We start from the raw sequence: 112,737 nt of genomic DNA on the forward strand, positions 1-112,737 counted from the left end.
TGACAGGGTGGGCCTACTGTCGTTCAAGGGCTCAATGTGCCGAGCCGGCTGCGACCCGCTAATTGGTTCTGAGCCGTGTCTACACCGTCAGCGAATTCGTCGGATCGGGCACGTCGAACGGCGAGTGCGTAGACAGAGAAATGGGCGCCCCGACAGAGGGGTGCGCCCATTCTGCGTACGGAAATCAGCGGGTCTCGGTGGCGTTGCGGAGGGCCAGCATCAGGGGAGCGGCGTCCTCGGGGGTGCGGTTGTTGAACATGGCCAGGGCCAGGCTGCCGTGGTCGGCCCAGCCGCACACGGTCAGGTCGCCGTCCGCGGACTTGGTGATGCCGCACCTCATCGTGCCGTCGAGCGGGCCCGCGTCGACATCCTTCAGGTTGGTCACCGCGCCTTCGTCGTCGGAGATCAGGTTCATGGCGGCGTCCAGGTCCTTGCCCGGCGTCCAGATCAGGCCGGTGCCGGCCAGGAAGAGCACGTTCTTGTCGGGCGACTCGTTGTAGACGGCGCCATAGGTGTGGTCGAGATCCACCTCGGCGGCCAGGGCCGTCCGCAGGTAGTCGGCCGTGCGGGCGCCGTCCTGGGAGTAGTCGAGGCTGAGCGGCCCCACGCTCGGCTGGATCTCGAGCTTCGCGTGCCGCTGGGCGATGATGCGCCAGCTGGTGAACGCGAGCATCGCCACGGCCACCAGCGCGAGCAGCAGCAGAACCGAGATCACCACCCGCCGTACGCGACCCCGGGGTTTGACCTTGGCCGGCGCCTCGGGATCGTCGTGGTCGAACAGGTCGTCGTCGGAGGACGAAGCGGGAGGCGGCGTGCCGATGTCGATCGGGTTGGGGCCGGGTTCGGGCATTGCTGGAGAGTAGCAACGGGTGGCGATGCGAATTCGGGGTTCCGCCGCGACATCCGTAGACTTGTCGGGTGACCGAGACGACCCAGCACCGCACCCCCGACAGCCGGCCCACCGGTGGCCTCTCCGCGCAGTACCAGCCGGGTGAGGTAGAGCAGCGGCGGTACGAGAATTGGGTATCGCAGGGCTACTTCACGGCCGACCCGGCGAGTGACAAGCCCCCGTTCTCGATCGTGATCCCGCCGCCCAACGTGACCGGCTCGCTGCACGTCGGCCACGCGCTCGACCACACCATCCAGGACACCCTTTCCCGCCTCAAGCGGATGCAGGGCTTCGAGGTGCTGTGGCTGCCGGGCATGGACCACGCCGGCATCGCCACCCAGAACGTGGTCGAGCGTCAGCTCGCCGCGCAGCAGCTGTCCCGCCACGACCTCGGCCGCGAGAAGTTCGTCGAGAAGGTGTGGGAGTGGAAGGCGCAGTCCGGTGGGGCCATCCTCGGGCAGATGCGCCGCCTGGGCGACTCCGTGGACTGGTCGCGCGAGCGGTTCACGATGGACGAGGGCCTGTCCCGCGCCGTCCAGACGATCTTCAAGCGGCTGTACGAGGACGAGCTGATCTACCGGGCCAACCGGATCATCAACTGGTGTCCCCGCTGCCTGACCGCGCTCAGCGACATCGAGGTGGAGCACACCGACGACGAGGGCGAGCTCGTCTCGATCCGCTACGGCGAGGGCGAGAACGCGATCGTCGTGGCCACCACCCGGGCCGAGACGATGCTGGGCGACACCGCCGTGGCCGTCCACCCCGACGACGAGCGCTACAAGCACCTGATCGGCACCGAGGTCGAGCTGCCGCTCACCGGCCGGCGCATCCCGATCGTGGCCGACGAGCACGTCGACCCGTCGTTCGGCACCGGCGCGGTCAAAGTGACCCCGGCCCACGACCCGAACGACTTCGAGATCGGCCAGCGGCACGACCTGCCCAGCATCACCATGATGGACGAGCGGGCGGTCGTCACCGTGCACGGCCCGTTCGAGGGGCTGGACAGGTACGAGGCCCGGCCCGCCATCGTTGCCGCGCTGCGCGAGGAGGGGCGGATCGTCGCCGAGAAGCGGCCCTACGTGCACTCGGTGGGTCACTGCTCGCGCTGCAAGACCACGGTCGAGCCGCGGCTGTCGCTGCAGTGGTTCGTCAACACCGGGCCGCTGGCCAAGGCGGCCGGTGACGCCGTGCGCGACGGCCGGGTCAGCATCGAGCCGGCCGAGCTGTCCAAGCGCTACTTCGCCTGGGTCGACAACATGCACGACTGGTGCATCTCGCGCCAGCTGTGGTGGGGTCACCGCATCCCGGTCTGGTACGGGCCGGACGGCGAGGTCGTCTGCGTCGGGCCGGACGAAGAGCCGCCGGCCGGCTTCACCCAGGACGAGGACGTGCTCGACACCTGGTTCTCGTCGGCCCTGTGGCCCTTCTCGACCATGGGCTGGCCCGAGCGTACGCCGGAACTCGAGAAGTTCTACCCGACCAGCGTGCTCGTCACCGGCTACGACATCCTCTTCTTCTGGGTCGCCCGGATGATGATGTTCGGCCTGTACGCGATGGACGACGTGCAGCCGTTCAACGTGGTCAACCTGCACGGCATGGTGCGCGACGGCCACGGCAAGAAGATGTCGAAGTCGTTCGGCAACGTGGTCGACCCGCTGGACTGGATCGAGCGCTACGGCGCCGACGCCACCCGCTTCACGCTGGCTCGCGGGGCCAACCCGGGCTCGGACGTGCCGATCAGCGAGGAGTGGTGCCAGGGCTCCCGCAACTTCTGCAACAAGCTGTGGAACGCGACCCGCTTCGCGCTCATGAACGGCGCGACCGTCGAGGGCGAGCTGCCCCCGGCGGAGGAGCTGTCGGCCATCGACAAGTGGATCCTCTCGCGCCTGCAGCACGTGATCGGTGAGGTGGACGAGTACTTCGCCACCTACGAATACGCGAAGGTCTGCGACACGCTCTACCACTTCGCGTGGGACGACGTCTGCGACTGGTACCTCGAGCTCTCGAAGCCGGTGCTCGCGGGTTCCGAGGCGGCCAACAGCCAGCGGGTTCTCGGGCATGTGCTCGACCAGTTGCTGCGCCTGCTGCACCCGGTGATCCCGTTCGTCACCGAGGAGCTGTGGGTGGCCCTGACCGGCGGCGAGACCGTGGTGAAGGCGCAGTGGCCGGCCATCGACAAAGAGCTGATCGACGACGCCGCCGAGGAAGAGCTGGCCGCCCTGCAGAAGGTGGTCACCGAGGTCCGGCGCTTCCGCTCCGACCAGGGCCTCAAGCCGAGCCAGCGGGTCTCGGCCGCGCTCACCGGCCTGGGCAACGTCGGCATCGACACGCACGAGCCGCTGATCCGTTCGCTGGCCCGCCTCGACGCGCCCGGCGACGGCTTCACGGCCACGGCGACGCTGGCCGTGTCCGGGGCGATCACGGTCGACCTCGACACCCGGGGCACGATCGACGTGGCGGCCGAGCGGGCCCGGCTCGAGAAGGACCGCACGGCGGCCGAGAAAGAGGCGGCGCAGTGCCGGGCCAAGCTCGGCAACGAATCGTTCATCGGCAAGGCGCCCGAACAGGTCGTCACGAAGATCAAAGACCGGCTCGCGACGGCCGAGGCGGACCTCACGCGAATTGCCGCGGCCCTGGAAGCGTTGCCTACAGCATGAGCACTTACGAAGAGGTGGTGGCCGCGCTCGACGGGCGCGGCTTCACCCGCATGGCGTTCGACATGCAGAAGATCCGCGACCTCATGGACGTGCTCGGCAGCCCCCAGCGGGCCTACCCGGCCATCCACCTGACCGGCACCAACGGCAAGACCAGCACCGCCCGCATGATCGACGCGCTGTTGCGGGCGCACGGCCTGCACACCGGCCGCTACACCAGCCCGCACCTCGAAACGGTCCGCGAGCGGATCAGCCTCGACGGCGAGCCCATCTCGGAGGAGCGCCTCGCGGCCACGTACGACGAGGTCGCGCCCCTGGCCGAGCTGATCGACGCCCGCAACTCCGAACCGCTCACCTACTTCGACATGACGACCGCCATGGCGTACGCGGCCTTCGCCGACGCCCCGGTCGACATCGCCGTGGTCGAGGTGGGCCTGGGCGGCGAGGAGGACGCGACGAACGTCATCGACGCGGGCATCGCGGTGATGACGCCGATCGGGCTCGACCACACCGAATGGCTGGGCGACACGATCGAGGACATCGCCTGGGCCAAGGCCGGCATCATCCACAAGGGCGCCACGGTGATCTCGGCCCTGCAGACCGAGGAGGCCATGCGGCCGATCCTCGAGCGCTGCGCCGAGATGAGCGCCACCCTGGCCCGCGAAGGCAGCGAGTTCGGCGTGATCGAGCGGACCCAGGCGGTCGGCGGTCAGGTGCTGCGGCTGCAGGGCCTGGGCGGCGTGTACGACGAGGTGTTCCTGCCGCTCTTCGGCGCGCACCAGGCCCAGAACGCGGCGATCGCGCTCGCGGCGGTCGAGGCCTTCCTCGGCGCGGGCACCGACCGGCAACTCGAGATTGACCTCGTACGCGAAGGGTTTGCCCAGGTCGATTCGCCGGGACGCCTGGAAAGGGTGCGCAGCGCGCCGACCATCCTGCTCGACGGCGCCCACAACCCGCACGGCATGGCGGCGACGGTGAGCGCGCTCGAGGAAGAGTTCGCGTTCCGGCACCTGGTCGCGGTGGTGGCCGTGCTGGGCGACAAAGACGTCTCCGGGCTGCTCGACCTGCTCGAGCCGGTGGCGGCGCGCATCGTCGTCACCCAGAACAGCTCGCCGCGGTCGATGCCGGTGGACGAACTGGCCCAGCTGGCGACCGACATCTTCGGCGAGGACAGGGTGACCGTCACGCAGAACATGCCCGACGCGATCGAGGAAGCCGTGGTGATCGCCGAGGAGGACGCGTCCGGCGAGCTCAGCGGCGTCGGCGTGATCATCACCGGTTCGGTCGTCACGGTGGCCGACGCACGGAAGCTGCTGAAGCGTTGACCGAGCCCGAGACCCCTCGATCGGGGCTTCGCAACCCCCAGGCCGCCGTGCGGGGCCTGGGGGCCGGCACGCTCGTGCTCGAGGCGATCGTGCTGCTGCTCGCCATCCAGCCCATCCGGGTCATGGGCGGCCACCTCAGCGGCTGGGGCGTCGCGTCGGTGATCGCGCTGGCCGTCGTCGCGATCCTGCTGGCCGGCCTGATGCGCCGATCGTGGGCCTGGAACGCCGGCACCGCCGTCCAGGTGCTGCTGCTGGCCAGCGGCCTGTTCCACTGGTCGCTGGCCGCGCTCGGCCTGATCTTCGGGGCCGCCTGGGTGTACGCGTTGTATGTGCGGCGCTCGATTCTGGGCTAGCGGTCAGCGGATGGCCCGCCACTGGGTGATCGCGATGTTGTGGTCGTCGGGGTCGCGGAAGGTGGCCGACCACAGTTCGAGCCGGTCACCCCGGTTGACCGGGCGCGGCGGGTGCACGAACTCGACGCCCTTGGCCTGAAGCTCCTGATAGACGGCCTCGACGTCGCCCACCTCGAGGTTGAGGTAGATCAGGCGGCCGGCTTCGCTGGAAAGATCGTTCACCGTACGCAGGACGAGCCGGGTGTCGCCGGAGGCGAGCACGGCGCTGCCCTCCCCGCTGTCGATCTCGAAGAACCCGAGGGTGTCCCGATAGAACGCGGCCGACCGGGCAAGGTCGGTGACCAGCACGGTGATGCCCACGCCGTGAATCGCACCGGCCGGACCGGGCCGCGCGCTCGGATAAGCGGTGATCACATCGGCGGCGCGGTCGTCCGGCTCGGGGGTGCCCGCCAGGTCACCCCACGGGCCGCGATCCGACGCCGCCGCGGCCGCAGCGGCCGCCGCGAGGGCAGCAGCGGCCGGTGACGGCTTCGGGCGGCCCGAGGTTGCGGTTGATTCCCGGCCTGCCGCTGCGGCGGGATTGCCTTCGGTCTGGGCATCCGGCCCGGCTCCGGCTGAAGCCGTGGAGGAGGGCCCGGCCGCGGGGCTTGCTTCGGCTGAATCTGTCGGCGAAGCCGCGGGTGTGGCCGCTGGTTTTGCTTGAGCTGACGCTGTCGGCGAGGGCGCCGGTGCGGGCGAAGCTGCGGGTACGGCCGCCGGTCCTGCTTGGGCCGACGCTGTCGGCGAGGACGCCGCGTCGGATGCGGCTTCAGGCGTGGATGAGGTTGCGGCGGCAGGCATGGGTGCGGCCGTCGACTCGGTTTGGGACGGGTCTGTGGGTACTGGGCCGGTCTCGGCTGGAGGGGTTCGGGTGGGGGGAGGCAGGCGGACGGACGTCTCTTCGTCCACGTACGTCTGCTTCGGGTAGAAGACCCGGGGTGGCGCTTCGTCGGCGGCCTGCTGAGTGGCCGTGGGCGGTGGTTCGGAGGCGGCGGGGGAGCGGTCGCTCTTGCCGACCTTCTTCACGGCGGCGGTCACGGCACCGATCGCGCCCGCCAGCAGCCCGGCCGACTTGCCTGATCCGGCGGCCGGCGTCTCGGGGGTGAATCGGGGCCGGTCCGTGTCGGAGAACGCCTCGGACCGGGCGCCGGCGGTCTCGTCCGGCGTGGCTGCTGGGCGGTCGTGCTCGCTCCGCGTTGCAGCGGGCTGGTCATGCTCGTCCGGCGCGGCCGCTGAAAGGTCGTGCTCGCTCCACGCGGCTGCGGGCCGATCGTGCTCGTCCGGCGCGGCTGCGGGGCGGTCGTGCTCGTTCCACGTGGCCGTGGGTCGGTCGCGCTCGTCTGGCGTGGCCGTGGGCCTGTCGCGCTCGTCCGGCGTGGCTGCGGGGCGGTCGTATTCGTTCCGCGTTGCCGTGGGGCGATCGGGCTCGTCCGGCGTAGCCGCGGTCGGGTTGTGAGGGGGCGCGTCCGCGGGCGGGTGCGGCGTGAAGACGGGCCGGCCGGCCTGGTCGGCAAGCAGGTCGTCGTCTTGGGGCGGAGTCGCGGAGGGGCGGCCGGGTGGAGCTGCGGCGGGCCTGTTGTCCGTGTTCGCGGGCGGTGGGGGCGCCGGGGAGGCGACGACGGGCGGGAACTCCTCGGTGGGGGTTGTGGCGTCGTGGGCCGCGTTGGTCACGAACCGGGTGCTCGGCGGCGGGGCGATCAGGTCTTCGTCGCGGGCTCGGGCGGCGGCCGGGTTGTCCTCCGGGGGGACGTCGGGGTCGGCGTCGAGCGGGAGGTCGATCTCGTCGTCGGGCGCTGGGCGGGGGCCCGGTGTTCCCGGGCGGGCGGTGGCGGGCTCGGGAGCTGTCGGCGGCGGGGTCGACGGTGGCGGCGCCGTGGGGAACGAGCCGACCGGCGACGGTGTGGGCGGGGCCGAGGTGGCGGTGGGCTCCGGACGCCGGTGCGGTGACGGGGCCGGCGGCTCGTCGAGCGGCAGGTCGGTGTCGAAGGAGTCGTCGGGGTGGGGCTCGCGCTGAGAAGGAGTGGCCTGCTCGGCGGTGGCGGTAGCGGCGCCGCGGGGGCGTGGATGCGGGTGCGGGCTGGGGCGGCGTCGCCCGGCCGCGCCTGCAGCGGCACCCGCGGCCGCGCCGGCGGCTGCCCCGGCTGCCACGTTCGCGCCTACCCGGCCCTTGTCCGCGCCGACGTCGGGCGAGTCGGATTCATCGGCAGACGAGTCTGCGCGCGAAGAGGGGGAGTCGGCATCGGCATACGACTGGCCGGCGGCGGCCCGGGCGGGGTAGGGCGAGTCGGCTTCCTCGCGAGGTGAGCTCGTTGCGGAGGACGGGCCACTGGTGGCCCGGGTGGAGTCCGCGGTGGCGTAGGGAGAGTCCGCCTCGTCGCGGGGTGAGCTCGTCGCGTAGGACGGGCCGGTGGGGTCGTCGGCCGAGTCGGGGCGGGCGTAGGGCGACTCGGCGGCGCGAGCGGGCTCGGGCGCGTCGGGCGCGTAGGGGGAGCTCTTGGCGCGGCGGGGAAGCTGGGACGGGCTTTCGTCGTGGTCGACGAACTCGCCCTCGACCACCTTGCCGGCTGGGGTGTCGCGGACGACCACCGGGCTCTCCGAGTACTCCTCGGAGTCGAGGTTGGCGGCCGGGCCGGAAGGGCCGCCTGCGGCCGGGCCGGGTGGCGGTGGCGGTGGCGGCGGGGAACTGCCCGGCGGTGGGGGTGGCGGCTCGTCGGGGCCGCGGCCCCACGTGCGGTCGCGGCCGGCCCACGGGGGTGGCTCGACGTCGCCCAGCAGGTCGGCGTCCAGGTCGGCGTCGGGCTCGTCGTCGTCGAAGTCGGTGACCGGGGGCGGGGGCGGGTCGGCGCCTCGCTCGCGCGGGGCTGCCTCGTCCCAGTTGATTTTGACTCGGCGCAGGTCGTCGACGTCGACCGTGATCGGCAGCGTGTCGCCGGGCTCGGGCCACTTCACGACCGGGATGCGGGACTCGTTGATCTCGACCTCGCGGGTCGGCAGGCCGGGCGCCACGATCACCGCCTGGATGCGGGCGCGCGCGTAGACCGCCGTCGTCATGGGCCGGGGCGTGATCGACGAGACCTCGGCCGTGCCGGCCACCCAGGCCCGGGCCCCACGGCGTACGACGTTGACGACGCCGAGCGCGACCGCCAGGCCCAGCAGGGCCACCCCGAAGATGACCACCCCCAGGCTGGACATGCCGAAACCCAGCGCGACCACGAAGACCGCGATCGTGCCCGCGACCGCCGCGACCAGCTTCCGTGCCGGCGCGATCGGACGTCCGGTCTGGTTTGCCAATGTGGACCTCCCGCTCGTACCCGTCAGGTTATTGCCCGGCACATTGTGAGCGAAAGTGCGGTAGTCCCGGCGTTGGCGCTCGTCGCTTTCCCGGTACCGATAGGCTGAAACTCAGCCCCTCACCTGTACTGGAGGAACTTCGTGTCCAGCCCCATCGAGCGTTCGCTCGTGCTCCTCAAGCCCGACGCGGTCCGGCGCGGTCTGCTCGGCGAGATCCTCGGCCGGTTCGAGCGCAAGGGTCTGGTGGTCGAGGCGCTGGAGCTGCGCACGATGGACGCGGCGCTGGCCGACCAGCACTACGCCGACCACGTCGAGAAGGCGTTCTACCCGCCGCTGAAGCAGTTCATGACCTCGGGTCCGCTGGTCGCGCTGGTGCTCTCGGGCGACGAGGTGATCGAGGTCGTGCGGGCCATGATCGGCTCGACCGACGGCCGCAAGGCGGCCGCCGGCACGATCCGCGGCGATTTCGCGCTGTCGAACCGGGAGAACCTGGTGCACGCCTCCGACTCGCCGGAGAGCGCCCAGCGCGAGCTCGCCCTCTGGTTCCCCAAGCTCTGAGCGGCTAGAGGGCGTCGAGCGACGCCCGCCGGCGCGACTCGACCTCGAAAATCTTGAGCAGCACGACGGCCGCGACCGCGTAACCCGCCCCGACCAGCAGTTCCTGGCCGAGCGCGGGTGCGGCCGCGGCCAGTCCGTCTCCGGCCGCGAGCCGCCGGGCTGCCTCCGCCGCGTGCGTGATCGGCAGGTAGTGCCCGACCGTCACCATCCAGCCGGGCAGGTTCCCGGCCGGCACGTTCACGCCGGTGAGCAGCAGCAACAGGGCGACCGAGACGTTCGAGACCACCCACACGTCGCGGAACCGCAGGCCCAGGGCGCCCAGCGTGAGCCCGAAGAACCCGCACGCCAACGAGCCGGCGGCCATGGCCAGGAACAGCCCGGGCACGGCGTCGAGAGGGATGCGGAGACCCAGCAGCGCCGCGCCCACGCTCAGGGTCACCACGGCGATGAGAAGACCATTTCCCGCGTACGGCAGAACCCGCCCCCAGAAAATCGCGGTGCGGCTGCGGGGCGACAGCAGCACATGCCCGAGCGTGCCGAACCGCCGCTCGTTGGCCACCGCCATGGTGCCGCCGAACACGCAGGCCAGCGACGCGGTCAGCACGGCGTTGCCGACGATGTAGAACCGGTCGTCGGCCACCTGCAACTGCCGGCCCAGGTAGGCGAAGAACAGCAACTGGAACAGCGGCCCGACCAGCAGCGTGCCGACGAACATGCCGGGCGTGGTCCAGTTGAACAGGGCGCGGTAGGCGATCACGCCGCCCACGGTCATCAAACGAAGAGTCTTCATTCCGAGCCTCCCGGGCATGCCCTCCTGGCCCTCGCCGGCGGGGCCGTCGTCAGGTGCGGCAACTGCCGCTCGGTGCAGTCGGTCATGCCAGCGCCAAAGTTGCGGCCGCGCGGGCGCGGCGTTCGACATGGGTGAGGGCGAGACCGCCGAGGGCCAGGCAAAGCAGGCTGATGCCGAGGCAGATGCCGACCGACGGCCAGACCGGCCCGCCGCTCGTGGCCTCGCGCAACGCCCGGGCACCCCAGGTGGTGGGCAGGATCGCGGCGATCGGCCCGGTCCACGAGGGCAGCACGGTGATCGGCACCAGCATGCCGGAGACCAGCCACACCGGGTATTCGAGCGTGTTGGCCAGCGCGTTGGCGTTGCGCATGAGCACGAACGTGGCCGCCAGCAGCAGGCCGAACATGCCGAGTGCGATCACACAGACCACCGACGCCACGACGAATGCGGCCGGGTGCGCGAAGTCGAGACGTATCCCGTACAGGAAACGACCCCAGACCAACGTGGCGAGCAGGGCGTAAATGCCGGTGAGGCCGGTGGCGATCGTGATGGGGAGGATGACGAGCACGGGCCGCCGCGGCGCCAACATGATCATTTCGAGCGTGCCCATCCAGCGCTGACCCTGGATGGCGCCGCCCGAGCCGAACAGCACTGACGACCAGACGCCCATCACTCCGGCGCCGACCGCGGCCTCGAGCAGCCGATGTTGTTCGCCGCCGGCGCGGAACAGGTACACGGCGAGGGTGGCCTGCACGATCGGCACGATCAAGGTGATCGCGATCTCGAAGGGCGAGCGGCTGATCTGCTTGATGTGCAGCAGCGTGCCGACCACGAGCAGCCTGAGCACATTCATGCCGCGCTCACGATCGCCACGTACGCGTCCTCGAGCGTCGGCTCCCGGCTGTCCACCCGGCCGAGGCGGATGCCCGCCAACTCCCGCAGCACGTCACCTTGGACATCCACGTGCGCATCCGAGTGGACGGTCAGCAATTGCAGGGCTCCACGGGCTTCAACTGCGGTTTCCCGTACGCCGGGCAGCCCCCGAAGTGCGTCGACCGCACTCTCGGGAACTCCGTACGCCTCCACTTCGACCACCCGGCGCCCGTCGGCCCGGTGGCGTAGTTCGGCCGGTGTGCCCAGGGCCTGGATCTGCCCGTCGGCGATGACCGCGATCCGGTCGCACAGCTCGTCGGCCTCGGCCATGTAGTGGGTCGTCAGCAGCACGGTCGTCCCGGTCGAGGCCAGGTCGGACACCGTACGCCGAAGCTCGCGGGCCGCCACCGGGTCGACCCCGATCGACGGCTCGTCGAGGAACAGCACGTCCGGGGAGTGCAGCAAACCGCGCGCGATGTGCAGCCGCTGCCGCATGCCGCGCGAATACCCCTCGACGCGTTCACCCTCGCGGCCGGACAGCCCGACCAGCTCCAGCAGCTCGGCGATGCGCCGCTTCTGATCGCGCGGGGCAACGCCGTACAGCTCGGCGAAGTAGCGCAGATTGTCCAGCGCGGACAGCCGGTCGTAGAGGCCGCGGTCGCCGCCGAACACGTAGCCGATCCTGCGGCGTACGTCCCGGGTCTCTTTCTCGACGTCGAAGCCGCACACCCGGGCCGTGCCCGAGGTCGGGATGAGCAGGGTGTTCAGCATCTTGATGGTGGTCGTCTTGCCGGCGCCGTTCGGTCCCAGCAGCCCGAACAGCTCGCCCCGGCCGACTGTGAAGGTCACCCCGCGGACCGCCTCGACCTCGGTGCGCTTCGGCTTGAGCCAGCCCGTGCGCGCCTTGTAGGTCCGGCGTAGATCGTGCGCCTCGATGGCGTTGTCGCTCCCCATGCGGGCCAACGCTAGGGAATCGACCGACGTCTAGGAAACGAATTCGGTACGGGCCGAATCCTCACCGAGCAGCGTCACCAGGGCCGTGCCGGCCGGCTCGAGACCGTAGAGAACTCGGCGCCCGGCCCGGCGGCGGTGCACCACCCCGGCCGCGAGCAGACCGGCCAGATGTTCCGAGATCGTGCTGGGAGCCAGGCCGAGCGTCGTGGCCAGGCCGGTCGTGGTGGCCGGGACGGTCAGAGCGCGCAGCACGGCGGCCCGTCCCCGCCCCAGCAACACGGACAGGCGGTCGTCAGCCGGTCGCGCCGCCGGCGCATCGGCCAGCACGGCCGCGCCCCGCGACTGGTAGGTGACCATGACCAGGTCGGGCTGATCGCCCGAACACATCAGCGCGCCCCGCGAGAAGATCAGCGGCACCAGCAGCAGCCGCTGGTTGACCGCGGTGAACGCCTGCTCCAGCGGCTTCTTGAGGGTGAGAACCGGCCGCTCCCACCGAATGCGCTCGTGCAGCTGGGCGAGGAGCGCGTCCGGCCCGTCCGCGGCCAGAGCCCGGGCCCGCAACAGCACCTCTTCGTCGAGCGCGGCCCGCATGGCCGGCCAGTACGGCGCGATCGCCGCGTCCCAGTACTCCTGCACCCCGTCGGCCAGCTTGTCGAGCGCCGCCTGCCGGTCGTTCCGGAAGGGGCGCAGCACCGGCAGCACGTCGCCGTCCGGATAGTGCTTGGCCAGCTCGGCCTCGATCACCTCGGCCGGGGTGGCCCGCAGGAGGTCGAGTTGCTCGCCGATGGTGGGCATCGCGGTGACGGGCGGCGGGCAGAGAAAGTCCGGCGAGACCGACGGCAGATCGCAGTAGAGCGACACCGGCCCGGTCAGCGAACGCGCCCGCTGCGCCCACGCCTCGTACGGCCAAGGCACGCCCGCCGGATTCCGCTGCAACAGAGCCAAACTGCACATGACCTCGGCCAACGGGCTGATCGCGATCCGCGTACGAGAAAGCGTCCGCTCATCAATCTCCATCCGAATCACACGGCCACCTTAGAACGCCGGGCCACAAACCAAGTTCCCTCACCCTGTACGCACGACTAGTGTGCACGAGGTGGTGGTTCTGAACGCGGACTCGGCTGAGACGATTCGGCGTACGCACTCGCGCTACTTCAAGAGCCTGGGTGAGATGGCGCGAAGCTGACCCGGTCATCGATCTCGATGCGGATCTCGCCGGTGGTGTTCAGGGTGCGGACACCCGCCGGTCAACCGGGATCGATAGGCATCATGGTATGACTTCGATCTCACGAAGGAACCTGCTGCGCGCGGGCGTTGCCGGTGGCGTGGCCGGCCTGGCCGGCGGGGCGCCCGCGTTCTCCTCGGCGGGCCACCGGCCCGTCCTCACCCACGGCGTCCAGAGCGGCGACCCGTTGGGCAACTCGGCCGTCGTCTGGAGCCGGGCCGACCGGCCCGGGCGGCTCTGGGTGCAGGTCAGCAAGCGGCCCGACTTCCGCGGGTCGCGGGTGTTGCGCGGGCCTATCGTCACGCCGGACTCCGACTTCACCGGGAAGCTCACGCTGCGTGGGCTGCCCTCGGGCGAGCAGCTCTACTACCGGGTGCGGGCCGAGAGCCTGGAGCGGCCCGGCCTGTTCGGCGCCCCGGTCAGCGGCTCGCTGCGGACCGCGCCGTCGCGTCGCCGGGACGTCCGGTTCGTCTGGACCGGTGATGTGGTCGGCCAGGGGTGGGGCATCGACCCGGCGTACGGCGGACTGAAGATTTTCGAGTCGATGCGCCGCCGCCGGCCGGACTTCCTGCTGCACAGCGGCGACACGGTCTACGCCGACGGGCCGCTGACCGAGACGGTGGCGCTGCCCGACGGCCGGGTCTGGCGCAACCTGGTCACCGAGGAGAAGCTGAAGGTCGCCGAGACGCTCAAGGAGTATCGCGGCCAGTACGCCTACAACCTGCTCGACCAGGCCTACCGGGCGTTCGCCGCCGAGGTGCCGCAGATCAACCAGTGGGACGACCACGAGGTGACCAACAACTGGTACCCGGGGGAGATCCTGGACGACGCCCGCTACACCGAGAAGCGGGTCGACGTGCTGGCCGGGCGGGCCCGTCAGGCGTACCACGAGTGGGTTCCGACGCCGATGCGCAGCGGGCCGGTCTACCGCAAGATCTCGTACGGGCCGCTGCTCGACATCTTCGTGCTCGACATGCGCACCTTCAAGGACGTCAACGACGGCAACACGTACGCCGATCCGAACCGTGGCCTGCTCGGTCGGGAGCAGCGCGAGTGGCTGATCCGCGGCCTGCGCGAGTCGAAGGCGACCTGGAAGGTGATCGCCAACGACCTGCCGCTCGGCCTGGTCGTGCCGGACGGCGCGACCGCGCAGGAGGGCGTGGCCCAGGGCGACCCGGGCGCGCCCAAGGGCCGCGAGCTCGAGTTCGCTGAAGTACTGAAGAACGCCCACCGCCACCACGTCACCGGCATCGTCTTCCTGACCGCCGACGTGCACTACACCCAGGCCAACCACTACGACCCGGCCCGGGCGGCGATCCAGGACTTCACCCCGTTCTGGGAGTTCGTGTCGGGCCCGGCTCACGCGGGCGCGTTCGGTCCCAACGCTCTTGACCTCACCTTCGGGCCCAAGACGGCCTTCGTGAACGCCCCGCCGGCCGCCAACACGTCCCCGGCCGACGGCTTCCAGCACTTCGGCGAGGTCGAGATCGACGCCGAGACCAAGGCCTTCACGGTCAACCTGCGTGACCGCGACGGCAAGTCCCTCTGGAGCACGACCCTGCCCGCCCCGAGGCGCTGAAACAACCGGATGGCCGGTATCGTTGTCGGAGCGCAGGCGACGATCCGGCCATCACCGGGGAGCTTCCGGAAGAACAGAGCACACGCTCTCAGTAGAACCGGGTGGCGGCGGCCGAGAAGAAATGAGCGGGCGGAGAGATCCGTCAAGCGAGGTGGTACCGCGGGCCCGAGGGCTCGTCCTCGCAGTCTGATCGACGACTGCTACGAGGAGATCCACCGATCATGGCCTATCCGAAGCACACCGACGCCGTGGGCGTGCCGGCCAGCCCCGACCTGCCCGCCGTCGAGCGCGCGGTCCTCGAGCACTGGACGGCCGACAAGACCTTCGAGGCGTCCGTCGAGCAGCGCCCGGCCGGGCAGAACGGCAGCAACGAGTACGTCTTCTACGACGGCCCGCCGTTCGCCAACGGCCTGCCGCACTACGGGCACCTGTTCACCGGCTACGTGAAAGACCTGGTGCCGCGCTACCAGACGATGCGCGGCAAGCACGTCGAGCGCCGGTTCGGCTGGGACACCCACGGGCTGCCGGCCGAGGTGGAGGCCGAGAAGCAGCTGGGCATCACGACCAAGGCGCAGATCGTCGAGCTCGGCATCGACAAGTTCAACGACGCCTGCCGTACGTCGGTGCTGGCCTACACCAAGGACTGGGAGCGCTACGTCACCCGGCAGGCCCGCTGGGTCGACTTCGAAGACGACTACAAGACCCTCGACCCCAGCTACATGGAGTCGGTCATGTGGGCGTTCAAGACCCTGCACGACAAGGGCCTGGTCTACGAGGGCTTCCGCGTCCTGGCCTACTGCTTCCGGTGCGAGACCCCGCTGTCGAACACCGAGACCCGCATGGACGACGTCTATCGCGACCGCACCGACCCGGCGCTGACGGTGACGTTCCGGCTGGAGACGGGCGAGGACATCGCGGTGTGGACGACCACGCCGTGGACGCTGCCGTCCAACCTGGCGCTGGCCGTCGGCCCGGACATCGACTACGCGATCTTGGCCGACAAAACAGGCAAAAAACTCATCATGGGTGCGGGGCGCGTGACCGCGTACGGGAAAGAACTTGAGGGTTTTGAGGTAGTCGGCAGTGTGAAAGGCCGCGAGCTGGCCGGCCGGAAGTACACCCCGATGTTCGACTTCCTGGTCGAGCAGGGCGGCCCGAACGCTTTCCAGGTGCTGGCGGCCGACTACGTCAGCGACGAGGACGGCACCGGCGTCGTGCACCAGGCGCCGGCCTTCGGCGAGGACGACCAGAACGTCTGCAACGCGGCCGGCATCCCGACGATCGTGACCGTCGACGAGCACACCCGCTTCACCGCGCTCGTGCCGGACTACCAGGGCACGCAGGTCTTCGAGGCCAACAAGCCGATCATCGCGCGGCTCAAGCAGGAGCAGAAGGTGCTGCGGCACGAGGGCTACACGCACTCGTACCCGCACTGCTGGCGCTGCGACACCCCGCTGGTCTACAAGGCGGTGTCGTCGTGGTTCGTGGCCGTGACCAAGTTCCGCGACCGCATGGTCGAGCTGAACCAGCAGATCACCTGGACGCCGGCCCACATCAAGGACGGCTCGTTCGGCAAGTGGCTGGCCAACGCCCGCGACTGGTCGATCTCGCGCAACCGGTTCTGGGGCTCGCCCATCCCGGTCTGGAAGTCGGACGACCCGAACTACCCGCGCGTCGACGTCTACGGCTCCTTCGACGAGATGCAACGCGACTTCGGCGTCAAAATCGAAGACCTGCATCGCCCGTACGTCGATGAGCTGATCCGCCCCAACCCGGACGACCCGACCGGCAAGTCGACCATGCGCCGGGTGCCCGAGGTGCTCGACTGCTGGTTCGAGTCGGGCTCGATGCCGTTCGCCCAGGTGCACTACCCGTTCGAGAACAAGGACTGGTTCGAGCACCACTACCCGGGCGACTTCATCGTCGAGTACATCGGCCAGACCCGCGGCTGGTTCTACACCATGCACGTGCTGGCCACGGCGCTGTTCGACCGGCCCGCGTTCCGCAACTGCCTGAGCCACGGCATCCTGCTCGGCGAGGACGGCCGCAAGATGTCCAAGTCGCTGCGGAACTACCCGGACGTCTACAAGATCTTCGACTCGCACGGGTCGGACGCGATGCGCTGGATGCTGATGTCGTCGCCGGTGCTGCGGGGCGGGGACATGCCGGTCACCGAGGTGGCGATCCGCGACTCGGTGCGTCAGGTGCTCCTGCCGCTGTGGAACGTCTGGTACTTCTTCAGCCTCTACGCCAACGCCTCCGGGCACGAGGCGACGTTCCGCACGGATTCGAAGGACCTGCTCGACCGCTACATCCTGGCCAAGACCGGTGAGCTGATCACCGACGTCCAGCGTCAGATGGACGACTATGACATCTCGGGCGCGGCGGCCAGCGTGCGCTCCTACCTCGACGCTTTGACGAATTGGTACGTACGGCGGTCACGCGACCGTTTCTGGGCCGGTGATCAGGACGCGTTCGACACCCTGGCCACCGTGCTCGAGACGCTGTGCCGGGTGGTGGCGCCGCTCGCGCCGCTCACCACCGAGGAGATCTGGCGCGGCCTGACCGGCGAGCGCTCGGTGCACCTGACCGACTGGCCCGACGCCTCGGCCTTCCCGGCCGACCACGAGCTGGTCGCCTCGATGGACGCCATCCGCGACGTCGCCTCGGCCGCGTTGTCGCTGCGCAAGGCGCGTGCCCTGCGGGTGCGGCTGCCGCTGGCCAAGCTGACCGTGGCCACCACCGACGCTCCGAAGCTGGCGAGCCTGAGCGACCTGGTGGCCGACGAGGTCAACGTCAAGGAGGTCGTCTTCACCGACGACGTCGCCGCCTCGTCGCAGCAGGTGCTCACCGTCGTGCCGCGGGCGCTCGGCCCGCGCGTGGGCAAGCAGGTGCAGCAGGTCATCAAGGCGGTCAAGGCCGGCGAGTGGCAGCTGGTCGACGGCGCCCCGGTGGCTGCCGGCGTCACCCTGCAGGACGGCGAGTACGAGCTCAAGCTGGTCGCGGCCGACGTCGAGAACTCGGCGCCGCTGCCGGGCGGCACGGGCGTCGTCGTGCTCGACACCGCGGTCACCCCCGAACTGGCGGCCGAGGGGCTGGCCCGCGACGTGATCCGGGTCGTGCAGCAGGCCCGGCGCGACGCCGGCCTGGACGTCTCGGACCGGATCGCGCTGGTCGTGTCGGCCACCGAGCCGGTGCGGGCGGCGGTCGAGGCGCACCGCGAGTTCGTCGGCGGCGAGACGCTGGCGACCTCGGTGACGCTGACCGACGCGGGCGCCGACGGCTTCGCGGGTGAGGTCGGCGACTCGGATCAGGTAACAGTTCAGGTCACGAAGGCGGTCTGAGGCGGCGGCCGGCTCGGATATTCCACGCATCTGTGATGAATGTCCGGGCCGGTCGGCCAGATCGACAGGGACTTCCGAGTTCCCGTCCGATAACCTGACCGCGCTCCCCACATTTTTCGCGCGCACGCCTGTCCCCGGAGGAACCCCAGTTGCCGCTGCTCTACACGATCGGCAAGTTCACGGTCGGCAACGCGATGATGCTCGGCTGGCGCCCCCGCGTCGAGGGCCTCGAGCACATCCCCCGGACCGGTGGCGTGATCTTCGCCGGCAACCACCTCTCGGTCGCCGACGAGCTGTTCCTCGGCTCGGTGGTGCCGCGTCACCTGGCCTTCTGGGCCAAGGAGGAGTACTTCGACGGCACCGGCCTCAAGGGCTGGTTCAACCGCAGCCTCATGCACGGGCTCGGCGCCATCCGGGTCGCCCGCCGCGGCGGCCGGGACGCGCTGACCGCGTTCGACGGCGCCATCCCGGTGCTCAAGGCCGGTGACGCCATCGCGCTCTATCCCGAGGGCACCCGCTCGCCCGACGGCCGGCTCTACCGCGGCCGCACCGGCGTGGCCCGGCTCTCGGTGGCGGCCGGGGTGCCGGTCGTCCCGGTCGGCATGCTCGGCACCGACAAGGTGCAGCCCATCGGTCAGTTGCTGCCCAAGCCGGCGCGCGGCGTGGTCACCATCAAGTTCGGCGAGCCGATCTCCACGGTCGGCCGGGCCGACGACCGGACGTCGCTGCGCCAGCTCACCGACGAGGTGATGACCGAGATCCAGAAGCTGACCGGTCAGGAGTACGTGCCCCGCTACGCCCCGGCCAAGCAGCCCAAAGACTAGGGCGCCCGCGAGCCCCGCGCCTTCTCCTGCTCGACCAGGGCCTCGAGGTCGCTGAGCCGGCCCAGGCCGTTGAGCGGCTGCCGCATGCGGTGGTTATTGGCCAGCTTCGGCTCGTTGCGGGCGAGGAAGGCCCAGTAGCCGGCGGTGTAGGGGCACGCGTCGTCGCCGACCCGCACCTTCGGGTCGTAGCGGCAGCCGCCGCAGTAGTCGCTCATCCGGTTGATGTAGGCGCCGCCCGAGGCGTACGGCTTGGTGCTCATCCGCCCGGAGTCGGCGTACTGGCTCATGCCGATCACGTTGGCCGTCATCACCCACTCGTAGCCGTCGACGAAGCAGCGGTGGAACCAGTCGGCCATCGCGCCCGGCCGCCAGCCGCGCTGCATGGCGTAGTTGCCCAGCACCATCAGCCGCGGGATGTGATGCACCCAGCCGCGGTCGCGCACGCCGGCCAGCACGTCGGACAGGCAGCGCGCCTCGACCGCGCCGGCGTCCAGGTCGGCGAACCAGCGCGGCAGCTCGCGGCGCGCCTTGAGCTCGTTCGAGGCCCGGTAGTCCGGCTCGAAATACCAGTACAGGTGCCAGATGAAGTCGCGCCAGCCGATGATCTGCCGCACGAAACCCTCCACGCTGGCCAGCGGGGCTTCGCCCTTCCGGTACGCCTCTTCGGCGCGCTCGACGACCTCGAGCGGATCGAGCAGGCCCAGGTTCATCGCGGCGCTCAGCAGGCTGTGGCTCATCAGCGGGTCGCCGGCCAGCATGGCGTCCTCGTACGGGCCGAAGGTGGGCAGCCGGTGGGTCACGAAGTGCCGCAGCCGGGCCAGCGCCTCCGGGCGGGTGGCCGGGAACATCCGCGGGCCGTCGTTGCCGACGAACTCGATGCCGTCCTCGCGCTCCCACCGGTCGAGGTCGGCCCGCACCTGCTCGTCGATCTCGTCCTCGACGATCGCCGGGGGAGAGGGCACGTCGAGCCGTTCCACCCCGCGCGGCGGTGGCTCGCGGTTGTCGGCATCCAGGTTCCACTTGCCGCCGGTGGGCTCGTCGCCGTCCATCAGGATGCCGTGCCGCTGCCGGGCGTCGCGGTAGAAGTCCTCCATCTTCAGGTGCGTACGGCCGTGCGCCCAGGCCGTGAAGTCGGCCGGTGCGGTCACGAAGCCCCGCGGCGGCAGCACCTCTTCCACCTGCTCCAGCCGGTTGACCAGGCCGCGGGCGGCCCGCGAGGTCGGGTGGCAGACGGTGACCGGTTCTTTCAAGGCTTCGGCGTACGTCTCGGCCCTGATCAGCCGGACCCGGTCGTCGTCCTGGGCCCGGTGCCGCAGCGCGGACAGGATCAGGTGGGCCTTCTGCCGGTGGAACACGCGGCGCCGGAACACCGCCTTCGACTCCACCAGCAGCACCGGCTGATCGGGGGAGTCGAGGAAATGCGGGCCGAGCTGATCGGCGAAGAGCCAGCGGCGGGTCATGTCGTCATCGTGCCCGCGCCGGAGCCGATCAACCGGGAGTCAGCACTTCTTCCCGCAGGCGGGCGACCAGGTCGGCGCTGTCGGTGACCGAGCGCCGGGTGAGCAGCACGGTGGCCAGGCTGCCGTGGTCGGCCCAGGCGCAGACGACGACCGAGGCGCCGTTGTCGCGCCCGACCCCGCAGCTCTGGTGGGCGCCGGACTCGCCGAGGTCGAAGGACTGCACGTTCTTCAGGTTGTACTCCGAGGTGGCCTGGTCGAGGCGGCCACGGACGTCGGAGCCGGGAGTCAGCCGGAAGCCGGTCTCGCCGAAGACGGTTACGCGCTTGCCGCGGGCGTCGCGGTAGACGCCGGCGAAGCCGTTGGGGCCCGTCTCCTCGGTGTCGCGCAGCTGCAGGTCGGCGAAGGACTTGGGCAGGGCGGCGCTGACCGGGTACTGCCGGGCGGTGGGCCACTGGAACCAGGCGAAGGGCAGGCCGCAGCAGCAGGCCACGCCGAGCAGGCTCAGCAGGGCGAAGCGGCGGCCCCAGCGGCGCTTGCGGCGGGGCGGCGGCAGCGGGCGGCTGGGTGCGCGCTCGGCCCAGGGCGGCGGGGCGGGGAGCCGGCGGCCGTGCACGATCGGGCCGGGCGGGGGCGGTGGGGGAGCCGGCGGGCGGGTCTGCACGGGCAGGCGGTTGATCGCGGCTGCCTTCTCCTGCCGCTTGCGTTCCTTCCGGCTGAGTTTGGGTGCCGGCTGCGTCTTCGCCGCAGGCGCAGCTGGGGGCGGCGCAGCTGGGGGCGGCGCAGCGGGGGGCTCGATGCGCGTCGGGGGCGGCGTGGGTGGCGACGCGGCCGGGGGCTCGATGCGGGTCGGGGGCGGCAGCGGGGGCGCCGGCTTGGGGGTGGCCGCCTCGGCCTCGGTGCCGGTCAGGTCGTACGCGAAGGAGTCCCACGGGGTGTCCTGGTCGGCCCACGGGTCGACGGCCGGGGTGGTCGCCCAGTGCTCCTCGTCGGCCGGCTCCGGCTTGTCGTCGCGGCGCCACCAGGCCTTCTTGGGCGACGGCGGGGGCACCGCGGCCGACCCGCTCCAGCGGACCGGGGCGTCGACTGTGGAGGGTTCGGAGCCGTTGTCCAGCCGGGTCGGGTCGGGCACTCCGGCCGCCGGCTGAGTTTCCTCCGGCTGCTCCTCGGCCATCCGTCGATCTCCTTCACTGCCGGCAAGATCCCGGCGGGGCGGTCAACTCCCAGGTTAGAGGCGGTCTGCCACCCCCGGCCTCTGTCTTTGGTCCGGTTCGCGCATACAAATGCCGGACAGACTGGGCGATGTGCAAGACGCTGTGGAGCCGTATGGTTACCGGGACATGAGAACGACACAGAGAAACGCCGTCACTCTGACCGGGAACCCGGCCGGTCAGCCGATGGTTTTCGCCCACGGCTACGGCTGCGACCAGAACATGTGGCGTCACGTCGCTCCGGCCTTCGCGGACTCGCATCGGCTCGTCCTTTTCGATCATGTCGGCAACGGCAAGTCGGATTTGTCGGCGTACGACGACGACCGCTACTCCTCGCTCGACGGCTACGCCGACGACATCCTCGAGATCCTGCACGAGAACGACCTGTGGGACGTCGTGTTCGTCGGCCACTCGGTGAGCGCCATGATCGGCGTGATCGCCGCCAACAAGGAGCCCGAGCGCTTCGCCCGGCTGGTCCTCATCGGCCCGTCGCCGCGCTACATCAACGAGCCCGCCGGCGGTTACCAGGGCGGCTTCAACTCCTCCGACATCGAGTCGCTGCTCGTCTCGCTCGACAGCAACTATCTGGGCTGGTCGAGCACCATGGCGCCGGTCATCATGGGCAACCCCGACCGCCCCGAGCTGGGCGAAGAGCTGACCAACAGCTTCTGCCGCACCGACCCCGCCATCGCGAAGAAGTTCGCGCGGGTCACCTTCCTCTCCGACAACCGCGACGACCTCCTCAAGTTGCGCACCCCCGCGCTCATCCTCCAGTGTTCGGACGACGTGATCGCGCCGGCCATGGTGGGCGACTACGTTCACAAACACACCGCCGGGAGCACTCTGGTGCATCTGAACGCGACCGGGCACTGCCCCAACCTGAGCGCCCCCGAGGAAACTGTCGATGCCATGAAGGCCTGGCTTTAGAAGCGGCGGACCGTGAGTGACACTGGTGGGCCGGACGTGACGCAGGACCTGCGGCCGCCCTGGGACGAAGACCCCGACGACCTGTACGAGCACGCGCCGTGCGGGTACCTGACCACGCTTCCCGACGGCACGATCGTCCGGGTCAACCAGACGTTCCTGAGCTGGACCGGATACACGCGGGGCGAGCTGGTCGGGCACCGCCGGTTCCGTGACCTGCTCACCTCGGGCGGGCAGATCTACCACGAGACCCACTACGCCCCGCTGCTGCGCATGCAGGACGAGGTGCACGAGCTCGCCTTCGACGTGGTCTGCTCGGACGGGCGCCAGCTGCCGACGCTGGTCAACTCGGTGCTGGCGCGGGGTGAGTCGGGAGAGCCGCGGGCGATCCGCACGACCCTGTTCAACGCCACCGAGCGCCGCCAGTACGAGAAAGAGCTGCTGCTCGCCCGCCAGATCGCCGAGGCCTCCGAGCGGCGGGTCCGGGTGCTGCAGCAGATCGTGGCCGACCTGGCCGCCGCGCCGACCGAGGCCGAGGTGGCCGAGGCCGTGGTCCGCGCGCCCGAGTCGGCCTTCGGCGCGGCCAGCAGCAGCATCTACCTGGTCGACGACGAGCGCGACGTGATCTACGCCGTGGCCTCGACCGACCCCACCACCGGCAACTGGGACGACATGGCCCGCTCGTCCGACCGGGCGGTGGCCCGGGTGGCCGAGCGCGGCGACCTGCACGTGGTCGGTTCCGTCGCCGAGGCCCGCCAGCACTTCCCCGACCTGGTCGAGAGCATGCGCCGCTCGGGCCGCAGCACGGTGGTGCTGCTGCCGCTGACCACCGGCCCGGCCGACGAGCACTCCACCGCCGAGACGCTGGGCGTGCTGGCCTTCAGCTTCAAGGGCGAGCGCAAGCTGACCGACGGCGAGCTGCGGGTCGTCCGCCTGCTCGGCCAGCAGGCGGGCCAGGCGCTCGACCGGGCCCGCCTCTACGACGAGGTGCGCCGGCGCGAGGAACGCTCGAAGTTCCTGGCCGAGACCACACGCTCGCTCGACGAGCTGCACCGGCTGCTGCCCCGCACCCGCCGGGTGATCGACCGGGTGGTGCCCGAGATCGCCGACTGGGCCGAGGTGCGCCTCATGGTCGGCTCGACGCCGGTGGTGGAGGAGTCGGGCGGCCCCCGCCCCGACGAAGAGCTGCTGACCCAGCGGCTGGGCAAGGTGGCCGCCGGCGGCGAGCCGGTCTTCGCCGCCGACGGTGACCAGCTCGACTGCTCGGTGCTGCCGCTCACCGCCCGCGGGCTGGTGCTGGGCACGCTGGCGCTGCGGATGGCGCCCGACCGCCGGGGCGCCGCGGCCGAGCGGACGTTCCTGGTCGAGCTGGCCGACCGGGCCGGCCTCGCCCTCGAGAACGCCCGCCTCTACGAGCAGGAGAGGCAGATCGCCCGCACGCTGCAGCGCAGCCTGCTCGCCGGCGACCTGCCGAGCGGCGACAGCCGGTTCGCGGTCGAGACCCATTACCAGGCGGCCACGCACGACCTCGAGGTCGGCGGCGACTGGTTCGACGCGTTCCTGATCACCAAGGACAAGCTGGCCGTGGTGGTCGGCGACGTGGTGGGCCGGGGGATAGAGGCGGCCACCACCATGGGCCAGCTGCGCAGCGCGGTGCGGGCGCTCGCCTCCAGCGCGACCGGGCCGGCCCGGCTGATCGAGGGGCTCGACCGGTTCGTCGAGCGGGTCGAGTCGGCCCGCATGGCCACCGTCGCGTACGTCGAGGTCGACCTGGCCGGCGGCGAGGTGGCCTACTCGTGCGCCGGTCACCTGCCGCCGCTGCTGCAAGAGCCGGCCGGATCGCCGGAATACCTGCTGCAGGGCCGCTCGGCCCCGCTGGGCTCCAAGGCCGGCAACAAGGTCCGCACCGAGCACCGCCGCCGGCTGCCGGCCGGCAGCCGGGTGCTGCTCTACACCGACGGCCTGATCGAGCGTCGCAGCCGCCCGATCGACAAGGGCTTCGAGCTGCTGGCCCGCGAGTGGGCCCGGCGCCGGGACGCCCCGCTGCAGGGGCTCGCGGCCACGCTGGCCGACACCCTGGTCGGCCGCGATCACAGCGACGACGTCTGCATGCTGTGCCTGACGCTGGGCACCGAGGAACGCATCGAGCGCACGATCGGCGCCGACCGCATGCAGATCGCCCTGCTCCGGGCCGACCTGCGGGCCTGGCTGGTGGCCCACGAGGTCGAGCCCGAGTGCCGCGACGCGGTGCTGCTGGCCTGCTCCGAGGCGGTGGCCAACGCGATCGAGCACGGCTACCGGGACGACCCGTTCGGCATGATCGACGTGGTCGCCACGGTGACCACCGACGCCGTCGAGGTGCGGGTCACCGACCGGGGCACGTGGCGGGGCGCGGTCAGCGACGTGGCTCGCGGGCGCGGCCTGCAGCTGATCCGCGAGTCGATGGACCAGGTGCTGTTCGACCGCAGCGACGGCACGACGGTCACCATGCGGCGCGGGCGACGGGAGGCGGGGTGATGGAGTTCACCCGGGGCGGCCGCCCCGTGCCGAGGGGCAACCTGGACCGCTGGGTCACGTTCTCCACGTTCGGCGACGCCGAGCTGGTGTCGCTGACCGGCGAGATAGACCTGGCCAACGCGCCCGAGATCGGCAAGGCGATCGTCGAGCGGATCGAGACGGCCGGCAAGGTGCTCATCGACCTGACCACCGTCTCGTTCCTCGACAGCGCCGGGGTGCGCCTGCTCGACGCCCTGATCGGCGACCTGAACGACCACGGCACGCCGGCCCGGCTCGTGGTGGGCGAGACCGGGGCCGCCCGCATGACCCTCCAGCTGTGCGCCTTCCGCGAGGACGTGCTGGCCACCGACCTGGACCGGGCGGCAGCGGAGATCGGGAGTTAGACGCGTACCCTAGAGGCCCATGAGCGTTGCTTCAGTCTTCCCGCAGCTCGAGCAGCTGCTGCCCCGGGTCAGCAAGCCGATCCAGTACGTGGGTGGCGAGCTCGGCGCCGTCGTCAAGGACTGGGACGCGACCTCGGTCCGCTGGGCCCTGATGTATCCCGACGCGTACGAGGTGGGCCTGCCCAACCAGGGCGTCCAGATTCTCTACGAGGTGCTCAACGAGCAAGAGGACGTGCTGGCCGAGCGTACGTACGCGGTCTGGCCCGACCTCGAGGCGCTGATGAAGGAGCACGGCGTCCCGCAGTTCACGGTCGACGCCCACCGCCCGGTCAAGGCGTTCGACGTCCTCGGCCTGTCCTTCGCCACCGAGCTCGGCTACACCAACATGCTCTCGGCGCTCGACCTCGCCCAGATCCCGCTCAACAGCGCCGACCGCGACGAGTCGCACCCCATCGTGCTGGCCGGCGGCCACGCCAGCTTCAACCCCGAGCCGATCGCCGACTTCATCGACGCCGCCGTCCTGGGCGACGGTGAGGAGGCCGTCCTCGAGATCACCGGCATCATCCGGGAGTGGAAGGCCGAGGGCTGCCCCGGCGGCCGCGACGAGCTGCTGCTGCGCCTGGCCCACACCGAGAGCATCTACGTCCCCCGCTTCTACGACGTCGACTACCTGCCCGACGGCCGCATCCAGCGGGTGGTGCCCAACCGCCCCGACGTGCCGTTCCGGGTCGCCAAGCGCACGACGATGGACCTCGACGCCTGGCCCTACCCCAAGAAGCCGCTGGTCCCGCTGGCCGAGACGGTCCACGAGCGCTACGCGGTCGAGATCTTCCGCGGCTGCACGCGGGGCTGCCGCTTCTGCCAGGCCGGCATGATCACCCGCCCGGTGCGCGAACGCTCGATCACCACCGTCGGCCAGATGATCAAGGAAGGCCTCGAGTACTCCGGCTTCAGCGAGGTCGGCCTGCTCTCGCTGTCCAGCGCCGACCACTCCGAGATCGGCGACATGTGCTCCGGCCTGGCCGAGCAGTACGAGGGCACCAACGTCTCGCTCTCGCTACCCTCGACCCGGGTCGACGCCTTCAACATCGACCTGGCCCAGGAACTGTCGAAGAACGGCCGCCGCACCGGCCTGACCTTCGCCCCCGAGGGCGGCTCCGAGCGCATCCGCAAGGTCATCAACAAGATGGTGACCGAGGAAGACCTGATCCGGACGGTCGTCACGGCGTACTCCAACGGCTGGCGCCAGGTCAAGCTGTACTTCATGTGCGGCCTGCCCACCGAGACCGACGACGACGTGCTGCAGATCGGCCGCATGGCGCACGAGGTGATCAAGGCCGGCCGGGCCGCCGCCGGCACCAAGGACATCCGCTGCACGGTGTCGATCGGCGGGTTCGTGCCCAAGCCGCACACCCCGTTCCAGTGGGCCCCGATGGAGCGTCCCGAGGTCATCGACGCCCGCCTCCAGCTGCTCAAGCAAGAGATCAACAGCGACCGCTCGCTGGGCCGCGCGATCGGCTACCGCTACCACGACGGCGAGCCCTCGCTGATCGAGGGCCTGCTCTCGCGGGGCGACCGCCGGGTCGGCGCGGTCATCCGCCGGGTCTGGGAGAAGGGCGGCCGGTTCGACGGCTGGAGCGAGCACTTCTCGTACGCCCGGTGGGTCGAGGCCTGCGCCGAGGTGCTGCCCGGCTTCGGTGTCGACCTCGACTGGTTCACCACCCGCGAGCGCCAGCACTCCGAGGTGCTGCCCTGGGACCACCTGGACTCCGGCCTCGACAAGGACTGGCTCTGGCAGGACTGGCAGGACTCCATGTCCGAGTTCGAGCAGGACGACTGCCGCTGGACCCCGTGCTTCGACTGCGGGGTGTGCCCGTCGATGGACACCGAGATCCAAATCGGCCCCACCGGCAAGAAGCTGCTGCCGCTGACCCCGGTGAACTCGCTGCGGGTGCCGGCCTAGACATGGCTCCCAAGAATCAGCCCGTCGGCGGCCAGGCGCCGGTCGTCCAGCGCATCCGCCTCCGCTACGCCAAGCGCGGCCCGCTGCGTTTCACCTCCCACCGCGATTTCGCGCGCGCTTTCGAGCGGGCGCTGCGGCGGGCCGCCGTGCCCATCGCCTTCTCCCAGGGCTTCACCCCGCACCCCAAGATCTCGTACGCGAGTGCGGCCCCGACCGGCGTGGGCAGCGAGGCCGAATACCTCGAGATCGGTCTGCAGGCCGAGGTCGACCCGGCCCAGCTGCGGGTGGCGCTGGACGCCGCGCTGTCCCCGGGCCTCGACGTCCTGGACGCGGTGGTGGCCGGATCGGGCAGCCTGGCCGACCGGATCGACGCCTCGCACTGGCTGATCGAGCTGCCCGCGGTGGAGCCGGGCCGGGCCGAGGCGGCCGTCAAGGCGTTCACCGCGCTCGACGAAGTGCTGGTCGAGCGCATGACCAAGCAGGGCAAACGCTCGTTCGACGCCCGTCAGGCAGTGGCTCGTATCGCTGTGACGGACCAGTCCGCCGTACCTTCCGAGGCGGACGGCGCACCGTGTGCGATAATCGACCTTGTCGTACGACAGGTGACGCCCGCCGTACGACCCGATGACGTCCTTTCCGGCCTGCGCGTGGCGGCTGGTCTGGAGCCGCCGGTGCCCCCACGGGTTACCCGGCTGGCCCAGGGCACGCTCACCGCACAGGGGGATATCGTCGATCCGTTGGACGCGGATCGCGAGCCTGCCCTTCCGGGGTGAGGAACGCTCCATCGGCGGGTGCTGGCCGCAACCGGCGCCCTTGACAGACTTCGGCAGCCTGTCCGCTCACCCGGCGGGACCGAAATACTTGCGGCGACCCTGCGTGGCAGCGCTCAAACGCGCCCGGGGCCGCCAGAACTGGAGAGCGCCCCATGCTCGATAACGAGCCCCAAGACAACTTGGGAGACCAGGGCGGTGACGGGGCCGGAGCAGCCGTTCCGCCCGAGACCGCCGCAACCGCTACCCCCGCGCGCAAGCGTGCGCCCCGCAAGAAGGCGGCGCCCCCGGTGGCCGAGGATCCGACGCCGGCCGACGTGCCGGCCGGTGAGCCCGCGGCCGAGGAGCCTGCGGCCAAGCCGGTCAAGGCCACCCGTAGCCGCCGCAAGGCGGCCGCGCCGGCCGCGGCTCCCGCCGCCGGTCCCGAGGCCGAGGCCGAGGGGAGTGCCGAGGTCGCGCCGCCGGTGAAGGCGACGCGCACCCGGCGCAAGAAGGCCGCCGCCCCGGCCGCAGCCGAGGAACCGGCCGCCGAGACGCCGGCGCCGGCCGAGCCCGTGGCCGAGACGCCGGCCGAGCCCGTCCGGGTCGAGGCGCTGATCGAGGGCGACGAACCGGCGGTCGAGGACGAGGCCGCCGTGGAGGCCCCGCCGATCATCGGCGTGATCCCGCTCGACGCCGACTTCGTCGAGGCGGAGGAGCCCAAGCCGCGCCGCGGCCGGCGCGCCGCCGCGCTGCCGCCGGCCGTGCTGTTCATGCCGCCCGACCCGACCGAGGCCACCCCGCCGCCGGCCCGGCGCAGCCGCCGCGGCGCCGCGGTGCCGCCCGTGGCCGAGACGCCCGAGGTCGCCGAGACCACGTCCGGTCCCGAGGCCGAGGTCGCCGAGCTGCCCGCCGTTGCCGAGGAACCGGCCGAGACCGGCGCCCGCCGCAGCCGGCGTCGCCGTCGCGGCGCCGCCGACGAGCCCGCCGAGGCCCCCGCGGCCGAGGTCACGGCCCCGCCCGCCGACGAGGCGGTCGACGAGGCCGACGAGAGCGCCGACGACGTCGAGGACGGCGTCGACGACGAGAGCGACGAGGACGACGACACCGCGGCCGGCCGCCGCCGTCGTCGCCGGGGCCGCCGTGGCCGCGGCCGGGGCAAGGGCCCGGCCGAGGACGGCGAGCAGGACGAGACCGAGGAAGGCCCCGAGGCTGCGGCCGAGGAGGAGTCCGAGGACGAGGAAGAGGGCGACGAGGGTGACGGCGTGACCCGTCGCCGCCGTCGCCGGCGTCGCAAGGGCTCGAGCGGTGACGCCGACACCGGCGGGATCGAGGACGGCGTGCACACCGTCGTGCGGGTGCGCGAGCCCCGGCGTACGGACGAGGTGCAGGGCGTCTCGGGCTCGACCCGCCTCGAGGCCAAGCGCCAGCGCCGCCGGGACGGCCGCGAGCAGCGCCGCACCCGCCCGCCGATCCTGAGCGAGTCGGAGTTCCTGGCCCGCCGCGAGGCGGTCGACCGGGTGATGGTCGTGCGGCAGAAGCCCGACCGGACCCAGATCGCCGTGATGGAAGACGGCATCCTGGTCGAGCACTACGTCTCGCGCAGCACCTCCGGCACCATGGTCGGCAACGTCTACCTCGGCAAGGTGCAGAACGTGCTGCCGAGCATGGAGGCGGCGTTCGTCGACATCGGCCGGGGCCGCAACGCGGTGCTCTACGCGGGCGAGGTCAACTGGGACGCCACCGGGCTCGAGGGCCGGGCCCGCTCGATCGAGCAGGCCCTGCGCTCCGGCGACTCGGTGCTCGTCCAGGTCACCAAGGACCCGATCGGGCACAAGGGCGCCCGGCTGAGCAGCCACATCGCGCTCTCCGGCCGGCACCTGGTCTACGTGCCCAACGGCAACGCCTCGGGTATCAGCCGCAAGCTGCCGGACACCGAGCGCAAGCGCCTGCGGGACGTGCTCAAGAAGCTCGTTCCCGACGGCGCTGGCGTGATCGTGCGGACGGCGGCCGAGGGCGCCAGCGAGGACGACCTGGCCCGCGACGTCAAGCGGCTGCAGGCGCAGTGGGAGGAGATCCAGCGCAAGTCGGCCGAGGGCCACGCGCCGGTCGCCCTCTCGGAGGAGCCCGACCTGGTCATCCGGGTCGTCCGCGACCTGTTCAACGAGGACTTCCGCGAGCTGATCGTGCAGGGCGACTCGGCGTACGGCGAACTCGAGAACTACCTCAACTCGGTGTCGCCCGACCTGCTCGAGCGCATGCACCGCTACACCGGCTCCGGGGACGTCTTCGCCGACAAGCGCATCGACGAGCAGATCCTCAAGGGTCTGGACCGCAAGGTCTTCCTGCCCTCGGGCGGCCACCTGGTCTTCGACCGCACCGAGGCGATGACCGTGGTCGACGTCAACACCGGTAAGTACACCGGCGCCGGCGGCAACCTGGAAGAGACGGTGACCCGCAACAACCTCGAGGCGGCGGAGGAGATCGTCCGGCAGCTGCGGCTGCGCGACCTCGGCGGCATCGTGGTCATCGACTTCATCGACATGGTGCTCGAGAGCAACCGCGAGCTGGTGCTGCGGCGGCTCACCGAGTGCCTGGGCCGCGACCGGACCAAGCACCAGGTCACCGAGATCACCTCGCTCGGCCTGGTGCAGATGACCCGCAAGCGGATCGGTTCGGGCCTGCTCGAGGCGTTCAGCGAGACGTGCGAGCACTGCAAGGGCCGCGGCGTGCTGATCCACACCGAGCCGGTGCCCGAGAAGCGGTCCAACGGCGGCGGCAACGGTGGCGGCGGCGCCGGGAACCAGGTCAAGGCGGTCGCCGCGGCGGCTCGCACCGAGACCGCCCCGGCCCAGCAGCAGCAGTCGAGCGGCAAGTCGCGGCGTCGCCGGGGTGGTGGCGGTGGTGACGTGGTCGCCGAGCCCGTCACCGAGGCGGTCGTGCCCGATCCGGTCCGCGACGAACTGCCGGCCGGCGTGCCGGTGGCGGACGAACCGATCGAGGTCGGCACCGAGGCGGTGCGGCACGAGGGCGACGACCCGGCGGCCGAGACCGCGGGCCTGCCCCCGGTCGCGGGCTCGGGCATCGTCACGCCGGGCCGGCCCGCGCTGGTCGCGGCCGACGACGAGGACGACTACGACATCAGCGGGTACGACTTGTCGCGGTACGAGACGGCCGACGAGTCGCCGGCCGTCGCCGACGTGGAGCCGTTGCGCCTCACCGGGGCCGACGACCCGGACGCGGCCGACGACGAGGACGAGAACGACGACGAGCCGGTGGGCGCCGGATCCGGTCGGCGGCGCTCCCGGCGCGGCGGCACTCGCCGGCGTACGCGGCCCTGACCCTGCCCTTTCGGACCAGGAACGGATCGACGGAGCGGTTTGGTAAAGAAAGTTAACTGCCAAGCCGCTCCTATCCGTTTCCGTCGGTTACCCTCGCGGGATCGATCAGCCTTTCCCCCGAGGAGACCGAGTCCCCATGACCCTTCTTCCCCTGCGCCGGGGCCTCGCCGTGTGCGTGGCGCTGGGTGCCTTCGCCGCGACGGCGGCCTGTTCCTCCGCCGAGAGCGGACCGACGCCGGCCGGCGGTGCCGCGACCGGTGCGAGCGCGCCGGTCGCCGTCGTCCCGCCGTCCCCGGTCGACCCGTCCGTGGCGGCCAAGGCGGACGCCGCCCTCACCGGCAACACCAAGGCCATCTGCGCTCAGGCCGAGCGGGCGAGCACCAGCTTCGGTGAGATCTTCATCGCCGACCTCAAGCTGCAGATCGACGCGGCGGGCAAGGGTGAACAGGCCAAACGGGAGGCCGCCGAGAAGGTCGCGCGGGACGTGCAGAACTACTCGTACGCGCTGGCCGACATGGCGAAGCTGACCACCGATCCCACTCTGAAGAAGGCTTTGACCGAGATGAGTACGCAGGTCAAGGCGCTGAAGGGTGATATCACCAAGCTCAACGCGGACAAGATGTCGGCGCTGTCGGCCCGGCTCGACAAGGCCTGCGGGCGGGACTGATCCCGCCCCGGTTTGGGATCGGCCCGCCTGATGAAGTACTCTTTCTGCTGGCGCTTTTCCAGGCGCCGTGCTTCCGTGCCCGCTCCTTTTCGTGAGGGCGAGAGCCGGGATCTCAGCTTCATCCGCCAAGCAGCGGTCATCGCTGCGTAAGTCTCAGGGAGTCCGCGTCCATGTACGCGATCGTCAAGACCGGCGGCAAGCAGTACAAGGTTGCCGAGGGCGACGTGATCGAGGTCGAGAAGCTCGCGGGTGTGCCCGGCGACTCGCTGACGCTCGCCGCGATCCTCCTCGTCGACGGTGACAACCTGGTGACCGACGCGGCCAAGCTTGCCAGTGTGACGGTGTCCGGCGAAATCGCCGAGCACACCAAGGGTCCGAAGATCCGGATCCACAAGTTCAAGAACAAGACCGGTTACCACAAGCGTCAGGGGCACCGTCAGCCGCTGACCAAGATCAAGGTCACCGGCATCAAGAGCGGGAAGTAGGACCACTCATGGCTCACAAAAAGGGTGCATCCAGCTCCCGCAACGGTCGTGACTCCGCCGCTCAGCGGCTCGGTGTCAAGCGTTTCGGTGGCCAGCTGGTCAGCGCCGGCGAGATCCTGATCCGCCAGCGCGGCACGAAGTTCCACCCGGGCGACCTGGTCGGCCGCGGCGGCGACGACACGCTGTTCGCGCTGGCGACCGGCAATGTGCTGTTCGGCACGAAGCGCGGTCGCAAGACCGTCAGCATCGTTCCGGCTGCGGAGTAAGTTTGCTCTGAGCGGGCCGCGGACCTCCGGGTCCGCGGCCCGCTTTGTTTTTGTTCTTCGAAGAGGAGTTGAGCAGTGACCACGTTCGTCGATCGCGTCGTGCTGCACCTGCAGGCCGGTGACGGCGGGCACGGTTGCGTCTCGGTCCGTCGCGAGAAGTTCAAGCCGCTCGGCGGGCCCGACGGGGGCAACGGCGGGCACGGTGGCGGCGTCACCCTGGTGGTCGACCCGCAGATCCACACGCTGCTCGACTTCCACTTCCACCCACACGTCAAGGCGTCCAACGGCGGGGGCGGCGCGGGCGCCAACCGGGACGGCGCCAACGGCAAAGACCTGGTGCTCAAGGTGCCCGACGGCACGGTCGTGCAGACCGCCGACGGCGAGGTGCTGGCCGACCTGATCGGCGCCGGCACCACCTTCGAGGTGGCCCGGGGCGGCCGCGGCGGCCGGGGCAACGCCTCGCTGGCCAACACCCGCCGCAAGGTGCCCGGCTTCGCCGAGCTGGGCGAGCCCGGCGACAGCCTCGACGTGGTGCTCGAGCTCAAGAGCGTGGCCGACGTGGGCCTGGTCGGCTTCCCGTCGGCCGGCAAGTCGTCGCTGATCTCGGTCATCTCGGCGGCCAAGCCCAAGATCGCCGACTACCCGTTCACCACGCTGGTGCCCAACCTGGGCGTGGTGCAGGCGGGCGACCAGACCTTCACCGTGGCCGACGTGCCGGGCCTGATCCCGGGCGCGGCCACCGGCAAGGGCCTGGGCATGCAGTTCCTGCGGCACATCGAGCGCACCTCGGTGCTGGTGCACGTGCTCGACTCGGCCGCGCTCGAGATCGAGCGTGACCCGCTGGCCGACCTCGACGCGATCGAGGCGGAACTGGCGGCGTACGGCGGTCTGGAGGACAGGCCCCGGCTGGTGGTGCTCAACAAGATCGACATTCCGGACGGGCGCGACCTGGCCGAGATGGTGCGCCCCGACCTCGAGGCCCGCGGCCACCGCGTGTTCGAGGTCAGCGCCGTGACCCGCGAGGGCCTCAAAGAGCTGGTCTACGCGCTGGCCGAGACGGTCGCCCAGCACCGCCTCGAGCAGCCGGCGCCCGAGCCCAGCCGGGCGATCGTGCGCCCGCGGGCGATCGACGAATCGGGCTTCACCGTCGAGCAGGACGACGAGGGCGTCTACGTGGTGCGCGGGGCCAAGGTCGAGCGCTGGATCCGCCAGACCAACTTCGACAACGACGAGGCCGTGGGCTACCTGGCCGACCGGCTCGAGCGCCTCGGCGTCGAGGACACGCTGGCCAAGAAGGGCGCCAAGCCGGGCGACCCGGTCCGCATCGGCGAGCGCGAGTTCGACTGGCAGCCCAACGCCGGCGAATTCGTGTCGGGCCCGCGCGGCACCGACGCCCGCCTCGAGGACGACGACGCCCGCGCCACCGCCGCCGAGCGCCTGGCCGCCCGCAAGGCCCGGCGCGTGCGCTCCGACGACGAGCTGCTGCACATGGCGGCCGACGGGACGGTCACCAGCGTGGCGAACGCCCATCGGCCCGTCCTGGTTACTGATGAGGACGACACCGACGAATAGGGCGTAGTCCAGCTTCACGCAACCATGCGGAAAGGGTGGCCGCCTACGGTCACGGGGTGTTGATCGAAGCCAGGCCCGCCCTGGACCCCGAGCTGGCCGCCCTGGTCGCGGCCCAGCTGCACGAGGGCGGCCAGGGTCTCGTGCCGGACGACCGGGCCGCGTACTTCGTGGCGATCGTCGACGGCCGGGCCGTGGCCTGCGGAGCCTGGTCGCCGCTGCCCGAGGTGGGTGCGGCCGAGATCAAGCGGATGTACGTGCGCCCGGCCTTCCGGGGCCGCGGCATCGCCCGCCAGATGATCGTCACGCTCGAGGAGGAGGCGCTCGTCGCCGGGCGCCCGGTGATCCGCCTGACCACCGGGGTCACCTCGCCCGCGGCGATCGCCCTGTATCAGTCCGCGGGCTACCGCCGCCTGCCGACCTGCGAGCCGGCCATGTTCTGCTTCGAGAAGCGGCTCACCGCCTCAGTCCAGTAGACCCAGGGCTGCGCGGGTACGCCGTACGGTCTCGGCGGCGCGAGGCTGCACCCAGGCCTTGCCCTCCGCCAGGATCTTGCGTACGTGGCCCGGGTCCTCGGACAACTCGGCGTAACGCGCCCTGATCGGCCCGAGCACCGCCTCGACCGCGTCGGTCACCTCCCGCTTGAGCGCGCCGTACGACGTCAGCTGCTCCGGCTCCCGGTCGGAACAGGCGCGCAGGATGCCCAGCAGATTGGTGACGCCCGGCTGGTGTTCGGGGTCGTCGCGGACCACGCCGACGGTGTCGGTGACCGCCCGCGCGATGGTCCGGCGGATCACGTCCGGCGGGTCGAGCAGCCCGATCCGGCCCGCCGCCGACGGGGTGCTCTTGCTCATCTTGCGGGCCGGGTCGGCCAAGTCCATGATCCGCGCGGCGTTCTCGGGGCGGATGCCCTCGGGCACGGTGAAGGTCGGGCCGTAGCGGGTGTTGAACCTGGTCGCGATCGTGCGGGCGAGTTCCAGGTGCTGGCTCTGGTCGTCGCCCACCGGCACCTGGTCGATGTCGTGCAGGAGGATGTCGGCCGCCATCAGCACCGGATAGGTCAGCAGGCTGAGCCGCACGCCTTTGTGGCCGGCCGACTTCTCCTTGAACTGGATCATGCGAGCCGCTTCGCCGTAGCCGGTCGCGCATTCCAGCAGGTAGTGCAGCTCGGTGTGCTCGGGCACCTGCGAATTGGCGATGATCGCGGTGCGCTGCGGGTCGACGCCGGCCGCCAGCAGCACGGTCGCGACCTGCAGGGTGTTCGCCCGCAACTGCTGCGGGTCGTGCTCCATGGTCATCGCGTGCAGATCGGCGATCATGGCGATCGAGGGTCTGTCCTGGGCCGCCACCAGCGGGCGCATGGCGCCGATCAGGTTGCCGAGGTGCAGGCGGCCGGTGGGCTGGAAGCCGGTGAGACGACGGGTCATGACGGTGTCCTTCTTGAGGTCAGGACCGCCCCGCCCAGGACATGACAACGGCCGCCCGGGAAGGGGCGGCCGCGAGATGGATGCGCGTGGGGGAGCCGCCCGTCAGGGCAGCCACCAGCCGAGGTTAGCGAAGCGCATGGGCCCACGATAGCAGCGCAACGGCCCGTATCGGATGATGGTCGGATGCCGAGCCTGACCCGCGCCGAGGCTACCGCCCGGGCCGCCACCGTCGATGTCCATGAGTACGAGGTCGACCTCGACCTGTCCGCCGAGGGCGACACCTTCGGTTCCCGCACGGTGGTGCGCTTCGGCGCCGGGGACGGCGCATCGACGTTCCTCGAGTTCGAACCGGTGAGCGTCGGCAAGATGACACTGAACGGCTCGCCGCTGCCCGACTCGGCGCTGACCGGCGGCCGGCTGCACCTGACCGGCCTGGCCGAGGTCAACGAGCTCGCCGTCGAGGCCGTCATGCGCTACTCGAACACGGGCGAGGGCCTGCACAAGTATGTCGATCCGGCGGACGGCTCGGTCTACATCTACCAGCACATGTTCATCAACAACGCGGGCCGGATCCTGCCCGCCTTCGACCAGCCCGACCTCAAGGCGTCGTTCCGGTTCACCGTGACCGCGCCGGTGACCTGGAGGGTCGCGGCGAACGGGCCGCTGCTCTCCGGAGCCGGCGGCCGGTGGGAGTTCGCGGCCACCAAGCCGATCTCGACCTACCTGTGCTCGCTCATCGCCGGGCCGTACCACGAGGTCACCGACTCGCACGACGGCATCCCGCTGGCCCTGTACGCCCGGGCCGCGCTGGCCGAGGCGCTGGAGGCCGAGGCGGCCGAGATCTTCGAGATCACCAAGCAGTGCCTCGACCGCTACCACGAGATCTTCGACATCCGGTACCCGTTCGGCCACTACCAGCAGGCCTTCGCCCCCGAGTTCAACTTCGGCGCGATGGAGTACCCGGGCCTGGTGGTCTTCCGGGACGAGTTCATCTACCGGTCGGCGGTCACCGAGAGCGAGCGCGAGCACCGGGCCAACGTGATCGCCCACGAGATGGCCCACATGTGGTTCGGCGACCTGGTGACCATGGCGTGGTGGGACGACCTGTGGCTGAACGAGTCGTTCGCCGAGTACATGGGCACCCGCATTGCGGCCGAGGCGACCCGCTTCGACGGCACCTGGACGACGTTCGCCATGCAGCGCAAGGCGTGGGGCCTGCGGGCCGACCAGCACCCGTCGACCCATCCGGTGGCGCCGGCCGAGGTCACCGACACCGACCTGGCGCTGCTGAACTTCGACGGCATCTCGTACGCCAAGGGCGCGGCCGTGCTCAAGCAGCTGGTCGCCTTCGTGGGCGACGAGGGGTTCCGGGCCGGCGTCAACGCGCACTTCGCGGCCCACGCGTACGGCAACGCGACGCTGGACGACCTGCTCGGGGCGCTGTCCGAGGCGAGCGGGCGCGACCTGACCGCCTGGGCCGACGTGTGGCTGCGCCGGGCCCAGGTCAACACGCTGCGTTCTTCCTTCACCGCCGAGGGCTCGACCTACACCTCGGTGACCATCGAGCAGACCGCGCCGGACGCGTACCCGACGCTGCGCCCGCACCGGCTCGGCATCGGCCTGTGGGACAGGGCCGGCGGCGCGCTGGTGCGCCGCAAGCTGGTCGAGGTCGAGGTGGGCGCCACGAGCCGGACCGAGGTGCCCGAACTCGCCGGTGAGCCGGTGGCCGACCTGCTGCTGCTCAACGACGGCGACCTCACCTACGCCAAGATCCGGCTCGACGAGGAGTCGGCCGCCGCCGTGCCGGCCGTGCTGCCGCTGATCGGCGACTCGCTGGCCCGGGCCGTGCTCTGGGCGGCCACCCTGGACGCGGTCGTCGACGGCGAGCGCCCGGTGGCCGAGCTGGTCACGCTGGTGCTGGCCGCGCTGCCGGTCGAGTCCGAGGTCGTCATCGTCGAGGACGTGCTGCGGGCCACCCGCAGCCTGGTCGACCGCTACGCCACCCCGGAGACCCGGCCGGCCGCCCTCGAACTGGTCGCGCAGGCCGCCGACCGCCTGCTCGCCGCGTCCGAGCCGGGCGGCTCCCGGCAGCTGGCGGCGGCCCGCGGCCTGATCGGCGCCACCGTCGACACCGCCCGCCTGAACGACTGGCTCGACGGGCGCGCGGTGCCCGAGGGGCTGGCCGTCGACGCCGACCTGCGCTGGCTGATCGTCTACCGCCTCGCGGTGCTGGGCGCGGCCGGCCCCGACGTGATCGAGGCCGAGTTCGAGCGGGACCGCAGCGCCACCGGCGAGCAGTGGGCCGCCCGCTGCCGCGCCGCCCGGCCCGACCCCAACGCCAAGGCGCTGGCCTGGGCCGCGATCATCGGGGACGCCACCCTCTCGAACCGCCTGGTCGAGATGACTGCCATCGGCTTCTGGCAGGCCGAGCAGCTCGACCTGGTGCGCGACTACGTGCCGCGCTACTTCGCCGAGATGCCGGCCATGATGCGGCTGCGCAGCGGGATGAGCGCCGAGCGGACGGCCGCGGCGGCCTACCCGGGGCTGGTGGTCGAGCAGCGTACCCGCGACCTGGCGGCCGCCCTGTTGGCTGACAAGAACCTCGACCCGATCCTGCGTCGCGTGGTCCTGGACGCCGACGACGACCTTCGGCGGGCGTTGGACGCCCGTTGATCTAGCCGTCCGACCACCCCGCCCGCCGCCCCTGACCGGAAAAAGATCTAGTCTTCTTTCATGTCGGCCCGGCGCATCGGAATCATGGGCGGGACGTTCGATCCCATCCACCACGGCCACCTGGTGGCGGCGAGTGAGGTGCAGGCACGATTCGATCTCGACGAGGTCGTTTTCGTGCCGACCGGTCAGCCGTACCAGAAGGGACGGGTCTCGCCGGCTGAGGACCGTTACCTGATGACCGTCATCGCCACGGCGTCCAACCCCCGGTTCCACGTCAGCCGGGTCGACATCGACCGCGACGGCCCCACGTACACCATCGACACCCTGCGTGACATGCGCTCGGTCTACGGCGCGGACGCCTCGTTGTTCTTCATCACCGGGGCGGACGCGCTGAACCGCATCCTGAGCTGGCGGGACGCGCTCGAGATGCTGGCCGCGGCGCACTTCGTGGGGGTCACCCGGCCCGGCTTCGAGCTCACCGACGACCACCTGCCCGAGGACAGCGTCACGCTGGTCGAGGTGCCGGCCATGGCGATCTCGTCGACCGCCTGCCGCGACCGCGTGGCCGCCGGCGAGCCGGTGTGGTACCTGGTGCCCGACGGTGTCGTGCAATACATCAACAAGCGGGGCCTCTATCGGGGGTCGGGAAATGTCACACCGGTGTGAGACGCTTGACTGACCAGATTCTCAGACCGAGAGGACTCTCTTGCCCGTCAGCGAACGCGCTCTTGAACTGGCGATGACGGCCGCGCAGGCCGCCGCCGACAAGAAGGCGCAAGACATCGTCGTGATCGATGTCGGCGACCAGCTCTACATCACCGACGCTTTCGTGATCGCTTCCGCGTCCAACGAGCGCCAGGTCATCGCGATCGTCGACGCTGTCGAGGAAGCACTGCTCAACCTCCCCGAGAAGGCGAAGCCCGTGCGCCGCGAGGGCGAACGCCAGGGCCGGTGGGTGCTGCTCGACTTCGTCGACATCGTCGTCCACATCCAGCACGTCGAGGAACGCGAGTTCTACGCCCTCGACAAGCTGTGGAAGGACTGCCCGACGATCCCGTTCGTCGACCGCGACATGGTCGACGCCGAAGCGTCGTGACGCGGCTCATCGTCTGGCGTCACGGCAACACCGACTGGAACGCGGGCCACCGCGTCCAAGGGCAGACCGACGTGCCGCTCAACGACCTCGGGCGGCAGCAGGCCGTCGACGCCGCCGAGATCCTGATTAAGCTCAAACCGGACGCGATCGTCTCCAGCGACCTGCGCCGCGCGGCCGACACGGCGGCGGCGCTGGCCGCGCTCACCGGCCTGTCGATCAGCTACGACAAGCGCCTGCGCGAGCGGTATTTCGGCGCCTGGCAGGGCAACACCATGACCGAGGTGGCCCAGCTCTTTCCCGAGCAGCACGCCCGCTGGCAGGCCGGTCAAGAGGTCGGCGGTGACGTCGAAAGCCTCGACGAGCTGGGCAAACGCGTGTCCGACGGGCTGCTCGACGCGGCCGCCCTCGCGCCCGGCGGCACCGTCGTGGTCGCGACCCACGGCGCCGGGGCCCGTCAGGGCGTGGGGCACCTGCTGGGCTGGCCGATCGAGCAGCTGCGCACCCTGCGGGCCCTGCAGAACTGCCATTGGGTCGAGCTCACCCTCGACGAGAAGCGCGGCTGGCAGCTCGCGGCGTACAACGTCGGTCCGTTCAGCGAGCGCCCGGTGCCGCCGCCGGTCTGATCACCGGGGAACCGGCGGTGATCCGGTAGCGTCCAAGCATCATGCTGACTCGGATCGTTCCCGCCCTTCTGCTCCTCGTGCTCGCCGCCGGTTGCGCCAACAACGCGTCCGACACGGGCGCCGCGGCGCCGGCCGGTACTCCGTCCCCCTCCGCGTCGGACGTCGTCGACCTGCCCCTGCCCAGCGCCAAGACCACCGGTCCGACCGGTGAGCCGTCGGCCGGGCGCCCCGCCGCGGGCGGTCAGACGATCACCGGCACGGTGACCGCCGGGGTCGAGCCCAACTGCCTGCTGCTGGCCGACGGCACCGGCAACCACCTGCTCATCTTCGACGACCCCGCGATGCGGGCCGACGCCGCCGTGGGCAGCAAGGTCAAGATCGTCGGCAACTCGCAGCCGAACATGATGTCCACCTGTCAGCAGGGTGTGCCGTTCATCGTCGTGTCGGTCGAGAAGGGCTGATTCACCAGGGCCGGGGCCGATCGGTTACCGTGCCCGCATGCCCGTCGCGGTCGTCACCGACTCCACCGCGTACCTGCCCGCCGAACTGGGCGGCTCGTATGAGCTGACCGTCGTGCCTCTCACGGTGGTCATCAACGGCTCCGACGGGCTCGAAGGGCTCGAGATTCAGCCGGCCGAGGTGGCCCGCGCGCTGGGCGGGCGCCGGGCGGCGGTCAGCACGTCGCGGCCGGCGCCGTCCCAGTTCGTGGCGGCCTACCGGCAGCTGCTCGACGCGGGCGCCGACGGCGTCGTCTCGATCCATCTCTCGGCCAAGCTCTCCGGCACCTTCGAGGCGGCCTCCCTGGCCGCGCTCGAGGTGGGCCCGCGGGTCGAGGTGGTGGACAGCGGGACGGCCGGCATGGGGCTGGGGTTCGCGGCTCTCGCGGCGGCGGCAGCGGCGCGCGAGGGTCAAGACCTTGCTTCCGTACGGCGGGTGGCGGTCGAGCACGCCGACCGGGTGAGCACGCTGTTCTACGTCGACACGCTTGAATTCCTGCGCCGGGGCGGCCGGATAGGGGCGGCCTCGGCGCTGCTCGGCACGGCGCTGGCGGTCAAGCCGATCCTGTACATGGCCGACGGGGCCATCGTCGTCAAGGACAGGGTGCGGACGGCCGGGCGGGCGCTGGCCAAACTCGTCGACCTGGCCGTGGAGGCCTCCGGCGACGGTGAGGCCGACATCGCCGTGCACCACCTGGAACAGCCCGACCGGGCGGCGGCGCTGGCCGACGCGATCACCATGCGGCTGGGCGACCGGCTGCGCGACTGCTACATCACCGAGGTCGGGGCGGTGGTGGCGGCGCACGTGGGGCCCGGCCTGGCCGGCGTGGTGGTGCACCGCCGGGGCTAGCTCCGCTTCCACCGGATCGGGTTGAGGCCGGCCACCGGCTCCAGGCGCGGGGCCAGCTCGGACCAGGGAACGGTGCGGTCGCCGATCAGCACCTCGTCGGCCGTCGGGAGCAGGGACTTCTCGTCCCAGGCGGCGCGGGTGCGCCAGCCGGACTCGTCGTCGCCCACCACGTCCAGTTCGGCTGCGGGCTCGGTGAGGTGGGTGGCCTGCCGGGCGTACTCCTGGACGGCGAGGATGGCCTCGGCCCGCCGGACCACATGGTGCAGGGGATGACCGGGACCGGCGGTGTAGGGCACGGTGCAGCCGTCGGGGTCACTGACGTACGCCATTGGGGTGATCGGCCGGGCCGACCGCGCGTACAGCTCCTCGGCCTGGGCGAACAGGGCCCGCAGATGAGGGCTGGTGGCTGAAGTGACCAGGAGGGTGCCGCGCTCGGGGGCGAAGGCCAGCGGGGGGCCGTCGACCTGGGGCGCGAGGCGTTCGAGCCAGTGCTCCAGCAGCAGGTGCGAGGTCCAGTAGGCGTCGCCGTCGTCGACGAAGCGGACGACCTCGGTGGGGGCGCTCTTGAGGGTGGCGCCGGTCAGGTTGGATCGGGCCGCGGCGAAGACCTCGTCCGGGCGTACGGCCCAGTTCCTGATCTGCTCCTCGGTCACATAGGTCATGGCCTCGGGGTGATCGATCACGACGTACTCGAAAAGGAAGGGCAACGCCGGGCGGCTCAGCGGAGCGCCGGGAGTGCAGCCGCGCAGAACGGGGCGGAGCAGGGGTTCCGCCAACTGCCAGGTCGCGGGCACGGGGTCGGCGGTGAGGGCGGACAAGTAGCTCTTGACCTGCTTGCGGCTCTGGGTGAGCAGCGGGGCCAGGTCGACTATGGATGGCTCTTGTTCGGCATTTGGCGCAAAACGGACCTGAAAGGCGCGGGCGTCGTAGCGTACGGCCTTGAAGCCGGCCTTGCGCAGTCGCCGGACCACCCTGGTGGCCAGCCTGACCCGCACGAACCTCCTCAGCAGGCCCACCCTGGACGCCTCTCTTCCCTAGACCTTCCGGGCCCTGATCACTCGGGCATCGAGATCTTCGTCGGTGATCACTTCGCCGTCCAGACCCGACTTTCGCAGGGCCTCGATCGCACCTCGTTCCTGCGCTTCGGTGATCTCGGACAGCAGGATGCCGATCTCGGAGAGCCATTTGGGAGCGCTCCCGGCGACGCGGCGAAAGATATCAAGACCGTCCGGGCCGCCGTCGAGGGCCGTCAGCGGCTCATGATCGCGGGCCTCGGCCGGCAGGAAGGGGATGTCGGCGCTGGCCACGTACGGGACGTTGGCGACCAGGACGTCGACCCGCAGGTGGCGGGGGAGCGGGTCGAAGAGGTCGCCCTGGTAGACGTGCGGGACACCGTTGTCGCGGGCGCAGGCGGTGGCGGCCGGGTCGAGGTCGGCGGCGTGCAGCTCGAGGCCGGAGAGGCGGTGACGGACGGCCAGGCCCAGGGCGCCGGAGCCGCAGCAGAGGTCGAGCAGGACGTCGGGTTTGTGGGCGACGGCCAGGTCGACCAGGAGGCGGCTGCGGACGCGGGGGACGAAGACACCCGGCCGCAGGCGTACGCGAATGCCGGCGAAATCGGCGTAGCCGACCACCTGCTCCAGGGGCTCGCCCTGCGCGCGGCGCTCGACGAAAGCGTTCAAGGTCGACTCGTCCGGGGCGGCCTCGCGGAGGACGGCGGCCTCCTCCTCGGCGAAGACACAGCCGGCCGCCCGCAGGCGGACCGTGGCCGTGGCCAGCGCATTCTCGGTGATCGACAAGCTCATCCCATATCACAGGCCGGCGGGGGCGCCGGAGTTATCCACAATGCGCCGCTGTCCACAGGGGGCGGGGCGCGGGGGCTGTCTTCTTCCTAACGTGCGGGGCGTGCGAGAGCGGAAGCCGGCCGACGATGCCGTAGCCCAGAGGCTCCGGGCGGTGCTCGGCGGCCCGGTCCCATCTTTTACTACGGGCGCCACCCCGGGGTCGGGTGGTCCGTCCTCGCGTCCGTCGCCGCCGGGTGGCGGTGGTGCTGCGCCGGATTTCGACGCTGGTCCTGGGCCGGCTCTTGGCGTTGGTCCTGCGCCGGATTTCGACGCCGGGCCTGCGTCAGCTGTCGGCGTTGGTCCTGCGCCGGGTTTGGGCGCTGGACCGTCTGCCGGTCACTGGTCTTCGCCCGACGGCATTGTTACCGGGCCGCATGGCGATGGGCTGGCCGAATTGGCCGAAGTCCGAGAGCCGCTGCAGTGGTCCGACATCATCCCGGGGTGGCCCGACGACGTAAACCTGGAGGCGGCGCCCAGCGCCGTATTTCAGCCGGCCCCGCCTTCGCGACCTGCTGAACCTTCGCCGCTTGCTGAACCTTCGCAAGCTGCCGCGCCATCTCTCGCGGCGAACGGCTACCGGGCGGGGACGCCGTGGGCCACGCCGCCGGCTTCGCACCATCCAGCCTCCGCCGCAGCCACCCCGCCGCTGACGTCAACCTCGCCGCCTGCGGCTCCTCCTCGGCCCGACGTGCTATCGGCTGGTGTGTCGCCGTCACTCGCTGTGCCGACACCCCGCGTGCCAACACCTCCTGTGTCACCAGCCGCTGTCCCATCTCCACTCGCCGAGCTGCCACATACGGTGCCGTCGCCCGGTGTGTCGGTGTCGCCGCGGGATCGGGTGCCGGTAGGGCTAGCGGTCGACGAGCTTGAGTTCTCGGGCGTAGCTGGGCCGTCGGGGTTTCCGTTGCCGGCCGCGCCGCCGGGCCCGGCTGTCTCGGAGCGGGTTGAGGTCGCGCCGGCGCCGGCGATCGTTGCTGTGCGGTCGGCGACCGGGGCCTATCCCGTGGTCGGGGGTGGCGATCTTCAGTCCTCGCATCTTGGAGACCTCATGCCCGAATCGGAGCCCTACCGGAGCCAGGCCGGCGTTCGTGCGGCGGTGCCGGGGGAGCGTCGGCTGCCGCCGCCCGACTGGTCGCCGTCACAGGGCGAAAGCTACTACGCGCCCGGGCATCCGCTTCATCGGCCGGAATCGGGGGACGACGGCTATCCGCCGTCGGAGGACTACACGTTCGATCCGGCGGAGGAGCGGTTCGAGTACACCGGCTCGACGTTGCCCGAACCGGAGACTCTGACCGGTGCGGGAGCCTTCGGCGGCTCGGAGGAAGGCGGTGGGCGGCGGTTCGGGCTCGGCGCCTTCGACCCAGGGCGGCGAGGCGTCCGAGCGCTGGCTGCGGTCGCCGCTCTGGTCATCCTGGTGGCCGCCGTTTTGGCCTGGCGGGCGCGGCCACAGGTTGATCCAGTCGCTCCGCCTCCGCTGGGAGCCGTCGAGTCCGGGAGTGGCGACGGTGAGGCTGCCCCGCCCGTAGCGGGCCGCGGTTCTGCCTCAGCGCCCGCCGAGGTGGTCGTGGCGGTGGGCGGCAAGGTGCGTAAGCCAGGCCTGGTGCGGCTTGCTCCCGGTGCTCGGGTGGCCGATGCCCTGACCGCCGCGGGTGGTGCCGACCCGGGCGTGGATGTGGCCGTTCTGAACCTGGCTCGCAAGGTCGTGGACGGCGAACTGATCATGGTCGGCGTAACCCCACCGCCTGGTGCGGTCCCGCCCGCCGGCGCCGGTCCCGCCGCGGGTGGCACCCCGGGTGCCGGCAGCCCGGTCAACCTGAACACGGCCACCCTGGCCGACCTGGACGGCTTGCCCGGCGTGGGTCCGGTGCTGGCTCAGCGCATCCTCGACGCCCGCGATGCCCAGGGTGGCTTCCGCGCCGTGAGCGACCTCCGCAAGGTCGACGGGATCGGCGATGCCCGCTACGAGCAGCTCAAAGGCCTGGTGACGGTATGACTCCCGTTTCCGGCCACGCCGCCCATGCCCTCGGGCGCGGACGCCACACCTCCTTTCGTCGGGTTCGCCGGGCCTCGCCGGTGCGACCTGAGCCCTGGTGTCAGTCGTGAGCGGCGGTCGTCGGGAAACGGCTAAGCGGGCCGGCGGGCCGGTGGACTTGCGGCTGGCCGGCTTCGCGGTGGCGGTCTGGATGGCGGCGCTGGCAGCGCTCTACCTGTCCGCGCGGGCCGGGCTGCTGCTTGGTGCGGGGGCTTTGCTCGCAGCCGTGTTGGTCGGCATGGCAGGTGGCTTGGGGCACGGCAGGGCTGACTCCTCCGTCGGGCGGAGTGAAGGCTCCGCATCGGCGCCGGGTGGGAGTCGATCCAGGGCGAGTGGGTCCGGCGGCGGGTGGTTGCGTGCCGGTCGATGGGTGGGACTCGCGGTTCTGCTCGGGGTGGCTTGTGGGGCGGTCGCCACGGCGGCTCGGGTGAGCGTTCGGGAGGCTCGTGGGTTGGTCGCCCTGGTCGAGGCGGGGGATCCGGTCTCGCTGCGGATGGTCGTGCGGGACGATCCACGGGCGCTCCGCGGGTCGACGGGGCGGCCACCGACGTACATCGTGGCGGTTGACCTCGAAGCCGTGCGGACCGAAGAGAGCGGCGGGCTGCGGCTGTCAGCGCGGGCCTTGGTGCTGGGCAGCGACCCGAGCTGGCGAGGGCTGTTGCCGGGGCAGCGGGTGACGGCCAAGGGCAAGCTGCTGCCGCCGCGCGGAGGGGACTTGCGGGCCGTGGTGGCCTCGGTGCGGGAAGCTCCGGTGCTGGTCGGGCGGCCGTCGTGGGCGCAGCGGGCCGCCGGTGTGCTGCGGGCGGGGCTGCAGCGGGCCTGCGAACCGCTGCCCGATCGGCCCGGCGGACTGCTGCCGGGGCTGGTCGTGGGGGACACCAGCCGGCTCGACCCGGCGCTCGAGGAGGACTTCCGCACGACCGGGATGACCCACTTGAACGCGGTTTCCGGCACGAACGTTCGGCAGACATAGTATTTGCGCATGACCGCAACGATGCCCGGCCGGACGGCCGTCCGGCACGCCGTGATCTACGCCCGCGTGTCCGCCGATGACCAGCGCCAACGCCGGTCCGTCGGCCAGCAAGAACAGGAATGCCGAGACGTCGCAGCCGACGCCGATTGGACCGTGGACCAGGTGTTCACCGACAACGACCGGTCGGCCAGCCGGTACGCCCGCAAGGTCCGCGAGGCGCACGCCGAACTGCTGGCCTACCTCGCCACGGCAGACGTGCAGGTCTTGATCCTCTGGGAGCCGTCGCGTGGGGACCGCGAGCTGGAATCGTGGGCCGGGTTGTTGAACCTGTGCCGCCGCCGGGGCATCCGCATCCACATCGCCATGCACCGGCGGACGTACGACCTCGACCAGGCGCGGGACTGGCGGACGTTGGCCGAGGACGGGGTGGATTCGGCGTACGAGTCGGAGAAGACCCGAGAGCGCATAATGCGGCACGTGCGCGACAACGCCATGCAAGGCCGCCCCCACGGGAAGCTGCGTTACGGGTTCCGGCGGGTCTATGACGACCGGGGCGCGTTCGTCGCGCAGGTCCACCACGAAGAGCAGGCGGCCATCATCCGCGAGGCGGCCCGCCGGGTGTCCGCCGGTGAGGCGTTGTACGGCATCGCCCAAGACCTGAACGACCGTGGCGTGCCCGCGCCGCGCGGGGCGACGTGGCAGCCGACGCAGATCAAACGGTTGGTCACAGACCCGGCCTACATCGGTCAGCGCGTCCACCAAGGGCGGGTGGTCGGCCCGGCCGTCTGGGACGCCATCTTGGACGAGCAGACGCACGCCGAATGTGTGGCCCGGTTGACCGACCCGGCCCGGCGCACCCAGCACGACACCGCCATCCGGCACCTGTTGTCCGGGGTGATGACGTGCGCCGAATGCGGTTCTCGGATGCGGGTGCAGAAAAACCGGGGATACCTGGCGTACCTGTGCGTGGACAAGTTCTGTACGTCCGTGGAGACGACCAAGGTCGAGGGGTTCATCACCGACATGGTGCTGGCCCGGTTGTCCCGGCCAGACGCCCACGAGCTGTTCGCCGCCCGGCGAGACGACGGCACCGCCGACGCCCGCACCGAGGCCGCAGAGCTGCGCACCCGGTTGGACGGGTTCTATGCCGCCGCCGCAACAGGGGGCCTGTCACCCGCCGGCCTGGCCGCCATCGAGGCGCGCCTGCTGCCGCAGATCGAGGACGCCGACCGCCGGTCCGTCGTGGTGCCGGTGCCGTCGTTGTTGCGCGACACGGCCGGGCCGGACGCCGCCGCCCGGTGGGACCGCATGACGATGGTGCAGCGCCGGGAGCTGTTGCGTCTGGTCGTCGTCCCCAAGGTAGCCAAGGGCCGGAAGGGGCAACGCGGGCCGATCGACCCGATGCGCCTGGGCGCGTCCCGGTGGGTTGGCGACGATCGCACCTGGGCCGAAATCTGGGCCGCCGACAACAACGGATAAGCCCTTTTCGGGGTGGCGTGGGGTCGAATCTGCCGGGTGTTGGATTCGTCTAACGCGCGGTAGATTGTTGCCGTCTCATCGCCGGTTTTGGACGGCGACGGGGTGGACGGCTTTTCCCCGCCGACCTTTTATCCGCAACAGGAGGCACAGGAGAAGGAATTGTGTGAAACCTGTTGCCTGCCAAATCGCCAGCTGAACGCCGGATCGTCGCCAAGATAGCTGTCACCGTCCGGGACCACGGTCCCGATGCACCGGAACTGCCTGAGTTGCGGCGTGACCTTAAGGCCGCGAATGTCGAGGCGCTCATTCGGTCGGCCGTAGACGCCGCCCCGCCATTCACCGACGAACAACGCACCCGTCTCGCCGCGTTGCTGCGCCCTTCCGGGCCGGACGCCACCGAATGATGGGCGTCACCGAGGCGCGCAAACCGTGCAACGACACGGAGTTGTTCCGCCGAAACGCCGCGACTATCTGCCGCGTCCTGTTCCTCATGGAATCCCTGCACCCGTTGCCCGCCAAGGACAGTCCCGCATGGACCGACCTGGAAGAGGCGTACGAGGCGTTGGGCGATCTGCTCGACCGGAAACCTACAGCGGCCGCACCGCCGCGCCCTTCCAGCAACAAGAAGAAGAACGGCGGTGCCCCATGAAGGACATAAAAGAAGACCGGCCCGTTGGCATCGGACCGGCCCCCAACAACGACGACATACAGACCACGACCACGGTAACCCGAATGGCCGCGCCGGGGGGAGCGGGAATCTGGGTGGCGTCGTGACGTCGTTCCGGGACCACCTCGACGCCGTGGATTGGGGCCGGGCGGTTCACCTGGGCGGTTCGTTGGTCGCTGCTATTGCTGTCTCGCCTACAGGTCAGGAATGGCCGTGGCTGTTCAACGACGGGGACGACCTCGGCTGCGCGTGCGGGAAATGCGCGCCGCATGAACAGACAGGCCGGCTGCCAGACCTGGTGCGCAAGCGCGTGCATGGCACGTGCTGGCGAAAGGGATGCGAAGAGACGGCCGAACGGCGCGGCGCCTGGTGCTCTTGGCACGCACTCACCGCGTGCGAAGGCACGACGAAGAAGGGCCTGCCGTGCCGCCGAGACGTCGGGCATGGCAGTGGCCGGTGCGCCGACCACAACCCGTCTGCGCGACAGGGGCGGACATGACGACCGACCGCGAGGTCCACCCATGCGACCGGTTCGATTGGGAGGGCATCGTCTTGTCGTGCCGGTGGTCTGGCCTCATCGGCGGGACGGGCCGCCCCGGCACGACCCGGAAGCAGACGCGCGGCGGAATCGCAGGGCCGACATTCAAGGCCGTGGCGTTGGTCTACGCAACACACGCCAATCCAGACGGGTCACGCGTGTTCCCTAGTGACGCCCGCGTCGCCGTTCTATCGGAAGTAGGGATGGCGACGGTAAAGGCCATCCGTCAGAAGCTCATCGAATTGGGCTTGTTAACGCCGGACGGCCGGGAAGGCCGAGCACCGCGCTATCGCCTCACCATGCCGAGTGACCTGTTCGAGCACGTCGAATTCTGGTCTCCCGCCCAGATAACCGAGACGGCCAAGGCCATGCGGGATCGTCGTCGCGGACCTCGGGGGTCGTCATCCACAGATGTGGACAACGAATGAAGGGGCGTCCGATGGGGGTATCCGGCGGAGCCCCCCAACACACCCCGGGGCCGTCTGCTTGGGGGTATCCGGCGGAGCCCCCTAAACGCGCTTGGGGGTATCCGGCGGAGGGCGTTGGGGGTATCCGGCGGAGCCCCGTACCAACCAGAGACCAGCCACACACCGACCAACCAGAAGCCGCGTGGGTTGTTCTTCGTACGGCCGCAACCGGTGCGTGTGTGCGCGATGCCGTACCAATCCAAAGACATTCACCGATGGATAGGTGGAAGAGATGCAACGCACGAATGCAGCCGTCGCAATCGCTGAAGCACGAGCACGCATCGCAGCACGCAGCCGACAGGTCAAGGCCGACACCACACCGTTGGTGCCTGCGCATGGCACGACAGCACAACGTCTCGCAGACCTGCCGATGTGTCGGGCCGCACGCGACGGCCAACGATGCGGCGTTGCGCTCGACCCGGACGGCACGTGCCCTGTCGGTGACAGGCACGACCAGGCGGCCGATGGGTAGCCCGGCAGGTAGGGGGGAGGGGTCAACACGTAAACGCGTGGACCTGGAAACCCCGCGCCCCGTCTCCAATTCTCTCTCTACAGGTGTAATTCGCTCGGCTAACGAACTGCGAAACGCGAAGGCGCGGACGCAGTGGGCCGCGATGGACCCGGCCCGTCGGCGCGCGTTGAACGACGCCCGGTTGGACCGTCTGCGAGACGCGTTGTGCGCCGGTGGTTGCGGCCGGATGTTGGCGCGGGGTCCGGGGTCGTTGCCGCCAGGGCAGCGGACGTGTCGTCCGTGTCGCCGTGCCCGGTCGGCCGGGACCGGCCCGCCGACCCGAACGGGACGGCCACAGACGGCCGAAACCCCGTCTCGGGTGCAACCGGGTACCCCCGCCCGGTCTGGGGCGTCTGAGACGCGCCGGTTGGGGGTGGCGTCGTGACGGCCCCGGTGATGTTCGGCGTGCTGGACGCCGCGTCGCGCCGGTCGCTGGCGCACGCGCTGATGTTGGAGCAGGCGTGGATGCGTCGGAACGGTGCGGACCTCCCGCCGCAGCTCGTGGGCCTGTTGGACGCACTGCTGGGGCCGGACGCCGACACCGGACAGGCGCAGGCAATCGATGGCGCGCGCCGGAAGGCGATTCGGGACACGGCCGAGCCGGCTGGCCCAAGGTCGTCGCATGTAGACGGTGCGGCGGTGGTGACGTTCCGGGAAGCGGCCCGGCGTCTCGCCGTGCATCCGTCGACCGCCAGGCGAATGGCCGCGCGTGGCGACCTCGATGCGGTGGGCGCGGGAGCGGGCCGCCGGGTCACCGTCCGAAGCATCACGGACTACGTGGAAGGGGGTCGTCGTGGCGACCGATGACGAGCTGTTTGCGGACGTCGCAGAGACGATGCACGACGCGGCGGCCAAGGTGCTGGCTGAACAGGCGATCGACCTGATGGCGAGGTCGTTCTACCTGCGCGAGAAATTCGAGTCCGAACGGGCGCGCACCGACCCGGAGTACCGCGCCACGTTGGTGGAAGAGCTGTTCGCCCAGCAGGAGGAAATGCGGCAGCTGTTGCGCGCTGGTGGCGAGGTGGATTGGTGACCGCCGCGACCGGCCGGAAGGCGGCAGTGTCCGGCACCGTGGACGTCGGCCCCGGCCGGTCGGTGCCGGGCCTCGACGTCGCGCCGGGCATCGGCACCGTCGTGGTGGCGTTCGCGGACCTGCGGCCCGGCGCGGTGGACCGCGACGGCGACACCTATGAACGGGGCGCGTTCACCGGCAACACCGGGCCGGTGCCGTTCGGCCCGTGGAACCACAGCGTCAACGACATGGGGCCGTGGAACCTTCCGATCGGCGTCGGCCAGGTCACCGAAGAAGGCGACCTGGCGGTGTTCCGCGGAGTCCTGTTCGACACGCCCATGGCGCGGATGCACCTCGAGGTGCTGCGCGGTCTGGGCGCGCGGGCCGAATACAGCTACGGGTTCGGCGTCACGGCGTCCCGGCGGGCCACGCCGAGAGACGGCACCGGCGCGTCTCGGGTCATCCAACGCGTCAACGTCCACGAGGTGTCCCCCGTGCTGCGCGGCGCGGGCGTCGGCACGCACACCGTCTCGCTCGGCCAGACCGACGCCGACGGCGACGTGCGCGCCATCTACGACCGGGTGCAAGTCGAACGCATCCGGGACCAGCGAGAACTACAGGCCGTCGCGGCGCGTGTCCGCGACCAGACCTAGCAGACGGAAGGAAGCCCGATGGCTGTTACGGCGCAACGCATCACGGCGTCCACGACGCCCGTCGCCCTCAACACCGCCGCCGGTAGCGGGGAGCGACTGATCATCAAGAACACGTCCGCGAACGCCGCCGACTTGGGCGGCCCGACCGTCGCCGCCGGTGCCGGATTCGACCTCGCCGCCGGGGCCACCGTCGGCCCGATCGACCTCGACCCCGGCGATGTCGTGTACGCCATCCGGTCGGCCGCCGCCGACGCCACCCTGTCCGTACTCCGAGTCTGATCGGACCCCGCCATGCAGACCACGAAGAACAACAAGGCCGTGTGGACCCACGAGACGAAGGACGTCCCGCCGCCGCCCGATCCCGACCTGGACCAGCCGGCTGATGCCGCCCCGGTCGCAGACGACGCCGCCGACGACGACCGCGAGGGGAACGACCGATGACGACACGCGCCGAATACTTGGCCGACCTGCGCCAAAGGGCCGCCGACCTCCCGGCCGGCCTTCCGGCGGCCGAAAGGTTCCGCCGGTTGGGCCTAGTGCCGCCGTTCGAGCCGGACGTGTTCGTGGCCGTGCAGCCGGACCCGTACGTCACGTCGGTTGCGCCCACACCGGTGCATCCCGCCGTGGCTGCCGCGTCCGAAGAACTCGACGCGGCCCGTGCGGCGTTCGACGCCGCCAACAACGCATGGTTGGAGGCGCGCGCCTACCGGGAAGCGCTCGAACAACAGGGTGACGAGACGTTCGGTGGCCGCGTGTTCGCCCCCGACTACATCGTGGGTGAGCCCAACCCTGACGTGGACCGGCACCGCAAGATCGTGCGGACTGCGAAGAAGGCCGAAGACGAGGCGTGGCAGGCACGCGGCGAGGCGGCCAAACGCGCCGAACAGGCATCGAGCTTCCACACCGGTCTTGCGGCGGCCGTCGCCATCGACCAGTCCGCCGCGACCCTGGCCGCCGACCAGGCCGCGCAAGACCACCGGTTGCGCGCGGCAGGCATCCACCCCGACAACGAAGGGGAACCGGAACGCCGCCCCCGCCGCCCGTTGATCGCCTTCGGCCGTAGCCGGATGCCTCGCGGCTAACCGCCACCACCCGCGATAGGAGAGGCCCCCATGACGTCACCCGGTGGCGGTTCGCTCGGCGCGTTGTTCGTGTCCGTGCGGCCCGAGACAACCCGGTTCGAGCCCGAACTGTCGTCGGCCACGGTCAAGGCCGGAGAACGGGCGGCCGACGCCGCCGGTCCCGGCATGGGCCGCCGTCTGGCATCGCACATCAGCACCGCGCTGGCCGCCGGGACCGGCATCCTGGCGGTCGGTCTGGCCAAGGGCCTCGGGGCGGCGGTCAAATCCGCGTCCGACCTGAACGAGACGATCAGCAAGACCAACACCGTGTTCGGCAAGAACAGCAACGAAATCCAGCGGTGGGCCTCGCAGGCGTCAACGTCCATGGGCCAATCGAAGAAGGCCGCCCTGGACGGTGCGGCCACGTTCGCCATCTACGGCAAACAGGCCGGGCTGACCAGCAAAGACCTGGTGGGATTCAGCACCGGCCTGTCGGGTTTGGCGTCCGACATGGCGTCGTTCTCTAACACGTCACCTGAGGAAGCCATCGAGGCCATCGGCGCGGCCATGCGCGGCGAATCGGACCCGATCGAGAAGTACGGCGTCCTGCTGAACGAGGCGTCGCTCAAATCGACCGCCCTGAAGAACGGCATCATCAACACCACCAATCAGGCGTTGACCCCGCAACAGCGCGTCCTTGCCGTGCAGGCCGCCCTGTACGAACAGTTGGGCACCAAGGGGTCCAAGACGATCGGTGATTTCGAGCGAACGTCAGCCGGTCTGGCCAACCAGCAGCGCATCGCCAAAGCCGAACTCGCCAATTTCGGGGCGGAGATCGGCACGTCGTTCTTGCCGGTGGTCACCCGCCTGGTCAAGAAGTTCAACGAGGAGATGTTGCCCGCCTTCCAGACGTTGTGGCGTCGTGAAGGTCCCGCCGTCGTGTCGTTCGTCTCGGGTGCCGCCGACAAGTTCGGCGGATTCGCCACGAAGGTTGCCGACGCCGACATCAGCGGGTGGATCGACAAATTCCGCGACGCGGCCGGGGCCGCCGCGCCGTACGTCAAGACGTTCATCGCCAATTTCCGGGAAGGCGGCAAAGACACGTTCGCGGACACCTTGAAGGTGTCCGGGGCGGGCATGAAGTTCTTGGCCGACAACGTGGACACATTGGTGAAGGCGTTGCCCGCCATCGCCGCCGTCGTGGCCATTAAGGAGTTGGCGACGACGGTTTCCACCTTGGCTGAACCGTTCCGTGTCGCCGGAATGTTCGCGCAGGCCGCCGCCACCCGGCAGTTGGCTGCGTCCACTGCCGCGCTGGCCGCGTCGTCCGGCACCGCCGCCGCCACGACCCCGGCCGCTGCGGCGGGCACCACCGCGTTCGGTGGCGCGATTCGTTTCGCCATGGGGCCGCTCGGTCTGATCATCACCGTTCTCGGTGCAGCGACGGCAGCGGTCGTCTACCTGTATAAGCACAACGAGACGGCCCGGAAAATCATCGACGGGGCCTGGAAGTTCATTAAGAAGGCCATCAAGGTGGTGGGCGATTGGATCACCGACACCTTGTGGCCGTCCATCAAACGCGCCATCAGCCAATTGGTGGAATCGTGGAAGTGGCTGCGAGACACCACCTCGGGTGCATGGAACGCCATGAAAGACAAGGTGGTCGGGGCCTGGCACGGCCTACGCGACGGAGTAATGGGCGGGTGGAAGTTCATCCGCGACAAGGTCTTCAACCCGGTGAAGAACTTCGTCAGCAAGACAATCCCTGACGCATTCAAGAGCGGCGTCAATACGGTCAAGGCGTGGTGGGACAAGCTCAAGGATTTCGCCGCTACCCCAGCCCGGTTCGTCATCAACACCGTGTTCAACGGCATCGGTGGCGTGTTCAACAAGGTGGCCGATTTCCTGCACCTGCCGGGCAATCTGCGCGCCCCTGAATTTAAGGCCAATTTCGCGCACGGCGGCCAGTTCTCAGGCCGGCTGCCAGGTGCGCCCTCGGACGTCGACAACATGGTCGGTTACGGGCCGGGCGGGCAACCCATCGGCTTGGCCGGTGGCGAATACGTCGTCAACGCCCGACAGACGAAGAAGCACCTGCCGGTCCTGCAGGCCATTAATGACGGGCAGTTCAAGGGCTATGCGTTCGGCGGCCTGATCGATTTCCTGTCCAACCCCGTCAAGTACGTGAAGGGCAAGGTGTCCGGTGTCATCGGTCGCATCCGCGATGTGGCAGGTGGCCCGTACGGAGAAGCGCTCATCGCCATGGCCGACCGTGTGCGAGACGGCGCGATTGATCGCCTGAAATCGCTGATGGGTGGGCTATTCGGCGACGGGGGTGGACGCCGGGGTGGGTCGGGGACATTCGGCGGTTGGCCGTCGTCTCCTTCGGCCCAACGAGGCGATTCCGGCGTGTGGCGCGGCATCGTTTCCCTGATCCGTTCCACCGGCCCGATCTCGGGGTCGTTCGGCAACGCCTACCGGCCGGGTGACCCCAAGTGGCACGGGTCCGGCCGGGCCGTCGACTGGATGGGCTACAACCAGGACGCCCTCGCGTCCTACCTGGCCGCCCGGCGGCCGTTGGAGCTCATCCACCGCACCCGACACCGGGACTACGCGTACACGCGCGGCGTCAACAAGGGATCGTTCAACAACGCCCTGATGCAGCAGCACCGCAACCACATCCACGTGGCGTTCGGTGCCGGTGGCAAGGTGCCCACGTTTGACACCGGCGGCGTTCTCGCGCCCGGCTACAACATGGTCCACAACGCGACCGGCCGCCCGGAACCGTTGCGCCGCGCCGACCAACCGATGCGTTGGCACCCGGCCGACCTGCGGATGTTGGCTCAGATGATGGCCCAGGAGATGCGGACCGTCGTCGGGGCCACCGCCTATTCGGCCGGTCGGCAGACACAGCTCTACGCCAGGGGCGCCTGACGGCCGGTCAGTCGGTGATTCCGGCCGCCCGCAGAATGCGCCGCACCTGTTCGCGGCTGTAGCCGGTGACGTCCACGATGTCGCGCTGCCGGACGCCCGCCTGTGCCGCCGCCACGATGGTGTCGGCCAGGCGTTGGCGGGCCTCGGGGACGTCGGCCCGCCGGGCAGCCAACGTCTCTTGCGCCTCGACCACGGCGGCCTGCGCGTCGGCGTACGCCCGCGCGGCCGTCTCAAGGTCTTTCAGCACGGCGGTAGTCAAGCACTCGGGTAGGTGAGGCCACGCCGGAACGGCGTCGTGTGGCCTCACACGGGTGACGCATGAGGCCACATCGCATTACGGTGTGTGGCAGAACTCAAGGCGGCCCCCGGTCAAGTGCAGCGAACACCGACCAGGGGCCTTGATCGCCCCTAGGAGGCGACCCGCGATGACCGTACCTGGCCCCAAAGCTGATCTCATCGTGTCGTTCCGCGACCGAGACGAACCCCGCGCGTTGGCCACCCGACCGATCGCCGTGGCACACCGGCACCCGGCCGGGTGGACCGTCCACGCCATGGACGGTTCCCGCATCGAGGCGTTGTCGTTCGACGCCGTGCCCGGCGCGGTGTCGGCCGCGACCGGCATCCGCAACCTACTGATCGTCTGGCCCGGACGGGACGCGTTGTGACGGCCCGAATCTGGCGTTGGGTGCCGTGGGTACGCCGGGCCGCGAAACGCCGCCACACGGCCGCCGTGGACTACGCCCGGCAATGGTCCGCCGACGAACGGGCCGCCGCCCGGCAACGTCTGATCGAACTGGCCGAACGGGAACGCCGCCGCCACCCGTAGACCGACCCCAACCGGCCTCGACCTCTAGCGTGGAGGTCGGGGCCGTTCTGCGTTCACGAGGAGATGCATGACCAAGTTGCCGCACCCGCACGAGGCCCAACGCGCCGTGTTGGCCGACATCATCGACCACCTGGCCGACAACCCGCGTTACGACCTCCAGGGAGATCCGACTACGGACGCGTGGGGGTCCGCCCAGTGGGTCAAGTACACCGACGACGTGGGCAAAGAGCACTTCGTGCGGGTGACCGTCGAGCCCTACAAGCCGTCGTGAATAACCCCGCTATCTGACAATCGCGGGGGCCAACGTCGCCATTCTGCTCGGCGTCGTGCTCTTCGCCGTGCGGCGGACCCGGGCCGGGCCGGTGGCCACGGCGGTGATCTGTGCCGTGGCGCTGGTTGGCTTCGTCATTCTGGCCCGGCCCTCGCCCAGTGTGGTGCGGGCGGCCGCGATGGGTGCGATCGGGCTGATCGGGCTGGCCTCGGGCCGGCGGCGGGCGGCGCTGCCCGCGCTCGCGGCCGGGGTGGCGGTGCTCATCGTGTACGACCCCGAGCTGGCGTCGGACGTCGGCTTCGCGCTGTCCGTGCTGGCCACCTCGGGTTTGCTGTTGCTCGCCCCGGTCTGGCGGGACGGGCTGCGCCGCGGAGGTTGCCCGGCCGGGCTGGCCGAGGCGCTCGCCGTGCCGGCGGCGGCCCAGGTGGCGTGCGGACCGGTCGTCGCCGGGCTGTCCGGCACGATCAGCGTCGTCGCCGTCCCGGCAAACCTGCTGGCCGTGCCCGCGATCGCGCCGGCGACCCTGTTCGGGGTCACCGCGGCGCTGATCTCGCCGATCTGGCCGGCGGGGGCCGAGTTCGCGGCCTGGATGGGGCATTGGCCGGCGCAGTGGCTGGTGCTGATCGCGACCTACGGCGCCCGGGTGCCCGCGGGGGCGCTGCCGTGGCCGGGCGGGCTCACCGGCGCGCTGCTGCTCGCAGTGATCACCGTCGGGCTGTTGATCGCCACGCGCCGGCCGTTGATCCGCAAGCTGGTCACGGTGGTGGCGCTCGGCGGGGTGCTGGGCGCCCTGCCGGTGCGGTTGCTCGCCTCGGGCTGGCCGCCGCCCGGCTGGCTCGTGGTCGCGTGCGCGGTGGGGCAGGGCGACGCGATCGTGCTGCCGGCGGGAGCGGGACGAGCGGTGGTCGTCGACGCCGGGCCGGAGCCGAACGCCGTCGACCACTGCCTGCGCCGGCTCGGGGTGCGCCAGGTGGCGCTGTTCGTGGTCAGCCACTTCCACGCCGACCACATCGGCGGGGTGGCCGGCGTCTTCCGGAACCGGGACGTCCGTGGGGTGGTCGGACCGGACTGGCCCGAACCGCCGGCTGGTCACGCTGCGGTTGCTGAGGCGGCCGGGCGGGTGCCCCTGCACGCGGTTGGCGCCGGATGGGCGTACGCGGTGGGGGAAGTGCGATTGAAGGTGCTCGGGCCGGTGGAGCCGCTGCGAGGCACCAACTCCGACCCCAACAACAACTCTCTGGTGCTGCGGGCCGAAGTGGACGGCCGGTCCATCCTGCTGCCCGGCGACGCTGAGACCGAGGAGCAGGAAGACATGCTGCACTACCTGGGGCCGGACGCCGTGCGGGCCGACGTGCTCAAGGTGGCGCATCACGGCTCGAGCTATCAGTCGCCGCGGTTCCTCGACGAGATCCGGCCCACGGTGGCGCTGGTCTCGGTCGGCCTGGGCAACGACTACGGGCATCCGAACGCTTCGTTGCTGGCGCGGCTGGCCCGGGGTGGCGCGCGGGTCCTGCGTACGGATCAATCGGGCGACCTGGCGGCGGTCTCCACCGGTCGTGGGCTGGCCGTCGTCGCCCGGGGTGACCCACCACCCGCGCCTTGACCTGGCCGTCCGCCGTCGGCGCCGATGTCTGACACGCAGCCCGGCGCGAAGCGCGCACAATGCCGGGATGGAGCGAGAGACGATCACCGCCGGCGAATTCCGGCTGCGCCCGTTCGAGGAGGGCGACATCCCCTGGGTGTACGAGGTCTCGCTGGACCCGCTCGTGCAGAAGTACCTGCAGATCCCCGTTCCGTATCACCGGAGCGACGCCGAGTTCTTCGTCCGCGAGATGTGCGTGGCGGGGTGGGACAAGGGCACCCGGGCCGAGTTCGTCGTCGAAACCGCGGTGCCGGACGGTGGCCAGGCGACCCGGCTCGGCCGGGTGGGCCTTGGGTTGAACGGGTCGGGCGCGGGCGAGATCGGCTACTGGATGGATCCGGCGGCCCGCGGGCGGGGGATCGCCACTGCCGCGGTGCGGGCGCTTTGCGGATGGGCGTTCGGGACGCTCGGCCTGGGAATCGTCGAGTGGCGGGCCGAACTCGGCAACCAGGCGTCGCGGCGGGTGGCGGAGAAGGCCGGGTTCACGGTCGAGGCGGTGCTGCGGCAGAGGCTCGTGCATCGAGGCGTCCGGGTCGACGTCTGGGTCGGCTCGATGCTGCCGTCCGAACTGCCGCCGCCCGCCTAGGCGCCCGCGCGCCGACACGCCCGGGTTAGTCCGTTCAGGTGGGTCTTGGGACTAACGATGGGGGTTGATGGGCCTATCGGGGCGTAGTAGCGGGTTCCGGAGACATCCAGCCTGATCGAGCACCGGGTGGACCAGCGCGGGCATGGCCGGGAGCCGATATGTCTGCTTTCGCATTCCCTGATCCATAGGTCTGCGCTAAGGAGTGAGGCTCGCGGAAACGTCAGCCCTTCGTGCAACGATATTGGGCGTGAACACCGCGCCTCCCGCCCCGTTGCTGCTCGTCCAAGGCGATGAGGAGCTGTTGTCCGCTCGCGCGGTCACCGCCGCCGTCGACGCGGCCCGGGCGGCCGACCCCGGCGCCGATGTGCGGGAATACGAGGCGGGCGCGCTGTCGGCCGGCGAGGTGGCCGAGATGCTGAGCCCGTCGCTGTTCGGCGGCCGGCGCGTCCTTGTGATCCGTTCCGGGCAGGATGCCCGGAAAGACTTGATCGCCGCCCTGGTGGCGTACGCGAAGAACCCCGACCCCGACGTCTCGCTGATCGTCACCCACCTCGGCGGGGCCAAGGGCAAGGCGCTGGCCGACGGGCTGCGCGCGGCCGGCGCCACCGTCGTGCCGGCGGCCAAGCTCAAGGGCGACCGCGAGCGGATCGCGTTCGTCCGTGACGAGTTCCGCCGCAACGGTGGCAAGTGTGACGAGGCGGCCGCCTCCGCGCTGCTCGCCTCCGTCGGCAACGACCTGCGCGAGATCGCGGCGGCCTGCTCGCAGCTGCTGGCCGACACCGACGGCAAGATCACCGAGGCCGTCGTGGCCCGCTACTACAAGGGCCGGGCCGAGGTCAGCGGCTTCACGGTGGCCGACGCGGCGATGATCGGTGACGTGCCGGGGGCGCTCGAGGCTCTGCGGTGGGCGCTGCACGTCGGCGTCGACCCGGTGCCGATCGCCGACGCCATCGCCGACGGTGTGCGCACGGTGGCCAAGGTGGCCTCGGCGGGGCGCGGAAATCCGTACCAGATGGCCAGTTCGCTCGGCATGCCCGCCTGGAAGATCCAGCGCGCCCAGGAACGCAGCCGCGGCTGGACGCCGGAGGGCCTGGTCGACGCCATGCGCGCGGCCGCCGTCTGCAACGCCGCGGTCAAGGGCGGCGCGGAAGACCGCGGCTACGCCCTCGAGCAGGCCGTCTTCGCCGTGGCCGCGGCCCGCTCGGGCGGTGCCCGATGAGCCGGCCGCGCGGTCCCGAGCCGGCCGGGCACCGGCCGCTCTACGCCCGCATGCTGCGCCTGAAGTTCCTGAGGCCCAGCGGGTTCCTCTGCTTCGTGTTCCTCGAGGGCTCGGTCGCGCTGGGCATCCTGCTCGCCCTGGCCGAACTGGTGAGCTGGTGGGGCGTGCTGGTGCTGCCGGTCACGGTGGCCATCATGGTCAAGCTCAACGACGTGATCGCCGGGTCGCTGACGCCGCCTCCGGTGACCGTGACGCCCAGCGCCGGGCTCGGTGCGGCGGCCCGCTCGGCCGGCGCCACCATGCTCGCCGAGCATGCGCACGCCCGTACGGCGCCGCTGCGGCCGGCCGGCATGACTCACGAGAGCCGGGCCGGTGAAGAGACGACCCGGCTGCCGGGCGTGATCGACCGTGGTCGCGGCGCCCCGATCAAGCGTCCGTGGGTGGAAAGGGCCGAGGCCCAGCAGCAGTGGATTCGCCAGTCCGCTACTCGTCGTTACGAATAGCGCCGATCGCCTCGCGCCACGACTCCAGGAAGTGCGCGTACCCGGCGAAGAAGTCACGCAGGGCCGGCTCGGCCTCGGGCGTCAGCGCGGTGAGGTCGTAGGTCACGGTGACCTCGCTGCCGGCGCCGGAGGGGCGCACGTCGACCCGCACGGTGCCGGCCGTCACGCCGGGAACGACCCTCGCGTAGCGGATCGTCTCGCCGGCGACGCGGTCGACGACCACCCAGGTCGTGACCTGCTCGCCGGCGCCGGTGACGAAGACGGTGCCCGGCTCGGTGTCGTCGACGTCGCCGGCCGGGAAGCGGGGCTCCCAACCGGCCACCCATGACCGTTCGCCGCGGGCCGTGAACAGGGGAAACGCCTGTTCCGGGGGCATCGGCAGGCGGAATGCGCCGGTGGCCGTGGTCACTGCCGCTCCTCTTTATGGGCGGGCTCAGGCCCGTACCGGAAAGCAAGCAAGCAAAAGCACCGGGCACCGCCGAATCGGCAGTGCCCGGTGTGCAGCCTGCTGGCTGGCGTTACCCGCGAAGGATCAGGCGGAAAGCGCGGAGACGCGCTTGGCGATGGCCGACTTGCGGTTCGCCGCCTGGTTCTTGTGGATGACGCCCTTGCTGACGGCCTTGTCCAGCTGACGAGAGGCGTCACGCAGCAGCGTCGTCGCGGTCTGCGTGTCGCCGGCCTCGCTCGCCTCGTGCAGCTTGCGGATCACGGTCTTCAGCGACGACTTGACCGACTTGTTGCGCAGCCGGGCCTTCTCGTTCTGCCGGTTGCGCTTGATCTGGGACTTGATGTTCGCCACGCGACAGCCTTGTCCTGACTAGGTGTTCGGAAACGGTCTCAGCGGGATGGTCGCCAGTGGCGCGTCATCACACGCGAAGAGCAAGACTACCAGCAGCGCGGCGAGCCGCCAAAACGCCCTCACCAGCCCCGGCGGTCGGCCAGCCAGGCCAGCGCCTGCTCGCCGCTGAACCGTTGGTGCTGGCGGCTGTGCGGGGACGCGCTGCTCGGCCCGCCGTCCGCCCGCACCAGCCAGTATCCGGCCAGCGCGGCCAGCGCCCCGTCGACCCCCTCGGCCGGGGCGTCCCAGCCGGCCAGGTACGAGTCGGCTTCGAGCCCGCTGGCGAAGGCGGTGACCAGTAGCGTCACCGTGTCGAACCACGGGGCTCCCAGGCACGGCCAGGTCCAGTCGCACAGCAGAGCCTTGCCGTCCTTGTCCACGAGCACGTTGTCGATCCGCAGGTCGCCGTGCATGAGAGCGTCGCCCGTGACCAGGGCGGGCAGGTCCTGCTCGAGCCGGGCCAGGTGGGCCAGGTGGGTCGGGGCGACCGTGCCGTGCGCCGTGCGGGGCATCGGTTCGCGCCCGGCGGAGATCTCCGACCACCACGACATCTCGGTGCGCAGGATGTCCGGCAGCCGGGGCACACCGGCCTCCAGCAGCTCGCCGCTCGGCGTGGCCAGGGCTTCGGCGGCAGTGGACCAGGCGGCCAGCGTCGCGTCCAGCTCCGGAGGCGACCAGGGCAGGGCCGGCACGTGGCCGTCGACGGGTTCGAGGCACAGCGCGAAGTACTCGGACTCGACCAGCGTCCAGAGCGGCCGGGGTGCGGCCACCTCGGCGGGAAGATTCGCCGTGATGTACGCCTCACGGGCGTACCAGTCGGAGGTCGGGTCTTTCAGCGGCGCGGCCTTGACGAAGCCGGTGGCTCCGGACGAAGTCGTCACGAGGGCTGCGAACGCCCTGGTGAAGCCGCCGCCCGCGCTGCGTACGGTGACCACCTGGCCGCCGAGGCGGGCCGCGACGGCCCGGCGCAGGCCGTCAGGCAGGTCGGGCCAGCCGGGGCGTACGGCGGTGGCGCCATAGGGCACGTCGGGGAGCGAAATCGATCGCACGACCCCTATCCTGCCCGGCCCGGTTTTGTCGTACCCCGCTGGCAGGATCTGTGGCATGAGAACCGACGACTTCTGGGCCGTCATCAGCCGGGCGACCGCCGATCGGCCCGCCTCGCCCGCCGATGTGGCCAAACGCGCCGCGGCCGACCTGGCCACCCGCGATCCGGACGAGATCGTGGCCTGGGGTCGCCATCTCGACAAGGTCATGGTCGCCTCCGGCACGCAAGATCTGTGGGCGGCGGCCTATCTGATCAACGGCGGCTGCTCCGAGGAGGGCTTCGACAGCTTCCGCGGCTGGCTGATCGCCCACGGCCGCGACGCCGTGGCCCGATCGGTGAAATCACCCGACTCGCTGGCCGACGTGGCGGTGGTGCGGGGCGCGGCCGACACCGGCGCCGTCTTCGAGGCCGAAGAGGTGTTGTCCATCGCGGCCGACGCCTACGCCCAGGCCACCGGTGAAGAGCTGCCGGCGTCCGACCGCCCGGTCACCCGTCCCGACGCCGCCGACCTGTGGGATTTCGACAACGAGGACGAGATGCAACGCCGCCTGCCCAAGCTGTCCGCGCTGTTCCTGGCGCCACCCGAGTGAGCTGAGAAATGGGTCGATCCGTCACCACCGGCTCGGTCAGACTGCGGCTCATGGAGACTGCGCAAGGGCAAGTGGCCTCGGTCAGCAGCAACGGCGTCTACTCGTTCACCAAGCCCGCGCGGGACGAGATCGTGCTGATCGCGGGCCTCGGCATCGAGGGCGACACGCACGCGGGCGTCCACGTGCGGCACAGGCACCGCGTCAAGGTCGATCCGACGCAGCCCAACCTGCGGCAGGTGCACCTGATCCACGAAGAGCTGTTCGCCGACGTCGCGCACAAGGGCTACGAGGTCCGGCCGGGCAATCTGGGCGAGAACGTGACGACGCGCGGGCTCGACCTGCTCGGCCTGCCGGTGGGCACGATCCTGCGCTTCGGCGTCGAGGCGGAGCCGGCCGAGTGGGACGCAGGCGTCCTGGACGCGGTGCTGGCGGCGGCCGACGCCGCGAAGCTGAACGAACCCACTGCCCGGGCGGCCGAGGCGGTGCGGGCCGCGGTGGCTCGGGAGGCGGCGGCCGGGCAGGCGCGCGGCATCGACCCGCGGCCGGCGCTCGTGGTGGCCGGGCTCCGCAACCCGTGCCAGCAGATCAACAAGTTCCAGCCCGGCCTGCTCAAAGAGGTGATCGGCCACGACGAGAAGGGTGATCTCGTCCGCAAGGGCGGCATCATGACGGTCGTTCTGCGAGGCGGAGCCGTCCGGCCCGGGGACCCGCTGGTCGCCGAACTGCCGCCGCTCCCGCACGCCTCGCTGGAGCCGATCTGAGCCGCCGTGAGCGCGCCCGCGGGCACCCCTTGAGCGGGTGTGAGTGGGGGTTCCGTGCGGACGTGGGACGATAGAACGCGCCGGCGGCTCGCCGGCCCACCGCTCGGACGATAAGAACGGAAGATCGTGCCTGGACCGCTCGACCCCGGCGTGAACGTGATCGGTGCCACCGATCCCGCTCGCATCCGCAACTTCTGCATCATCGCCCACATCGACCACGGCAAGTCGACGCTGGCCGACCGGATGCTGCAGATCACCGGCGTCGTCGACCCGCGGCAGATGCGCGCCCAGTACCTCGACCGCATGGACATCGAGCGCGAGCGCGGCATCACCATCAAGTCGCAGGCCGTGCGCATGCCGTGGGTGGTGCGCGAGGGCGGGCAGCAGGGCGAGTCGGCCGTTCTCAACATGATCGACACTCCGGGCCACGTCGACTTCACGTACGAGGTCTCCCGCTCCCTCGCCGCCTGTGAGGGCGCCGTCCTGCTGGTCGACGCCGCCCAGGGCATCGAGGCGCAGACCCTCGCCAACCTCTACCTGGCGATGGAGAACGACCTCCACATCATCCCGGTGCTCAACAAGATCGACCTCCCGGCCGCGCAGCCCGAGAAGTACGCCGAAGAGCTGGCCAAGCTGATCGGCTGCGAGCCCGACGACGTGCTCCGCGTCTCCGGCAAGACCGGCGAGGGCGTCGACCACCTGCTCGACGAGATCGTCCGCCAGTTCCAGCCCCCGGTCGGCGAGGCCGACGCCCCCGCCCGCGCGATGATCTTCGACTCGGTCTACGACGTCTACCGCGGCGTGGTCACCTACGTCCGGGTCGTCGACGGCCGCATCGAGGCTCGCGACCGCATCAAGATGATGTCCACCGGCGCCGTCCACGAACTGCTCGAGATCGGCGTCGTCTCACCCGAGATGGAAAAGGCCGGCGCGCTCGGCGTCGGCGAGGTGGGCTACCTGATCACCGGCGTGAAGGACGTCCGCCAGTCCCGCGTCGGTGACACGGTGACCGGCAACGTGCGGCCGGCAAAAGAGGCGCTGGGCGGCTACAAAGACCCCAAGCCGATGGTCTACTCCGGCCTCTACCCGATCGACGGCTCCGACTACCCGGCGCTGCGCGACGCGCTCGACAAGCTCAAACTCAACGACGCCGCGCTCACCTACGAGCCCGAGACGTCGGCCGCGCTCGGCTTCGGCTTCCGCTGCGGCTTCCTCGGCCTGCTCCACCTCGAGATCATCGGTGAGCGGCTGGAACGCGAGTTCGGCCTCGACCTGATCTCGACCGCGCCCAACGTGGTCTACCGCGTCTACACCGAGGACGCGGAGGAGCACATCGTCACCAACCCCAGCGAGTTCCCGGCCGGCAAGATCTCCGAGATCCACGAGCCGATGGTGCGCGCGACCGTGCTGGTGCCCAACGACTACGTGGGCGCCGTCATGGAGCTGTGCCAGAGCCGCCGCGGCAACCTGCTCGGCATGGAATACCTCTCGGCCGAGCGCGTCGAACTCCGCTACATGCTGCCCCTGGCCGAGATCATCTTCGACTTCTTCGACCAGCTGAAGAGCAAGACCAAGGGGTACGCGTCGCTCGACTACGAGCCCGACGGCGAACAGGTGGCCGACCTCGTCAAGGTCGACATCCTGCTGCACGGCGAGCCGGTCGACGCCTTCAGCGCGATCGTGCACAAGGACAAGGCCTACGCGTACGGCGTCAGCATGGCCTCCAAGCTGCAGAAGCTCATTCCGCGGCAGCAGTTCGAGGTGCCCATCCAGGCCGCCATCGGCAGCCGCATCATCGCCCGCGAGACGATCCGCGCCATCCGCAAGGACGTGCTGGCCAAGTGCTACGGCGGTGACATCAGCCGCAAGCGCAAGCTGCTCGAGAAGCAGAAGGAAGGCAAGAAGCGGATGAAGATGGTCGGCCGCGTCGAGGTGCCGCAGGAGGCGTTCATCGCCGCGCTGTCGACATCCGACGCTCCGGACACCAAGGGAGCAACCAAAAAATAAATCGGTTTGGGCTTTCGACCACTCGGGAACTCTGGGGCTCGACGGACGCAACAACTGCTTCACCCCCGAGAGGAACCCCCAATGACTGTCACCGGCATCATCACCGCTCTCGTCGTCGGTCTCATCATCGGCGCCCTGGGCCGCCTGGTCGTACCGGGCAAGCAGAACATCCCGATCTGGCTGACCCTGGTCATCGGTGTCGTCGCTGCGCTGCTGGGCACCGTGCTGGCCCGCGCCACCGGCGTTGCCGACACCAAGGGCTTCGACTGGATCGAGCTTCTGTTCCAGGTCGTGCTGGCCGCGATCGGTGTGGCGCTTGTCGCCGGCGTCGGCGGTCGCCGTCGCATCCACCGGTAATCGCTGACAACGAAGCGCCGGGCCTCTTGGCCCGGCGCTTCGCCGTTTCCCAACAAAAGTCAAGGGCTGTCGTGGGCGGTGGGGGCGTTGCTCCTGCCGCTTTATGGGTTTGTGGTCAGGTCCGGCGGATCGAAGTTGAAGGCTGGATGCCGGAGCGGGGTGGGGCGTTGCTCCTTCCGCCTTTTGGGTTTGTGGGCCCGAACTGGTAGATGAAAGTCAAGAGCTGGATGTCGGAGCGGGGTCGGGCGTTGCTCCTCCCGGCTTTTGGCTTCGTGGGCGCGAACCGGTAGATCAAAGTCAAGGGCTGGATGTCGTAGCGGGGTGGTGGGTGCAGACCGTCGCTCCCGCCGAGGGCGCGGGCGGGTCGAGCTGGCCGCTGGCGCGTCCATGACGCTCGACCCACCCGCGCGACGTGCGTAAGTGGTTGCGCCCCAAGCTGGCGCCGTCAGTTACCGCCTTGTCAACCACCCCTGTGGACAGGCCGCCGATGTGGACAACGCGCAGCCGTCACCGACTCCGGCGTAGCGTCGTCAGCACACCGATCGGGTTTCACAGCCCAACTCGTGGTCACGCACGCCCGACTTGTGGTCACGCACGCCAAGGCCGGGGTGGCGCACGCTCAACTCGCGGTCGCGTATGCCAAGGCTGGGTGGCGCAGGCTCAATTCGCGGTCGCGTAGGCCAAGGCTGGGGTGGCGCACGCTCAACTTGCGGTCGCGTATGCCAAGGCAGGACTGCCGCATGCTCAGACTCGCGGTCGCGTACGCCAAGGCTGGGGTGGCGCACGCTCAACTCGCGGTCGCGTACGCCAAGGCCGAGTTGGCGCACGCTCAACTCGCGGTGGCGCCCGACAACGTCAGGTTGCGCAGATCCGGGTCAGGTGGCGCCGGCCCGAGTTGGGTAGCGCGGGCTCGAGTTGGGGGTCGCGCGGATCCGGGTTGGGTCGGGCAGGCCTGGGTTGGGTGGGCGAATCGGCGGTTAGTAGCGGAACTTGTGCTGGGCGCTTCGGCGGTTTACCCAGGCTGGGAGTTCGTCGACGTGGTCGCGGTGGGGGATGCGGTCGATGGGGTCCTGAGTGTCGGACACGTTTTGCATCGTTACCACGAAGCCTTGGACCAGGCGGTCGTCCCGCAGGTCGCGGTAGGTGGCCTCGACCAGCACCTGGCTGTGGTCGGGGCGGCGGAGGGCGCAGAACAACGTGCCGTCGCCGCCGGTGGCGAACGCGCGGCGGATCTGGCCGCGGTCGTCGGGGTGGACCAGGTCTTCCAGGGTGGCCAGCGGGGAAAGCTTCTCGTCGCCCAGCACCTCGTGCAGGGCGGGGCTGGCGTAGCGGATGCGCTGGTCCTCGTCGAGCACCAGCATCAGGTCGGCGGTGTTGCTGATGACCGCGCGCAGGTAGAGGTCGCTGTCCCGGCGGCCGACGGCCTCGACCAGGCTGATCCGGTCGAGGGCCAGGGCGGCCTGACCGGCCAGCACCTCGAGCGCGTCGTGGGCGGCGGTCAGAGCCTCGCGGCGGCCGGTGAGGATCAGCGCGCCACCGCTGGGCCGGGCCACGGCCAGCGGTTCCAGCCACAGCGGACAGACCAGCGTCGTCTCCTCGTCGGCCGGCGCGGGGCTGCCCGAAGAGAACCAGCGTCCGGCCCCGCCGGAGCGGAACCAGCGCCCGGTCTCGCCGGAGCGCGATGAGCGCCGGATCTCGCCGGACCAGAACCAGTGAACGGCGTCGCCGAGGCGGAAGCGGTGGTCGGCGCCAGCTGCGGAGGAGGATCGGCGATCGGTGTCGCTGCCGGTTGAGGGCTGACGAGTGGCTTCAATGGAGTGGGAGCCCTGACCGGCGCGTGGCTGCTGGGACTTGGTGTCGCTCTCGGATGGGCGGCGCTTGATGCGGCGCAGCGTTCGGGTCAGCCAGCTTGGGCGGCGGCGGAGACCGAGACGGCGGGTGGGCTGACCGCTGGCCGCAGCCTCTGGGCTGGTGCTGCCGGACAGTTCGTCGTTCGCCCCGCTCACTTTGCCGGGGGCGCCGGGGCCACCGGGCGCGGCACCCTCACTCCGCGACAAGGCGGAGTCCTCAGTCCGCGCAAAGGCGTCGGCTCCGCTCAGCGCAGAGGCGTCGGGTCGACTCCGCGCGAAGGCGTCGGGTCCGCTGAGTGTGGAGGCGTCGGGTCCGCTCGGCGTGGGGGCGTCGGCTCGACTCCGCGCGGAGGCGTCGGCGGGGGGCCGGGTGGGCGTGTTCAGGGCCGTCGGGCCGTTGGGCGCGATCGGGTGGCTTGTGGCGGCTCGGGGAGTTGAGGGGACCGCCGTGGCTTCGATGGTGGGGGTGGCCCACCAGCTGCGGGGGCGGCGGCCGGGGGGAGCGGGGGGTAGCTGGACCGCGGCCAGCTGGCGGTCGTCGGGGGCGAAGACGACGCGGCGCAGGGCGGTCGAGGGGATCAGGGCGGCCACGCCGGCCCGGACTGCCTCGTCGACGGCGGCTATGTCGGTGGCTGAGACCAGGTCGGCGGTGGCGCTGCGCAGGCCGCGTTCGCGGGTCAGGGCCTGGCTGTTCAAGGTCACCGAGTCGGCCAGGCGGGTGATCGTCAAGGTCAGGGTGATCGCGCCGGCGATGGCGATCGGGACGCCGTCGCGGACTGTGCCGTCCAGGGCCTCGATCAGCAGCACGACCGGTGGGGTGGCGACCGAGGCGCCCAGCAGGGCGGCCCAGCGGCCGTGCCAGCGGGTGGTTCGCGGCGGCATGGGCTGGGTCAGCCGCACCATAGACGGGTGCAGGGCAGCCAAGCCCCATGCGATGTAGAGGACGCGGTAACCGGACTCGGAACCCTCGCTCTGCAGCAGCGGGAACAGCACGTCGCCGGCCAGCAGGCCGACCGAGCCGGCCAGCAGGAGCATCGCCGAGACGTTGCGGCCGGTGGCCAGGTTGAGGCGCAGCGCGACCCCGACCAGCAGCAGCGAACCGATCACATCGGACGCCGAGATCCGCACCCAGGGGCTGTTGTCGGCGATCACGAAGACCCAGATGACGAGCAGTGCCGAACAGGCGAACGCGAGCAGGTCGATCAGGCGGGCCCGGTCGACCAGCACCGAGCCGCCCTCGGTGAACCGCAGCAGCGCGCCCGCCACGAGCACGAACATCGCCAGATAGCAGCCCGTAGCCGCCGACATCACCTCGAAGGCGTAGAAAACATCACCGACAGCTAGCGCGAACACCGCGCCGGCCAGCAGCAGCCACGGCCCTATGCGGGCCGGGCGGTGCCACTGCAGTCCCACGATGATCGCCGTGCAACTGCCGGCACCCAGGAGAATCCATTCGATCGCCCTCGACACGTCCTACTTAGTACCAGGGCGGTAGCTGTCTGTCCATGTCGATGTATACGCTACGCAACTGCGCACTCAGGACGTTCGTCATCACGCCTAGTAGTCGATCGATGGACCGAAACTTTCGGGGCTGGTCCGAAAGGCGACGTCAGCTGAAGACTTCGGCGACCACCCGGCCGGCGCCGGGGCCACCGTCCGCGCTCACCGCCTGCCACCGCCCGTCGGGCGCGTGCCATTCGAGATCGCCGAAACGTACCCGTTCGAGACCCGTCGCCGAGGCGTGCGCCACGAGCCAGTGCGCGTAGCGCCAGCCCGCGCTCGCGCTGCTGACCTTGACCGTGAGCCGCGCGGCCTCCGTGGCCGTGGCCGATTCGGGCAGGCCCTTGCCCCAGTCGAGCCGTAGTCCCTTGGACAGCGCGGTCGCGGCGGCCGCCCCGCGCTGCACCGGGGAACCGCTGACACTGCACTCCACGGCGCCGGTGGCCCGGCCGGTCAGCGCACGGGCCAGCACCGCCGACTCGTCGGCCCATTTCTCGTACGCGTTGGGATAGGCCGACCGCTGCACCTTCTGCGCCGCGTCGGTGACCCGCATCTTCTGGTAGTTCTTGACCTTCTTGAGCGACGAGTAGAACTTGTCGGCCGCGTACCGGGGGTCTTTGATCTGCTCGAAGGTGCCCCACCCCTGGCTGGGCCGCTGCTGGAACAGGCCGACCGAGTCGCGGTCGCCGTCGTCCAGATTTTCGAGCTTCGACTCCTGGAAGGCGGTGGCCAGGGCGATCACCACGGCCCGTTCGGGCATGCCCTTGCGCAGCCCGACCGCCGTGATGGTGGCCGCGTTGGCCATCTGCACGTAGTCGAGGGTGACCTCGCCGTCGGCCCGGACGGTGCACTCCGGCCCGATCTTGGGCAGCTTGATGCTGCCGGAGAAGGTGTTGACGACCGCGAAGACGCCGAGCGCACCGACGAGCGCGACAATCGCCAGCACCACGACCGGTGTCTTGCGCACCCGCACCCCCACCCTCTTGTTGTTCAGGCGACAAGAGTAGTCAACGAGGTCACCCGCACGGCGTCACCCGTCCGATGTCGGAGCGGCGGGAACCCAGGCGGCGGGCCGTTTCTCACGGAACGCGGCCATGCCCTCGCGCCCCTCGGCCGAGCGGAAATAGCCCGCCGACCGGGCCGACAGCTCGGCCAGTTCACCCCGGACCGCCGTACGCCGCAACAGTTGTTTGGTCCCGGCCAGGGCGAGCGGGCCGCCGCGGACCAGGCTGTCGCAGTAGCCGCGCACCTTGCCGTCCAGCTCCTCGGCTGCCACGGCCGCCGTGACCAGCCCGATCTCGGCCGCCCGGACACCGTCGAAGACGTCGCCGGTCAGGTAGAGCTCGGCCGCCGCGCGCGGGGCCAGCCGGGGCAGCACGGTCGCGCTGATCACGGCCGGGATCACCCCGAGCCGGACCTCGGAGAAGGCGAACGTGGCCTCGCGCGTGCAGACGGCGATGTCGGCCGCCGCGATCAGCCCGAGACCGCCGGCCCGGGCCGGCCCGGCGACCCGGGCGACGACCGGCTTGGGGAACTCCCAGAGGGCGGCGAGCACGTCGGCGATCATCTCGGCCGGCACCCGGCCGTCGGCGCGGGCGGCCGCGGTCTCTTTCAAGTCGGCGCCTGAGCAGAAGACGGTGCCTGTGTGCGAGAGCACAACAGCGCGCACCCGGGTGTCGGTGAGGGCCTCGGCGAGAGCGTCCAGCAGCTCGCGCATGAGGGCGGTGGACAGGGCGTTGCGGTTCGCGGGGGAGTCCAGGGTCATGGTGGTCACCCCGGCGTCGGTGACGGTACGGACCAGAGCCATGGCGGAACCCTAACTTCAGGCGTGCACACTTGACGGATGGCCGGCGCACTTCCCGATGGCGAACCCGTACCCCTGGACGGGTCCCTGCCCGACTCCGCGACGGCGCACGTCGGCCGGGACGGGTTCGCCGTCTACGTCCACGTCCCGTTCTGTGCCAGCCGCTGCGGCTACTGCGACTTCAACACCTACACGGCCAGTGAGCTCGGCGGTGGCGTCAGCCGGGAGACGTACGCGGAAACGGTCTTGAAAGAGCTGGCCCTGGCCCGTCAGACGATCGGCCCGAAGCGCGTCGACACTGTTTTCTTCGGTGGCGGCACACCGACGCTGCTGGACGCGGACGATCTGGGCCGGATCCTGCACGGCATCGACGAGGCGTGGGGGCTGGCGCCCGGCGCCGAGGTGACGACCGAGGCCAACCCCGAGTCGGTCGACCCGGCCTACCTGCGCCGCCTGCGCGGGCACGGCTTCAACCGGATCTCGCTGGGCATGCAGTCGGCGGCCCCGGGCGTGCTCAAGATCCTCGACCGCCGGCACACGGCGGGCCGCGCCCCGCAGGCCGCGATCGAGGCCCGCGAGGCCGGGTTCGAGCACGTCAACCTCGACCTGATCTACGGCACGCCGGGCGAGACGGCCGGCGACTTCGCCGAGTCGCTGCGCAAGGTGATCGAGGCCGGTGTCGACCACGTCAGCGCGTACGCCCTGATCGTCGAGGACGGCACCCGGATGGCCGCCCGCATGCGGCGCGGCGAGATCCCCTACCCGTCGGACGACGTGGCGGCCGACCGCTATCTGGCGGCCGAGGCGGCGCTGGGCGAGGCCGGGTTCGAGTGGTACGAGGTGTCGAACTGGGCCACGTCCGAGGCGGCCCGGTGCCGGCACAACCTGCTTTATTGGACCGGCGCCGACTGGTGGGGGCTCGGACCGGGGGCGCACAGCCACGTCGGCGGTGTTCGCTGGTGGAACGTCAAGCACCCCGCCGCGTACGGGGAAAAGCTGGCTCAAGGCGTCTCGCCGGGTTACGGCCGCGAGCTGCTGAGCGACGACGACCGGCACGTCGAGGACGTGATGCTGCGGGTCCGGCTGCGCGAGGGCATCGCGCTCGACCGCGTCGATCAGGTGGGCGCCAAGCAGGCCCTGGCCAACGGACTGCTCGACCCGGCGGCGTACGAGAACGGCCGTCTGGTGCTCACCCTGCGGGGCCGCCTGCTGGCCGACGCGGTGATCCGCGACGTGGTGTGACGCGCCGGGCCCCGTTCCCGGCGCGGCTCTACTTGATCAGGTTGATGGTCATCGGATAGTTGTACGGCTCGTTGTTGGTCGCCTTCAGGCCGGCGATCACACCGAAGATGATGGAGATCAGCGCGGCGATCGGGATGATCACGAAGCCGATCACGGCGCACGCCGTGGCCCAGCCGATGATGCCGACGATGGTCCAGACGATCTGGAAGTTGAGCGCCTTGACCGCCTCGGCCCGCACGTAGGGCGACTGGCCGCCCTTGGCCAGCATCGCGATCAGCGGCGCGATCCAGCCGCCGAGGCCGCCGCCGAGGAAGGCGCCGAGCGCGCCGCCGAAGTGCGCGATCAGCACCCAGGTCTTGTCGTCCTGAGCCGTGCCGCCACCACCGCCGTAGCCGTAGCCGGGCTGCTGGTAGCCGCCGCCTTCATAGGGCGGCGGCGTGCCGTAACCGGGCGGCGGAGCGCCGTAGCCGGATCCGGACGTGGGCGGCGGCGCGCCGTAACCGGCCCCCGAGGTGGGCGGCGGAGCGCCGTAGGGCGGCGGGGGAGGCGGTGTCGAACCGGAAGTCGGGTCGTTAGCCGCATATGGGTTGAACGGCCGCGTCGGGTCGTTCGGGTTACCTTCACCGGGCGGGCGAGGTGGTTCAGTCATGGCTGACACCGTAGAGCCGCAGTTCAATGCGGTCGAGGGCGACATGCTGATCGAGTCGGTGAATAGAGGAGCCGACGCGATCATCGCGTTGTCGCCGGTGGCGACGTAGACTGGCACTCTGTCCGTGGGAGTGCCAAGCATCAGCCGAGGGGGAGGGGTCATTGTGAGTCTGGATGACCGCAAGCTCGAGGTGCTGCGCGCGATCGTCGAGGACTACGTCGAGACGCAGGAGCCGGTCGGTTCCAAGTCGCTGGTCGAGCGCCACCAGCTGGGCGTGTCGCCCGCTACTGTGCGTAACGACATGGCGGTGCTGGAGGAGGAAGGTTACATCCGGCAGCCGCACACCAGCGCCGGCCGCGTGCCGACCGACGCCGGCTACCGCCTCTTCGTCGACCGGCTCAGCAAGGTCAAGCCGCTCACCCCGGCCGAGCGCCGGGCCATCGAGCGCTTCCTCATCGGCGCCGTCGACCTCGACGACGTGGTGCACCGCACGGTGCGCCTGCTGGCCCAGCTGACCCGCCAGGTCGCGGTCGTTCAGTACCCCTCGCTGGCCCGCTCGTCGGTGCGCCACCTCGAACTGGTGCCGATCTCGACCACGCGCCTCATGCTCGTGATGATCGCCGACACCGGCCGGGTCGAGCAGCGCCTGGTCGAACTGCCCGAACCCGTCCCGGCCGACGACGTGACCGACCTGCGCCGCCGGGTCAACGAGAAGCTGGCCGGCCAGCGCCTGTCCGACACGCCGCCCCTGGTGCAGGGCCTGGTCGACGACTGCGCGCCCGGCAGCCGCGCCACCATGGCCTGCCTGGCCTCGGTGCTGCTCGAGACGCTCGTCGAACGCAGTGAGGAACGCCTCGCCTTGGCGGGCACGGCTAACCTGACTCGTGGGGGCGTGCTCGACTTCCAGGGCACGCTGCGCCCCGTCCTCGAAGCCCTCGAGGAAGAGGTCATCCTGCTGAAGTTGATCGGCGATCTCGAGCCCAGCAAGACCCGGGTGCGGATCGGTGACGAGAACCAGATCGACAACCTGCGGTCGGCGTCCGTGGTCAGCACAGGTTATGGCCCCGGCGCCACGATTGTCGGTGGGCTCGGTGTGCTGGGGCCCACCCGGATGGATTACCCCGGCACCATCGCGACCGTGCGCGCGGTGGCACGCTACGTGGGCGACCTTCTAGCACAGAACTGACGAGGATTGCGGAGCCCGTGGCCAAGGACTACTACGGCATTCTCGGCGTGAGCCGGGAAGCCACCGACGACGAGATCAAGCGCGCCTACCGCAAACTGGCTCGGCAATATCACCCGGACGTCAACCCCGATCCGGAAGCACACGAGAAGTTCAAGGACATCAACGCGGCCTACGAGGTCCTGTCCGACGACCAGAAGCGCCAGATCGTCGACCTCGGCGGCGACCCGCTCGCCCCCGGCGGCGGCATGGGCCCCGGCGGTCCCGGCGGCGCGGGCGGCCCGTTCGTCGGCTTCCAGGACATCATGGACGCGTTCTTCGGCTCGGCGGCCGGCGGCAACGCCCGCGGCCCGCGCCCGCGCACCCGTCCCGGCGCCGACGCGATCCTGCGCCTCGAGCTCGACCTGGTCGAGACGGCGTTCGGCGTCGAGGCCCCGATCACCGTCGACACCGCCGTGCTGTGCACCCAGTGCTCCGGCGCCGGCACCGCGCCCGGCACCCACCTGGCCACCTGTGAGACCTGTGGCGGCCGGGGCGAGGTGCAGAGCGTGCAGCGCACCTTCCTGGGCCAGGTCGTCTCGAGCCGCCCCTGCGCCACCTGCCAGGGCCACGGCACGGTTATCCCGCACCCCTGCCCCACCTGCGCCGGCGACGGCCGCGTCCGCACCCGCCGCTCGCTCACGGTCAAGATCCCGGCCGGTGTCGAGGACGGCATGCGCATCCGCCTGGCCCAGCAGGGCGAGGTCGGCCCCGGCGGCGGCACCCCCGGCGACCTCTACGTCGAGATCCACGAGCGCCCGCACGACGTCTACTCGCGCAAGGGCGACGACCTGCACTGCCGCGTCACGCTCCCGATGACGGCGGCCGCGCTCGGCACCCGCCTGACCATCAAGACCCTCGACAGCGAAGAGGGCATCGAGGTCAAGCAGGGCACGCAGCCGGCCAGCACGCTGCGCATCCGCGGCAAGGGCGTGCCGCACCTGCGCGGCCAGGGCCGGGGCGATCTGTTCGTGCACCTCGACGTCAAGACGCCGACCAAGCTCACCGCCGACCAGGAGCGGATGCTGCGCGAGTTCGCCAAGACCCGCGGCGAGGACGTGGCCGAGCTGAGCAAGCAGGGTGGCTTCTTCAGCCGCATGCGAGACGCCTTCAACGGACACTGATCCGCGCAAGATCAAAAGCATCTAGGTCAAAACCTTGATGTCGTAGCGGGGTGGGGGGTTACAGACCGTCGCTCCCGCCGAGGGCCGCGGCGGGGTGAGCTGGCCGCTGGCGCGTCCAGGACGCTCACCCCACCACGGCGACGTGCGTGAGTGGTTGCGCCCGAAAACCCGAGAACCAGGGCCCGTCAGGCGGCTGTTCGGACCGACCAGCGGCGGGCCAGGGTCGTCGCGGCCAGGAAACCGCCGAGGACTATCGCGGCTTCGGCGGCCATGATCACCGGGGTCAGCGGGAAGTCGAACGACCAGCCGAGTGCGACCGCGGCGGCGATCGAGGCGGCCACGGCCGGCGGCAGCAGCAGGGCCATGCGGGCCGCCGTGTGGCGGATGCGGGGCGCGTCGCGCAGGCCGATGCGGACCGTGAGGACAGCGCCGGTCACCGCGGCCGCGGCTACGCCGCCGTAGAAGACGGCGGCGGCCAGCCAGATCGGCACGTGCAAGCCGCGCGGCAGGTCGAACAGCGCCACGAGAATCTGGTGCAGGCCGATGACCACGAGGAATCCCACCACCATGGCGAGCAGCGCGCCCGCCGTCGCCGCGCCGAGCACCTGGCCGTAGCGGGGTGGCGTCCGGCCGACTCCGGCCTCCTCGGCGACCCGCAGGGCGAACCCGGCGGGGTCGGCGCCGACCAGCTGCGCGGGGTCGAACCCGTCGGCGGCGGCCGCCTCGAGTTCGGCCCGCAGGTCGGCGGACAGGGTCGTCCGGTCGCTGCGGTTGATGCCGAGCGCGCGCCACTCCCGGTCGGCCGTGGCGAGCAGGTGGTCAACGACCGGCGTCGGCGTGCTCATGGTCGGCTCCCGGTTTCGGTGGACGGACGGCGATGGTGGCGTTGACGACGCCGGCGAAGTGGACCCACTGCTCGCTCCAGGACCGCAGCCGCTCGTGGCCGGTCTCGGTGAGCCGGTAGACCTTGCGGGGCGGCCCGTTCGGGCTGGGCTGCAGCGCGTTGGCGACCAGGCCCAGCCGGTGCAGCCGGGTGATCAGCGGGTAGACGGTGCCGTAGCTCACCGTCCCGAAGCCGGCGGTGTCGAGCCGGCGCACCAGTTCGTACCCGTGCGCCGGCTCGTCGGCCAGCAGGGCCAGCAGGCACATGTCCAGGCAGCCACGCAGAAGCTGCGCCTGCCGTTCGGACGCGGCCTCCGGGCCTTCCTCTGCCGGTATCATGCGCCACATAATACGACCGGTATTAGGCGCCGTCTAGTAGTGGCTCCCACGCCCTCTCGGCCCACATCCGGAAGGTGGCCGGGCGGCGTGAGGTGATTTCCTCCACGTCCGGGGTGAGGATGGCGTTGCCGCCGGCGCGAACCAGGCGGGCGCCGGCCGTGGCGGCCTCGGCGATCTCGGGCGGGAAAAGCTCCGGGGACGGCTCCCGATCGATCACCTCGATCGGGCGGCCCACGATCCCGGACAGCACGGCCAGTTGCTCGGGCACGGTGATCAGTTCCGGCCCGGTCAGGGTGTAGGTGCGCCCGTGGTGGCCGTCGGCGGTCAGCACCTCGGCGGCCACCGCCGCGATGTCGGCCGGGTCGATCACGCCCTGCCGGCCGTCGCCGAACGGGTTCACGATCGGCCGGCCGGCCCGGATGCCGGGCGCCCAGGCCAGCGAGTTCGTGGCGAAGGTGGACGGCCGCAGCACGGTCCACTCCAGGCCGCTGCGCCGCAGGGCCTGCTCACCCTGGAAGTGCCAGGCGCCGAGATGGCCGGGCGGCAGGTCGTGGTCGGTGTCGGGGGTTCCGATGGCGGAGAGCCGGACGACCCGGCGGATGCCGGCCTCTCTCGCGGCGCGGAGCAGGTTCTGCTCGTAGTCAAGTGGTGTGCGCGCGGCCGGCGGAAGCAGGTACATCGCCTCGGCCGGAACGACGACGGTGGTGGCGGTCAGGCCCGGGCGCTCCGGAACACGGGCCGGGGCGCGAGTCATCGCGGCGACCTCCCGGCCGCGGTCGAGCAGTTCCCGCACCAGGGCGGAGCCGGTGGTGCCGGTGGCACCGGTAACCAGAATCATGGGTCCACCGTGGCCGCCGGCCCGCCGGCCGTCTTGGAAGATCCGGCACCGTCCGGAGTCGCGCTCCCGTCTTGGAGAATTCGGTACTGCCGGGCTCGAGCGACCTGGCTAGGTTGGCGGCATGGCGGTCTTCGTGCAGGTGCCCGAGGTGGCTACGACGGTCGTCTTCCGGAGAACACCGGAGGGCGACAGCGACCTGATCGTGACCGGCCCGCGGACCAGAGGCCGCTACCACCCGCTGCGCCTGCCGACCACGTGCGTGCGGGTGCCGGTGCGCCCGAGCCGGGTGCGGGCCGCGCTCGGCGTCTCACCGGAACGCCTGGTCAACCGGGCGGTCCGGCTGACCGACCTGTGGGGCGGCGCCGCGGTGGACCTGGCCGGCGAGTTGGCCGCCTTCGCGCCCAGCCGCTGGATCGACGTCGACCGGCTGGCGCAGCCTCGAGATGCGTTCCCCGACCGGCTACGCCCGCACAGCCTCCCCGGCCACCTTCCCCAGCCGCCGGCCGACGACCCCGCGCTCGAACGGGTGGCGGCGATCCGAGCCCGGATCTCAGCCGAGCTGGAACGCCGAGGCGGGGCCCAGGACGGCGGCGAGCCGAAGCGCCGAAGCGGACTCCGGGACGGTGGCGAGTTGGTCGAGTTCGCGATCGGCGAGCTCACCGGAACCACCGCCCGGCTGGGCGAGGTAGCCGCGCGGGCCGGCGTCAGTGAGCGGCGCCTGCGCACCCTGTTCACCCGCGACGTCGGCCTGTCACCCAAGCACGTGGCCCGCATCGGCCGCCTGCGCACAGTCCTCACGCTGGCCGGCACTCGCGGCTGGGCGGCCGTGGCCGACGACGCCGGCTTCTTCGACCAGGCCCACATGATCAGCGACTTCCGCGCCCTGATGGGCGTCCCGCCCGCCGCCTACCTGAACGGCCGGACCCCCGGCCCAACCCCATGCGTGCCGCTGTCCGCCGGCCCCGACGTAGGTTTTGATCTTCGAGCGCAACCACTCACGCAGGTCGCCGTGGTGGGGTGAGCGTTCTGGACGCGCCAGCGGCCAGCTCACCCCGCCGCGGCCCTCGGCGGGAGCGACGGTCTGTAACCCCCCACCCCGCTACGACATCGCCTTTGATCTGCCGCTCTTGACCTCCACAACCCCACCCGCTACGACATGCAGAGCCGGGCTTCGGTGGGGCGGATCAGTCGTCGGAGGGGAAGAGCAGCATGTCCGCGATGAATGTCGTCACGCGACCCGAGTGGTCCCTTCCTATCCAGGTCGGGTAGGCGCCGTCGCCCCAACCGCTGGACCAGGCGATCATGTCGCCGCCGGAGAGTAAGAAGTAGCGGGGATCGCGCAGCTCGAGTGACTGCCATTCCTCGGTCAGGCGTTCGCGGTTGTCCTCGTCGACGAAGCAGGCCATGCCGGCGTCCACACCGAAGCCGAAGAACTCGCCGTAGCCCAGGTCGAGCAGGTCTTGACCGTCGCGCAGGGCCAGTTCCCAGCGGACGGGGTGCCGGTCGCTGACGTCCAGGCGGACGGCGGCGACGCGGGTGTGGGCGGGGTCGTCGGTGAAGGTGGCCAGGCTGACCGTCACGGGGTAGGTGCCGGGCGGAACGGTCGTCAGGAACGGCTCTTCGCCGTAGTCCAGGGAGGACGGGTCGGCCGCGACCAGGTGGCCCGAGGGCAGGTTGAGTTTGCCGGCCGGGCGGGTCGCGATGCGCATCCGGCGGTCGCCGACGGTGCGTTCGGCGCCGTCGCGGAACAGGGTCGACAGGCCGCGGGGCTGGAGCGGGCGCGGCGGGTGCCAGGGGCGTTCGTCGGCGGTGCGCACCGGCAGGTTGTGGGGTTCGGCCGCGGCGGCCAGGCGGTACGGGCCGTCGACCACCCGCGGCACCGCGCAGACCTCGGCGAACTGGCCGGTGCAGGCTTCGGCGTGGACCCGGCCCGCGCTGTCGAGCAGGGCCTTCCACCGCCCGAAGGCCGGGATGGGCAGGCGCGGCGGCGTGAAGCCCCCGTCGGAGAAGGTGTGCCGGCCGCCGCGGCCGCCGCGGTCGCCGGCCGGCTCGATCGAGTCGTTGCGCCGGCCGTTGAGCTGCCAGCTGGTCTGGTGCCGGGCGCCGGCGCCGGGCGTCCCGTCCCACGTGGTCGACTCGCGCAGGAACAGGTCGCCCTCGCGGGCCCGGCGGAATTCGTGGACGGCGGCCCGGCCGCCCTCGGTGTTCAGGCGGGTGACGGCGCAGTAGCCCTCGGCCCAGGAGACGTTCAGAACCGAGTGCGGGCGGCCGCCGGCGAGCAGCACCACCGAGTAGGGCTCGCCGGCGGAATCGCGTGATTCGGCCTGATCGGGAGTGAGCGGGTTGACGATGCCGTCGTCCCAGCCCTCGCAGTACACCGCCGCCAAGGTGGTCTCCATGGTTGGCGATCTTATTCAGGGGCGACTCCGTTTCGCCGCCCCGCAACAGCGAATCGATAGCCGAACGAGAGACCGGGATGGTTCAGCGGCTGGCGAGCGTGCGGCCGGCGTGGGTGGCGGCCTCGTGGGCGGTCTTCTTCAGCAGCTCGGCGGTGTCGCGCAGCGCCTCCATGGCCGGGTTCACTCCGGCCAGGGTGAGCTCGCGCTCGATCAGCGTGAGGTCGCCGCCCCAGATGTCCTCGACGACCCGGCGCAGGTACCCGGTGTTGTGGTCCCAGCCCTCGCGCGGGGTGCCGGGGCCGTAGCCGCCGCCGCGGGTGGTGACCACGATGACCGGCTTGCCGTCGAGCAGCCGCTCGTCGGGCGCGGAGGCGCCGGCCATGACCAGGTCGATCCAGGTCTTGACGTGCTGCGAGATGCCGTAGTTGTAGAGCGGCAGGGCCAGGATCGCGGCGTCGGCGTCGCGCACCTCGGCGGCCAGCTGCTGGGCCAGGGCGACCGCGGCCCGCTGGGCGTCGGTGCGCTGGTCGGCCGGCGTGAAGTTGGCGTGGATGGCGCTCGCCCAGGCGTCGGCCGGCAGGGGCGAGGCGCCGAGGTGCCGGCGCACGAACGCGGTGCCGGGGCGGGTGGCGGTCCATTCCGCCTCGGCCACGTCAGCCAGTTCGCTCGAGGCCGAGACGGGGCCCTGGATGCTCGAGTCGATGCGCAGAACGGTCATGTGCTTGCTCCTGACACGGGTTGAATGTTCAAGTCGAATGCTGACACCTTCGGCTTGAACATTCAAGTGCGGAGGGGCGGTACTCTTTCGACGTGACTATTGACACGCCCGCTGAGACCCCGTGGCTCGACGGCGAGGAACGTGCGGCGTGGATGACCCTCATCACCATGCTCATGACCCTGCCGGCCGCCATAGACGCCCAGCTCAAGCGCGACTCCGGGCTCAATTTCTTCGAGTATTCGATCCTGTCCCACCTGTCGATGCCGCTGAACCACGCGGTGCAGATGAGCAATCTGGCCCACCTGGCCGGCGGCTCCCTGTCTCGCCTGTCGCACGCGGTGAGCCGGCTCGAACGGCAGGGTTTTGTGGAGCGGCGGGCCGGCAGTGACGGCGAAAGCCGATGCGTCCAGGCGTCGCTGACCACCAAGGGCTACGACGCGCTGGTGGCGGCCGCGCCCGCCCACGTACGCGAAGCTCGTCGCCTGGTCTTCGACAACCTGACCACGGCGCAGGTGCGTCAGCTGCACAAGATCGCCCACGAGATCGCCGGGGCCGCCTCGCCCGACTCGGTCAAGCGCATCGACGCCGCGATCGAGGAGGCCGACCGGGCCGAGCGCGAGGGCCGCACCGACCCCTGCGTGCCCGGCGCCTGCTGAGAGCTCAGCCGCTCAGCTGAGAGCGGGCGCGGTCGACCAGGGTCGGCAACAGCTCGGCCCGCCACGTCTCCAGGTGGACGTTGCCGCTCGACATGCCGCTGCCGTGCGCGAACTCCTCGCGGTAGACCCACGGCGCAGTCTCGGTGGCCAGGTCGACTGCCACCACGCGGTCGAAGGTGGCCTTGAGCAGTCGCTCGACCTCACCCACCGAGGGCGGCAGGACCAGGCCGTTGACGTACTCGCTCATGGCCCGCCACACCCACGGGTCACCCCGCAGACCCCACCGGACGGGTTCGGGATCGAAGAGATCGGATACGAGCCTCACCCGATCAGGGTGGCACCGCTCGGCCGCCGCCGCAGCGCTCAGACCGTGATCGCCGGTACGGCCGCGGTCAGCGACCAGTCGTGCCCGATGTCGGCCGCGGTGCGCAGCAGCTTGGGCAGATGCTCCTCGACCAGCGTCTCGACGGACGTCTCGGCCGCGTGCACGGTCACGTTGATCGCCGCCAGCACCCGGCCGTCCCCGTCCCGTACGCCGGTGGCGATCGAGCGGATGCCGGGGGCCAGGTCCTGGTGGGCCAGCGCCCACCCCTTGGCCCGCACCTCCCGCAGCGAGGCGTCGATCTCGGCCGCTGTGGGCTGCCAGCGGGCGTTGATGCCCGACCGCGACGGCTGGTCGAGCACCGCCGCCAGCTCGTCGGCGGGCAGGGCGGCCAGCAGCACCTTGCCCATCGAGGTGGCCGGGGCCGGGAAGCGGGTGCCGATGGTGACGGCCAGCGTGACGATCTTGGGGATGGCCACCCGGGCCACGTAGACGATGTCGCTGCCGTCGAGCTGGGCCATCGAGGTCGACTCGTTGGTCTGGGCGACCAGCTTCTCCATGTGCGGGCGGGCCACGTCCCACATGTTCAAGGCATTGACGTACGCCATCCCGAGCTCGAGGACGCGCGGTGTCAACGCGTACCCCTTGCCGTCGGCCCGCACGTAGCCCAGTGCCTCGAGCGTGATCAGGATGCGGCGGACGGTCGGGCGGGCCAGACCGGTGTGGCCGGCGATCTCGCTGAGCGTCATCGCCGGCGTGCCCGGCCGGAAGGAGCGCAGGACGTCGAGGCCGCGTGCCAGGGCCTCGATGAAGTCGGGTCCGGCGCCCCTTCCGATGTCGGTCATGGAACGGGACCCTACTTGGTGTACTGATACGGGTTGTGCAGGATGCGGGCCTCCGGGATGTCCGGGTTCATGCCGCGCTTCCACGCCTCCTCGCCCAGCGTCGAGCGCAGGTGGTCGATGGTGGCCTCCACTTCGGCCCGCGCGGCGGCCAGGTCGGCGTCGACCAGCTTGCCGTCGCGCTTGACCACCTTGCCGCCGACGACCACCGTGTGGACGTCGCCCCGCTGAGCCTGGAAGGCCACATGCCCGTACGGGTTGAGCACGGGGAACATGACCGGCGAGGCGTCGTTCTTCAGCAGCACCACGTCGGCCTGCCGCCCCGGCGTCAGTGACCCGATCGACGAGTCCATCCCGAGCGCCTTCGCCCCGCCCCGGGTTCCCCAGTCGACGACATGCTCGGCCCGCAGGTGGTGGTGGGTGACCGTCTCCTGCTTGCCGTGCGCCTCGAGGTGCTCGCGGGCGCGGTCGGCGCTCAGCGTGGTGCGCATCGCCGAGAACAGGTCGCCGCTCCACCACACGCTGGTGTCCATCGACAGCGACACCGGGATCCCGTGCCGGCGCAGCTGCCAGGTGGGCGGGTAGCCCTGGCCGGCGCTCTGCTCGCTCTCGGTCGACACCGAGACCGAGCCGCCGCTGGCCGCGATGCGGTGGTACGAGTCGCTGGACAGGGTGGCCGCGTGGACGTAGACGTTGCCGGGCGTCATGAAGCCGCTGTCGTGCATGAGCCGGATGCCGTCGTCATTGGTGGCGCCCCAGACGCCGGCGTGCGTGGTGACCGGCACGCCGAGTTCCCGTGCGACCTCGAAGGCGGCCTTCTCGGGGAACGCGGGGTCGCCGGTGACGTCGAACGCCATCTGGAAGCCGGCCAGCTTCCCGCCGTCGATGCGCCGGCGGTAGAAGTCCTGGAAAGCCGACGAGGTCGACCATTCCCACGGGCCCTGCTGGATGTTGCCGTATGCGAGCACGAACCGCCCCGGCACGGCCTCGAGCGCGTCCACCGCGGCGTCGGCGTGGTCGGTGGTCTGCAGCCCGTGCGACCAGTCGACCGTGGTGGTGACGCCCGAGTCGAGCGCTTCCAGGGCGCCGAGCAGATTGCCGGCGTAGATGTCCTCGGGCCGGAAATGCTTGCCCGACTCGAGGTAGTACCAGACGAAGTACTGGGTGAGGGTCCAGTCGGCGCCGTAGCCGCGCATCGCGGTCTGCCACATGTGCCGGTGGGTGTCGACCATGCCGGGCATGAGGATGCCGCCGGAGGCGTCGATCTCCTCGTGGCCGCCGGGCGCGGTCAGGTTCGGCCCGATCTCGGCGATCTTGTCGTCGACGACGAGCACGTCGGCGTTCTCGAGCACGGTATGTGAGTCGTCCATCGTGAGCACGAGGCCGTTGCGGAAGATCATCGCCCATCCTTTCGAGGGATTCCGGACCGCTGTCCGCTGGGCGGGCAGGGCGAGTGGCGTCAGTGTGCGCCCGGTCACTTGCCGGGTCAATAGTTTGTTTCGGCCTGATGAAGCGGGCGTTGACACGATGGGTGCGCGGGAGCAAGCTGGTCCAGCGGACGAGTGTCCGCAGAACGGGCGGTTTGTATGTCTGAGAAAGGCCCACTGGACGGTCTGCTGGTCGCGGACTTCTCCCGGATCCTCGCCGGGCCGTACGCGACGATGCTGCTGGCCGACCTCGGCGCTCAGGTGATCAAGGTGGAGGGCCCGGGCGGCGACGACACCCGCACCTGGATGCCGCCGGTCCGCGACGACGTCTCGACGTACTACCTCGGCATCAACCGCAACAAGCGATCGATCGCGCTCGACCTCAAGAACGAGGCCGACCTGAACGACGCGCGGGAGCTGGCCCACCGCGCCGACATCATGATCGAGAACTTCCGGCCGGGCGGGCTCAAGCGGTTCGGCCTCGACTACGACACCGTCTCTGCGGCCAACGAGAAGATCGTCTACGCGAGCATCAGCGGCTTCGGCACCGGCCAGGGCGCCAATCTTCCCGGGTACGACCTGATGGTCCAGGCGATCTCGGGGCTCATGAGCCTGACCGGCGACCCCGACGGCTCGCCCTACCGCGCCGGCATCTCGGTCTTCGACGTCATGGCCGGGCTGCACGCCAACATCGGCATCCTGGCCGCCCTGCACCGCCGGGCCGAGACCGGCCGCGGCCAGCACGTCGAGGTCAACCTGCTCAGCTCCGCGCTGTCCGGCCTGGTCAACCACTCCAGCGGCTACGTCGCGGGCGGCACCATCCCGTTCCGCATGGGCAACGCCCACCCCAGCCTCTTCCCGTACGAGCCGCTGCCCACCGCCGACGGCGAGCTCATCGTCATCGCCGGCAACGACGGCCAGTTCCGCAAGCTGTGCCAGGTGCTCGACCTGCCCGAGCTGCCGGACGATCCGCGCTTCGGACGCAACCAGGACAGGACGGCCAACCGCGAACAGCTGCGGCCGATCCTGCTGGAGCGGCTGGCCACGCGTACGAAGGACGAATGGTTCCGCGACCTGATCGCGGCCGGCGTGCCCTGCGCGCCGATCAACACGATCGACGGGGGCGTCGCCTTCGCCGAGGAGCTGGGGCTCGACCCGGTGGTCACCACCGGCGGCATCCCCGGCATCCGCAACCCCATCACCTTCAGCGAATCGCGGGCGCGCTACGAGCTGCCGCCGCCCGGGCTGGACGAGCACGGCGAGGAGATCCGCAAGTGGCTGAGGAGCTGAGCTTCCCGACCGGCATCGGAACGTCCACTCCGGACACCATCTCGCTGCTGGGTCAGGATCTGGCGGCCGACCTGATGGGACAGGTCGGGTTCGGCGAGCTCGCCTTCTGGCTGGTCACCCGCCGTCGTCCCACTTCTTCCGAGGTACGGGTGTTCGAGGCGGTGCTGGTGGCGCTGGCCGACCACGGATTCACGCCCACGGCGATCGCGGCCCGGCTCACCTATCTGTCGGCTCCGGAAGCCCTGCAGGGCGCGCTCGCGGCCGGGCTGTTGGGTGGAGGATCGCGCTTTCTCGGGGTGACCGAAGACTGTGGACGGTTTCTGGCCGAGACCTTGGAAGGCGCCGGTGAGAACCCTGACTACGACGTGGTCGCGCTCGAGGCCGTGCGCAAGGCCAAGGCTGAGCGCCGCTTCGTTCCGGGGCTGGGTCACCCCGTACACAAGGAAGAAGACCCCCGCACCCCGGTGCTGATCCGGATCGCCGACGAGGAAGGGCTGCGCGGCCCGCACTTGCAGCTGTTCGAGGCGATCGGCCGGGTGCACCCCGAGGTGCTCGGGCGGCGGCTGCCGCTCAACGGGGCCGGAGTCTGCGGGGCCGCCCTGGCCGACCTCGGGCTCCCCATCGACCTGCTGCGCGGCTTCGCGCTGCTGGCCCGCGCGGCCGGCCTGCTCGGGCACCTGGCCGAGGAACGCCGGCGCCCGCTCGGCATGGAGATCTACAAAACCGTCGATCGCAACGCCGTCTACGAACCCTAAGGAGAATCCGTGGCCAGCATCGTCGCGGTCATCGCCTCCACCCATCACCCGTTCTACTACCGGGCCACGACGGCCACCGGTGAGGACCGGCCGCCCTTCGCCGACGAGTGGGAGCGCAAGATCCTCGCCTTCCGCGAGACGCTCACCCGGGCCAACCCGGACGTGCTGGTGATGGTCGGCTCCGACCACTTCCACCAGCTGTGGCTGGACAACATGCCGCAGTTCCTGGTGGGCAAGGCGCCCTTCTACGACGCCAACTGGTACAACGAGGAGCGCGAGTTCGGCCTGCCCCGCATGCTGCTGCAGGGGCAGGAGGACCTGTCCGCGCACATCCTGCGCAACGGGCTCGACGAGGGCTTCGACCTGGCCTTCAGCAACGAGCTGCGGATCGACCACAGCATCACCTGCCCGATCATCACGCTGCGGCCCGAGGCCGACCTGCCGATCGTGCCGATCTACACGAACATCTTCGCGCCGCCGCTGCCGCAGCCGTCCCGCTTCGTGAAGCTGGGCGAGTCGATCCGCCGCATCGTCGAGCAGTGGCCGTCGCATCTGCGGGTCGCCATCATCGGTACGGGTCACCTGTCGCTCGAGCTGGGCGGGCCCCGGCAGTTCGGGCCGCACGGCCCCGACCCGGAGTTCGACCGCCGGGCCGTCGAGTGGATCGCGTCGGGTGACCTGGACAACTGCCTGCGCGAGGTGACGCTGGACAGCCTGCACTCGCCGGGCAACGCCACCCACGGTTTCATGGACTTCATGCTGATGATGGGGGTGGCCGGCGCCGGGGCCAAGGCCGACCACGTCGACACCCTCGACCTGTTCCACACCATGGAGGCCTACTTCACCTGGTACCCGAGCGGAGCGCCCGCATGAGCAAATACCTGATCGACAAGTTCCTGTACACGGTGGACCGCGACCCCGACCTGGTGGAGCGCTACCGTTCCGCGCCCGGCGAGCTGGTCGCCTGGTGGGAGGCGGAACGCGCCAACACCGTGCTCAACTGCATGACCGGCGAGTCCAGCACCTGGCTGCGCTTCACCGACGACGAGCGTCAGGCGCTGATCGACCACGACCACGTACGCCTCTTCGAGCTCGGCGCGCACCCGTTCCTCACGCTGACCCTGTTCATCGCGATGTTCGAGCGCGACAACAAAGAGCCGTTGGAGTACCAGAAGGCGTTCGGGGCCCGGCTGGCCCACTTCGACCTCCCGTACCCGGACATCGCCACATGATCCCCGCGGCCGTCCTTCGCGTGTGCGGCCGCCCGCCGTCCATCGAGGAGCGGCGGCCGCCCGTGCCCCATGCCGGCGAAGTCCCGATCACCGTGGCCGCCGCCCCCATCACCCCGCTCGACGTGCTGTGCGCAAGCGGCACCAGCTATTTCGGGCAGCCCGCGACCCCGTACGTCCCCGGCGTGCAGGGCGTGGGCCGGCGCGACGACGGCTCGCCGGTCTGGTTCGCCACCTCGGCCGGTATGCGTCCGGGTGACGGCAGCATGGCGGGTGCGGTTTCCATCCCGTACGTCGATGTGGTGCCGCTTCCTCCGGAGGCGCCGCTGCCATTGATCGCCGCCCTCGGCCTTTCGGCGGTGGCCGCGCATGCCGCGCTCACCCGGACCGGCGGCCTGACCGAGGGCGAGGTCGTGCTCGTGCTCGGGGCCGGCGGGGTGGTCGGCCAGGCCGCGATCCAGCTGGCGCTGCTGGCGGGGGCGGGGCGGGTGATCGCCGTGTCGCGCTCGCCCGCCGCGCTGGAACGGGCGGTGCAGCTGGGCGCCGGCGAGGCCGTGCAACTGAGGCCGGACGACGACCCGGTGACGCTGGCCGAACGGTTGCGCGCGGTGTCCGGGCTGGTCGATCTGGTGCTCGACCCGGTCTTCGGGGTGCCGGCGGCGGCCGCCCTGCGCGTGCTGCGCCCGGGCGGACGCCTGGTCAACCTGGGTAGCTCGGCCGGGGCCACCGCACCGCTCGACTCGGCGACGTTGCGGAGCGGCTCGCTGAAGATCCTCGGCTACACCAACAACGCCCTGTCGGTCGGCGAGCGGGCCGAGTCGCTCGGTGTGGTCGCTTCGCACGCGACCGCCGGCCGCCTGACCGTGTCGCACGAGGTCGTGCCGTTCGCCGACGTGGGCGCGGCCTGGCAACGTCAGGCGGCCGGCTCGGCCGGCGGGCGGATCGTGCTCGCTCTGTAGTTATCCACAATGGCGGGATATCCACAGGGGTGCGGCTCGTCGGACCCGAAGATCGCCGGATTGCACCACAATCGTCGAGGTGGGGGTCCCCCCTTGGGAGGGCGGGCTCTGTCCGGGGCAAAGCTCACAGCGGCAGGATCTCGATCTCGCGCAGGCGGGCCGGGTCGGCCGTCGCGTCGAAGGCGGTGATGCGGCCGCCGGTCAGCGTGAGGGTGATGACCAGCAGGGTGTCGCCGCCCGGGGCGACCCGGATGCCGATCAAGCCGTCGATGAGGGCCGGGTACGCGTTGCGGGCCTTGCCGTTGAAGAAGCGGGCCAGCGCGTCCGCCCCTCGCAACTCTTCCGGCGTGTGCAAGCGTTCCCGGCCGTAGGCGTCGATCCGCATCCGCACGTCGGGGTCGAGCAGGCTCAGCAACGTCTCGAACTCGGCGTCCCGGGAGGCGGCCAGGAAGGCGTCCATGACCTCGCGGCCGGCCGGGCGTTCGGCGGGCTGGGCCCGCACCCGGCGGCGGGCCCGGCTGGCCAGCTGGCGGGCGGCGTCGGGTGTACGGCCGACGATCGGGGCGACCTCGTCGAACGGCACGGCGAACAAGTCGTGCAGGACGAACGCCAGGCGCTCGGCGGGAGTGAGCGTTTCCAGGACCACCAGCAGCGCCAGGCCGACCGAGTCGGCGAGCACGGTCTCGGTCTCGGGGCCCTCGGCCGACGGCAGGTCGCGGTCGTCCCAGGCGGTCTCGCGGCGGGAGCCCCGGGAGCGCAGCATGTCCAGGCAGACCCGGCCGACGACCGTGGTGAGCCAGGCGTCGAGGTTGTCGATGCCCTCAGTGCCGCTGCGGTTGAGGCGCAGCCAGGCCTCCTGCACCGCGTCGTCGGCCTCGGCCCCGGAACCCAGCATCCGGTACGCCACCGCGCGCAGCCGGGGGCGGTTCTCCTCGAAGCGTTCCTGCACGTCCATGGTTCCCCCTCTGTGGTGTGCGCCACATCGGTCACACCGGGCCGGTTCGATCCGTCGCACCACCGACGGAGGAAAGCGCACCGATGTGACGCGAACCGAAGAGGAGAACATCATGCAGGCTCGGATGGACAACCCCGCCGCTCATCTGCCGGAGTCGGTCAAGGCGATCAACATCCTTTACAAGTCGGCCCACTCGGCCGGGGTCGACCCGGCCACGCTGGAGCTGGTGCACCTGCGGGCCAGCCAGATCAACGGCTGCGCCCCCTGCGTCGAGTCGGGGGCCCGCAACGCCCGCAAGAACGGCGAGACCGACGAGCGGCTGATGACGGTGGCGGTGTGGCGGGAGACGCCGTGGTTCAGCGACGCCGAGCGGGCCGCGCTGGCCCTGGCCGAGCACGCCACCCGGCTCGCCGACAGTCCCGACGCGGTGCCGGACGCGGTCTGGAACGAGGCGGCTCAGCACTACGGCGAGAAGGAACTCGCCGCGCTCGTGTTGTGGATCGCGACGACCAACTTCTTCAACCGCATCAATGTGACCACCCGGCAGCAGGCCCCGCAGAATTGGGGATGATCGGAGGATCAGCCGGTGCCCCGGCGGGTCTAGCATCCGGGACATGACGGCGATCCAGGCGCCCCGCGGCGTGCGGGTGGCGGTCCGGCTGGCCTGGCTGATGGTGCCGGCCGGGGCCCTGCTGCTCGTCGCCGGGGTGCTCGACCTGGCCTACTGGGCCTCCTCCGACGCCGCCCGGCTGACCGCGCTGATGAAAGACATCGAGGCCGAGTACGGCATTCCCCTGCCGGCGATGATCCGGGCCGGCCGCGGGGCGGTGCTCCTGGTCGTTCTGGGTGCGGCCGGGGTGGCGTACGCGTTCCTGGCGCCTCTGATCGCCCGGGGCGTGCGCTGGGCCCGCAGCTGGGCCCTGGGCACCGGATTCGCGATCTTCCTGGTCGGGCTGATGGCCATCGGGGCCGACGCGAGCCGGCCGAGCTACCTGCGCGACTATTACGCGTCGATGAGGTGGCAGGGGGCCGGCGACCGCATTCCCACGATCGAGGAGCTGGTCTATCCACAGTGGTACGCCTGGCTCGAGGACGTTGCCCAGGGCGCGCTCACGGTGCTGGCCCTCGGTGTCGCGGTCGCGCTGATCTGGGCCGCCGTCTCGCACGCCGACCACTTCATGGCCCGGGGCGACGGCGGCGAACCCGACGAGTGGGACACCGCGATCGCCCGCATGCGAGCCACCCGCCGCCCGCAGGACAGGGGCTAACGCTCAGCCCGGCGCCGCCCGCAGCTCGTCGATCCGCTCCCGCAGCAGGTCAGGCCGCCGGTGCAGGCCCGAGACGAGCAAGCCGACCAGCAGCCGCAGGCGCGGCTCGGCGTTCGGCAGTCTCATCCGGCCGACCAGGGCCTGCTCGAAGAGCGCGTCGAGCGCTTCGGCCGAGACCCCCAGCCGCGCCCGGATCTCGGCGTCGGTGCGGCCCTCGGCGCAGAGCCGCAGGGCGTGCCGTTCCTGTTCCGTCATCCCGTCGTCGGGCAGCTCGCCCAGCCCGTCGCGGCTCAGCGTCGTCCGCAGCTGCCGGAGCTCGGTGACATACCGCCCGTACGTCATGCCGGTGACCTGCAGCGCCGCGGTCAGCCGCCGGCCGCGCCGCAGCAGCTCGAGCAGATCCCGCAGGGGATGGGGGCCGCCCCGGCCGTGCTGGTCGAGGACGTCGAGGAGGGCCCGGGCCAGCGCCGGGCCGACCCGGAAGGGCCGGTTGACCGCCTCGCACAGCGTGTCGGCCAGCGGCCAGCGGCCTAGATCCTTGGCCACCACGTCGTTGGCGCCGATGACCCAGGCCGCGACCCGGGCGCGGGCGTCGGCGCCGGTGGTCTGCACGACCGTCGGCACTGCATCGGCCAGCAGTGCCCGCACCTCGTCGGCCGGGCCGATGCCGGCCGGGTCGAGCAGGCGTACGTCGTACCGGAGCCCGGCCAGGTCGGCGACGGTGCCGACCGGGGTCAGTATGCGCAGGCGGGGATCGTCGCGGAGCAGTTCCGGGACGATCCGCCGCGTCGAGTCGTGATCGTCGATAACAGCCACGTGCAGGACCACCGGGGAACTCCTCGGGAAGCCGATGTGACGTCGTCCGCCGAGGCTAACAACGACGGCCCGGCATCCGTCCTCCCCGAACGGGTGGCCGCCCGATTCGGTAGCGTCCCGGGGGTGTCCGCACCGCTCTTCCTCGTCGACGCCCTGCCCGCCACCGCCCGGCACACGCTGGACGGCCCCGAGGGGCATCACGCCGCCGACGTGCAACGGCTGCGGGCCGGCGAGACGCTGATCCTGGCCGACGGCCGCGGCGGCAGCGCCACGGCTCAGGTGACCGCGGTCCGCAAGGGCAGCGTCGACGTTGAGATCGTGGAACGCGAACACGTGCCCGCCCCCGATCCGAGGCTGGTCGTGGTGCAGGGCATCGCCAAGGGCGACCGGGGCGAGCTGGCCGTGCAGGCGATGACCGAGATCGGCGTCGACGAGATCCTGCCGTGGGCCGCCGCCCGTTCGGTGACCCAGTGGCGGGGCGACCGGGGCGCCCGGGCCCGCGAGAAGTGGGCGGCCACCGCCCGCGAGGCGGCCAAGCAGGCCCGCCGGCCGTGGCTGCCGCTGGTCGGTGGCGACCCCGATTGCTCGGCCAAGCAGGTCGCGGCGCGCCTCGCCGCCGCGGAGGCCGCCTTCGTGCTGCACGAGGAGGCGACCGAGCCGCTGACCGCGGCCACCCTTCCCGCTGCGGGCGAGATCGTGCTGGTGGTGGGGCCCGAGGGCGGGATCAGCGACGCGGAACGGGAGGCGTTCGAGGCCGCCGGGGCGACCGCCGTGCGTCTGGGCCGCGAAGTGCTGCGAACTTCGACGGCGGGCGTGGCGGCCCTTTCCGTGCTGTCCGCGCGGCTCGGCCGCTGGTAACGGCCACAATTTCATCGACCTATTTCAGCAACGCCTTTCCGGGCGCTGATCAAGTATTCATTCCATCCGGCTACCTCGGCGTGTTGCTTGGCCATTAATTGCCCTACCGCATGCTTTCCTGATCTTGCAACACATCCGGTGTTCAACGGAAAGGGCAAAGAAATGAATAGGTCGATGCGCGTTATCGCGACGACCGGCTTCGCCGTGCTGGCCGGTCTGACGTTCGCCGGTCCGGCCCAGGCCTCGGCGTCCACCGACGCCAAGCCGGGTGCGAGCCAGACGCAGGAGAGCTGGGGCCGCGACCGGGTCGTCGGCTACTACCGGACGCTCGGGGCGTGCGCGCTCGCCGGGCGCGTCGGTCAGCACTTCGACCGGTGGGACTACTTCAACTGCGACCCCGTACGCGTGGGCTTCCACCGTGGTGTCTTCGCGCTCGAGGTCGAGCAGCGGGTCCGCCTCGGCCACGGCCACGCTCCGGTGGTCAAGCCGTCGGGGGTCAAGGGCGACAACGGCTACGGCGGCAAGGACAAGCCGGCGAAGAACAACGGCGTCAAGGACGACGGCTACGGCGGCAAGGACAACGGCACCAAGGACGACGGCGTCAAGGACGACGACGCCAAGGACGGTTACGGCGCCAAGAAATAACGTTCCGAGCCTCGCCGCGGTCCCTCCGGCGAGAAACGCGGAATAGTCACGAACAAGACACCAACGCCATGCGCGGGCGCCTTTCTGCGGTGCTCCTGCGGGGGTTGGTGCCGCCGGGCGATCGGGGTCGCCCGGCGGCACCAGGAGTGACCAAGCATCAGCCGTGAATTGTTCGACAGGCCTCCGTCTCCGTCACTTTTCCGCGGCCCGTCGCGGGCATCCGGTTCGCCACTGACCCTGTGGATCTCGCCGGAATGCCGTGACCGTGCCGCAGGCTCAGCGGCGGCAACCGGGGCCAAAGTGGCGGTGGCCGACGGGGACCGGGCCGCAGGCCCGCCCGCCGCGCCGGCCGGCCTTCCTGCCGCCGCCCCGGGCGACCGTGCTGGGGAGCTTGTTCATCGCCATTCCTTTCGTACCCGTGCCGCGTGGTGTCCCACGACAGGGAAAACCGCTTTCCGCCCACGCCGGATGTCGAACTCGCGTATATCGGCCGTTGACCGTTCGGCGGATGATTCCGGCCGTTTCGAAGCCCGGTCCGAAAAAGGGCCGCCCGTGAACCGCTCCGGGCTTGATCGCGAGCGCCGCCGGAGGGCATCGCATTCATTGAGAAACGCGATGTCTTCGCATCGGTGTGGCCGCCGTCACATGGGACATCGACGAAATATGTGCTTCAAGGATCGCCGGTCCATCGCGGTCAAGGTGGGCCGAGAACCGCTGAAAGGCCATCTGGCCAGGCGAAAAGCGGCTCGTTCATCGAGGGTGATCAGGCATGGCAACCCGATTCGCTGCATTGGTAAACGGATTTAGCCGCACTCGGGCCAACCGCCTGTCGAAGACATCGGCGGCCCTCGAAGCCCGTTGTCGCCACCCGTTCGGCGTAGTACGCGCGGACATCTCCGATCGGCTGTTCGCGCACCCGCCGGACTTTCGGCCGACCGCGCGCAGCCGAAGGCCCAGGGCCGCCCGGCCAAGGGTGGGTCGCTTTTCGTGGCCTTTACCCCGAAACGGTTGCTCCTAGGCAACTAAGCCCTCTTGCCTCGCGTCCGGCGCGCTGATAAACGCCACCCGGCGGAAGCCGAACGGCATCTAGGCAACCGTCAGACGTATCTGGCAGAATTGGTCGGCAGGCCGCCCTCGGCCGGTAATCCCGCAGCGTTCGGAATTGCCGTGGCCGAGATTGCCGCCGCTCCGCCGGAAATTGCCGCCATGACCCGCGCGATTGCCTCCGCCGTGAGCGGCGCGACGCAGTTCCCGCCGCCGACGCCGGCCGTCGCCGGCCGCCCGGGAACGTGTCGTGAGAGATTTCCGCAAGCAGCCGCCGTGGACCCGGGCGGGCGGACCGATCGCCTTTAATTGATGTTTTGTGATCGGCCGCCGATGCGGTGTCCGAAGATCTACACCCGACCGGGATTGCCGACCGGCCGGGCGGGTAGGGCCGTGATTCCAGGAATGACGATCAGCAAGGAAAGATCCCATGGAAGCAAATAAGATCATTCTTTCCGCCAAGTGGCGTGCGGCCTATCAGGCGGCTCTGGCCCTCCTGGAAAGCGACCTGCCGTACAACGACCCGCACGACGCCGCCGCGCGCGCTCGGGCGCAACGTCTGCGCACCGACACACGCCGGTGGATCCGTGAGCAGAAACAGCTCGCGTCGGCCGGCGCGCTCTCCCCGATCCAGACGCTGTTCATCAATCACATCCCGGACAACTGGCGCGAGATCGATCTGCGGCGCCGACGGCAGGGGCGGGTGCTGCAGAGCTGAGGACACGACGAGGGCGGCCACCGCACGGTGGCCGCCCTCGTCCGTGTCAGTGGCTCAGCCGGGCGTCTCGTCCTCCACCGCGTTGGTCAGATCGGGCTGCTCGGTCCAGAGTGCCCGCATCTGCTTCTGGACGAAGGACGCCAGCTGGCGCCGGTAGTCGGCGTTGAACGACTCGAGGTTCTCGACCTGCTTCTGCAGGGCCTCCCGCTTGATCGAAAGACCACCCACGGCATCCTCGTAGCGCTGTTCGGCCTGGCGACGCAGCTGCTCGGCCTGATCACGGCCGGCGGCCACGATCTTCTCCGCCTCGGCCCGCGCGTCGGCCAGCGCCATTTCCGCCTTGCGCCGGATCTCGGTCGCCTTCTCCTGAGCGTCCTCGCTGCTGCGGGCGGCGGCGTTGCGGGCCTCGAACAGAACCGTCTCGGCCTCGGCGCGGATCTGGTCGGCCCGGGCCCGGGCGTCCCGGTCCATCTGCTGGACGCGGGCCTCGGCGTCGGCCACCATCCGCCGGGCCTGGGCGGCCGCGTCGTTGACATGGGCGGCCGCCGTGCGCTGGGCCAGCGTCAGCACCTCGAGCGCCTTGTCGGGTGGCGGGTTCTCCGCCTCCGCGGCGACGGGCTTCGCCTTCTGCACGAGCGAGGTCACCGGGAGTACGAGTGTGGTGCTCTCGATCGGCCCGCCGGTGGCGGACACCTTGACCCGCCCGATCAGCTGCTTGTCACTCATTGATGGAACCTTCCTGATCCTCGCGCCTCGGCCGGTCCGGCGGTCATTGAAGGAGCGGGGCGTGAACGTACGGCGGGACGGCGGCCCGCGGTTCTTGAAACGACTGCCCGACTTGATGGTGACTGCCGCCCGGAATCGGCGGGCCGAGCGTGGGGGCGGCCGGCCCGGACGTTCCCCTACGGCCGGGATCCGCCGATCGGTCAGCCCGGGGTGATCCCTTTTCGGCCGGGCCTGCACCGGCGACCGAAGTCGTGCGTCGTCGAATGCGAGTTTGACCTCTTGCAAGAAGCGGTCCGCCCGGCGATCGGCACGACGTCGGGGCGCCCGTAACCGGCAGCGTTGCCGGCGGCGCCCCGACCGGCCGGAATCGCGGTGTGACCCGGCCGGGGAATCCTGAGCTCAGGACCCTCGGGATTCCCCGGTTGAGAACTGCATCAGAGAAAAGGAAAGACCGCGGGCCGTCCACCCTTCGGCCAACGGCCGGCGCGACGGCGGAGGGTCCTGCCTTCGCCGCGCCCGGCGGTGACCGCCGCGGGCAGCGGACGACCACGGCAGGCTGGAGCTACGCGGTAATGGCAGGTGAGCGGTGATCGCACCCGGTAACGACGTTCTCATTTTTCTCATCGCGCTCGGCGTCCTGATGTCCAGCGCCTACGCGTTCGGCCGCATTCATCAGTGGCGCCGGCGGGGCCGGGAACGCGACGAGGCCTATCGGATCGGCTACGACAACGCGTCGCGCTCGATCATCGGCATGATGACCGCCCGGCCGTCGACCGGACCGGCCGGGCCGGCTGTCGCACGGGCCGGCGTTCATCGCCGGAGCGCCCATTCGTGAACGCTTCTTGCGGATCGGCGAAAGGCGCGGGAAACACTCGGATGATCGTCGGAAATGTGCGGCCCGAAAGTGATATTCAGCGGGGCGCGCCGGCATTTTAAAGTGAATGCATGCCGATCGGTAACAGTGGCGCTCTGCACACCATCGCCTACGTTTTGCTTTCCGTTCTGTGCGCGTACGGCGCCGGCCGGGTTCACCAGTGGTACATGCACAGCATGGACCGCGACAAAGCTTTCCGGGACGGATACAACCACGGGTATCACGCGCTCTTCCGGCTCGCCGCCCGCCGGGGCCGAGCCGCGGGCGACCGGCACGGCTACGACGAGCGGCGGAGCATGCGCTAGCCGCGCGTCCGGAGCCCGCGGTAACGGCGGCGTTCGAGGCCGGGCAGCAGGATGTGCTCGTCGAGGTCGCGACCGGTGGCCACGTGGTCGGCGAGGCGGGCGGCCAGGCGGCGGGCCGGGATGCGGCGCAGGCCGCGGGCGGGCAGGTCGCCGGCGTAGGGGCCGGTGACGCGGCGCAGGCGGCGGGCCTGCTCGGCGATAGCCGGCTCGACGGCAGCGAAGGGCGCGTAGACCGCGTGGACCCCGTCGACCGGCCCGGCCCCGGCCATGGGGACGAACGGCACGCCGAGCAGGGTCAGGTCACGGTGGGCGTCCCGGTCGAGCAGCGACACCAGATGCCGGACACCCGCGCGCTGACCCGCCCGCAGCAGCGAACGATACAAAAGAGCACTTACAGTAACGGCCGAACGATCGTTACGGTAGTCGGGAAGAACACTCAGCGTAGCGAGATCCCAGACGGTGCCGCCGTCGTGCAGTCCGTGCGCCTCGACCACCGCGGAGAGGTCCCGCCCGATCAGGTCGGGGCCGTCGTCGAGGGTGCGGCCGCCGCCCCGGACGACCTGGCCGACGCCCGCCGGACGCCCGCTCCGCCTGTCCAGCACGAGCAGAAAGATGCTGTTCATGTCGTGTTCAGGGGCATCCGTCAGAGTGACCGTGCGAGCCACGTCGGCGGTCGGATCGGCCGGTCCGACGGCCAGCGCGGCGAAGCGCCCGGTGGTCGGGTGGGCCGCCAGCGCGGCGGCGCAGTGCCGGGCCAGCGCCTTGGCGTCGAGCTCAGGAATCCGCGACATGCAAGGCGTCCTAACGGGCGTAACGGATCAACCGGACCCGCACACTTTAGGCTTGAACTACTCTACGTGTAAGCGACGTTGGTCACAATGAGTTAGATCTTGCGGATCCTGCCCGGGCGCCGACGCGGCCGGTGGTGACAGGGAGAAGTTGCTCCGATGCTCTCCGGTCTTGATCTGGCCGATCCGCCGGGCCAAGGTCAATAGTCGATGAGTTTCGATGACGAGCCCGACCTCCCGCGGGCGTGAACCTGCTCTGGCGGGCGCTGCTCCGCAACCGTGGCCGGGTCGCGTCCGGGAGCCTGCTGATCGGGCTGCACCAGGGTTGCCAGGCGGTCGTGCCCGTGCTGATCGGGGTGATCGTCGACCGGGCCGTCGCCACCGGGCGCCTGGGCATGCTCTTTCTCTGGACGGGCGTGCTGGGGACGCTGTTCCTGGTGCTGACCGTCGCCTACCGCACCGGCACCCGGCAGCTCATGCGGGCGATCGCCGACGAGGCACACCGGCTGCGGCTCGAGGTGGCGGCCAAGGTGCTCGACCCGCGTACCGAGGTGCGCACCGGCGACGTGCTGACCATCTCGGCCACCGACGCCGACACCACGTCGTACCTGCTGGACTATCTGCCCCGGCTGTTCGGGGCGCTGGTCGCCACGGCCATCAGCGCGGCCGGGCTCTGCCTCATCTCCGTGCCGCTGGGCCTGGTCGTTCTGATCGGGACGCCGGTCGTGCTGGTCGGCCTGCAGCGGGCCGCGCCCCGGATCACCCGGCGGGTCGCCATCCGGCAGGCGGCGGCCGGCCGAGCCTCCTCGCTCGCCACCGACCTGGTCACCGGTCTTCGCCCGCTGCGGGGGATAGGCGCCCAGGACGCCGCCGCGCACCGCTACCGCGAGGTCAGCCGCGAATCGCTGAGCGCGACCCTGCGCGCGGCCAAGACGCTGGGCTGGTTCCAGGCCGCCTCGGACACCGTGAGCACGCTGGTCGCCTGCGGCATCGCGATCCTGGCCGGGTGGTTCGCGCTGAGCGGGCGCATCTCGGCCGGCGAGCTCGTGACGGTCATCGGCCTGGCCGCCTTCCTGGGCGAGCCGTTCGCCACGCTGTCGGCCGCACCCGGCTGGTTCGCGTCGTCGCGGGCCTCGGCCGAGCGGATCGAGGCGGTGCTCGACCTCTGCCCGGCCGCCCCGCCGACCGGCGACAACCCGGTGCCGCCGGTCGCCGGCGAATGCGTCGGGGTGGTCGTCGAACCCGACGCGGGCGCGCTGGTGGCCCTGCTCGACGACGGCTCGCCGGACGTGCTGGTGGCGCCCCACCTGCCCGAACTGTTCAGCGGCACGATCCGCGAGAACCTGCTCGACCGCGACGCCGACCAGCTGGGCGAGGTGCTGCGGGCCTCGGCCGCCGACGACGTGGTGGCGGCCCACCCGGACGGGCTCGACCACCCCATCGCCGACCGCGGCGCCGCCCTCTCCGGCGGCCAGCGGCAACGCCTCGCCCTGGCCCGCGCGCTGCTGGCCCGGCCCCGGCTGCTGGTGCTGCACGAGCCGACCACGGCGGTCGACGCGGTGACCGAGCACGCGATCGCCCGCGGCATCCGCGACCTGCGGCACGGGCCCGGCTCGACCCTGGCCACCCTGCTGATCACCACCAGCCCGGCCCTGCTGGCCGTGACCGACCGGGTGATCGTGCTGCGCGACGGCGAGGTGGTGGCCAGCGGCACGCACGCCGCGCTGGCGGCCGGGGACGAGACCTACCGCGCGGCGGTGCTGCGATGACCGCCCTCCCGGTCGCGACACCCCGGCAGACCTGGGTTTGGCTCTGCTCGCAACTGCGCGCCCGCCGCATCGAGGTGGCCTTCACGGTGGCCACCGGCCTGGGTGCGGCCGGCGCGTCGGTCGTCCCGGTCACCGCGCTCGGGCTGCTGGTCGATCTCGTCCGGGACGGGGCCGCCTCGGCCGCCCTGGTGCCGATCGGCCTGCTGGTGGCCGGGATCGCCCTGCTCGGCGGGATCGCCGCCGGGTCGACGACCGCCCTGGTGAGCCGCCTCGGCGAACGCATCCTCAGCCACCTGCGGGAGCAGACGGTGAGTGTCGCCTTGCGCCTGCCGGCCACCACGCTCGACCGGGTCGGCCGGGGTGACCTGCTGGCCCGGGTCGGCGCCGACGTGGCGGCGGTCGGGGCGGCCGCGGCCGAGGTGCTGCCGACCGTCATCTCGGCGCTGTTCCTGGCCCTGCTCAGCGTGACCGCGATGTTCGGGCTGGACTGGCGGCTGGGCCTGGCCGGTCTGGCCGCCATGCCCGCCTATCTGCTGGCGCTGCGCTGGTACCTGCCGCGGTCGGCGCCGATCTACGCCGCCGAGCGGGCCGCGGTCGGCGCCCGGTCGCAACTGCTCATGGAAAGCCTGCAGGGAGTGCGCACGGTTCACGCGTACCGGCTGGAGGAACGCCACCTGGCCGCGATCGACGCCGCCTCGGCCCGGGCCCGCGACCTCTCGGTCGGGGTGTTCGCGCTGTTCACCCGGTTCGTCGGGCGGATCAACCGGGCCGAGCTGCTGGGCCTGGCCACGATTCTGGTCGCCGGCTTCTGGTACGTGCGCAGCGGCTGGGTGACGGTCGGCGAGACCGCGGCGGCCGCGGTGCTGTTCCACCGCCTGTTCAACCCGGTCTCGATGATCCTGTTCACGTTCGACGAGATCCAGGCGGCCGGGGCCGGGCTGGCCCGGCTGGTCGGGGTGGGCACGCTGCCGGTGGCCCCGCCCGGCGTGCGCCCGCTGGCCGCGGCCGACCTGACCCTGCGCGACGTGACCTTCGGGTACGACGAACGGGTGCCGGTGCTGCGCGGGATCACCCTGCGGGTGGCGCCGGGGGAGCGGGTGGCGCTGGTCGGCTCGACCGGCGCCGGCAAGACCACCGTCGCCTCGATCGCGGCCGGTGTGCTGCGCCCGCTGTCCGGCACGGCCACCGCCGGCGGGGTGCCGGTCGACCAGCTCGCCCCGGGCATCGTGGCCATCGTGAGCCAGGAGACGCACGTCTTCGCCGGCCCGCTCATCGAGGACCTGCGCCTGGCCCGCCCGGCCGCCCCGCTCGAGGACGCCGAGGCGGCGCTGGCCCGGGTGGGCGCCCTGGACTGGGCCCGCGCGCTGCCGGATGGCCTGGTGACAGTGGTCGGCGAGGGCGGGCACCCGCTGACCGCGGCCCAGGCCCAGCAGCTGGCGCTGGCCCGGCTGGTGCTGCTCGACCCGGTGATCGCCATCCTCGACGAGGCGACCGCGGAGGCGGGCAGCGCCGGGGCCCGCGAGCTGGAGGAGTCGGCGCTGGCGGCCACCAAGGGGCGCACGACCCTGCTGGTGGCGCACCGGCTGACCCAGGCCGCCGGGGCCGACCGCATCGTGGTGCTCGAGCACGGGGCGGTGGTCGAGGAGGGCACGCACGACGGGCTGGTGGCGGCGGGTGGCCGCTATGCCACCCTGTGGTCGGCCTGGCAGTCCCGCAACCAGCCCACCCCGCCCGACCAGGGGGCGGGCCCAAACTACAGCGGGCGGGGTGTGTCCGGCGCGTTGTCCACAGGGGACTTTTTGTGAGCCTGTCTACAAAGTGAGCCTGTCTACACCGTCAGCGTCGCGGTGAGGCGGGGGTCGTCCAGGGCGTGCGCGGCGATCACCCGATAATCGCCGGTCCGGCGCTGCCAGCCGCCGTCGGCCCAGCTCTCGAACGTGCGCGGTGGCAGCGGGATCCGCACGGTCACCGTCTCCTCCGGCAGCGCCTCGACGTTGGCGAAGCCGGCCAGCCAGCGCTCCGGGCGGTCGGGGTCGACCGGCGACGGACCGACGTACACCTGCACGACCTCGCGACCGGCCCGCGCGCCCGTGTTGGTCAGGGTCACCACGGCCTCCGTCTCGTTGACGTTGAGCTCGTCGTACTGCCAGGTCGTGTAGCCGTGGCCGTGCCCGAAGGCGTACAGCGGGGCCACGCCGGACCGCAGCCACCCGCGATAACCGACGAAAATTCCTTCCTCGTACGCGACCACGCCCTCGTTCGGCTCGACGGCGAGCACGGGGCAGTCCTGCTCCAGGCGTGGCCAGGTGGTGGGCAGCCGGCCACCGGGCTCCGTGACGCCGAGCAGCACGTCGGCCAGCGCGGCGCCCGCCTCCTGACCGGGGAACCAGGTGAGCAGCGTCGCGGCCACCTCGCCGGCCCACGGCATGAGCACCGGCGAGCCCGCGTTGACGACCACGACCGTACGGGGATTGGCCGCGGCCACCCGCGAGACCAGCTCGTCCTGGCGGCCGGGCAGGGCCAGCGTGGTGCGGTCGAAGCCCTCGGACTCGGTCTGCTCGGTGGTGCCGACCACGATCACGGCCACGTCCGAGCCGGCCGCCAGCCGTACCGCCTCGGCGATCAGGCCCTCGTCGTCCGGGCCGGGCGCGCGGTGGCCGAGCGTGGTCGAGACGGTGTGGGCCATGCCGCGGGCGATGCTCTGCCGGATGACGACGGGCACGGGCACGCCGGCTTCGAGCGTCTTGGTGACCCGCTCCTCGCGCGGGGAGAGCAGCAGGTCGGCTCGGGTCGCGCCCGGCGGGTGCAGCGTGCCCTCGTACAGAAGCTCGTCGGCGACCCGCAGCTCGAACGTGCCGAAGCCGGAGACGGCGAACGTGTGCTCGCCCTCGGTGTCGGGGGTGAAGGTGGTCTCGAGGCGGATCTCGTCGATGCCGGCCGGGTCGAGGCCGCCCGGCAGCGAGCCGATCCAGCGCACCGCGGCCGGGTCGACCAGGAACGAGTAGTCGCCCAGGGTGACCGTGGTGGGGGACCAGCCGGGGCCGTGCGCGGCGGGCAGGAAGGGGCGAGGGTCGGCGCCGACGGCGTACTCGACGTCCACTCCGGGCAGCCTCTCCTTGAGGCCGTCGAGCGGGGAGATCACGTGCGGTGGGGAGACCTGGGCGCTGCCGCCGCCGAGCACCCGGGCGTCGGCGGCCAGCGCGCCGATGACCGCCACCTTGGTCAGGGCGGCCGGTTCGAGCGGAAGCGCGTAGTTCTCGTTGCGGACGAGGACGAACGAGCGCGCCGCCACCTCGTGCGCCACGGCGTCGCCGTCGAGGTCGCCGGGCGGGGTCACGGCCGGCCCGCCGTCGAGCACGCCGACCCGCTGAGCCAGCCGCAGCACGCGGCGGACCTTGTCGTCGACGACCTCCTCGGGCACGTCGCCGGCCCGCACGGCGGCCACCAGCTTCTCGCCCCACGGGCTCTCGAGGGCCGGCATCGCGATGTCGAGCCCGCCCAGCGCGGCGCCGACCGTCGAGCGCGCGGCCCGCCAGTCCGACACGACGATGCCGTCGAAGCCCCACTCGCGCTTGAGGATCTCGTCCTGGATCGGCCCGTTCTGGGCCATCGACTGCCCGTTCACGCTGTTGTAGGCGCTCATCACGCCCCAGCCGCCCTCGTCGACGACCCGCTCGAAGGGGGCGAGGTAGATCTCGCGCAGGGCCCGGTCGCCGATCCGGACGTCGACCTCCATGCGGTCGGTTTCGAAGTCGTTGCCCACCAGGTGCTTGACCGTCGTGCCGACGCCGTGCTGCTGCACGCCCCGCACGAAGCCGACCGCGATCTCGCCGCTGAGCAGCGGATCCTCGGAGTAGCACTCGAAGTGGCGGCCGCCCAGCGGGGTGCGCTGCAGGTTGACCGTCGGGCCCAGCAGCAGGTGCACGCCCTTGCGGCGCGACTCCTGCCCGAGCAGCTGCCCGGCCCGCTCGGCCAGCTCGACGTCCCAGGCCGCGGCCAGCGCGGTCGGGCTGGGCAGGGCGATCGACGGGTCGTCGGGGGCCCAGCCCACACCCCGCACACCGATCGGCCCGTCCGACATCACCAGCGAGCGCAGCCCGATCCGCTCGATCGCCGGCAGCGACCAGAAGTCCTGCCCGGCCAGCAGCGAGACCTTCTCCTCGAGGCTCAACTGCTCGAGAAGGTGCTCGACGTCCGTCATGGAAGCGCTCCCATCGTTCATGCCCGACGCTGCCACCTTAGGATCATGGAGATGGAGAACCATCCCCCGGCCCGCTACGAACGGGCCGTCCGTCAGGCCCAGGCCGACGGCCGCGTGCCCGCCCTCGCGGTCGCCCTGCACCGCGCCGACCGCGAACCCTGGGTATTCACCGTGGGCGACTCCGGAAACTCCGATCACCCGCTCGGGGCGGACACCCGGTTCCGGATCGGCTCGATCACCAAGACGTTCACCGCGGTGCTCGTCATGCAGTGCCGCGACGACGGGCTGCTGGGCCTCGACGACCCGATCGCCAAGCACCTGCAGGTGCCGGCCCACGGCGACGCCACCGTACGGCGGCTGCTCTCCCACACGGCCGGGTTCCAGCGGGAACCGTACGGTGACATCTGGGACACGCTGCGCTCGCCCGGCGACGACGAGGTGCTGGCCCAGCTCGACCGGGCCGAACGGGTGCTGCCCAACGGGCGCCGCTACCACTACTCGAACCTGGGCTTCGCCGTGCTCGGCCAGCTCGTGGCCAAGCTGCGCGGCGGCACCTGGGCCGAGCTGGTGACCGAGCGGGTGATCGAACCGCTCGGGCTGCGCGCCACCACGCTGCAGCCGCCCGCGCAGTCGGCCGTCGGCTACGTGGTGGACGACTTCTCGGACGCGGCCCGGCCCGAGCCGCGGACCGACCTGGGCGGCGTCAGCCCGGCCGGCCAGCTGTGGAGCACCGCCGGCGACATGGCCACCTGGGGCGCCTTCCTGGCCGACCCGGCGAGCGCCGACCCGCAGGGCCGCGTGCTGGCGGCGGCGACCCTGGACGAGATGCGCTTCCCGGCCACGGTCACCCATGAGGCGCTGTGGCTGGACGGCTTCGGCCTGGGGCTGATCATCGAACCGCAGGGCCGCTTCGTGACGCACGTGGGGCACGACGGCGCGATGCCGGGGTTCCGGGCTTCGGCGTACGGGCGGCGGGGCGGGGAAGGCGTGCCGGCCGGCCTCGGTTGCGCGGTGCTCGGCTCGTCCGGCGGCTCCCGGGTGATCAACGAGCTCGCGCACGACCTGCTCCGGCTGGCCGTCGAGCTCGACCCGGCCGAGGTGCGGCCGTGGCGGATCGCGCCCCCGGCGCCCCAGGAGTACCGGTCGATCCTCGGCCCCTGGTACAGCGAGGGCTCGCCGGTCGTCTTCTCGTGGCACGGCGGCGCCCTGCAGGCCCGGCTGCCCGACGTAGCCGCGGACGTGCCGCCGTCGATGTTCGAGCCCGTCGCCGGGCAGCCGGACGTGCTGCGTACGGTCAGCGGCCGCGAGGCCGGGGAACTGCTGCGCCTGACCCGCGACGAGTCGGGCCGGGTGGTGCGGATGCACTGGGCCACCTACCGGGTCACGCGGGTGCAGGACGGCTTCGACGGAGGGGCCGCGTCGGACGGCGGTTTCGACGCCTGACGCGGCGATAATGGCATCGGCGGGGACGCGGCCGAGCGGATACGATGGCACGATCCTCAAGCACGCCGACCGACCCGGGCGGCGAAGAGAACGAGAGCAGGTGGCGGAGGCCCTTTGGGCCGCCCTATGACCGGTACGCCGAACCCTTCCAGCGCGGGCTCCAGCGGCGCGGCGCGGGTGCAGACCAAGATCTCGGTCACCGACCCCAAGATCATGGTGAACCTGCTGGGTGCCAAGGATGAAATCCTGCGGCTCATCGAGCGAACCCTCGCCAGCGACGTGCACGTCCGCGGCAACGAGATCACCATCACCGGCGATCCCGCCGAGAACGCCACCGCCGAGCGCCTCTTCTCCGAGCTGATCGAACTGATCGAGCGGGGCGAGACGCTGAGCGTCGACTCGGTGCGCCGCACCGCGGCGATGCTCGAGGACGCGACGGCCGAACGCCCGGCCGAGGTGCTGACGCTCAACATCCTCTCCCGGCGCGGCAAGACGATCCGGCCCAAGACGCTGGGTCAGAAGCGCTACGTCGACTCCATCGACGAGAACACCATCGTCTTCGGCATCGGCCCCGCCGGCACCGGCAAGACGTACCTGGCGATGGCCAAGGCCGTCCAGGCGCTGACGGCCAAGCAGGTCAGCCGGATCATCCTCACCCGCCCCGCGGTCGAGGCGGGCGAGCGGCTGGGCTTCCTGCCCGGCACGCTCAACGAGAAGATCGACCCCTACCTGCGCCCGCTGTACGACGCGCTGCACGACATGCTCGACCCCGAGTCGATCCCGCGCCTCATGGCCGCGGGCACGATCGAGGTCGCGCCGCTGGCCTACATGCGCGGCCGCACGCTCAACGACGCTTTCATCATCCTGGACGAGGCGCAGAACACGACGCCCGAGCAGATGAAGATGTTCCTGACCCGGCTCGGGTTCGGCGCCAAGATCGTGGTCACCGGCGACGTCACCCAGGTCGACCTGCCGGGCGGCACGACCAGCGGTCTCAAGGTCGTCCGCGAGATCCTGCAGAATGTCGAGGATGTGCACTTCGCCGAGCTGTCCAGCTCCGACGTCGTGCGGCACCGGCTGGTGGCCGAGATCGTCGACGCGTACGCGCGCTACGACGACGAGCAGGAACGCGCCGCCACACAATCCGTCCACGCCGTCCCCGGCCGCGCCGCCAGCGGTGGCCGCACGGGGCGCCGGCGCTGATCCCAAGGGGTAAAAGCACCACTATGTCCATCGAGATCGCCAACGAGTCGGGAGTCGAGGTCGACACCGACGCGATCCTCGCGGTGGCCCGGCACGCCCTCGACGAGATGGGGGTCAACCCGCTCGCCGAGCTGTCGATCCTGCTCGTCGACATCGACTACATGGCCGAGCTCAACCACCGCTGGATGGGCGGCGACGGCCCGACCGACGTGCTCGCGTTCCCGATGGACGAGGGCAGCGTCGACCACGGTCCCGGCGAGGCCGGCGTGGGCGAGCCGGCCCTGCTCGGCGACATCGTGCTCGCCCCCGAGGTGGCGGCCAAGCAGGCCGTCGCGGCCGGGCACTCGGCCGCCGACGAGCTGCACCTGCTCACCGTGCACGGCGCGCTGCACCTGCTCGGCTACGACCACGCCGAGCCGGAGGAGGAGCGCGAGATGTTCGCCCTGCAGAACCGGCTGCTCCAGAGCTGGCGGGCCGGACGGGCCGGCTGAGCCGTGGACCCCGCCCATCTGCTAGCAGCCGCGCCGGCCTCGGCCGGCCTCCCCGACGTGCAGCTCATCGTGTTCGCGGTGCTGCTGGTGTTCCTGGCCGGCCTCGCCTCGATGGCCGACGCCGCCCTGGGCAGCGTCTCGGCCGCCCGCGCGGCGGAAATGGCCCGCGAGGGCGAGCGGGGCGCCTCGGCGCTGGCCGCGGTCGCCTCCAACGTGGTGCGCCACCTCAACCTGCTGTTGCTGCTGCGGCTGCTGTGCGAGCTCACCGCGACCACGCTGGTCGCGCTGGTCGCCGTGGACAGCTGGGGCATCGGCTGGACGGCGGCGCTGGTCACCGCGGGCACGATGACGGTGGTCAGCTTCGTCGTGGTCGGGGTCGCGCCGCGCACGGTGGGGCGCCAGCACGCGTACGCGGTCGGCAAGGCCGCGGCGCCGCTCGTGCGCTGGCTCGGCAAGGTGCTCAACCCGCTGGCCTCGCTGCTGATCCTCATCGGCAACGCGGTCACCCCGGGCAAGGGCTTCCCCGAGGGGCCGTTCGGCAGCCAGGTCGAGCTGCGCGAACTGGTCGACCTGGCCGAGCAGCGCGGCGTCGTCGAGCACGGCGAACGCGAGATGATCCACTCGGTCTTCGCGCTGGGCGACACGATCGCCCGCGAGGTGATGGTGCCGCGCACCGAGATGGTGTGGATAGAGGCCTCGAAGAGCCTGCAGCAGGCGCTCTACCTGTTCCTGCGGTCCGGCTTCTCGCGCATCCCGGTGATCGGCGAGAGCGTCGACGACGTGCTCGGCGTGCTCTACCTGAAAGACGTTATTCGGCGTACGCAGAACGGCGACCCGGCGTCGACGGCGCAGGCGGTGGCCGACCTGATGCGGCCGGCCACCTTCGTGCCCGAGTCGAAGCCCGTCGACGACCTGCTGTCCGAGATGCAGGCAGCCCGCACCCACCTGGTGATCGTGGTCGACGAGTACGGCGGCACGGCCGGCCTGGTCACGATCGAGGACATCCTGGAAGAGATCGTCGGCGAGATCACCGACGAGTACGACGTCGAGCGGCCCCCGGTGGAACACCTCGAGGACGGCGCCGTACGCGTCACGGCCCGCCTGCCGATCGAGGACCTGGGCGAGGAGTTCGGGGTCGAGCTGCCCGCCGACGAGGTCGAGACGGTCGGCGGCCTGCTGGCCCAGACGCTGGGGCGGGTGCCGATCCCGGGCGCTACGGTCGACGTCGGCGGCCTGCACCTGGTCGCCGAGGGCACGACCGGCCGGCGCAACCGGATCGACTCGGTTCTGGTGCGCCGCATCGAGCCGCCCGAGCCCGCCGTCGCCAACCCCGCCGACAACCCGACCGAGAACGAGGAGAAACAGACCGCCGATGCCTGAGACGGACACGTTGAGCGCCGAGGACACCAAGCTGGTCACCCTGGCCCGGAGCGCGCGCGCCCGGGTCGGCGCGGCCGAGGGGGCGGCGGTCCGCGACCAGGACGGCCGCACGTACGCGGCGGCCACGGTGGCGCTGCCCAGCCTGTCGGTGACGGCACTGCAGCTGGCGGTGGCGTCGGCGGTGGCGTCGGGGGCCAAGCTCATCGAGGCGGCGGCGGTGGTCACCGAGACGGCTTCGCTCGAGCCCGCGGGCCAGGCGGCGGTGCGCGACCTGGCCGCCACGGCCCCCATCCACGTGGCCGACCCGACCGGCAGCCTGTGCGGCACGGTCACAGCATGACCGACGACAACCAGCCCTCGAAGGCTCGCAAGCCCCGCACCCGCGGAGCCGCATCCGCAGCTCAGGGCTCCGGTGCCGCGGCCGGTGCTGCTTCGCGCGCGGGGGAGCGGCCTGCGGCAGCGCGGGGCGGCAGCGACCGAGCCGGACGTTCCGCGGGTGCCGATCGGGCCGGACGCTCGACGGGTGACTCGGGCGCAGGCCGAACCGCGGGCGCCGGCGCATCGGGTGCGAGCGAGCGGCGGCTGACGGCGGGGGAGCGGAACGAACTCCGGCGGCAGGAGAGGCGGGCGGCGCGGCGGACCGAGAGCTCGTCCGGAGGACGGCGGGAAAATCCGAGAGCCGGCGGCGAGCCCAACCGACGCGCGGGCGCCCGGGCACAGCGGGCAGGCGATGGGCCGACCGACGCAAGCGGGAAAGATGTCACTCGTACGTCTAAAAAGCGCGACGTGACCGCCAACAGCGACCAGAAGCCGCAAAGAGAAGCCCGCGACCGACGGCCGAAGCGGGTCGGGGCTGATGGCGAGGCGTTGCCGGAGCGCGGCGGCGCCCGGAACAGTCAGCGGTTGCGACAGGCCGGCGCCCCCAGCGGCCCGGCGGCGAGAGCGACCGCTCGAGATGACCGCAAGCCGGCCGAGGGGACCAGCGGTCAGCGCGTGCACAAGCATCAGGAAGCCACGATCGCGGCAGCGCCGGACGACGTCTATCGCGCCGGTTTCGCGTGCTTTGTCGGGCGGCCCAATGCCGGCAAGAGCACGCTGACCAACGCGATCATCGGGCAGAAGATCGCCATCACCTCGAACAAGCCGCAGACGACGCGGCACGTGATCCGGGGCATCGTGCACCGCGAGAACGCGCAGCTCGTGCTGGTGGACACGCCTGGTCTGCACCGGCCGCGCACGCTGCTCGGCGAGCGGCTGAACGACCTGGTGCGCGAGGTGTGGAGCGAGGTCGACGTGATCGGCGTCTGCTTCCCGGCCGACGAGCCGGTGGGCAAGGGCGACCGGTTCATCTCGTCGGAGCTGGCCGAGCTCAAGGCGACGGTGATCGCGGTGGTGACCAAGGTCGACCTGGTCGACTCGGCGACGCTGGCCAAGCATCTGCTCGCGGTGAGCGAGTTGTACGACTTCGCCGAGATCGTGCCGGTCAGCGCGGTCTCCGGGCATCAGGTCGCCACGCTGGTGGATGTGCTGGTCAGACATCTGCCGGAGTCGCCGCAGCTCTACCCGGACGACGTGCTGACCGACGAGCCCGAGCAGGTGCTGATCGCCGAGCTGATCCGGGAGGCGGCGCTCGAGGGTGTGCGCGACGAGTTGCCGCACTCGATCGCGGTGCTCGTGGAAGAGATGATGGCCGAGGGCGGCGTCACCAAGATTTACGCTGATCTTTATGTGGAACGCGACAGCCAGAAGTCGATCGTGATCGGGTCGAAGGGCGCGCGGCTCAAAGAGGTCGGCAGTAATGCCCGGGCGCAGATCGAACAGCTGCTCGGCACGCGCGTGTATCTCGATCTTCATGTGCGGGTCGCCAAAGAGTGGCAACGTGACCCTCGTCAGCTGCGCAAACTCGGTTTCTGATATCGCTTTCGCCGGATCGCCGAAGATCTAAACGTCGCGATATATTGATTATGGGATAGTTCACGCCGGTTTGCGACCTTAGCGCCGAGTTGGGTAACAACAAAGCCTATGCGAAACCGGTACCTGGATCTGCTGCGCGCCGCCGCAACCGTCCGGGTCGTGGTCTATCACTCGACCGGCTGGGTGGCTCTCACCATTGTCTTCCCGGCCATGTCGGTGATGTTCGCGCTGGCCGGCTCGATGATGGCGGCCTCGCTCGACCGTTACGGCCCGTTCGCGGTGGAGCGCCGCCTGCACCGCCTGCTGCCGGCGTTGTGGGTGCTGGTCGCCGTGGCCGTGCCGATGATGCTGCTGCTCGACGGCATGGCCTGGAACTGGCAGGTGCTGCTGTGGGCGTTCCCGATCGAGGATCCGCCGGCCGAGGGCTTCTGGCTCGAGGGTCTGGCCGCGATGTGGTACCTGCGCGACTTCCTGTGGTTCGTCCTGCTGTCCCCGCTGCTGCTGCCGCTGTTCCGGCGGTTCCCGCTGGCCACCCTTTCCCTCCCGTACGTGGCCCTGGCCCTGATCACCTTCTCGGGCGCTCAGCCCCACGCCGTACCGAGGGACCTGGCCCTCTACGGCGGCGCCTGGCTCCTGGGGTTCGCCCACCACGACGGAATGCTGTCGGGCCGCCAGGGCTTCCTGGCGCGCTACCGCTGGTGGATCGCCGGGGTGCTGGCCACCGCCGGGGCGACCTGGGCGCTGACCCACCCGGGTCCGCGCGGCTACGACCTCAACGACATCCCGTTGGCCAACGCGCTCTGGTCGGCCGCCTTCATCCTGGTCGTGCTCGGCTTCTCGCCGCGGATCGCCTCGAACCGGATTCTCACGGTGCTCAACGCGCGGGCACTGTCGATCTATCTGTGGCACGTGCCGCTGATCATCATCGTGGTCCGCTTCGCCGAGGCGACCGGCCTGCCCGTGCACGGCTGGGTCGGCATCTCGTGGCGCCTGGCCGTGGTGACGGTGCTGCTGACCATCGTGGTGCTGCTGGTCGGCTGGGTCGAGGACATCTCGGCCGGCCGCCGCCCGTCGCTGATCCCCGGCCGGACCCGCCGCGTCGCCCCGATCTCCCCGGCCCCGGCCGGCGCCGCGTTCCCTCAGCGGGAGCGGATCACCAAGGGCTGACTGACCTGCCCGACGCCGCCCTCGAAGTCGTACAGCTCGCCAGTGGTCAGCCCCAGCCCGTCGGCGCTCAGGGCGGTCCGGCAGGCCAGGTGCACCCACTCACCGTTGGCCGGGCGCAGCAGCGTGGTCGTCATGGTGGGCGGGATCGACAGCCACTTGTCCATCGGCAGCACCGCCGACATCCCGTTCGCCGAGTCGGCCACGATCAGCGCCCGGTCCTGCCCGTCGATCGGCTGCCCCTCGACGAGCGGCATCCGGACGCGCGTCCAGACGTGCGTCTCGCCGTCGGCCACGCCCAGCTCGCCCTTGGTCGTCCGCCACTCGATCGCCTCGCCGTAGCCCCAGCCGTCGAAGTTCGGGAAGCCCACGCTGCCGTCGCCCTCGGGCAGCGGGTCGGCGTGGTCGACCGGTGTGCTGATCGGGGGCTGCGGGCCGGGAGCGATGTGCCAGGCTCGGGCCGTCACCGCGACCCGCCCGTCGACGACCATGCGGGCCTCGTTGAGCGTGGTCAGCCGGCCCGGCTTGATCGGCGACGCCTCGACCCGGAAGTCGCGGCGGGGGATCGGGCCCAGGAAGTCGACCGAGATGCGGGCCAGACGCAGCCCGGCCACCGTGAGCACCCGGCCCAGCAGCGCGGCGGGCGGGCCGCCGTGCTGCATCTCGGTGTCCCAGGGGCTCTCGGTCGACCGGGTGGGGCGGAACTCGTCGTCGCCGAGGGGCAGATAGAAACTCATGCCCCGATGACTACCGCATTTCCGCTCGCCGTGCGCAGGTTGATCTCGTTCTTGGCCGTCGGGTCGTCGACGATTCCCTGTACGTCCTTGTCGCCCGAGCCGGTGGTGGCGCTCACCTTGTAGCTGCCCTCGGGCACCTGCACGTGCACGTCGCCGCTGGTGGTCTGCGCGGTCACCGAATTGGCCGTGGTCAGCACCGCGTCGATGTTGCCCGAGGTCACCTTGAGCTTGACCGGGGCGGCGATGTCCATGGCCTCGATGTCGCCCGAGGTCAGCTGCACCTCGACCGGCTTCTTGGCGTTGACGACCCGGATGTTGCCCGACGTGCCGCGCAGCTTGACCGCGCCGGCCGGCTCGGCCACGATGACGTCGCCCGAGGTCAGCTTCACGTCGGTGTCGCCGACCGAGTCGAACGCGACGTTGCCCGAGTCGAGCTCGCCGCTCACCTTGACCCCGGCCGGGGCGAGGATCTCGTACGACAAAGAGCAGTTGTGACCGCACGAGGCGTCGATGACCATCGTGCTGCCGTCGAGCTTGTAGGACTCGCCGGGGTCGCCGCTGCGCCGGATGATCCGCTTGACGGTAGTCTCGGTGACCGCGGCGGTGCGGATCGAGACGTCGCCGGCCCCGCCGTCGAGGCGGATCTCGGTGATCTTGGTCTTCTCGGTGTCCTCGTACGTCATTTTCGCCCCGAGCACCCCGGCGCACCCGGTCAGGGTGGCCGCCGTCGTCGCGGCGATGAGGACGAGGGCTCCGGCGCGCCGGGTGAGTGTCGTGGTCATGGTGACGACGCTATTGCCGGCGGCCGGGCGAGCACCATCGGTCCTGTCACTGACCGGCCCCCTAGATGACCCTGAGATCCGGGTCAGGGTCGGTCGCGCGGACGAGGCAGAATGGCTGGGTGCCTGGGTCCGGATACCGCCGCCACCTCTACCGCGACGACGCGGTCGTGCTGCGCGTGCAGAAGCTGGGCGAGAGCGACCGCATCATCACGCTGCTCACCCGGCGTCACGGCCGGCTGCGCGCGGTGGCCCGGGGCGTACGCCGCACCACCTCGCGTTTCGGCGCCCGGCTGGAACCGTTCGGCCACATCGACCTGCAGCTGGCCGGCTCGCCCGAGGGGGTCGGCAGCAGCCTGCACTCGGTGAGCCAGGTCGAGGCGGTGGCGCTCTACGGCAA

General features: G+C 71.0%; 107 protein-coding genes and 1 pseudogene (1 of these 108 only partly in view). 74 read left to right on the forward strand and 34 right to left on the reverse strand.

Going from position 1 to position 112,737, the window contains the following annotated elements; all coding sequences use genetic code 11:
- Nucleotides 1–184: 184 nt before the first annotated feature.
- Nucleotides 185–850: a hypothetical protein gene (locus tag OWR29_RS27040; protein WP_267566077.1), complete on the reverse strand. Its 666-nt coding sequence runs from the start codon at nucleotides 848–850 to the stop codon at nucleotides 185–187.
- Nucleotides 851–918: 68 nt separating this feature from the next.
- Between OWR29_RS27040 and OWR29_RS27045 the strand changes: the two genes are divergently transcribed.
- Genes OWR29_RS27045 through OWR29_RS27055 form a run of 3 tightly spaced genes read left to right on the forward strand, consistent with a single transcriptional unit; the run spans nucleotide 919 to nucleotide 5,221 of the window.
- Complete coding sequence (locus OWR29_RS27045) at nucleotides 919–3,546, forward strand: valine--tRNA ligase (protein WP_267566078.1); 2,628 nt, start codon at nucleotides 919–921, stop codon at nucleotides 3,544–3,546.
- Nucleotides 3,543–4,868, forward strand: coding sequence for a bifunctional folylpolyglutamate synthase/dihydrofolate synthase (locus tag OWR29_RS27050; protein WP_267566079.1), 1,326 nt, complete (start codon nucleotides 3,543–3,545; stop codon nucleotides 4,866–4,868). Before OWR29_RS27045 ends, OWR29_RS27050 begins: the two co-directional genes overlap by 4 nt.
- On the forward strand, nucleotides 4,865–5,221 hold the full coding sequence (locus OWR29_RS27055; protein ID WP_267566080.1) for a DUF4233 domain-containing protein: 357 nt from the start codon (nucleotides 4,865–4,867) through the stop codon (nucleotides 5,219–5,221). The genes OWR29_RS27050 and OWR29_RS27055 overlap by 4 nt, the downstream gene beginning before the upstream one ends.
- Before the next feature lie 3 nt (nucleotides 5,222–5,224).
- Here the strand turns inward: OWR29_RS27055 and OWR29_RS27060 are convergent, their stop codons facing one another.
- On the reverse strand, nucleotides 5,225–8,551 hold the full coding sequence (locus tag OWR29_RS27060; RefSeq protein ID WP_267566081.1) for a VOC family protein: 3,327 nt from the start codon (nucleotides 8,549–8,551) through the stop codon (nucleotides 5,225–5,227).
- Nucleotides 8,552–8,692: 141 nt separating this feature from the next.
- Here OWR29_RS27060 and ndk point away from each other — a divergent pair, with 141 nt between their 5' ends.
- Nucleotides 8,693–9,109, forward strand: a complete 417-nt coding sequence (gene ndk, locus OWR29_RS27065) for a nucleoside-diphosphate kinase (protein ID WP_267566082.1) — start codon at nucleotides 8,693–8,695, stop codon at nucleotides 9,107–9,109.
- A gap of 4 nt (nucleotides 9,110–9,113) precedes the next feature.
- Here ndk and OWR29_RS27070 read toward each other — a convergent pair whose 3' ends face one another.
- The 4 genes from OWR29_RS27070 to OWR29_RS27085 form a co-directional block, all read right to left on the reverse strand.
- Nucleotides 9,114–9,899, reverse strand: coding sequence for an ABC transporter permease (locus OWR29_RS27070; RefSeq protein ID WP_267566083.1), 786 nt, complete (start codon nucleotides 9,897–9,899; stop codon nucleotides 9,114–9,116).
- A gap of 82 nt (nucleotides 9,900–9,981) precedes the next feature.
- Entirely contained in the window at nucleotides 9,982–10,752 is a 771-nt protein-coding gene (locus tag OWR29_RS27075; RefSeq protein WP_267566084.1) for an ABC transporter permease, read from the reverse strand.
- On the reverse strand, nucleotides 10,749–11,726 hold the full coding sequence (locus OWR29_RS27080; RefSeq protein ID WP_267566085.1) for an ABC transporter ATP-binding protein: 978 nt from the start codon (nucleotides 11,724–11,726) through the stop codon (nucleotides 10,749–10,751). The genes OWR29_RS27075 and OWR29_RS27080 overlap by 4 nt, the downstream gene beginning before the upstream one ends.
- Before the next feature lie 30 nt (nucleotides 11,727–11,756).
- Nucleotides 11,757–12,743, reverse strand: coding sequence for a helix-turn-helix domain-containing protein (locus tag OWR29_RS27085; protein ID WP_267566086.1), 987 nt, complete (start codon nucleotides 12,741–12,743; stop codon nucleotides 11,757–11,759).
- A 257-nt stretch (nucleotides 12,744–13,000) separates the two neighbouring features.
- Here OWR29_RS27085 and OWR29_RS27090 point away from each other — a divergent pair, with 257 nt between their 5' ends.
- The 3 genes from OWR29_RS27090 to OWR29_RS27100 all read left to right on the forward strand — a co-directional run bounded on the left by OWR29_RS27090 (nucleotide 13,001) and on the right by OWR29_RS27100 (nucleotide 18,698).
- Nucleotides 13,001–14,530, forward strand: coding sequence for an alkaline phosphatase D family protein (locus OWR29_RS27090; RefSeq protein WP_267566087.1), 1,530 nt, complete (start codon nucleotides 13,001–13,003; stop codon nucleotides 14,528–14,530).
- Nucleotides 14,531–14,751: 221 nt separating this feature from the next.
- A complete protein-coding gene (ileS, locus tag OWR29_RS27095; protein ID WP_267566088.1) occupies nucleotides 14,752–17,874 on the forward strand; it encodes an isoleucine--tRNA ligase in 3,123 nt (1,040 codons plus the stop codon).
- A gap of 149 nt (nucleotides 17,875–18,023) precedes the next feature.
- Nucleotides 18,024–18,698 carry a lysophospholipid acyltransferase family protein gene (locus OWR29_RS27100; protein ID WP_267566089.1) on the forward strand — a complete coding sequence of 225 codons (675 nt, stop codon included), beginning with the start codon at nucleotides 18,024–18,026 and terminating at the stop codon, nucleotides 18,696–18,698.
- Here OWR29_RS27100 and OWR29_RS27105 read toward each other — a convergent pair.
- Both OWR29_RS27105 and OWR29_RS27110 read right to left on the reverse strand, forming a co-directional pair.
- Nucleotides 18,695–20,158, reverse strand: a complete 1,464-nt coding sequence (locus OWR29_RS27105; RefSeq protein WP_267566090.1) for a cryptochrome/photolyase family protein — start codon at nucleotides 20,156–20,158, stop codon at nucleotides 18,695–18,697. The genes OWR29_RS27100 and OWR29_RS27105 overlap by 4 nt on opposite strands.
- Before the next feature lie 28 nt (nucleotides 20,159–20,186).
- Complete coding sequence (locus OWR29_RS27110) at nucleotides 20,187–21,329, reverse strand: hypothetical protein (protein WP_267566091.1); 1,143 nt, start codon at nucleotides 21,327–21,329, stop codon at nucleotides 20,187–20,189.
- 166 nt (nucleotides 21,330–21,495) lie between these two features.
- On the opposite strand from OWR29_RS27110, the gene OWR29_RS27115 reads away from it, so the two are divergent.
- From OWR29_RS27115 to OWR29_RS27165, 11 genes are all read left to right on the forward strand, one after another.
- Nucleotides 21,496–22,293: an alpha/beta fold hydrolase gene (locus OWR29_RS27115; RefSeq protein ID WP_267566092.1), complete on the forward strand. Its 798-nt coding sequence runs from the start codon at nucleotides 21,496–21,498 to the stop codon at nucleotides 22,291–22,293.
- 12 nt (nucleotides 22,294–22,305) lie between these two features.
- The gene (locus OWR29_RS27120) at nucleotides 22,306–24,807 is read left to right on the forward strand and encodes a SpoIIE family protein phosphatase (protein ID WP_267566093.1); all 2,502 of its coding nucleotides are present in this window, start codon (nucleotides 22,306–22,308) and stop codon (nucleotides 24,805–24,807) included.
- Entirely contained in the window at nucleotides 24,807–25,190 is a 384-nt protein-coding gene (locus tag OWR29_RS27125) for an STAS domain-containing protein (RefSeq protein WP_267566479.1), read from the forward strand. The genes OWR29_RS27120 and OWR29_RS27125 overlap by 1 nt, the downstream gene beginning before the upstream one ends.
- Before the next feature lie 19 nt (nucleotides 25,191–25,209).
- Nucleotides 25,210–27,153, forward strand: coding sequence for a TIGR03960 family B12-binding radical SAM protein (locus OWR29_RS27130; protein ID WP_267566094.1), 1,944 nt, complete (start codon nucleotides 25,210–25,212; stop codon nucleotides 27,151–27,153).
- Between the two features lie 2 nt (nucleotides 27,154–27,155).
- Nucleotides 27,156–27,926 carry a TIGR03936 family radical SAM-associated protein gene (locus OWR29_RS27135; protein ID WP_267566095.1) on the forward strand — a complete coding sequence of 257 codons (771 nt, stop codon included), beginning with the start codon at nucleotides 27,156–27,158 and terminating at the stop codon, nucleotides 27,924–27,926.
- Nucleotides 27,927–28,078: 152 nt separating this feature from the next.
- Nucleotides 28,079–31,243 (forward strand): Rne/Rng family ribonuclease, encoded by a 3,165-nt coding sequence (locus OWR29_RS27140; RefSeq protein WP_267566096.1) that lies wholly within the window; start codon nucleotides 28,079–28,081, stop codon nucleotides 31,241–31,243.
- A 136-nt stretch (nucleotides 31,244–31,379) separates the two neighbouring features.
- A complete protein-coding gene (locus OWR29_RS27145) occupies nucleotides 31,380–31,910 on the forward strand; it encodes a hypothetical protein (RefSeq protein ID WP_267566097.1) in 531 nt (176 codons plus the stop codon).
- A 170-nt stretch (nucleotides 31,911–32,080) separates the two neighbouring features.
- Nucleotides 32,081–32,395, forward strand: a complete 315-nt coding sequence (rplU, locus tag OWR29_RS27150; RefSeq protein ID WP_267566098.1) for a 50S ribosomal protein L21 — start codon at nucleotides 32,081–32,083, stop codon at nucleotides 32,393–32,395.
- A gap of 8 nt (nucleotides 32,396–32,403) precedes the next feature.
- On the forward strand, nucleotides 32,404–32,661 hold the full coding sequence (gene rpmA, locus OWR29_RS27155; protein WP_184953201.1) for a 50S ribosomal protein L27: 258 nt from the start codon (nucleotides 32,404–32,406) through the stop codon (nucleotides 32,659–32,661).
- A gap of 75 nt (nucleotides 32,662–32,736) precedes the next feature.
- Nucleotides 32,737–34,233, forward strand: a complete 1,497-nt coding sequence (obgE, locus tag OWR29_RS27160; RefSeq protein ID WP_267566099.1) for a GTPase ObgE — start codon at nucleotides 32,737–32,739, stop codon at nucleotides 34,231–34,233.
- 56 nt (nucleotides 34,234–34,289) lie between these two features.
- Nucleotides 34,290–34,706, forward strand: a complete 417-nt coding sequence (locus OWR29_RS27165) for a GNAT family N-acetyltransferase (protein ID WP_267566100.1) — start codon at nucleotides 34,290–34,292, stop codon at nucleotides 34,704–34,706.
- Here the strand turns inward: OWR29_RS27165 and trpS are convergent.
- Nucleotides 34,695–35,657, reverse strand: a complete 963-nt coding sequence (gene trpS / locus OWR29_RS27170; RefSeq protein ID WP_267566101.1) for a tryptophan--tRNA ligase — start codon at nucleotides 35,655–35,657, stop codon at nucleotides 34,695–34,697. The two genes, OWR29_RS27165 and trpS, sit on opposite strands and share 12 nt — an antisense overlap.
- A gap of 183 nt (nucleotides 35,658–35,840) precedes the next feature.
- Here trpS and pepN point away from each other — a divergent pair, with 183 nt between their 5' ends.
- From pepN to OWR29_RS27200, 6 genes are read left to right on the forward strand one after another with little or no spacing between them, the layout of a single operon-like run.
- The gene (gene pepN, locus OWR29_RS27175; RefSeq protein ID WP_267566102.1) at nucleotides 35,841–38,330 is read left to right on the forward strand and encodes an aminopeptidase N; all 2,490 of its coding nucleotides are present in this window, start codon (nucleotides 35,841–35,843) and stop codon (nucleotides 38,328–38,330) included.
- Nucleotides 38,331–38,390: 60 nt separating this feature from the next.
- Nucleotides 38,391–38,996, forward strand: a complete 606-nt coding sequence (gene nadD / locus OWR29_RS27180; protein ID WP_267566103.1) for a nicotinate-nucleotide adenylyltransferase — start codon at nucleotides 38,391–38,393, stop codon at nucleotides 38,994–38,996.
- A gap of 40 nt (nucleotides 38,997–39,036) precedes the next feature.
- A complete protein-coding gene (gene rsfS, locus OWR29_RS27185; protein WP_267566104.1) occupies nucleotides 39,037–39,426 on the forward strand; it encodes a ribosome silencing factor in 390 nt (129 codons plus the stop codon).
- Nucleotides 39,423–40,049 (forward strand): histidine phosphatase family protein, encoded by a 627-nt coding sequence (locus tag OWR29_RS27190; RefSeq protein WP_267566105.1) that lies wholly within the window; start codon nucleotides 39,423–39,425, stop codon nucleotides 40,047–40,049. The genes rsfS and OWR29_RS27190 overlap by 4 nt, the downstream gene beginning before the upstream one ends.
- A gap of 41 nt (nucleotides 40,050–40,090) precedes the next feature.
- A complete protein-coding gene (locus OWR29_RS27195) occupies nucleotides 40,091–40,510 on the forward strand; it encodes a hypothetical protein (protein WP_267566106.1) in 420 nt (139 codons plus the stop codon).
- Between the two features lie 37 nt (nucleotides 40,511–40,547).
- Nucleotides 40,548–41,396, forward strand: coding sequence for a DegV family protein (locus OWR29_RS27200; RefSeq protein WP_267566107.1), 849 nt, complete (start codon nucleotides 40,548–40,550; stop codon nucleotides 41,394–41,396).
- On the opposite strand, the gene OWR29_RS27205 is transcribed toward OWR29_RS27200, so the two are convergent.
- A complete protein-coding gene (locus OWR29_RS27205) occupies nucleotides 41,393–42,391 on the reverse strand; it encodes a hypothetical protein (protein WP_267566108.1) in 999 nt (332 codons plus the stop codon). The genes OWR29_RS27200 and OWR29_RS27205 overlap by 4 nt on opposite strands.
- A 39-nt stretch (nucleotides 42,392–42,430) precedes the next feature.
- A complete protein-coding gene (locus OWR29_RS27210) occupies nucleotides 42,431–43,198 on the reverse strand; it encodes a putative protein N(5)-glutamine methyltransferase (RefSeq protein WP_267566109.1) in 768 nt (255 codons plus the stop codon).
- Nucleotides 43,199–44,285: 1,087 nt separating this feature from the next.
- Here OWR29_RS27210 and OWR29_RS27215 point away from each other — a divergent pair.
- From OWR29_RS27215 to OWR29_RS27270, 12 genes are all read left to right on the forward strand, one after another.
- Nucleotides 44,286–45,230 (forward strand): ComEA family DNA-binding protein, encoded by a 945-nt coding sequence (locus tag OWR29_RS27215; protein ID WP_324291273.1) that lies wholly within the window; start codon nucleotides 44,286–44,288, stop codon nucleotides 45,228–45,230.
- 466 nt (nucleotides 45,231–45,696) lie between these two features.
- Nucleotides 45,697–46,242 (forward strand): ComEC/Rec2 family competence protein, encoded by a 546-nt coding sequence (locus tag OWR29_RS27220; protein WP_267566110.1) that lies wholly within the window; start codon nucleotides 45,697–45,699, stop codon nucleotides 46,240–46,242.
- Between the two features lie 9 nt (nucleotides 46,243–46,251).
- Nucleotides 46,252–47,721, forward strand: coding sequence for a recombinase family protein (locus OWR29_RS27225; protein ID WP_267566111.1), 1,470 nt, complete (start codon nucleotides 46,252–46,254; stop codon nucleotides 47,719–47,721).
- A gap of 490 nt (nucleotides 47,722–48,211) precedes the next feature.
- Nucleotides 48,212–48,370 carry a hypothetical protein gene (locus OWR29_RS27230; RefSeq protein ID WP_267566112.1) on the forward strand — a complete coding sequence of 53 codons (159 nt, stop codon included), beginning with the start codon at nucleotides 48,212–48,214 and terminating at the stop codon, nucleotides 48,368–48,370.
- A 513-nt stretch (nucleotides 48,371–48,883) separates the two neighbouring features.
- Nucleotides 48,884–49,354: a helix-turn-helix domain-containing protein gene (locus OWR29_RS27235; protein ID WP_267566113.1), complete on the forward strand. Its 471-nt coding sequence runs from the start codon at nucleotides 48,884–48,886 to the stop codon at nucleotides 49,352–49,354.
- Between the two features lie 931 nt (nucleotides 49,355–50,285).
- Nucleotides 50,286–50,711, forward strand: a complete 426-nt coding sequence (locus OWR29_RS27240; RefSeq protein ID WP_267566114.1) for a helix-turn-helix domain-containing protein — start codon at nucleotides 50,286–50,288, stop codon at nucleotides 50,709–50,711.
- Entirely contained in the window at nucleotides 50,698–50,937 is a 240-nt protein-coding gene (locus OWR29_RS27245) for a hypothetical protein (RefSeq protein ID WP_267566115.1), read from the forward strand. Before OWR29_RS27240 ends, OWR29_RS27245 begins: the two co-directional genes overlap by 14 nt.
- Entirely contained in the window at nucleotides 50,934–51,569 is a 636-nt protein-coding gene (locus tag OWR29_RS27250) for an HK97 family phage prohead protease (protein WP_267566116.1), read from the forward strand. The genes OWR29_RS27245 and OWR29_RS27250 overlap by 4 nt, the downstream gene beginning before the upstream one ends.
- An 18-nt stretch (nucleotides 51,570–51,587) precedes the next feature.
- On the forward strand, nucleotides 51,588–51,848 hold the full coding sequence (locus OWR29_RS27255; RefSeq protein WP_267566117.1) for a hypothetical protein: 261 nt from the start codon (nucleotides 51,588–51,590) through the stop codon (nucleotides 51,846–51,848).
- Nucleotides 51,849–51,860: 12 nt separating this feature from the next.
- The gene (locus tag OWR29_RS27260) at nucleotides 51,861–52,010 is read left to right on the forward strand and encodes a hypothetical protein (protein WP_267566118.1); all 150 of its coding nucleotides are present in this window, start codon (nucleotides 51,861–51,863) and stop codon (nucleotides 52,008–52,010) included.
- A 17-nt stretch (nucleotides 52,011–52,027) separates the two neighbouring features.
- Nucleotides 52,028–52,651 (forward strand): hypothetical protein, encoded by a 624-nt coding sequence (locus OWR29_RS27265; protein ID WP_267566119.1) that lies wholly within the window; start codon nucleotides 52,028–52,030, stop codon nucleotides 52,649–52,651.
- A 30-nt stretch (nucleotides 52,652–52,681) separates the two neighbouring features.
- On the forward strand, nucleotides 52,682–55,564 hold the full coding sequence (locus OWR29_RS27270) for a phage tail tape measure protein (protein ID WP_267566120.1): 2,883 nt from the start codon (nucleotides 52,682–52,684) through the stop codon (nucleotides 55,562–55,564).
- Nucleotides 55,565–55,571: 7 nt separating this feature from the next.
- Here OWR29_RS27270 and OWR29_RS27275 read toward each other — a convergent pair whose 3' ends face one another.
- Nucleotides 55,572–55,811 (reverse strand): hypothetical protein, encoded by a 240-nt coding sequence (locus tag OWR29_RS27275; protein WP_267566121.1) that lies wholly within the window; start codon nucleotides 55,809–55,811, stop codon nucleotides 55,572–55,574.
- Between the two features lie 211 nt (nucleotides 55,812–56,022).
- Here OWR29_RS27275 and OWR29_RS27280 point away from each other — a divergent pair, with 211 nt between their 5' ends.
- From OWR29_RS27280 to OWR29_RS27310, 7 genes and pseudogenes are all read left to right on the forward strand, one after another.
- On the forward strand, nucleotides 56,023–56,229 hold the full coding sequence (locus tag OWR29_RS27280) for a hypothetical protein (RefSeq protein WP_267566122.1): 207 nt from the start codon (nucleotides 56,023–56,025) through the stop codon (nucleotides 56,227–56,229).
- A gap of 20 nt (nucleotides 56,230–56,249) precedes the next feature.
- A complete protein-coding gene (locus tag OWR29_RS27285; RefSeq protein WP_267566123.1) occupies nucleotides 56,250–56,390 on the forward strand; it encodes a hypothetical protein in 141 nt (46 codons plus the stop codon).
- 67 nt (nucleotides 56,391–56,457) lie between these two features.
- Nucleotides 56,458–56,661 (forward strand): hypothetical protein, encoded by a 204-nt coding sequence (locus OWR29_RS27290; protein ID WP_267566124.1) that lies wholly within the window; start codon nucleotides 56,458–56,460, stop codon nucleotides 56,659–56,661.
- A gap of 19 nt (nucleotides 56,662–56,680) precedes the next feature.
- Nucleotides 56,681–58,264: pseudogene (locus OWR29_RS27295) on the forward strand (ComEC/Rec2 family competence protein); the annotation flags it as partial.
- Nucleotides 58,265–58,331: 67 nt separating this feature from the next.
- Nucleotides 58,332–58,889, forward strand: a complete 558-nt coding sequence (locus OWR29_RS27300; protein ID WP_267566125.1) for a GNAT family N-acetyltransferase — start codon at nucleotides 58,332–58,334, stop codon at nucleotides 58,887–58,889.
- Nucleotides 58,890–59,127: 238 nt separating this feature from the next.
- The gene (gene holA / locus OWR29_RS27305; RefSeq protein ID WP_267566481.1) at nucleotides 59,128–60,108 is read left to right on the forward strand and encodes a DNA polymerase III subunit delta; all 981 of its coding nucleotides are present in this window, start codon (nucleotides 59,128–59,130) and stop codon (nucleotides 60,106–60,108) included.
- Entirely contained in the window at nucleotides 60,105–60,611 is a 507-nt protein-coding gene (locus OWR29_RS27310) for a hypothetical protein (protein ID WP_267566126.1), read from the forward strand. Before holA ends, OWR29_RS27310 begins: the two co-directional genes overlap by 4 nt.
- Here the strand turns inward: OWR29_RS27310 and OWR29_RS27315 are convergent.
- From OWR29_RS27315 to OWR29_RS27325, 3 genes are all read right to left on the reverse strand, one after another.
- Nucleotides 60,592–61,020 carry an SRPBCC family protein gene (locus tag OWR29_RS27315; RefSeq protein ID WP_267566127.1) on the reverse strand — a complete coding sequence of 143 codons (429 nt, stop codon included), beginning with the start codon at nucleotides 61,018–61,020 and terminating at the stop codon, nucleotides 60,592–60,594. The two genes, OWR29_RS27310 and OWR29_RS27315, sit on opposite strands and share 20 nt — an antisense overlap.
- 123 nt (nucleotides 61,021–61,143) lie before the next feature.
- Complete coding sequence (rpsT, locus tag OWR29_RS27320; protein WP_267566128.1) at nucleotides 61,144–61,410, reverse strand: 30S ribosomal protein S20; 267 nt, start codon at nucleotides 61,408–61,410, stop codon at nucleotides 61,144–61,146.
- Nucleotides 61,411–61,529: 119 nt separating this feature from the next.
- Nucleotides 61,530–62,498: a phosphotransferase family protein gene (locus OWR29_RS27325; protein ID WP_267566129.1), complete on the reverse strand. Its 969-nt coding sequence runs from the start codon at nucleotides 62,496–62,498 to the stop codon at nucleotides 61,530–61,532.
- A gap of 55 nt (nucleotides 62,499–62,553) precedes the next feature.
- Between OWR29_RS27325 and OWR29_RS27330 the strand changes: the two genes are divergently transcribed.
- The 4 genes from OWR29_RS27330 (at nucleotide 62,554) to OWR29_RS27345 (ending at nucleotide 66,212) form a co-directional block, all read left to right on the forward strand.
- Nucleotides 62,554–63,087, forward strand: a complete 534-nt coding sequence (locus OWR29_RS27330; protein ID WP_267566130.1) for a DUF4240 domain-containing protein — start codon at nucleotides 62,554–62,556, stop codon at nucleotides 63,085–63,087.
- Nucleotides 63,088–63,137: 50 nt separating this feature from the next.
- Nucleotides 63,138–63,848 (forward strand): MOSC domain-containing protein, encoded by a 711-nt coding sequence (locus tag OWR29_RS27335; protein WP_267566131.1) that lies wholly within the window; start codon nucleotides 63,138–63,140, stop codon nucleotides 63,846–63,848.
- Between the two features lie 126 nt (nucleotides 63,849–63,974).
- A complete protein-coding gene (gene lepA / locus OWR29_RS27340) occupies nucleotides 63,975–65,855 on the forward strand; it encodes a translation elongation factor 4 (RefSeq protein ID WP_267566132.1) in 1,881 nt (626 codons plus the stop codon).
- Between the two features lie 81 nt (nucleotides 65,856–65,936).
- Nucleotides 65,937–66,212: a GlsB/YeaQ/YmgE family stress response membrane protein gene (locus OWR29_RS27345; protein ID WP_253243242.1), complete on the forward strand. Its 276-nt coding sequence runs from the start codon at nucleotides 65,937–65,939 to the stop codon at nucleotides 66,210–66,212.
- 977 nt (nucleotides 66,213–67,189) lie between these two features.
- Here the strand turns inward: OWR29_RS27345 and OWR29_RS27350 are convergent.
- The 3 genes from OWR29_RS27350 to OWR29_RS27360 form a co-directional block, all read right to left on the reverse strand.
- Nucleotides 67,190–69,532, reverse strand: coding sequence for a PAS domain-containing protein (locus OWR29_RS27350; protein WP_267566133.1), 2,343 nt, complete (start codon nucleotides 69,530–69,532; stop codon nucleotides 67,190–67,192).
- 139 nt (nucleotides 69,533–69,671) lie between these two features.
- Entirely contained in the window at nucleotides 69,672–70,535 is an 864-nt protein-coding gene (locus tag OWR29_RS27355) for a hypothetical protein (protein WP_267566134.1), read from the reverse strand.
- 57 nt (nucleotides 70,536–70,592) lie between these two features.
- A complete protein-coding gene (locus tag OWR29_RS27360) occupies nucleotides 70,593–71,369 on the reverse strand; it encodes an enoyl-CoA hydratase-related protein (RefSeq protein ID WP_267566135.1) in 777 nt (258 codons plus the stop codon).
- A 36-nt stretch (nucleotides 71,370–71,405) separates the two neighbouring features.
- Between OWR29_RS27360 and hemW the strand changes: the two genes are divergently transcribed.
- Nucleotides 71,406–72,608, forward strand: coding sequence for a radical SAM family heme chaperone HemW (gene hemW, locus OWR29_RS27365; protein WP_267566136.1), 1,203 nt, complete (start codon nucleotides 71,406–71,408; stop codon nucleotides 72,606–72,608).
- Between the two features lie 28 nt (nucleotides 72,609–72,636).
- On the opposite strand, the gene OWR29_RS27370 is transcribed toward hemW, so the two are convergent.
- Entirely contained in the window at nucleotides 72,637–73,257 is a 621-nt protein-coding gene (locus OWR29_RS27370; RefSeq protein ID WP_267566137.1) for a DUF4870 domain-containing protein, read from the reverse strand.
- A 163-nt stretch (nucleotides 73,258–73,420) separates the two neighbouring features.
- Between OWR29_RS27370 and hrcA the strand changes: the two genes are divergently transcribed.
- On the forward strand, nucleotides 73,421–74,443 hold the full coding sequence (gene hrcA / locus OWR29_RS27375) for a heat-inducible transcriptional repressor HrcA (protein ID WP_267566138.1): 1,023 nt from the start codon (nucleotides 73,421–73,423) through the stop codon (nucleotides 74,441–74,443).
- Between the two features lie 17 nt (nucleotides 74,444–74,460).
- Nucleotides 74,461–75,603: a molecular chaperone DnaJ gene (dnaJ, locus tag OWR29_RS27380; protein WP_267566139.1), complete on the forward strand. Its 1,143-nt coding sequence runs from the start codon at nucleotides 74,461–74,463 to the stop codon at nucleotides 75,601–75,603.
- A gap of 185 nt (nucleotides 75,604–75,788) precedes the next feature.
- Here the strand turns inward: dnaJ and OWR29_RS27385 are convergent, their stop codons facing one another.
- The 3 genes from OWR29_RS27385 to OWR29_RS27395 are packed head-to-tail and all read right to left on the reverse strand — an operon-like array spanning nucleotide 75,789 to nucleotide 77,662.
- A complete protein-coding gene (locus OWR29_RS27385; protein WP_267566140.1) occupies nucleotides 75,789–76,448 on the reverse strand; it encodes a hypothetical protein in 660 nt (219 codons plus the stop codon).
- Nucleotides 76,423–76,824, reverse strand: coding sequence for a PadR family transcriptional regulator (locus OWR29_RS27390; protein WP_267566141.1), 402 nt, complete (start codon nucleotides 76,822–76,824; stop codon nucleotides 76,423–76,425). The genes OWR29_RS27385 and OWR29_RS27390 overlap by 26 nt, the downstream gene beginning before the upstream one ends.
- A 22-nt stretch (nucleotides 76,825–76,846) precedes the next feature.
- Entirely contained in the window at nucleotides 76,847–77,662 is an 816-nt protein-coding gene (locus OWR29_RS27395) for an NAD(P)H-binding protein (protein ID WP_267566142.1), read from the reverse strand.
- 121 nt (nucleotides 77,663–77,783) lie between these two features.
- Between OWR29_RS27395 and OWR29_RS27400 the strand changes: the two genes are divergently transcribed.
- Nucleotides 77,784–78,683 (forward strand): AraC family transcriptional regulator, encoded by a 900-nt coding sequence (locus OWR29_RS27400; RefSeq protein WP_267566143.1) that lies wholly within the window; start codon nucleotides 77,784–77,786, stop codon nucleotides 78,681–78,683.
- 163 nt (nucleotides 78,684–78,846) lie between these two features.
- On the opposite strand, the gene OWR29_RS27405 is transcribed toward OWR29_RS27400, so the two are convergent.
- Complete coding sequence (locus OWR29_RS27405) at nucleotides 78,847–80,061, reverse strand: DUF4241 domain-containing protein (RefSeq protein ID WP_267566144.1); 1,215 nt, start codon at nucleotides 80,059–80,061, stop codon at nucleotides 78,847–78,849.
- A gap of 82 nt (nucleotides 80,062–80,143) precedes the next feature.
- Nucleotides 80,144–80,779 (reverse strand): FMN-dependent NADH-azoreductase, encoded by a 636-nt coding sequence (locus OWR29_RS27410; RefSeq protein ID WP_267566145.1) that lies wholly within the window; start codon nucleotides 80,777–80,779, stop codon nucleotides 80,144–80,146.
- A gap of 92 nt (nucleotides 80,780–80,871) precedes the next feature.
- Here OWR29_RS27410 and OWR29_RS27415 point away from each other — a divergent pair, with 92 nt between their 5' ends.
- Complete coding sequence (locus tag OWR29_RS27415; RefSeq protein ID WP_267566146.1) at nucleotides 80,872–81,435, forward strand: MarR family winged helix-turn-helix transcriptional regulator; 564 nt, start codon at nucleotides 80,872–80,874, stop codon at nucleotides 81,433–81,435.
- Nucleotides 81,436–81,439: 4 nt separating this feature from the next.
- Here the strand turns inward: OWR29_RS27415 and OWR29_RS27420 are convergent, their stop codons facing one another.
- The 3 genes from OWR29_RS27420 to OWR29_RS27430 are packed head-to-tail and all read right to left on the reverse strand — an operon-like array spanning nucleotide 81,440 to nucleotide 83,999.
- Nucleotides 81,440–81,760, reverse strand: coding sequence for a hypothetical protein (locus OWR29_RS27420; protein WP_267566147.1), 321 nt, complete (start codon nucleotides 81,758–81,760; stop codon nucleotides 81,440–81,442).
- 38 nt (nucleotides 81,761–81,798) lie between these two features.
- On the reverse strand, nucleotides 81,799–82,602 hold the full coding sequence (locus OWR29_RS27425) for an IclR family transcriptional regulator domain-containing protein (protein WP_267566148.1): 804 nt from the start codon (nucleotides 82,600–82,602) through the stop codon (nucleotides 81,799–81,801).
- Between the two features lie 11 nt (nucleotides 82,603–82,613).
- Complete coding sequence (locus OWR29_RS27430) at nucleotides 82,614–83,999, reverse strand: amidohydrolase family protein (RefSeq protein WP_267566149.1); 1,386 nt, start codon at nucleotides 83,997–83,999, stop codon at nucleotides 82,614–82,616.
- Between the two features lie 186 nt (nucleotides 84,000–84,185).
- Here OWR29_RS27430 and OWR29_RS27435 point away from each other — a divergent pair, with 186 nt between their 5' ends.
- The 5 genes from OWR29_RS27435 to OWR29_RS27455 are packed head-to-tail and all read left to right on the forward strand — an operon-like array spanning nucleotide 84,186 to nucleotide 88,259.
- A complete protein-coding gene (locus tag OWR29_RS27435; RefSeq protein WP_267566150.1) occupies nucleotides 84,186–85,316 on the forward strand; it encodes a CaiB/BaiF CoA transferase family protein in 1,131 nt (376 codons plus the stop codon).
- On the forward strand, nucleotides 85,238–86,071 hold the full coding sequence (locus tag OWR29_RS27440) for a citryl-CoA lyase (protein ID WP_267566482.1): 834 nt from the start codon (nucleotides 85,238–85,240) through the stop codon (nucleotides 86,069–86,071). The genes OWR29_RS27435 and OWR29_RS27440 overlap by 79 nt, the downstream gene beginning before the upstream one ends.
- A gap of 9 nt (nucleotides 86,072–86,080) precedes the next feature.
- Entirely contained in the window at nucleotides 86,081–86,944 is an 864-nt protein-coding gene (locus OWR29_RS27445) for a DODA-type extradiol aromatic ring-opening family dioxygenase (protein ID WP_267566151.1), read from the forward strand.
- Nucleotides 86,941–87,303, forward strand: a complete 363-nt coding sequence (locus tag OWR29_RS27450) for a hypothetical protein (protein WP_267566152.1) — start codon at nucleotides 86,941–86,943, stop codon at nucleotides 87,301–87,303. The genes OWR29_RS27445 and OWR29_RS27450 overlap by 4 nt, the downstream gene beginning before the upstream one ends.
- Nucleotides 87,300–88,259, forward strand: coding sequence for a quinone oxidoreductase family protein (locus tag OWR29_RS27455; protein WP_267566153.1), 960 nt, complete (start codon nucleotides 87,300–87,302; stop codon nucleotides 88,257–88,259). Before OWR29_RS27450 ends, OWR29_RS27455 begins: the two co-directional genes overlap by 4 nt.
- Before the next feature lie 124 nt (nucleotides 88,260–88,383).
- On the opposite strand, the gene OWR29_RS27460 is transcribed toward OWR29_RS27455, so the two are convergent.
- A complete protein-coding gene (locus OWR29_RS27460) occupies nucleotides 88,384–89,214 on the reverse strand; it encodes a sigma-70 family RNA polymerase sigma factor (RefSeq protein ID WP_267566154.1) in 831 nt (276 codons plus the stop codon).
- A gap of 112 nt (nucleotides 89,215–89,326) precedes the next feature.
- Here OWR29_RS27460 and OWR29_RS27465 point away from each other — a divergent pair, with 112 nt between their 5' ends.
- Together OWR29_RS27465 and OWR29_RS27470 are read left to right on the forward strand one after the other, a co-directional pair.
- Complete coding sequence (locus OWR29_RS27465) at nucleotides 89,327–89,785, forward strand: carboxymuconolactone decarboxylase family protein (RefSeq protein WP_267566155.1); 459 nt, start codon at nucleotides 89,327–89,329, stop codon at nucleotides 89,783–89,785.
- Between the two features lie 43 nt (nucleotides 89,786–89,828).
- Nucleotides 89,829–90,482, forward strand: coding sequence for a hypothetical protein (locus tag OWR29_RS27470; RefSeq protein WP_267566156.1), 654 nt, complete (start codon nucleotides 89,829–89,831; stop codon nucleotides 90,480–90,482).
- A gap of 3 nt (nucleotides 90,483–90,485) precedes the next feature.
- On the opposite strand, the gene OWR29_RS27475 is transcribed toward OWR29_RS27470, so the two are convergent.
- Entirely contained in the window at nucleotides 90,486–91,310 is an 825-nt protein-coding gene (locus tag OWR29_RS27475) for a helix-turn-helix domain-containing protein (RefSeq protein ID WP_267566157.1), read from the reverse strand.
- A gap of 111 nt (nucleotides 91,311–91,421) precedes the next feature.
- On the opposite strand from OWR29_RS27475, the gene OWR29_RS27480 reads away from it, so the two are divergent.
- The 3 genes from OWR29_RS27480 to OWR29_RS27490 all read left to right on the forward strand — a co-directional run bounded on the left by OWR29_RS27480 (nucleotide 91,422) and on the right by OWR29_RS27490 (nucleotide 94,563).
- A complete protein-coding gene (locus tag OWR29_RS27480; RefSeq protein ID WP_267566158.1) occupies nucleotides 91,422–92,156 on the forward strand; it encodes a 16S rRNA (uracil(1498)-N(3))-methyltransferase in 735 nt (244 codons plus the stop codon).
- A 174-nt stretch (nucleotides 92,157–92,330) separates the two neighbouring features.
- A complete protein-coding gene (locus OWR29_RS27485; protein ID WP_267566159.1) occupies nucleotides 92,331–92,801 on the forward strand; it encodes a hypothetical protein in 471 nt (156 codons plus the stop codon).
- A 1,474-nt stretch (nucleotides 92,802–94,275) separates the two neighbouring features.
- Nucleotides 94,276–94,563 (forward strand): hypothetical protein, encoded by a 288-nt coding sequence (locus OWR29_RS27490; protein ID WP_267566160.1) that lies wholly within the window; start codon nucleotides 94,276–94,278, stop codon nucleotides 94,561–94,563.
- Nucleotides 94,564–94,617: 54 nt separating this feature from the next.
- Here the strand turns inward: OWR29_RS27490 and OWR29_RS27495 are convergent, their stop codons facing one another.
- Nucleotides 94,618–95,289 carry a hypothetical protein gene (locus tag OWR29_RS27495; protein WP_267566161.1) on the reverse strand — a complete coding sequence of 224 codons (672 nt, stop codon included), beginning with the start codon at nucleotides 95,287–95,289 and terminating at the stop codon, nucleotides 94,618–94,620.
- Between the two features lie 586 nt (nucleotides 95,290–95,875).
- On the opposite strand from OWR29_RS27495, the gene OWR29_RS27500 reads away from it, so the two are divergent.
- Together OWR29_RS27500 and OWR29_RS27505 are read left to right on the forward strand one after the other, a co-directional pair.
- A complete protein-coding gene (locus tag OWR29_RS27500) occupies nucleotides 95,876–96,124 on the forward strand; it encodes a hypothetical protein (protein ID WP_267566162.1) in 249 nt (82 codons plus the stop codon).
- Nucleotides 96,125–96,234: 110 nt separating this feature from the next.
- On the forward strand, nucleotides 96,235–96,468 hold the full coding sequence (locus OWR29_RS27505) for a hypothetical protein (RefSeq protein WP_267566163.1): 234 nt from the start codon (nucleotides 96,235–96,237) through the stop codon (nucleotides 96,466–96,468).
- Here the strand turns inward: OWR29_RS27505 and OWR29_RS27510 are convergent.
- Nucleotides 96,465–97,259, reverse strand: a complete 795-nt coding sequence (locus OWR29_RS27510; RefSeq protein ID WP_267566164.1) for a hypothetical protein — start codon at nucleotides 97,257–97,259, stop codon at nucleotides 96,465–96,467. The genes OWR29_RS27505 and OWR29_RS27510 overlap by 4 nt on opposite strands.
- A 242-nt stretch (nucleotides 97,260–97,501) precedes the next feature.
- Between OWR29_RS27510 and OWR29_RS27515 the strand changes: the two genes are divergently transcribed.
- Both OWR29_RS27515 and OWR29_RS27520 read left to right on the forward strand, forming a co-directional pair.
- Nucleotides 97,502–99,025, forward strand: a complete 1,524-nt coding sequence (locus OWR29_RS27515; protein WP_267566165.1) for an ABC transporter transmembrane domain-containing protein — start codon at nucleotides 97,502–97,504, stop codon at nucleotides 99,023–99,025.
- A complete protein-coding gene (locus OWR29_RS27520) occupies nucleotides 99,022–100,830 on the forward strand; it encodes an ABC transporter ATP-binding protein (protein ID WP_267566166.1) in 1,809 nt (602 codons plus the stop codon). The genes OWR29_RS27515 and OWR29_RS27520 overlap by 4 nt, the downstream gene beginning before the upstream one ends.
- Before the next feature lie 23 nt (nucleotides 100,831–100,853).
- On the opposite strand, the gene OWR29_RS27525 is transcribed toward OWR29_RS27520, so the two are convergent.
- The gene (locus OWR29_RS27525) at nucleotides 100,854–103,226 is read right to left on the reverse strand and encodes a beta-glucosidase family protein (RefSeq protein ID WP_267566167.1); all 2,373 of its coding nucleotides are present in this window, start codon (nucleotides 103,224–103,226) and stop codon (nucleotides 100,854–100,856) included.
- A 51-nt stretch (nucleotides 103,227–103,277) separates the two neighbouring features.
- On the opposite strand from OWR29_RS27525, the gene OWR29_RS27530 reads away from it, so the two are divergent.
- The 7 genes from OWR29_RS27530 to OWR29_RS27560 all read left to right on the forward strand — a co-directional run bounded on the left by OWR29_RS27530 (nucleotide 103,278) and on the right by OWR29_RS27560 (nucleotide 110,824).
- Nucleotides 103,278–104,669 (forward strand): serine hydrolase domain-containing protein, encoded by a 1,392-nt coding sequence (locus tag OWR29_RS27530; protein WP_267566168.1) that lies wholly within the window; start codon nucleotides 103,278–103,280, stop codon nucleotides 104,667–104,669.
- A gap of 126 nt (nucleotides 104,670–104,795) precedes the next feature.
- Entirely contained in the window at nucleotides 104,796–105,872 is a 1,077-nt protein-coding gene (locus OWR29_RS27535) for a PhoH family protein (protein ID WP_267566169.1), read from the forward strand.
- 23 nt (nucleotides 105,873–105,895) lie between these two features.
- Nucleotides 105,896–106,363 (forward strand): rRNA maturation RNase YbeY, encoded by a 468-nt coding sequence (ybeY, locus tag OWR29_RS27540; RefSeq protein WP_267566170.1) that lies wholly within the window; start codon nucleotides 105,896–105,898, stop codon nucleotides 106,361–106,363.
- Nucleotides 106,364–106,366: 3 nt separating this feature from the next.
- Nucleotides 106,367–107,743 (forward strand): hemolysin family protein, encoded by a 1,377-nt coding sequence (locus OWR29_RS27545; protein WP_267566171.1) that lies wholly within the window; start codon nucleotides 106,367–106,369, stop codon nucleotides 107,741–107,743.
- Nucleotides 107,736–108,083 (forward strand): cytidine deaminase-like protein, encoded by a 348-nt coding sequence (locus OWR29_RS27550; protein ID WP_267566172.1) that lies wholly within the window; start codon nucleotides 107,736–107,738, stop codon nucleotides 108,081–108,083. The genes OWR29_RS27545 and OWR29_RS27550 overlap by 8 nt, the downstream gene beginning before the upstream one ends.
- Before the next feature lie 677 nt (nucleotides 108,084–108,760).
- Nucleotides 108,761–109,657 (forward strand): GTPase Era, encoded by an 897-nt coding sequence (gene era, locus OWR29_RS27555; protein ID WP_267566483.1) that lies wholly within the window; start codon nucleotides 108,761–108,763, stop codon nucleotides 109,655–109,657.
- A 108-nt stretch (nucleotides 109,658–109,765) separates the two neighbouring features.
- Nucleotides 109,766–110,824, forward strand: a complete 1,059-nt coding sequence (locus OWR29_RS27560) for an acyltransferase family protein (protein WP_267566173.1) — start codon at nucleotides 109,766–109,768, stop codon at nucleotides 110,822–110,824.
- Here the strand turns inward: OWR29_RS27560 and OWR29_RS27565 are convergent.
- Both OWR29_RS27565 and OWR29_RS27570 read right to left on the reverse strand, forming a co-directional pair.
- Nucleotides 110,797–111,558 carry a thioesterase family protein gene (locus tag OWR29_RS27565; RefSeq protein ID WP_267566174.1) on the reverse strand — a complete coding sequence of 254 codons (762 nt, stop codon included), beginning with the start codon at nucleotides 111,556–111,558 and terminating at the stop codon, nucleotides 110,797–110,799. The genes OWR29_RS27560 and OWR29_RS27565 overlap by 28 nt on opposite strands.
- On the reverse strand, nucleotides 111,555–112,340 hold the full coding sequence (locus tag OWR29_RS27570; protein ID WP_267566175.1) for a DUF4097 family beta strand repeat-containing protein: 786 nt from the start codon (nucleotides 112,338–112,340) through the stop codon (nucleotides 111,555–111,557). The genes OWR29_RS27565 and OWR29_RS27570 overlap by 4 nt, the downstream gene beginning before the upstream one ends.
- A 119-nt stretch (nucleotides 112,341–112,459) precedes the next feature.
- Here OWR29_RS27570 and recO point away from each other — a divergent pair, with 119 nt between their 5' ends.
- Nucleotides 112,460–112,737, forward strand: the start of a protein-coding gene (recO, locus tag OWR29_RS27575) for a DNA repair protein RecO (protein ID WP_267566176.1). The gene runs 499 nt beyond the window's last position; 278 of the gene's 777 nt are visible here — the first part of the coding sequence; the start codon lies at nucleotides 112,460–112,462; its stop codon lies off the right edge, out of view.

The organism is Paractinoplanes pyxinae, assembly GCF_026626335.1.
Classification (GTDB): Bacteria; Actinomycetota; Actinomycetes; order Mycobacteriales; family Micromonosporaceae; genus Actinoplanes; species Actinoplanes pyxinae.

What these genes read in the sequence shown, in the direction of transcription:
- OWR29_RS27560 (WP_267566173.1), top strand. Translation starts at nt 109,766, where the DNA reads ATGCGAAACCGGTACCTGGATCTGCTGCGCGCCGCCGCAACCGTCCGG.
- OWR29_RS27395 (WP_267566142.1), bottom strand. Translation starts at nt 77,662, where the DNA reads ATGATTCTGGTTACCGGTGCCACCGGCACCACCGGCTCCGCCCTGGTG.
- OWR29_RS27425 (WP_267566148.1), bottom strand. Translation starts at nt 82,602, where the DNA reads ATGACCGACATCGGAAGGGGCGCCGGACCCGACTTCATCGAGGCCCTG.
- OWR29_RS27410 (WP_267566145.1), bottom strand. Translation starts at nt 80,779, where the DNA reads ATGACCGTTCTGCGCATCGACTCGAGCATCCAGGGCCCCGTCTCGGCC.
- OWR29_RS27125 (WP_267566479.1), top strand. Translation starts at nt 24,807, where the DNA reads ATGGAGTTCACCCGGGGCGGCCGCCCCGTGCCGAGGGGCAACCTGGAC.
- OWR29_RS27050 (WP_267566079.1), top strand. Translation starts at nt 3,543, where the DNA reads ATGAGCACTTACGAAGAGGTGGTGGCCGCGCTCGACGGGCGCGGCTTC.
- OWR29_RS27360 (WP_267566135.1), bottom strand. Translation starts at nt 71,369, where the DNA reads ATGGCTCTGGTCCGTACCGTCACCGACGCCGGGGTGACCACCATGACC.
- nadD (WP_267566103.1), top strand. Translation starts at nt 38,391, where the DNA reads ATGTCGGCCCGGCGCATCGGAATCATGGGCGGGACGTTCGATCCCATC.
- OWR29_RS27110 (WP_267566091.1), bottom strand. Translation starts at nt 21,329, where the DNA reads ATGGCCGAGGAGCAGCCGGAGGAAACTCAGCCGGCGGCCGGAGTGCCC.
- OWR29_RS27470 (WP_267566156.1), top strand. Translation starts at nt 89,829, where the DNA reads ATGACGGCGATCCAGGCGCCCCGCGGCGTGCGGGTGGCGGTCCGGCTG.
- OWR29_RS27195 (WP_267566106.1), top strand. Translation starts at nt 40,091, where the DNA reads ATGCTGACTCGGATCGTTCCCGCCCTTCTGCTCCTCGTGCTCGCCGCC.
- OWR29_RS27300 (WP_267566125.1), top strand. Translation starts at nt 58,332, where the DNA reads ATGGAGCGAGAGACGATCACCGCCGGCGAATTCCGGCTGCGCCCGTTC.
- OWR29_RS27510 (WP_267566164.1), bottom strand. Translation starts at nt 97,259, where the DNA reads ATGTCGCGGATTCCTGAGCTCGACGCCAAGGCGCTGGCCCGGCACTGC.
- OWR29_RS27225 (WP_267566111.1), top strand. Translation starts at nt 46,252, where the DNA reads ATGACCGCAACGATGCCCGGCCGGACGGCCGTCCGGCACGCCGTGATC.
- OWR29_RS27520 (WP_267566166.1), top strand. Translation starts at nt 99,022, where the DNA reads ATGACCGCCCTCCCGGTCGCGACACCCCGGCAGACCTGGGTTTGGCTC.
- OWR29_RS27490 (WP_267566160.1), top strand. Translation starts at nt 94,276, where the DNA reads ATGGAAGCAAATAAGATCATTCTTTCCGCCAAGTGGCGTGCGGCCTAT.
- rplU (WP_267566098.1), top strand. Translation starts at nt 32,081, where the DNA reads ATGTACGCGATCGTCAAGACCGGCGGCAAGCAGTACAAGGTTGCCGAG.
- OWR29_RS27525 (WP_267566167.1), bottom strand. Translation starts at nt 103,226, where the DNA reads ATGACGGACGTCGAGCACCTTCTCGAGCAGTTGAGCCTCGAGGAGAAG.
- OWR29_RS27570 (WP_267566175.1), bottom strand. Translation starts at nt 112,340, where the DNA reads ATGACCACGACACTCACCCGGCGCGCCGGAGCCCTCGTCCTCATCGCC.
- OWR29_RS27090 (WP_267566087.1), top strand. Translation starts at nt 13,001, where the DNA reads ATGACTTCGATCTCACGAAGGAACCTGCTGCGCGCGGGCGTTGCCGGT.
- OWR29_RS27230 (WP_267566112.1), top strand. Translation starts at nt 48,212, where the DNA reads ATGGAATCCCTGCACCCGTTGCCCGCCAAGGACAGTCCCGCATGGACC.
- OWR29_RS27530 (WP_267566168.1), top strand. Translation starts at nt 103,278, where the DNA reads ATGGAGAACCATCCCCCGGCCCGCTACGAACGGGCCGTCCGTCAGGCC.
- pepN (WP_267566102.1), top strand. Translation starts at nt 35,841, where the DNA reads ATGCCGAGCCTGACCCGCGCCGAGGCTACCGCCCGGGCCGCCACCGTC.
- trpS (WP_267566101.1), bottom strand. Translation starts at nt 35,657, where the DNA reads ATGACCCGTCGTCTCACCGGCTTCCAGCCCACCGGCCGCCTGCACCTC.
- OWR29_RS27535 (WP_267566169.1), top strand. Translation starts at nt 104,796, where the DNA reads ATGACCGGTACGCCGAACCCTTCCAGCGCGGGCTCCAGCGGCGCGGCG.
- OWR29_RS27345 (WP_253243242.1), top strand. Translation starts at nt 65,937, where the DNA reads ATGACTGTCACCGGCATCATCACCGCTCTCGTCGTCGGTCTCATCATC.
- OWR29_RS27455 (WP_267566153.1), top strand. Translation starts at nt 87,300, where the DNA reads ATGATCCCCGCGGCCGTCCTTCGCGTGTGCGGCCGCCCGCCGTCCATC.
- OWR29_RS27235 (WP_267566113.1), top strand. Translation starts at nt 48,884, where the DNA reads ATGACGACCGACCGCGAGGTCCACCCATGCGACCGGTTCGATTGGGAG.
- rpmA (WP_184953201.1), top strand. Translation starts at nt 32,404, where the DNA reads ATGGCTCACAAAAAGGGTGCATCCAGCTCCCGCAACGGTCGTGACTCC.
- OWR29_RS27565 (WP_267566174.1), bottom strand. Translation starts at nt 111,558, where the DNA reads ATGAGTTTCTATCTGCCCCTCGGCGACGACGAGTTCCGCCCCACCCGG.
- OWR29_RS27200 (WP_267566107.1), top strand. Translation starts at nt 40,548, where the DNA reads ATGCCCGTCGCGGTCGTCACCGACTCCACCGCGTACCTGCCCGCCGAA.
- OWR29_RS27385 (WP_267566140.1), bottom strand. Translation starts at nt 76,448, where the DNA reads ATGAGCACGCCGACGCCGGTCGTTGACCACCTGCTCGCCACGGCCGAC.
- OWR29_RS27145 (WP_267566097.1), top strand. Translation starts at nt 31,380, where the DNA reads ATGACCCTTCTTCCCCTGCGCCGGGGCCTCGCCGTGTGCGTGGCGCTG.
- OWR29_RS27040 (WP_267566077.1), bottom strand. Translation starts at nt 850, where the DNA reads ATGCCCGAACCCGGCCCCAACCCGATCGACATCGGCACGCCGCCTCCC.
- OWR29_RS27105 (WP_267566090.1), bottom strand. Translation starts at nt 20,158, where the DNA reads ATGACCCGCCGCTGGCTCTTCGCCGATCAGCTCGGCCCGCATTTCCTC.
- OWR29_RS27465 (WP_267566155.1), top strand. Translation starts at nt 89,327, where the DNA reads ATGCAGGCTCGGATGGACAACCCCGCCGCTCATCTGCCGGAGTCGGTC.
- ileS (WP_267566088.1), top strand. Translation starts at nt 14,752, where the DNA reads ATGGCCTATCCGAAGCACACCGACGCCGTGGGCGTGCCGGCCAGCCCC.
- OWR29_RS27310 (WP_267566126.1), top strand. Translation starts at nt 60,105, where the DNA reads ATGAGCCGGCCGCGCGGTCCCGAGCCGGCCGGGCACCGGCCGCTCTAC.
- OWR29_RS27075 (WP_267566084.1), bottom strand. Translation starts at nt 10,752, where the DNA reads ATGAATGTGCTCAGGCTGCTCGTGGTCGGCACGCTGCTGCACATCAAG.
- OWR29_RS27450 (WP_267566152.1), top strand. Translation starts at nt 86,941, where the DNA reads ATGAGCAAATACCTGATCGACAAGTTCCTGTACACGGTGGACCGCGAC.
- OWR29_RS27080 (WP_267566085.1), bottom strand. Translation starts at nt 11,726, where the DNA reads ATGGGGAGCGACAACGCCATCGAGGCGCACGATCTACGCCGGACCTAC.
- OWR29_RS27330 (WP_267566130.1), top strand. Translation starts at nt 62,554, where the DNA reads ATGAGAACCGACGACTTCTGGGCCGTCATCAGCCGGGCGACCGCCGAT.
- OWR29_RS27290 (WP_267566124.1), top strand. Translation starts at nt 56,458, where the DNA reads ATGACCAAGTTGCCGCACCCGCACGAGGCCCAACGCGCCGTGTTGGCC.
- OWR29_RS27130 (WP_267566094.1), top strand. Translation starts at nt 25,210, where the DNA reads ATGAGCGTTGCTTCAGTCTTCCCGCAGCTCGAGCAGCTGCTGCCCCGG.
- OWR29_RS27550 (WP_267566172.1), top strand. Translation starts at nt 107,736, where the DNA reads ATGCCTGAGACGGACACGTTGAGCGCCGAGGACACCAAGCTGGTCACC.
- OWR29_RS27400 (WP_267566143.1), top strand. Translation starts at nt 77,784, where the DNA reads ATGGCGGTCTTCGTGCAGGTGCCCGAGGTGGCTACGACGGTCGTCTTC.
- OWR29_RS27255 (WP_267566117.1), top strand. Translation starts at nt 51,588, where the DNA reads ATGGCTGTTACGGCGCAACGCATCACGGCGTCCACGACGCCCGTCGCC.
- OWR29_RS27460 (WP_267566154.1), bottom strand. Translation starts at nt 89,214, where the DNA reads ATGGACGTGCAGGAACGCTTCGAGGAGAACCGCCCCCGGCTGCGCGCG.
- OWR29_RS27405 (WP_267566144.1), bottom strand. Translation starts at nt 80,061, where the DNA reads ATGGAGACCACCTTGGCGGCGGTGTACTGCGAGGGCTGGGACGACGGC.
- ybeY (WP_267566170.1), top strand. Translation starts at nt 105,896, where the DNA reads ATGTCCATCGAGATCGCCAACGAGTCGGGAGTCGAGGTCGACACCGAC.
- OWR29_RS27070 (WP_267566083.1), bottom strand. Translation starts at nt 9,899, where the DNA reads ATGAAGACTCTTCGTTTGATGACCGTGGGCGGCGTGATCGCCTACCGC.
- OWR29_RS27435 (WP_267566150.1), top strand. Translation starts at nt 84,186, where the DNA reads ATGTCTGAGAAAGGCCCACTGGACGGTCTGCTGGTCGCGGACTTCTCC.
- OWR29_RS27370 (WP_267566137.1), bottom strand. Translation starts at nt 73,257, where the DNA reads ATGACTGAACCACCTCGCCCGCCCGGTGAAGGTAACCCGAACGACCCG.
- OWR29_RS27210 (WP_267566109.1), bottom strand. Translation starts at nt 43,198, where the DNA reads ATGAGCTTGTCGATCACCGAGAATGCGCTGGCCACGGCCACGGTCCGC.
- OWR29_RS27505 (WP_267566163.1), top strand. Translation starts at nt 96,235, where the DNA reads ATGCCGATCGGTAACAGTGGCGCTCTGCACACCATCGCCTACGTTTTG.
- OWR29_RS27115 (WP_267566092.1), top strand. Translation starts at nt 21,496, where the DNA reads ATGAGAACGACACAGAGAAACGCCGTCACTCTGACCGGGAACCCGGCC.
- OWR29_RS27135 (WP_267566095.1), top strand. Translation starts at nt 27,156, where the DNA reads ATGGCTCCCAAGAATCAGCCCGTCGGCGGCCAGGCGCCGGTCGTCCAG.
- hemW (WP_267566136.1), top strand. Translation starts at nt 71,406, where the DNA reads ATGGCCGGCGCACTTCCCGATGGCGAACCCGTACCCCTGGACGGGTCC.
- OWR29_RS27270 (WP_267566120.1), top strand. Translation starts at nt 52,682, where the DNA reads ATGACGTCACCCGGTGGCGGTTCGCTCGGCGCGTTGTTCGTGTCCGTG.
- OWR29_RS27085 (WP_267566086.1), bottom strand. Translation starts at nt 12,743, where the DNA reads ATGGAGATTGATGAGCGGACGCTTTCTCGTACGCGGATCGCGATCAGC.
- OWR29_RS27335 (WP_267566131.1), top strand. Translation starts at nt 63,138, where the DNA reads ATGGAGACTGCGCAAGGGCAAGTGGCCTCGGTCAGCAGCAACGGCGTC.
- OWR29_RS27390 (WP_267566141.1), bottom strand. Translation starts at nt 76,824, where the DNA reads ATGATACCGGCAGAGGAAGGCCCGGAGGCCGCGTCCGAACGGCAGGCG.
- OWR29_RS27495 (WP_267566161.1), bottom strand. Translation starts at nt 95,289, where the DNA reads ATGAGTGACAAGCAGCTGATCGGGCGGGTCAAGGTGTCCGCCACCGGC.
- OWR29_RS27215 (WP_324291273.1), top strand. Translation starts at nt 44,286, where the DNA reads ATGCCCGAATCGGAGCCCTACCGGAGCCAGGCCGGCGTTCGTGCGGCG.
- OWR29_RS27430 (WP_267566149.1), bottom strand. Translation starts at nt 83,999, where the DNA reads ATGATCTTCCGCAACGGCCTCGTGCTCACGATGGACGACTCACATACC.
- OWR29_RS27260 (WP_267566118.1), top strand. Translation starts at nt 51,861, where the DNA reads ATGCAGACCACGAAGAACAACAAGGCCGTGTGGACCCACGAGACGAAG.
- OWR29_RS27485 (WP_267566159.1), top strand. Translation starts at nt 92,331, where the DNA reads ATGCGCGTTATCGCGACGACCGGCTTCGCCGTGCTGGCCGGTCTGACG.
- OWR29_RS27140 (WP_267566096.1), top strand. Translation starts at nt 28,079, where the DNA reads ATGCTCGATAACGAGCCCCAAGACAACTTGGGAGACCAGGGCGGTGAC.